This is a genomic window from Variovorax sp. Soil_C_39 (assembly GCF_057656815.1).
In genome coordinates this window covers 442,709-553,207 of record NZ_JBDGJQ010000001.1, presented here as the reverse complement: position 1 = coordinate 553,207, position 110,499 = coordinate 442,709, and the positions used below count along the sequence as shown (strand labels likewise).

Sequence of the window (110,499 nt, the reverse complement as noted above, 5' to 3'; positions counted from 1 at the left end):
GCGGCGGCAAGTACCAAGGCCAGCGCGGCGTCACCCTGCCCAAGACCTGAGGCCTTCGGCGCGCTGACCCCCCGTTACGCAGCCAGCGGCCGGGCCCATTACCATCCGCTCACGATCCGGCCCACTTCGACAGCCGGCAAGGAGCGCGCGATGAGATGGGAAGGCAACGAACAATCCGACAACGTCGAAGACCGCCGCAGCGGCGGGGGCGGTGGCGGCGGCTTCATCGGTGGGCGGAGCATCGGCATCGGCACCATCGCGGTCGCGCTGATCGCGGGCTGGATCTTCGGCATCAACCCGCTCACGGTGCTGAGCCTGCTGAGCGGGGGCGGCCCGGAACAGGCGCAGGTGCAGCAACAGCAACAAGGCCCCGCGCCGAAGCCGCCGGCCGCCGACCGCAAGGCGGCCTTCGTCTCGACCGTGCTGCGCAACACCGAGGTGGTGTGGAGCGACATCTTCCGCCAGAACGGCGGCACCTACCAGGCGCCGCGGCTGGTGCTGTTCCGCGGCGCCACGCCCACCGCCTGCGGCACTGGCGAGTCGGCCATGGGCCCGTTCTACTGCCCCGGCGACAAGAAGGTCTACATCGACCTGTCGTTCTACGACACGCTCAAGAATCAGCTCGGCGCGCCGGGCGAATTTGCGCAGGCCTACGTGATCGCGCATGAGGTCGGCCACCACGTGCAGGACGAGCTCGGCATCACCGCCAAGGTCGACGGCATGCGGCGGCGAATGAGCCAGTCGCAGAACAACGCACTGAGCGTGCGCGTCGAGCTGCAGGCCGACTGCTTCGCGGGCATCTGGGCCCACCACTCGCAAGAGTCGAAGAAGTGGCTCGATCCCGGCGACATCGAGGCCGCGATGAACGCCGCGCAGAAGATCGGCGACGACGCGCTCCAGCGCTCGGCCGGCCGCGCGGTGGTGCCCGACAGCTTCACGCACGGCTCCAGCGCGCAGCGCCAGAAGTGGTTCGGCACCGGTTTCCAGACCGGTGATGTGAAGTCGTGCGACACCTTCAATGCCCGGACGCTTTGATCGAAGCGGCGTAAAGGCGCATCAACAATTGGTATAACGCTATGAAATAAATAGCAACGCGCGCTTTGCGGGCGTTGTCACCGAGTCTTCACTGCCATTTTTTGCGGCAATGCGACAATAGCGGGCTTAATGACAAGCTCCTTCTCCAACCTCATGCTGGCGGATTCGCTGGCGCGCGCCGTAGCCGAAATGGGCTACGAGACCATGACCCCGATCCAGGAACAGGCCATTCCGGTCGTGCTTTCAGGCCAGGACGTGATGGGTGCTGCGCAAACCGGCACCGGCAAGACCGCTGCGTTCACGCTGCCCTTGCTGCAGCGTATGCTCAAGCACGAGAACGCGTCCACCTCGCCCGCACGGCATCCGGTGCGTGCGCTGGTGCTGCTGCCCACGCGCGAACTCGCCGACCAGGTGGCCCAGCAGGTCAAGCTGTACGCCAAGTACACCAACCTGCGCAGCACGGTGGTGTTCGGCGGCATCGACATGAAGCCGCAGACGCTCGAGCTCAAGAAGGGCGTCGAGGTGCTGGTGGCCACGCCGGGCCGGTTGCTCGACCACATCGAGGCCAAGAACACGGTGCTCAACCAGGTCGAGTACGTGGTGCTCGACGAGGCCGACCGCATGCTCGACATCGGCTTTCTGCCCGACCTGCAGCGCATCCTGAGCTACCTGCCCAAGCAGCGCACCACGCTGCTGTTCTCGGCCACCTTCTCGCCCGAGATCAAGCGGCTCGCCGGCAGCTACCTGCAGAACCCCGTCACCATCGAGGTGGCGCGGCCGAACGAAACAGCGTCGACCGTCGAGCAGCGCTTCTTCAGCGTGAGCGACGACGACAAGCGCCGCGCGCTCAAGCAGATCGTGAAGCAGCGCGGCATCACGCAGGCCTTCGTGTTCGTCAACAGCAAGCTCGGCTGTGCGCGCCTGGCCCGTTCGCTCGAACGCGATGGCCTTCGCACCACCGCGCTGCACGGCGACAAGAGCCAGGACGAGCGCCTGAAGGCGCTGGCTTCGTTCAAGGCCGGCGAGGTCGACCTGCTGGTGTGCACCGACGTCGCGGCGCGCGGCCTCGACATCAAGGACGTGCCGGCGGTATTCAACTTCGACATCCCGTTCAACGCCGAAGACTACGTGCACCGCATCGGCCGCACCGGCCGTGCCGGCGCGTCGGGCCTGGCAGTCAGCTTTGCAAGCGGCGGCAACGATGCGCGCCTGGTGGCCGACATCGAGAAGCTGATCAAGAAGAAGATCGAGCTCGAGGCGATGGAGTTCGAGGAAGACCATCCACGCGGCCGCATCAACGACGGCCGCCGCCACTGGCGCGAAGAGGGCGAGGCCGGCGATGCACGCGACGTGCTCGACCAGCCGCGCGAACAACGCAGCAGCACCCTCGGCGGCGACGCACGCCGCGGCGGCGCTGGCCGTCCGCACCGCGCGTCTGCACCGCGCGATCCGTTCTTCGACAAGCCCTACGAACCGGGCGAGCGCGAGGCCGCACCCGCCTGGGAAGCGGCCGCCAAGGCCGCACCGTCGCGCGGCATCTCGAGCAACATCAAGTCCAAGCGCAAGGTGCCGGCGCTGTTCAAGAGCGCCGAGCCGAGCTGAGCGAGAGCAGCCGGCCCCGCTGCCGGCTCAACCGGGCTTCTGCGCCTGTTCGCACTTCACCTGGATCAGCTCGCGCTCGTCCAGCGTGGCACCGATCCGCACCGCGCTGAGGCAGCCGCCCCAGACGCAGCCGGTGTCGGTGGAAAGCAGGTCGGGCCGCGACAGCCAGCCCAGCGTCGACCAATGGCCGAATGCGATCGTCACATCGGCCGTCTTGCGCCCCGGCACGTCGAACCACGGCATGAGGCCCTCGGGCGCGGAGGCCACGCTATCGGCGCTCTCGAAATCCATCACGCCGTCGGCCGAGCAGAAACGCAGCCGCGTGAGCGCATTCACCACCACGCGCAGCCGGGCGTTGCCCGTGAGCGCATCGCGCCAATGGTCGGGCGCGTTGCCGTACATGTCGAGCAGGAACTCGCCGAGCGCGGGCCCCCGCAGCACCGATTCGAGTTCGGCCGCGAGCGCCCGCGTGTCGCCGACGGTCCACTGCGGCAGCACGCCCGCATGCACCATGAGCAGCTCGCCGCCGCCGATCTGCATGTGCAGCGCCATGTGCTGGCGGCGCAGCCAGTCGAGCATCGCCTCGCTGTCGGGCGAAGCGAGCAGGCCGGCCAGCGTGTCCTTGCGGCCGGGCTTGCGCGCGCCGTGCGCCACGCCGAGCAGGTGCAGGTCGTGGTTGCCGAGCAGGCTCAGCGCGGAGGCGCCGTAGCCCTGCACCCGCCGCAGCACGGCGGCCGAGTCGGGGCCGCGGTTGACCAGGTCGCCCAGCAGCACGAGGGTGTCGCGGCTCGGGGAAAAGCCGATCTTGTCGAGCAGCCGCTGGAGGGCGTCGTCGCAGCCCTGTATGTCGCCGATCAAGTAAAGTGCCATTTCCTCATTTTCACCCCCTGTACATGGATGTCTTGCTCCTGGCCATGCTGACGACGCTGAATGCGTTGTTCGCCATGTCCGAAATGGCCCTTTCCACCAGCCGGCGCGCGCGCCTCGCGGCGTTGGCCGAAACAGGGGATGCCGGCGCCGAGGCAGCGCTTCGGCTGATGGAGGAACCGACCCACTTTCTCTCGACGGTGCAGATCGGCATCACGTCGATAGGCATGCTCAGCGGCATCGTGGGCGAGGCCGCGTTCGCGGCGCCGCTCGCTGTGTGGCTCGCAGAACTCGGCATGGGCGAAGGCACGGCCAGCGTGGTGTCGACCGCGCTGGTGGTGACCGGCATCACCTTCTTCACCATCATCTTCGGCGAGCTGGTGCCCAAGCGCATCGGCCAGCTCTACCCCGAGCCGGTGGCACGCTGGGTGTCGCGGCCGATGCGCGGGCTCGCCAAGGGCGCGAAGCCCTTCGTGTGGTTGCTCGCGGGCGCCACGGCCACGGTGCTGAAGCTGCTGCGCATCGACGCCAATGCCGCGCGCTCGATGACCGAGGAAGAAATCTCCGCCAGCCTCGAGGAGGGCGTGGACGCCGGCGTGATCGAGCACCACGAGCACCAGATGGTGCGCAACGTGTTCCACCTCGACGACCGCCGGCTCTCGTCGCTGATGATCCCGCGCGCCGACATCGAATGGCTCGATGCCGCCGACACGGTGGCCGAGGCACTGCAGAAGGTGGCCGACGCGGGCGCGCTCAACCTCGTGCATTCGTGGTACCCGGTGTGCCGCAACTCGCTCGACGACGTGGTCGGCGTGATCAGCGTGGCGCACCTGCTGCGGCTCGGCATCGACCATGCGGGCCGGCTCGGCGAAGAGGCTGCGCCGGCCGTGTTCGTGCCCGAGACGCTCACCGGCATGGAACTGCTCGAGCAGTTCCGCGAACGCGGCGGCCGCCTGGTGTTCGTGGTCGACGAATACGGCGTGGTGCAAGGCCTCATGACGCCGCGCGACATGCTCGAGGCGATCACCGGCGAACTGCAGCCCGGCGTCCTGACCGACGCCTGGGCGCATCAGCGGCCCGACGGCGTCTGGGAGCTCGACGGCCTCATGCCGGTGTCGGAGCTGCGCGCGCGCCTCGGCATCCGCGAACTGCCGGACGAGGAGCGCGGGCGCTACAACACCGTGGCGGGCTTGCTGATGTCGGTGTCGGGCCACCTGCCCGAAGCCGGCGAGGTCATCGACTGCGCAGGCTGGCAGTTCGAGATCACCGCCCTCGAGGGCCGCCGCATCGACCGGGTGCTGGCCATGCCCGAGAAGGCCTCCTAGAAAAACCATGAATCCGACCGAAGACATCTACACCGAGCCCCCCGCCGACCCCGACACGCTGGCCAACCTCGGCCCGCTGCGCGCGATGGCCGGCGTCTGGGAGGGCACGCGCGGCGTGGATGTGAAGCCCAAGCGCGAAGGCCCGAAGACGCAGGCGTATGTCGAGCGCATCGAACTGCAGCCGATCGACGCGCAGACCAACGGCCCGCAGCTGCTCTACGGGCTGCGATACCACACCTACATCCACAAGCCCGGGCTCACCAAGATGTACCACGACCAGGTGGGCTACTGGCTCTGGGAGCCGGCCACCGGCATGCTGATGCACACGCTGGCCATTCCGCGCGGCCAGGTCGCGATGGCGGTGGGCCAGGCCAAGGCCGACGACACGCGCTTCACGCTCAGCGCCGAGCGCGGCAGCCTGGTGAACGGCATCGTCTCGAACCCGTTCATCGAGCGCGCCTTCACCACCACGGCCTGGAACATCAGCGTGACGATCAACCCCGACGGCACCTGGTCGTACGACCAGGACACGATCATGCAGATCGCGGGGCAGGCGGAGCCGTTCCATCACACCGACCGCAACACGCTGACGCGGGTGGCGGGGCCGGGGCTCAATCCGCTGGCATTGGCCGCCGCAGCGCACTGAGGCGGGCAGGGCAGGGCGGCGGCCGCATCACATCGGATCCGGCCCGTCCCACTCCACCCGGATCGGCCGCGCCAGCGGCCCGCCGCCTTGCTCGCGCATCCACTTCTGCGCGAATTCGCGCACTGTCTGCTCGGCATTCTTCTGCTGCGCCGCGAGGTACGCGGGGCTCGCGCCGCGCCGCGCGAGTTCGGGGCCGAGGTGGCGCAGGGCCTTCTCGCGGTTGGCGGGCGCCGCGGGCGAGAGCAGGCTCCGTTCGGTCGTGACGATCTCCATCGTCGATGTGTCGAAGCCCACGGGCGCCTGCAACTCCAGCGGCGGCACCGTGAGCCGGTAGTGGTCGCCGCGGGGCTCGAGGCGCCATTCGGCCGCGAGCGGAATGCGGTAGACGTAGCGGGCCTGCACGCGCACGCGCGAAACGGTGCGTGGCAGCCGGCTGCAGTCGAGGAGCGGGCATTCCCACGAGGTCTGCCAGCCGAACTCCTCGGCCTTGGCCATCTCGCTGACCTGCAGGTGGCCGCCCGGCGTGCGGATCAGTTCGATCTTGGCCGGGTCGAGCAGATGCACATGCTGCCCGGTCGTGCCGCCGAGCGTCGACGACAGCCGCAGCCAGCCGCCGATCACCGCGGCCGCAAGGGCACCACCGAGGACGAAGGCCGCGACGGTCCGCTGGCCCGTCGTCATCGCCATCAGGCCGCGGGCGCGACCGACGCGCCCTGGATGCCGTGCCTGTGCAGCGCCTCGGCCACGAAGCCGCTGGCCTTCATTTCTTCGACGAACGCGGCGAGCGCGCCGGCCGCCGGTTCGCCGCGGCGCTTGGGCACGCCCATGGCCTGCTGGATCACCATGAAGCGGCCCGGCAGCAGGCGCAGGCCGGGGTGCCGCGCCTGGTCGGCCTCGAGCTGCTGCTTCACGCCGGCCGCGACTTCGAGGTCCTGCTCAAGGAAGGTCTGCACCACGGCGGGCGACGAAGGCGCGCGCACGATCTGCGCCTGCTTCAGTTCACGCGTGAGGTAGAGGTCGTAGGCGCTGCCTTTGCCGACGGCCACGCGCACGCCCGCGCGATCGACCTCTTCATTGCGCGTGAGCGCAGCGCCGTCGCGCACGAGGTAGGCGCCCTCGATCAGCACATAGGCCGCGGTGAACGCGATCTCGGCGCCGCGCACCGGATCGATCGCGAAGAAGCCGATGTCGGCGCGGTCGGCAGCCACGGCCTCGACCGACTTGCCGGCGGTGTCGAACACCACCAGCTCGACCGGCACGCCGAGCTGCGCGCCGAACGCGCGCGCGAGGTCGATCGACACGCCGGCCGGCTCGCCGCTGGCGCTGTCGCGTCCGGCGAGGATCGGGTTGCCGAGGTTGATGGAGGCGCGCAGCACGCCGTTGGGCGCAAAGGCCTGGACGATGTCGGGGGTGGTGGACGAAGAGGGCATGGCCCCCATTCTGAATTCATTTCAGCCCCGCGTGCGCATCACCCCTCACCAGCTGAACTTCACCCCCACGCTCGCGTTGATGCCGCTCTTGATGCGCGCATCGCCGCCCGACGCCCAAAGCTTGCCGACCTCCCCGTACACGCTCATGGCCGGCGTGAGCTGCAGCGTGGCGCCCGCGGCCAGCTCGGTGCTGGTGCCGCCGGTGCGCGTGGCGATGTCGGTGGTGCCCGACGGCCCGACGAAGCGCGTCACGTCGGTGCCGTTGCTGCTGCGGTAGAGGTTGAGCCGCGCATAGGGCTGCAGTGGGCCGGCGGCGGTGGTGAGTTCGCCCTTGACCCGCACGCCCGCGCGCACCAGCCAGCCGCTGTGGCTGTCCTGCTGCACGAGCGCGCCGACGATGCCGGTGTCGTCGAGGCTGACGCGCTGGTGCACCAGTTGAAGCTGGGGCTCGATGGTCCATTGGGGCGAGAGTCGGAACGCCTGGCCGGCCTCGATCGAAGCCAGCAGGCTGTGGCCCTTGCCCGAACTCGCCGAGCCGAGCGTGGTGCTCGCGGTGTAGCGGTGGCGGCCGCCCTGCAGCACGCCGTCGACGTAGAGGCCGCCGTCGTTCTTCCAGATTGCGTAGGCGCCCAGGTACTGGCTGCGCAGATCGTTGCTGCCGACGGCAAAGCCGTGCAGGCCGCGTGCGAAACCGTTCACGCGCTGGGTGCCTTCGAGCTGGCCGACATAGACACCGACGCGCCAGTTCGGATCGGCCCACAGATCGGTGCCGGTCTGGATGCCCGTGAGGTGCCCCTCGCTCGTGGGGCTCACGGTGCCGGCCTGGCCGATGGTGCGGTCGGTGCGGATGAGCCGGGCCCAGGCCTGGCGGTGGCTTGGCTGCCCGGGCGCACCCGCGCTGCTGCTGCTTACGCCCATCACGCCGTCGTCGCCCACGCGCTGGTGCAGGTTGCCCACCATCGCGAGGTTGCCCTGGCGGAACTGCTCGGGCAGTGCCGCGAGCAATGGCACCTCGACGCGGTAGGTGGGAATGGTCACGCCACCGATGGCGCCGGGCGTGGTGCCGCCGGGGCTGGTGCGCGGCGGGCTCGGTTCTTCGCTCGGCGGCGGTGCGGGAGGGGCTGGCGGTCCCGGCGGTCCGGGGGGCGGCGGTGGGGGCGGTGGCGGTGGTGGCGGCGGCACGGTGACGCCCGAGCGCAAGTACCAGTTCTCGCCTGCGCCGGCCGCATCGGCCGCATGCAGCCGGTATTCGTAGGCGCCTGCATCGACATGACCGCCGGCCAGCACGAAGGCGTCGCGCGTGGTCTGGGCGGTGGTGGTGGCGCCGTTCATCGCGGTCACCACCTCGATGCCGTTGCCGGTGGTCAGCGCGCCGAGGCCCGCGCGGTTGGTGATCTGAATGGCGGTGGTGCCGCTCGCGATCGCGGTGCAGCCGCTCAGGATCAGCCGGTCGCTCAGGCTGTTGCTCGCGCCGAGCGCGGTGCCCAGGCGCAGCGTGCCGCCGTTGCCGACCCACGGGCCCTGCACGGTGAGCGTGGCGCCCGGCGTGCCGCTCAGGAGCGAGACGACGCCGCTGTTGGTCATGGCGGCGACGGTCTGGCTGTGGCCCGCGAGGTCGAGCGTGGCGCCTGCATCGACCACGACCGCACTCGCCGGGCTCAGCGCGCCGGCCGTGCCCGCGCGCAGCGTGCCCGCCGCGACACGGGTGCTGCCGCTCAGGCTGTTGTTGGCCGCCGAGAGCGTCAAGGTGCCGGCACCGTCCTTCACGAGGCTGCCCGTGCCCACGATCGTGCCCGACCAGCCCATGGCGCGGCCCTGGGTGTCGATGGTGCCCGTGCCGCCCAATCGCAGCGCATTGGGCATGTCGATGCCGTCGGCGCCCGCGGCGATGCGGGCGCTCGAACCGACCTCGATGGCGATCGCGCCCTGCAGCGATGAACCCGCATTCACCGTCAGGCTGTTGCTGTTGCCGCCCGTGAACTGCACCGCCGGCGCACGCGTCAGGCCGTCGCCGCCGAGGCCGCCGGCAATGGTGCCGCTGTTCGCGATGGCCAGGTTCGCACCCGTTGCGCCCGCGCCACCGGCACCGGGGGCACCTGCCGCGCCGCCGTTGCTGCTGGCGCCGCCGAGGCCGCCCGCGCCGCCGGCGATGGTGCCGCTGTTGTTGATCGCCGCGCCGGCGCCGACCGACCGGAGCCCGGCGCCGCCATCGCCGCCGCTGCCCGGTGCGCCGGAGCCGCCCGCGTCACCGCCGCCGGCACCGCCTGCGCCACCGGCGCCGCCCGTGACCTGGCCGGTGTTGTGGACGCTGGCGGCCGCGCTGCCGTCGAGCGTGAGCCCGTGGCCGCCCGCGCCCCCGCCGCCGCCCGAGGCATTGCTGCGCGCCGGCAGCAGCTCGGCGCCGCCCGCGCCGCCGGCGCCTCCGAGCATGCTGCCGCTGTGGGTGAATGCGGTGCCCGCGGTCGCGGTGCGCAGGAGGAACCCGCTGCCGCCACTGCCGCCGCCGCCCGCTTGCGAAAAGGCGTTGCCGCCGTCGCCGCCCGCACCGCCGGTCGAAGTGCCCGCGGCAACGTGCGCCGCCAGCGGATCGAGCAGCGTCGCGCCATGGCCGCCGGCACCGCCGCCGCCCCCGGCCCAGTACCCGTTGCCGCCGGTACCGCCCGCGCCGCCCGTGTGGCTGCCGATCGAGGCCGGGCTGGCCGCACCCATGGCCAGGCCGATGGCCCCGCCACCGCCGCCGCCGCCATAGCCGTTTCCGTGGCCGAAGCCGCCGGTGTGCGATTCGCCTGCTGCGCCGTCGTCGCCCTGCAGCGCGCCCGGCATCACGAGAGTGGCGCCGGTCCCCGCGGCGCCGCCCGCGCCCGCAGTGGCGCCGGCGAAGCTGCCCACGTTGGCGCTCGAACCGGCCATGCCGCCGGCTTCGGTCGATGCGCCGCCGTCGCCGCCCTGTGCGCCCAGGTTGCTATCGTTGAACCCGCCTGCGCCGCCGCTGCCGTCGCTGCCACCCGCGCCGGCGTGCAGCCTGGGGTCGCCCTGCGGTTCGCCGCCCGCACCGCCGGCCGCGATGCCCGCGCCGCTGCCGAGCAGCAGCACCGAGATGGCGACGGCGCGCGCACCAGCCGAACGGGCGTGCCCGTGCGCGCTCTCGGGAGCGGCCACGTAGGTGCCGAGTGTGGGGTTCCAGAGACTCCTGAAGATCTTGTTCATGGCGTTACCTTTGTCGCGTGTTGTTTCCGTCGTGCAGGGGCCCTGCATGGCCCGGTCCGCAACAGGGCCGGGCAGGGTCTGCCACCGTGAACCCACTGTAGGAATTGCCCCGTGCGCGGTCATGAGCCGTGCGCCCCTTGCGCAGGGAGACAAGCGTCACGCCCGCCGGGCCCGGGGCCCATGACAAAGCGCCTGCCGGACGGCTTGCTCGCTGCCTCGTCCTACAGGCGCGGCGCGGCGCTGCCCCGAGGATTCGGTGCATGAGCAGATCGATACTTGTGTGCCTGGGCGCGGCCGCGTGCTGGGCCGTCACCACCGCCGCGGTGGCCGAACCTCTGAAGCTGCCTGTGGACAGCGACGAGAAGGGCACGGTCTACATCGCGCCCAACATCAAGCCGACCGAGACGTCGGCCGTCACCCATGGCGCCACCGTGGGCGTACAGCGGCCTGACGGCAGCGGCACCTACATCGGCACCGACACTTCGATGCCCAAGCCGGTCTACTCGCTCGGCGCGAGCACGGGCGGCGACCTGTCGCTCTCGGGTGGCGTGTCTTCGGATGGCAAGAGCAACAACGGCGTCAAGGCCGGCGTCACCATCAAGTACTGACCCCGCGGGTCAGACCATCGTGGCGTAGACGATGAAGCCCTCGTGCGCGGCCACCTTGTCGTAGAGCGCGCGGCCGGCGCTGTTGGTGGTGTGGGTCTGCCAATAGACGCGGTGCGCGCCCGCGTGCTGCACCTGCGCGTACACGCCTTCGATCAGTTGCCGGCCCACGCCGCGCCCGCGCTCCGACGCGCGCGTGAACAGGTCCTGCAGGTAGCAGTTGGGTTCGATGCGCGTGGTGCTGCGGTGGAACAGGTAGTGGACCAGTCCCACGAGCTCGCCATCGCGCTCGGCCACGAGCGCATGCACCGGCTCGTAGGCATCGAAGAAGCGCTGCCAGGTGACGCGCGTGATCTCGTCGGGCAGCGCGGTCGGGCCCTCGCGTCCGTAGAACGCGTTGTAGCCGTCCCAGAGCGGCTTCCAGGCCGCGAAGTCCTCGGGCACGGGCGGGCGGATCAGGAGCGAAGATGAAGGCGTGGTCATGGTGGTCGCACGTTGAATGATGTCAACGCGCGATTGCACCACGGCCGGCGCTCAGTGGGTGTGGAAGAAGCCGGCGAGCGCCGCTTCGGGCAGTTGCCCGCGCAAACCGATGGCGACCACGGCGGCCTGCGCATCGCGTGGCGCGGGCGCACGGCGCACGCTGCCGTGGCGGCCGGCGAATTGCACTTCGGACCATTCGTCGCCTTCGGCGCTGCTGAGGCCGGTGCGCAGCCACCCCTTGAGCCGCAGCACGCCGGGCGGCAGGTCGCGCAGCCATGCGCGCAGCGTGTCGGCGGAAATCGCCCCGGTGGGCTGCGCACTCCAGGTCTGGAACATGGCGCCGTGGTCGGGCGCGTGGTCATGGTCATGTGCAGGGCCATGCGCATGGTCGTCGCCACAGACGGCGCATGCCGCGGTGGCCGGCGCCGGCAATCCGGACAGCAACGCCAATGGAACCGCCGACTGCACGGCCTCGATGCGCGGCGTGCCTGGCGCGGTGGCTTCGGCCCAGGCGTGCGCGGCCGCGAGCGCGGCGGCGTCGGTGAGGTCGGCCTTGTTGACGACGACGAGATCGGCCGAGGTGAGCTGGCGCGCCAGCGTGTCGGCGAGCAGTGGGTCGCGCGACTGCTGCGCCACCGCGCTCGCATCGACCAGCACCACCACGGCCTCGAGGCTCAACTCGGGCGCGGCCATGCCGATCTGCGCGATGCGCCAGGGGTCGGACACGCCGCTCGCCTCGATCACCACCGCATCGAAGGGCGTGACCGACTCGATCACCTGCACCAGTGCGCGGCCCAGGTCGTCGCCGATCTGGCAACAGACGCAGCCATTGGTCAGCGCGACCGTGTCGCCGTGTGTGGCGGCGATCAGGTCGGCATCGATGTTGAGTGCACCGAAGTCGTTGACCAGCACCGCCATGCGCAGGCCCTGGGCTTCGCGCAGCCAGCGGTTGAGCAGCGTGGTCTTGCCCGCGCCGAGGAAGCCCCCGACGACGGTGAGCGGAATGCGGCGTACCGCCGTCATGCCTCGAACACGCGGCCCGACAGCACGGTGCCCCAGACGCGCACGTCTTTCAGCGCCGACGGGTCGACCTCGAGCGGATCGTCCTCGAGCACGCAGAAGTCGGCGCGCTTGCCGCACTCGATGCTGCCGATCTCGCCGTCGAGCTTCAGGGTCCAGGCCGGGCCGAGCGTGATCGCGTGCAGCGCCTGCATCACAGTGAGCTTCTCGCTCTCGCCGAGCACGCGGCCCTTGGGCGTGATGCGGTTCACCGCGCACCAGGCCGTGAACAGCGGCCCGAGCGGCGTGACCGGCGCGTCGGAATGGATGGCGAGCGGCACGCCGGCCGCGAGCGCGCTGCCGCACGCATCGAGCCGGTGCGCGCGGTCGGGGCCCATGGTCATCTCGTAGTGTTGGTCGCCCCAGTACCAGAGGTGGTTCGCGAACAGGTTCGCGCTGAGGCCGAGCACGGCCATGCGGCGGAACAGCGGCGCATCGATCATCTGGCCGTGCTGCAGCGTGTGGCGGTGGTCGCGCCGCGGCGCGCGCGCGAGCACGCGCTCGATGGCGTCGATGGCGGCTTCGCTGGCCTCGTCGCCGTTGGTGTGGGTGTGGATGGTGAGGCCGGCGCGGTGGTAGGTCTCGAAGTCGGTCTCGTACTGCGCGGGCGCCGTGACCCAGATGCCGTTGGGCGCGCCGTTGAAGTGCCCGGGCCAGCGCAGCCGCGCCGAGAAACCCTGGATCGAGCCGTCGAGCATCATCTTCACGAGGCCGTAGCGCAGGCGGTCGGTGTTGCGCTCCATCAGCGTCTTGACGTGCTCGGCGCCGGCCGGCGCCGCATGCGTGCCGTGGAAGGCCTGGAACGCGGGCAGCAGGCGGATCGACACGCTGTCGTCCGCGAGCGCGCGTTCGAGCACCTGCACGTCGTTCTCGCTGAGCTTGTTGACGAGGTCGGTCGCCGTGGTCACGCCTTGGCGGCAGGCCAGCCGTGCGAACGAGCGCACGCCGGCTTCGGTCATGGGTGCGAGCAGGCCGGCGTTGTTGATCTTGCGCAGCACCAGGAACATGGCGGCGGGTTCCTGCAGCTCGCCCGTGGGCTCGCCGGCCTTGGCGTGGCCGGCTGCGAACTTGACGACGCCCTCGACATCGCCACCTTCACCGGTCAGGCGCGTGATCCCGGCCACCTTCAGCATCGCGCTGTTGGCGTTCATGAGGTGGCCGTTGGCATGCGAGATCACGATCGGCCGCGTGGCGCTCGCGCGGTCGAGGTGCTCGACCGTCATGCGCTCGCCGCCGAAATAGATCGGATCGAACCCCCAGGCGATCAGCGGCTCGGTCTCGGGCACGCCCTCGGCCGCCAGGCGCGCGGCGACCTCGGCCAGCCGCGCGACCACTTCGTCCATCGAGCGCAGGCCGGCCCAGATCTTTCCGTCGGGATCGCGCCGGTCGAACCAGCCGGTGTACGTCCACTCCCACATGCTGCCTTCCTTGAGGTGGCAGTGGCCCTCGACCAAGCCCGGCATCAGCACCTTGTCGGCGAAGCGCTCGTCGAGCGTGTAGTCGCCCCATTCGGCGCAGCGCGCCAGGTCGCCGACGGCAAGGATGCGGCCTTCGCGCACCGCCACGTGCGTGGCGCGCGGTTGCATGGGGTTCATGGTGAGGATGCTGCGGGCGGCGTAGACGGTGGTCTGGGTCATGGCAGTGAAGGAGTGGGGATGGTTGCTAGGTTGTATGTTCGGCCAGCTCGCGCCGCATGCGGCGCAGCGACCATTCGAAAGCCAGGCGGCGGATCGGTTCGGGCGGAATGAAGCCCGGCCGGCTGCGCTGCAGCGTCTCGTCGAGCAACGGCGAGCGAACGCCCGCTGCATGGTCCGCCAGCAGGCTGCCGAGCGCCGTCATCTTCAGGATGCCCGAGGCGTTGCAGCCGGCCACCGCATGCAGGCCCTCGGCGAGCTGGCGCACGATCGGCGCATCGTTGCGCGTCATGCCGACCGCGCCGCCCCAGGCATGCTCGAAGACATCGGCGGGCAGGCCCGGGTAGCGTTCGCGCAGGCCGGCCTGCAGCATCGTGCGCACCTGTTCGGGCGCGAGCTCGTGCTTGTACGAAAAGCCCAGGCGCAGCATGTAGCGCCGGCCCCCCACCTTGCGACTGGTGGCCTCCAGGCGCTCGACCGGCGTCACGCCCCATTCGGCCGCGCCGCCCAGTGCCGCGGCCTCGCTGTCGCTGAGGGCGCGCGTGAGCCCGGCATAGGTGAAGACGGCAAGTTGGCGCGAGGCGGCATGGCCGAAGCCGGGCAAATCGGTGCCGACGCACAGCAAGACCTGGCGCGCGCGCACGCAATGCGGGCCGACCTGCAGTTCGTAGCCCTGGCGCTGCTGCAGGCCGCTCACGGGGCTGTCGGTGTACAGGGCCACGTTCGGCGGCAGCGTGTCGACGAGGCCGTGCACCAGCTCGGCCGGCTGCACCAGCGTGCAGTTGCGCAGCCAGAGCGCCGCGGTGTAGCGCGCGGTGCCGAGTTCGTCCTTGATCTCGCCGGGCGCGAGGCGGCGGTAGTGCACGCCGTGCGCGTCGAGCGTGCGCGTCAGGGCCTCGAGGTTCCGAGCACCCAGCGCCGTCGTGGCGGCCTTGTAGTGGCCGATGGCCTGCCAGCCGCAATCGATACTGCCGCCCTCGACGAGGGTGCGCAGGTGCTGCATGCCGTGCGCGAGCAGTCGCGCCTGCCAATCGCGCATGGCAGGGTCGCTGCCGCTCGCGATCTTGGCGTAGGGCAGGTCGAGCATGAAGCCCGAGTTGCGGCCCGAGCTGCTTTCGGCAGGCTGGCCGGCGTCGAGCAGCACGATGCGTTCGTCGGGGTAGCGCAGCGCCAGCGCGCGAGCCGCGGCGAGTCCGGCGTAGCCGGCACCGACCACGGCGAAGCGCGCTTGCAGGTCGGCCTGCAGCGGCCCGCGCGGGGTTGCGCGGTGGCGTGCGATGGCGTTCCAGCCGCTCGGTGTGTGGTAGCGCCGCGGTGTGATCACGCTAGGCTGGGAGTTGCAGCGGGGCCACCGGCTGGCCGCCGACGCTCTCCACGCGCCGGCACCGCACCCAGTGATCCGGTGCCACTTCGCGCAGCGGCGGCAGCTCGGCCGCGCAGGCGGGCTCGGCCACCGGGCAGCGGCCGGCAAAGCGGCAGCCGGCCGGCGGGTTGATCGGGCTCGGCGGATCGCCCGTGAGCTTGATGCGCTGCGCGGCGCGCTGGCGTCCGCCGTGCACCGTCGGCACCGCCGACATCAGCGCCACGCTGTAGGGATGCAGCGGCCGCGCGAAGAACGCTTGGCGCGGTGCGCGCTCGACGATCTGGCCCAGGTACATCACCGCGATGTCGTCGCAGATGTGCTCGACCACGGCCATGTCGTGCGAGATGAACAGGTAGGTCAGGCCGAGTTCACGCTGCAGCCGTGCGAGCAGGTTCAGGATCTGCGCGCGGATCGCGATGTCGAGCGCCGACACCGGCTCGTCGCAGACCACGAGTTCGGGCTGCGTGGCGAGTGCGCGCGCGATGTTGATGCGCTGGCGCTGGCCGCCCGAGAACTGGTGCGGAAACAGGTGCTGCTGCTCGGGCCGGAGGCCCACCTGCATGAACAGCTCGGCCACGCGTGCATCGCGCTCGGCCGGCGTGCCGATGCCCATGAGGTCGAGCGGCGCGCGCACCGCTGCGCCGGCACGCTCGCGCGGATTGAGCGAGGAGTACGGGTCCTGGAAGATGATCTGCAGCCGCCGGCGCGCCTGCCGCAGCGCCTCGCCCTCGAGCTTGCCGAGGTCGGTGTCGCCGAGGCGGATATGCCCGGCCGTGACCGGCGACAGCCGCATCACGGCCAGCGCGGTGGTGGTCTTGCCCGAGCCCGATTCGCCGACCACGGCGAGCGTGCTGCCGCGGCGCACCGTGAACGAGACGCCGTCCACGGCCTTGACCACCTCGGGCGGCTTGAACCAGCCGGACCGGGCGCGCGGAAAATGCACCTGCAGGTCGTCGACCTGTAGCAACGTGTCTGGGGTCATCGCGTTCATGCCACCACCTCTTCTGCATGCAGCCAACAGGCCGCGCCGTGCGGCGTGGCCTCGTCAGCGCCGAGTTCGAACATGGGCGGCACCTCGCTCGCGCAGCGCGGCATCGCATGCGGGCAGCGCTCGCGGAACGCGCAGCCGTGGCCCAGCTCCCAGATCGAGGGCACCACGCCGTCGATCTCGGCGAGGTCGTCGCGCCGCCCCCCGATGCTGCTGCCGAGCTCGGGCAGGCAGCCGATCAGCCCGCGCGTGTAGGGATGGCCCGGCGCGCCGAGCACCTGTTCGCAGCTGCCCTGTTCGATCACGCGGCCGGCATACATCACCATCACGCGGTCGGCCATTTCGGCCACCGCGCCCATGTCGTGCGTGATCAGCAGGATGGCCGTGCCCTTCTCGCGCTGCAGGTCGCGCAGCAGGTCGAAGATCTGGGCCTGCACCGTCACGTCGAGGGCGGTGGTCGGTTCGTCGGCGATCAGGATGTCGGGCCGGCAGGCCAGCGCCATCGCGATCATCACGCGCTGGCGCATGCCGCCCGAGAGCTGGTGCGGGTATTCGTGCACGCGCCGCTCGGGCGCCGGAATGCCGACCTGCTGCAGCATCTCGATGGCGCGCTGGTGCGCCGCGTTGCCGTCGAGGCCGGCATGCAGCCGCAGCGATTCGGCGATCTGCTCGCCCACGGTGAACACCGGGTTCAGCGAGGTCATCGGTTCCTGGAAGATCATCGAGATGCGGTTGCCGCGCACCTGGCGCATGCGATCGGTGCTCGCGGCCACCAGGTCTTCGCCCTGGAACAGCACACGCCCGCCGCTGATGCGGCCCGGCGGCGACGGAATGAGCCTGAGCAGCGCCAGCGCCGTCATGCTCTTGCCGCAGCCCGATTCGCCGACCACGCAGAGCGTCTCGCCGGCACGCAGTTCGAAGTCGACGCCGTTGAGCACCATGGCGCGGCCGCGGCGGCCGCTGAATTCGACGCGCAGGTCGTTCACCTGCAGCAATGCAGCTTCTTGTGTCATCAGCGTTCCCTCAGTTTGGGGTTGAGGGCGTCGTTGAGGCCGTCGCCGATCAGGCTCACGGCCAGCACGGTGATGAAGATCGCCGCACCCGGGAAGAGCACGGGCCACCAGGCGCTCAGCACGTACTGCCGCGACGAGCCGATCATCAGGCCCCAGCTCATCTGGTTGGGGTCGCCCAGGCCGAGGAACGACAGGCCGGCCTCGAACAGGATGGCCGCGCCGATCGCCAGCGTGGCCGACACCACCAGCGGCGGCAGTGCGTTGGGCATGATCACTTTCCAGATGATGCGCGCGTGGCGCGCGCCGATGGCGCGCTCGGCGCGCACGAACTCCAGCCCGCGGATCTTCAGGAACTCGGCGCGCGCGAGCCGCGCCGTCGAAGGCCAGCTCACGCTGCCGATCGCCAGCGTGACCGTGATCAGCGAAGGCGAGAACAGCGTGACCACCACCATCGCGAACAGCAGCGAGGGCAGCACCTGGAAGAACTCGGTCACGCGCATGAGCACCGCGTCGACGCGCCCGCCGTAGTAGCCCGCCATGGCGCCCAGCGTCACGCCGATGGTGACCGACAGCAGCGCGGCGATGGCGCCCACGGCCAGCGTGGCGCGCCCGCCGTGGATGATGCCGGTGAGCACGTCGCGGCCGAGCTGGTCGCTGCCGAGCCAGGCTTCTTCGGTGAAGGGCGGTGTCATCGGCGCCGTGATCATCTCGAACGGATCGGCCGGGTACACCCACGGGCCGACGATGGACACCAGCACGACGACGAGCAGGATCGCCATGCCGACGATGGCGGCCGGGTTGCGCATGAACATGCGCAATGCCTCGACGCCGGGATGTTCGACCTTGATGGTTTTGTTCATGAGGTCTTGATGCGTGGGTCGATCAGTCGGTAGCACAGGTCGGTGACCATGTTCATGACGATGACGACGATGGAGGAGAACAGCAGCACGCCGAGGATGGTCGGGTAGTCGCGCCGCAGCACCGAGTCGAAGGCCAGCCGGCCGAGTCCGGGCCAGTTGAACACCGTCTCGACCAGGATCGCGCCGGCCAGCACGTTGCCGAACTGCAGGCCCAGCACCGTGACCACCGGCAGCAGCGCATTGCGCAGCGCATGCTTGTAGAGCACCACGCTTTCGGCCAGGCCCTTGGCACGCGCGGTGCGGATGTAATCGGCGCCGAGCACGTCGAGCATCGACGAACGCGCGAGGCGGCTGTACTGCGCGAGGTAGATCACGGCCAGCGTGACCGTCGGCAGCACCAGGTGGTGCAGCACGTCGAGCATGCCGCCCCAGAAGCCGTCGACCGGATCGGGCGAGCGCATGCCCGAGACCGGCAAGATCGGCCACACCGATGCGAACAACAGCACCAGCATGATGCCGGTCCAGAACACCGGTGCCGCGAAACCGACCAGCGACAGCACGGTGATCGCCTGCGACAACAGGCCGTTGGGCTTGCGTGACGACAGAACGCCGAGCAGCGTGCCGAGCACGAAGGCCAGGACCACCGAACTCAGCACCAGCAGCAGCGTGGCCGGTACGCGCTCGAGGATCATCTGCGAGACCGGCAGGTTGAAGTAGTACGAGTAGCCCAGGTCGCCGCTGGCGACCTTGCCGAGGTAGATGCCCAACTGCGTGAGGAACGGGCGGTCGAGGCCGTACTGCTTGCGCAGGTCGGCCATGAGTTCGGGGCTCATGCCGCCCGAGGCGCCGGCGATGGTTTCGACCGGGTCGCCCGGCGCGGAATGCACCAGCACGAAGTTCAGGACCACGACCGCCAGGACCAGCAGCAGGCCCTGGATCAGTCGGGAAGCGAGGAGGCGGAGGAAAGCCATCGTGGCGGCGCCGTTGTCGTTGTTGTCGTCGTCGTGGTGGTGGTCGCCGCGCCTACTTCAGGAACACCTCGTCGTACGGCGAGGCCGGGCCCCAGATGGTCGTCGGCACGTTGGCCACGTTCTTGCGCGTGGCCGTGTGGTAGGGCGAATCGTTGATGAAGATGATCGGCACTTCGTCGGTCACGATCTTCTGGAACGTGGCGTAGTAGGCCTTGCGCTTGGTCGGGTCGAGCAGCGTGCCGGCGGTGTTGAGCAGCTCGTCGACCTTGGGATTGGCGTACGACTGCGTGTTGGTCCAGATGATGGGCTTGATGTTGGTCGAGAGGTAGGTGCGGTGCACGCCGATCACCGGATCGCCCCAGTTGAACACCACGTCCATCGACAGGTCGAAGTCGTGCGTGGCAAGGCGCTTGGCCCAGGCCGGGAAGTCGGCCGAGGCGCGCACCTCCACCGTGACGCCGATCTTCTTGAGCTGCGCGCGCACGTACTCGGCCACGTTCTTCTGCTGGTCGTCGTTGCCCGGCAGATAGTCGATGGTCAGCTTGAGGCGTTCGCCGCCGTTGCCGGGCTTCAGGCCCGCTTCGTCGAGCAGGGCGGCGGCCTTCTTCAGGTCGAGCGGGTAGCGCACCAGGTCGTCGGTGGCGAACGGGCTGCTCGCCACGATCGGGCCGTCGGCCGGCGTCGCGAAACCGCCCATCAGCGCCTTGGTGATGAACTTCTTGTCGATGGCATAGGCAATGGCCTTGCGCACGCGCACGTCGTTCAACGGCTTCTTGGTGGTGTTGATCGCGAGCCAGTTGAGGGCACCGATGCCCTCGTAGCCCTTGTTGGTCAGCACCGTGTCGGTGCTGGCCTTGAGCCGTCGCAGGTCGGTGGAAGTCGACACGTAGGGCAGCATCTGGATGTCGCCGCGCTCCAGGCTCAGCACGAGGCTCGACGCATCGGGCACGATGTTCAGCACGACCTTGTCGAGGTAGGGCTTGCCGGGCAGGAAGAACTTGTCGAAGCGCTCCATCACCACGCGCCGGCCGGCCTGGAACTCGACGAGCTTGAAGGGTCCCGAGCCGACCACGTCGTTGCTGTTGCGCGGATGGTTCTTGAGGTCGGTGCCATCGCCGTAGATGTGCTTGGGCAGGATCGGCGCGAGCGCGGGGCTCATGGCCAGCAGGATCGCCGGGTGCGGCGTGCTCATGCGGATGATGGCCGTGTGCGCATCAGGCGTGTCGACCTTCTCGACCGGTGCCAGCATGGTCTGGAACGGATGGTTGGCCTTGATCGCCATGATCGAGAACGCCACGTCGGCCGAGGTCACGGGCTTGCCATCATGGAACACCGCGTTCTTGCGCAGGTTCAGCGTGAGCGACATGCCGTCGTCGGCGAGCTTCCACGACTCTGCGAGGTAGGGCTGCGGATTCCACTTGTCGTCATAGCGCAGCGGGCTCGCGAACAGCTGCGCCGACGGGATCGCCGTGGCCGTGCCCGACTGGACCGCGCCGTTCAGGTGACGCGGCACCTGGGTGTAGCCGACCACCAGCGTGCCGCCGCGCTTGGGTTCCTGCGCAACGGCCGGCAGGGGCACGAGCGCGCTGGCGCCGAGCAATGCCGCCGACAACAAGACACCGCGGCGATGGGATAGCAAATGGAACATGGATCGACCTCCTGGAACTTCTGTGGATTGGGACGCCCTTGCGGGCCGCACTCGACGATAGGCGCAGGTCGAGCGGGACCGAAGAGCCAACCGTAGCCAAGTTGAAGGGCCAGAAGGCACGGGTTTGCCCCGTTGTGTGGCGGTGCGATGCGCCACTTCGGTGAATGCACCTCGGCCGCGCGGCCGAGAGTGTCAACAACTACTTTTCGTCGCGCAGCCAGTACCACTTGTAAAGCATGCGCTGGCCGATGCGGCGGAATGGCGCGAAGGCCGGCGACTCGACCAGCCCGAGCACGTTTGGAAAGGGCAGCGGCGAGCGGTAGATCGGCAGTTCGAAGACCTCGCGGCCCGCGTCCTTGCCCGCGATGCGCTCGGCCAGGCGCTTGCCGGCCCAGGTCGAGAACGAGACGCCGTTGCCGCCGTAGCCCACGGCATACCAGATCGACTTGTCGCTGTCGGGCTGCGCGATGCGCGGCATCATGTCGTGGCTCACGTCGACCCAGCCCCACCACGAGTAGTCGATGCGGATGCCCGCGAGCGGCGGGAACTTGCGCGCGATCGCATCGGTGAGCAGCTTCAGGTGCATCGGATGCTCGGCGTCGGCGCCGCTGACGGCGCTGCGGCTGCCGATCTGCAGCCGGTTGCCCTTGAGCAGCCGGTAATAGAAGCGCAGCGTGCGCGTGTCGGTCAGGAAGGTCAGCGACTTGAAGTTGGTGGCCTGCAGCTCAGACTCGGTCAGCGGCCGCGTGACCACCGAGTTCGAGAGGATCGGCATGATGCGGTTCTTCAGCGCCGGATTCAGCGCCTGGCCGGTGTAGCCGCCGGTGCATACCGCCACGCGGCGCGCGCGCACCACGCCGCCGGGCGTGCGCAGGTGGTGCACGCCGTCGATCGTCTGCCAGCCCTGCACCGGGCTCGAGGTGTGCACCGTCACGCCGAGGCCGCGCGCCTTCTGCAACAGGCCGAAGGTGAACTTCAGCGGATGGATGCCCACCCCTTCGGGTTCGAACATGGCGCCGCAGGCCTCGCGCTCGTCGCAATAGTCGCTTCGCACCTCTTCGGCCGTGAGCATGCGCGTGCCGTAGCCGAACTGTTCGCGCATCAGGCGCGCCTCGGCTTCGAGCACCGGGAGCTTCTCGGGCCGGTGCGCCAGATAGAGATGGCCACCGTCGAAGGCATCGCAATCGATCTGGGTGGTGAGATGCTTGAAGTTCTCGAAGCCGCCGCGAATCTCGGCGTCGAGCCGCCGCGCGGTGTCGATGCCCCAGCGCTCGATCCATTGCGAACGCTTGAGCCGGCCGCTTGCGTTTTGCCCCTGGCCGCCGCTGCGGCTCGAGCAACCCCAGGCGGCCTGGTTGGCCTCGAGCACCGTGGCCCGGATGCCGTGCTCCTGCGCGAGATAGAGCGCGGTCGACATGCCCGTGGCACCCGAGCCGATGATGGCCACGTCGACGTCGATGTCGTTGTGCAGCGGGCCGTCGTCCTCGGGCGGCGTGCCGGCGCTTGCCACCCACCAGGTAGGCGCATAGGCGCGGCCCGCGCCCGGATCGGACGCGACCAGCGGGTCGTAGCGCGGGTCGTACGGCCGGCCCGTGGGCTGCGGTTCGGACGACGCCGGGGAGAACGCGGCAGTGCCGGAAGGCATGGTCATGGGGTGGCTCCGCGGCGGCTACTTGGCAGCGGGCAGGTTGGGGCGTGCCTTGCGGAACACGTTCTTCAGGTGGATCTTTCCGCCGCGGAACGTGAACACGTCGATGCCGTCGCTCTCGATGCGGCCGCCGTCGGCCGCGGTGCCGGTGAAGGTCCATTGCGAGGTGCCGAAGTCGCCCTGCACGAAGTGCTTGCCGTTGGTCCACTGCGCATCGGGCACCGCCTCCCAGGCTGCGGCAAAGGCGCGGCGCACCGCTTCGGTGCCGACGTGGCGCGTGCCGCAGGCATCGGGGCCGGCGGCGGTCTGGAAGATGCAGTCATCGGTCATGAAGGACATCAGCGCGTCGATGTCGTGGCGGTTCCAGGCGTCGCTGAACGCGGCGAGGGTGTCGGTGGTCACGGTGGATGAATCGACTGGGGATGAAGATGGCAGTGCAGTCACGCAAGGGCTCCTGAATTGAATGCTGCAAGCGTAGGCAGCACGCTCGCCGGGCGATAGGGCCAGATGGGGGAATTCGACCGAGCCAGAACACAGCCCTTGCCCTACACTGCGGCGCCTATGGCCAACCACCGAGCGACCCAGTGGGCGCAGCTTTTCGCGTTGCCCGACCAACCCGCGCTGCCGCTGCAGGGCCGATTGCGTGCCGCCGTCGTGCAGGCGATCCTCGAAGACCACCTGAGTCCCGGCGCGTCATTGCCCTCGTCGCGCGAACTGGCCACGCTGCTCGGTTTGAGCCGCAACACGGTCACTTCGGCCTACCTGCAGCTGATCGACGAAGGCTTCCTCGAGGCGCGTCCGCGCAGCGGCGTGTTCGTGGCGCGCAATGCCCGCCCGCTGTCGGCCGCGCATGCCGAGCCGCTGGTGGGGCGCAGCGGCCAGTCGAGCCAGCCGCCCCACTGGCCGGCGCGCGTGCTGCGCTCGCTGCAGGACAAGCCCACGCTTTCCAAGCCCGACCGCTGGCGCGACTATCCGTACCCCTTCGTCTACGGCAACTACGACCCGCAGCTCTTTCCGACCGAAGACTTCCGCGAATGCTGTGCGCGCAGCCTGGCGCGCTCGCAGCTGCCGCACTGGACGCCCGACTTCGAGACCGACGACGTGCCCGAGCTGATCGAACAGATCCGCACGCGGCTGTTGCCCAAGCGCGGCGTGTTTGCCTTGAAGGAGGAGATCCTCGTCACACTCGGTGCGCAGCATGCGTACTACCTGTTGGCCGATGCGCTATTCGGCGAGCAGACGCGCGTCGGCCTCGAGGAGCCCGGCCATCCGCATGCGCGCAACAGCTTCTCGATGCGCAACCCCAAGTGGGTCGAGGTGGCGGTCGACGACGAGGGCCTGGTCGTCGATGCGCTGCCGGCGGCCGACTACCTCTTCGTGACCCCGTCGCACCAGAGCCCGACCACCGCCACGCTGAGCCTGGAGCGCAGGCAGTGGCTGCTGCGCAAGGCCGAGCTGCAGGACTTCGTCATCATCGAGGACGACTACGAGGCCGAAAACCTCTATGAGGGCACGCCCATGCCCGCGCTCAAGAGCCTCGACAAGACGGGCCGGGTCATTTACGTGGGCTCGGTGTCCAAGAGCCTTTCGCCCGCGTTGCGGCTCGGCTTCATCGTGGCGCCGCGCGCGCTGATCAAGGAACTGCGGCTGATCCGCCACGCGATGGTGCGGCACCCCAGCGCGTTCCTGCAGCATGCCTATGCACTGTTTCTTTCGCTCGGCCACCACGAGTCGCATGCGCGGCGCGTGAATGCGGCGATGCAGGACCGGCTCGCGATCGCTGCCAAGGCGTTGCGCGAGCATCTGCCGGAGTTCGATTTCACGCTGCCGCAGGGCGGGGCCTCGATCTGGGTGCGGGCGCCTGCGTGGGTGGATGCGGGGGAACTGTCGCTGATGGCGCGCAGCCATGGCGTGCTGATCGAGGCGGGGGACGTGTTCTTTGCGAAGCCGCCTTATCCGTGTCCCTTCTTCCGGCTGCGGTTGTCATCGATTGCGGCGGGACAGATTCTGGCGGGGATCCAGGCGCTGGGAGCGGCGTTCGAGGAGTTGGCGTTGGCGCGGGGGGAGGTCCGGGCGCATTGAGGCTGTTGGTTTCGTTTGTTGCCTGAGGCCGGGTTTCGCCCCGGCGGGCGACTCACTTTCTTTTGCTTCGCCAAAAGAAAGTAGCTCGCCCGCCGGGGCGAGACCCGGCCCCGGGAAACGCACCGACCCCGTGCGCCCCCACTCCCAGCGCACCAGAACGAGGGTATTTCCCAACCCCCTGGCTCCATCCTCCTCCCCTTGCTGGTACTTCCTCCCGCCAGCCAACGGGTGCAAAGTCCGCTCAGGTTCACCAACCGTCACCCGGAGGAAAGAAATGACCACGTCCCGCCGTCTCTCCCTGAAATGCGCAGCCGCACTGGCTGCCGCCATGCTCTGTGCAGGCCCCGCCTTCGCGCAAGGCAAGAAGGAACTCACATTCGCGCACCAGGACATGCTGGTGCCGCTGCGGCTCGTCATGGAGTCGGGCGAGGTCGAGAAGGCCACCGGCTACAAGATCAACTGGCGGATGTTCTCGGGCGGCGGCGACGTGATCCGCGCCATGGCCTCGGGCGACGTGCAGATGGGCGAAACGGGCTCGAGCCCGCTCACCGCCGCGGCCAGCCAGGGGCAGGACATCAAGCTGTTCTGGATCTCGGCCGACATCGCCAATGCCGAGGCGCTCGTGGCGCGCAACGCATCGGGCATCAACAGCATGAAGGACCTGGCCGGCAAGAAGGTCGCCACGCCCTTCGTCTCGACCGCGCACTACCAGCTCATGGCCGGCATGAAGATGGAAGGCGTCGACGCGAGGAAGGTCAACGTCATGAACATGCGCCCGCCCGAGATCGCGGCCGCCTGGGAGCGCGGCGACATCGACGCCACCTTCATCTGGGACCCGGTGCTTTCCAAGATCCGTTCGAACGGCAAGGTCATCGCCACCTCTGGCAGCATCGGCCAGCGCGGTGCGCCGACCTTCGAGGGCATCGTGGTCAACGCCAAGTGGGCGGCCGAGAACGAGCCGTTCATGATCGCCTTCGTCAAGGCGCTGAACCGTGCGAACGAGGAGTACAAGGCCTCCGGCAAGAGCTGGACGCCCGATTCGCCGCAGACCAAGGCGATGGCCAAGTGGACCAAGGCCGACCCGAAGAACGTGGGCGCGGTGATGGCGCTCTACAGCTTCCCGACCATGGCCGAGCAGGTGTCTCCCACCTGGCTGGGCGGCGGCGCGGCCAAGGCCATGGCGGGCACGGCGGCTTTCCTGAAGGAGCAGGGCCGGGTGCAGGAAGTCAAACCCGACTACGCGGCCTTCGTAACCACCACCTACGTCGAGAAGGCGATGGCCAAGTAAGGCACCCCCCATGCCCACGCTCGACATCCGCGACCTCACGGTCAACTACGCCGTCAAGGGCGGCACGCTGCAGGCGCTGGCGCCGGTCAATCTCACCATGCGCGATGGCGACTTCGTCGTCGCACTGGGCGCCTCGGGCTGCGGCAAGACCACGCTGCTCAATTGCATCGCGGGCTTCCTGCCGCCGTCCAGTGGGCAGATCCTGCTCGATGGCCAACCCGTGGTCGGCCCTGGCGCCGACCGCGGCGTGGTGTTCCAGAAGCATGCGCTCATGCCCTGGCTCGACGTGCGCGACAACGTGGCCCTGGGCATGCGGCTCGCCGGCGTCGGCAAGGCCGAGCGCGACCGCGTCGCCGAAGAGAAACTGGCGCTGGTCGGCCTGCAGAAGTACGCCGACCGCGCCGTCTACGAACTCTCGGGCGGCATGCAGCAGCGCGTGGGCATCGCTCGCGCGCTGGCCAGCGACCCCGCCGTGCTGCTCATGGACGAACCCATGGGGGCGCTCGACGCCTTCACGCGCGAGCAGGTGCAGGAGATCCTGCTGAAGGCCTGGTCGACGTCGAACAAGATGGTGTTCTTCATCACCCACTCGGTCGAAGAAGCACTGTTCCTCGCGACGCGGCTGATCGTGATGAGCCCGAGCCCGGGGCGCATTTCGCACATCTACGACGACGTGCCGTTCTCGCGCCAGTTCCTCGCGCACGGCGATTCGCGCAAGGTCAAGTCCGAGCCCGAGTTCATCCGTATGCGCGAGGAGGTGCTCTCGATCATTCACCACCGCGAGGCCGAACATGCCTGAGGCCACCATGGCAACAACACCTTCCGCCACCGTCGTCACCCCACCCACCCGGCCCGCCGCGCCGCCGCCGGTGGCGGCCGGCACCCAGCTCAAGACCAGCGCCTTCAAGGTGCCCGGCGAGGGCTCGAGCGTGACCATCAGCGTGGTCACCGTGGCGGGGCTCATCGCGCTGTGGTTCCTCGTCACGAACATGGGCTGGGTCAAGCCGCTCTTCCTGCCGTCGCCGCAAGCCGTGTTCCAGCAGTTCCACGAATACCTCACGGGCCAGGCCAACGACAAACCGCTGTGGCAGCACTTCCTCGCGAGCATGTTCCGCGTGTTCTCGGCCTTCCTGCTGGCCTGCGTCACGGCCATTCCGGTGGGCATCGCGATGGGCATGAGCCGCGTCTGGCGCGGCATCTTCGATCCGCCGCTCGAGTTCTACCGGCCGCTGCCGCCGCTCGCGTACCTGCCGCTGATCATCATCTGGTTCGGCATCGACGAGCTGCCGAAGGTGCTGCTGATCTTCCTGAGCTGCTTCGCGCCGCTCGCGCTGGCCGCGCGTTCCGGCATGCGCAGCGCCTCGCAGGAGCAGATCAATGCGGCCTACTCGATGGGTGCCAGCTACGTGCAGGTGATCCGGCACGTGATCCTGCCGTCGGCGCTGCCGGACATACTGGTGGGCATGCGCATCGCGATCGGCTTCGGCTGGACCACGCTGGTCGCGGCAGAGATGGTGGCCGCCAACATGGGCCTGGGCCAGATGGTGCTCAATGCGTCGAACTTCCTTCGCACCGACATCGTCATCATGGGCATCATCGTCATTGGCGTGGTGGCGTACCTCTTCGACCTGCTGATGCGCTGGCTCGAGCGACGTCTGGTGCCCTGGAAAGGGCGCATGTAGTAGGCGCCGGCCGCGGCGGCAACACCGGCTGCAGCGCCGGGATCGCCGACAGCACTGGCGCGCTGCCGGCGACGCTGCCCACGGCCGGCAGCATCGACTGTTCCAGGAAGTCGAGCATCGCGCGCATCGCCGCGCTGTTGTGGCGGCGCTGCGAATAGGCGGCGTACAGCCAGTGGTCGTGCGGCATGTGCTCGCGCAGCACCGGCACCAGCGCCCCGCGCTCCAGGTGCGACTGCGCCAGCGGCTCGGGCACATAGGCCACGCCGGCGCCGCGCAGCGCCAGTTCGATGAGCGCGAGGGCGTCGTTGGCTTCCATGCGGCTGTGCACCGGCACCTCGTAGGCCTTACCGCCGGTTTCGAACGGCAGGTGCGAGGTGGGCGCCGCCGAATAGCTCAGCACGTCGTGCCGGCCCAGGTCTTCGGGCACCTGCGGCATGCCGCGCCGGGCCCAGTAGGCGGGGCTGGCGCAGACCACCATCTCGAACTGCACCAGCCGGCGCACGATCAGGTTCATGTCGTCGATGCGCCCGCCTGTCAGGTGGATGTCGATGCCTTCCTCGATCAGGTCGACCGCGCTGTTGGTGAACACCAGGCTCACGTACACGTCCGGGTAGCGCTGGATGAATTCGGCAATCACGTCCGAGAGCCAGCCTGCGATCAGGCCGTGCGGCGCGCTCATGCGCAGCCGTCCGCGCGGATGCGCACCGTGCGCCTGCAGGTCGTTGAGCGTGTTCTCGGCCATCGCCACCAGCTCGGTGCTGCGATCGAGCAGCACCTGCCCGGCGTCGGTCAGGCTCAGCGAGCGCGTGGAGCGGTTGAGCAGGCGCACGCCGCTGCGCTGCTCCAGCTCTGCCACGTAGCGGCTCACCGTGGCTTTCGACATGCCGAGGGAAATGGCTGCGCGGGAGAAGCTGCGCCGGAACGCGACTTCGCGAAATGTCTTGATGAGATCGAGGCCGTCCATGGTGGCCGCATTGTTCCAGTTCCCGCAAAGGCCGCAGATCCGGCAGGCCCATTCCTGCGTATAGCGCGTGCCGGCACCACGCCCCGGGGCCGCGAACAAGGAGCCATGCGCATGTCGCAAACCGCTGAATTTGCCATCCGCTCGGTGGAGCAGGGCCTGGTGCCCGATCGCCTGCTGCGGCTCGGCATCCGCCGCCTGCTGAAGGCGCGGCTGGCCGAACTGCACGGCGGTGCCGCGGCACCGGCCGCCGACCTGACGCGGGAGTTCATCCGCGGCATACGCTCGGCCGAACTCGCACCCCTGCCCGAGAAGGCCAACGAACAGCATTACGAGGTTCCCGCGGGCTTTTTCGGCGTGGTGCTCGGCCGCCACCGCAAGTACAGCAGCTGTTTCTGGCCCGAAGGCGTCGAGACGCTGACGCAGGCGGAGGCCGCGGCGCTCGCGGCGACCTGTGCCCGGGCCGGGCTGTCGGACGGACAGGACGTGCTCGAGCTCGGTTGCGGCTGGGGCTCGCTGTCGCTCTGGATGGCGCAGCACTATCCGGCCAGCCGGATCACCGCGCTGTCCAACTCCCATTCGCAGCGCGCGTACATCGAGGCCGAAGCCGCGCGCCGCAACCTGCACAACCTGAGTGTGGTGACCCGTGACTTCAACGACTTCGACACGGCCGAGCGCTTCGACCGCATCGTGTCGGTCGAGATGTTCGAGCACCTGCGCAACTGGCCGCGCGCCTTTGCCAACTTGGCGCGCTGGCTGCGCGCCGATGGCCGCTTCTTCATGCACGTCTTTGCGCACCGCGGCGCGCCCTATGCCTTTGTCGAACGCGACGCGAGCGACTGGATGAGCCGCCACTTCTTCTCGGGCGGCATGATGCCGAGCGACGACCTCGCGCTGCGCTGCCAGGACGACCTGCGCCTGCTCGACCAGTGGCGCTGGGATGGCACGCACTACCAGCGCACCGCCGAGGAATGGCTGCGCAACATGGACGCGCACCGCGCCATGCTGCTGCCGCTGTTCAAGGCCACCTACGGCGACGATGCCGATGTGTGGTGGACGCGCTGGCGGCTCTTCTTCCTATCGGTGGCCGAGCTCTTCGGCTTCGACGCTGGCCAGCGCTGGTGGGTGAGCCACTATCTTTTCGAGCGGCGCGCATGACGGCCTCGGTGCAGGTGGCGAACTTCGTCGTGTTCCAGCTGGCCTGGTTCGCCGCGGTGCTCGGCGCCGCGCATGGCATGCCGCTGGCCGGTACGGCTTGCGTGGCGGCGGCCGTCGGCTGGCACTTGTGGGTTTCGGCCCGGCCCGCGCAGGAAGCGCGGCTCGTGGCACTGGCCTGCGTGGTTGGGCTGGCCGTGGAGATGGCCATCGTGCAGCAAGGCAACGTGGCCTATCCGTCCGGCCAGCCGGTGCCGCAGTTGCCGCCTTACTGGATCGTCGCGCTGTGGGGCCTGCTCGCCATCGCGCTCAACGTGACGATGCGCTGGCTGCGTCCGCGGCTTGGGCTGGCCGCGGTGCTCGGGGCCATCGTGGGGCCGCTGTCCTTCGTCTCGGGCGTGCGGCTCGGCGGCGCGCAGTTCGTGCATGCCGAGCCCGCGCTGCTGACGCTGGCGGTGGTCTGGGCGGTGCTGCTGCCGGCCCTGGTGCGGTTGTCGATGCGCTTCGACGGCGTGATGTCGGCGGAGGCGCGACATGCCTGACGTTTCCTTCGGCCTGGTCGGCGCCGCGCTCGCTGGCCTCGCGTTCACTGCCACGCTGGCCTTCGGCACCTGGCTCGCGAGCCTGGCGCGGCACGATGCAAGCCTGGTCGACCGTATCTGGTCGCTGTGCATCGCGGGGGCGGGCGCGGTGTATTTCTTCTTGCTGCCGCCGCAGGCCGGGCTGCGCGGGCTTGGCATGCTGCTGCTCGCCGCGGTATGGGCGCTGCGGCTGAGCCTGTTCATCACCTGGCGCAATTGGGGCCACGGCGAAGACCGGCGCTACCGCGAGATTCGCGCGCGCAACGAGCCGAATTTCGGGCTCAAGAGCCTGTACCTGGTGTTCGGCTTGCAGGCGGTGCTGGCGTGGACCGTCTCGGCGCCGCTGCTGGCCGGCATGCGCGGCCAGGGCGCGCTCGGTGCCCTCGATGCCGCGGGCTTCGCGCTGGCCGCCTTCGGCCTGGGCTTCGAGGCCATTGCCGATGCGCAGATGGCGCGCTTCAAGGCCGACCGCGCGAACGAGGGTCGGGTGATGGACCGCGGCCTCTGGCGCTACACGCGGCATCCCAACTACTTCGGCGAATGTTGCGTCTGGTGGGGGCTCTGGCTCGTGGCCATGGGCGGCGCGGGATGGGGTGGCGCCTGGAGCATCGTGTCGCCCGTGCTCATGACGGTGCTGCTGCTCAAGGTTTCGGGCGTGCGCCTGCTCGAGAAGGACATTGCCGAACGCCGTCCGGCCTACCGCGACTACATCGCGCGGACCAACGCGTTCTTGCCCGGACCTGTGCGAAGGGAGACACCATGACGAAAATGCAATGGGTCGCCGTGCTGGCCTGCGCGACGCTGCCCTGTGCCGTACAAGCGAACGAATGGAACTTCAGCGTCTTCCTCGACGACAAGCCGATCGGCGAGCACCGCTTCAGCGTGACGGGCCCGACCGAAGCGCGCAAGGTGCTCAGCGAGGCCGGCTTCGCCGTCAAGCTGCTGGGCCTGACCGTGTACCGCTACCGCCACCGTGCGGTCGAACAGTGGCGCGGCGACTGCCTGCGCACGCTCGATGCAAGCACCGACGACGACGGCGAGACGAGCCGGGTGCGCGCCGAGCCCGCGGGCGACGGGCTCGCCGTGACGGTTGGCACCGGCACCGCCGCGCAGACGCTGCCGGGCTGCGTCATGAGCTTTGCCTACTGGAACCCCGTCATCCAGCGCCAGGCGCGGCTGCTCAATGCGCAGAACGGCCGCTACGAGAGCGTGCAGGTCCGCCCGTTGGCAGGCGGGACGCTGGCGGTGCGCGGCCAAAGTATCGCGGCCATGCGCTGGCGCATCGACGGCGCGGCGCAGCCGATCGACGTCTGGTATTCGGCCGAGGGCGAATGGCTCGGGCTGGATTCGACGGTCGAGGGCGGGCGCAGGCTGTCGTACCGCCTGAAGTGATCTTTTGCCTTCTTGGCTTTCACACGAACAACAGGAGTTTTTCCATCATGTCCCTTCGGCAATTCGCCATCGCCTACCTCGCCGCGGCCGTGGTTTTTCTGGTGCTCGACGCCATCTGGCTGACCACGATGGCCGACCGGCTCTATCGTCCGGTGCTCGGCCACCTGATGCTCGAACGCTTCGCGCTCGCACCGGCCGTGCTTTTCTACGTGATCTACCTCGTCGGGGTGGTGGTGTTCGCGGTATCGCCCGCGCTCGCCAGCGGGCGCTGGCTCAGCGCGCTGGGCCACGGCGCGCTGCTCGGCCTCCTGGCCTATGCGACCTACGACCTGACCAACCAGGCCACGCTCAAGGATTGGTCATGGACCGTGACGATCGCCGACCTGTGCTGGGGCACCTTCGTGACCGCCGTATCGGCGGCCGCGGCCGCGAAGGCCGCGCTGACCTTCGGCGCGGCGCGCTGAGTCAGCCGGCCGCGTAGGGCGTCTCGGGCACCTGCATGTGGAAGCTGGCATTGAGCATGTTCCACGAGCGGATCGCGCAGACCGCAAAGGTGAGGTCCGCGACCTCGGCGTCGCTGAAGTGACGTCTCACGGCCTCGAAGTCGGCATCGCTGGGCGTGCGCTGCGGCACCGCGTTGACGGCCTCGGCCCAGTTAAGCGCGGCGCGCTCGGCTTCGCCGAAGAACCGCTCCGCCTCGCGCCAGCCGGCCACCGCATTGATATGGCGGGGGTCCATGCCTTGCTTGACCAGGTCGGCCCAGTGCATGTCGATGCAAAAGGCGCAGCCGTTGATCTGGCTGATGCGCAGGTTGATCAGTTCTCGCAGGCGCTTGTCCAGCGTCTTGCCGGCGGCGTACGAGAACTGGGCGCCGGCGCGGGCCGCCGCAGGCGCGAGGGCGTGATAGTCGAGTCGTGCTTGAGACATGGTGAACTCCTTCGGTCTTGAGGTTGAGATATACCTCTTAGACGGGCGGGCGCTCGGCGTTGTGACAGTCGACGCAAAAAAGACGATTTTCTTCAACCGCCCCCGGTCACATCCCCACCAGCGCCCCCAGCGTGCGCGCAATCACCCCATCGAACAGCACCCGTCCACGCACCGACGCAAGGCAGATGCACTCGCTGCCGGCCTGAACCACCGGCTGGTGCTGGAAGCTCCCGTCGCCCTCGTCGAAGTCGCCGGGGCCGAACAGTGCGCGGCCGTCGTGGAAGGTGCCGTGCATCACCTGCGTGAGCTCCGAATCGCTGTGCGTGTGCAGCGGCAGGTTCTTGCCCGCGGCGATGCGCAGCAGAAAGACGTTGGCCGCGGGATCGTCGGGCAGCGTGACGCGGCTCCAGCGCATGCCCGGCCCGAGCCAGCGCCAGGGCGTGGCCGGGCAGGCGGCCAGGGCGCGCGGCCAGGCCATGCCGGGCGGCAGCACGGGCCGAGGCACCGGGGTGGGCGCCGGGCGCGGTGGTGGCGGCGGTGCATCGATGGCGGCCAGGGTGCGCGCGAGCGCATCGGGGGCCATGGCTTCGGGCGGCAACGCGTCGAGCAGCGCGCCGCCCGCGGCTTCGAGCAGGCGCATGCGTTCGCGGCAATGCGCGCAGCCTTCCAGATGGCTCGCGACGACCACCGCGTGGCCGCGCTCGAGGCTGCCGGCCGCGTGGGCAAGCAGCAGGTCGTCGGCAGGATGGTGTTGAATGGTCATGGTTCGTATCCGTCGAGCAGCCGGCGCAGATGGCGCACGGCCAGCCGGACGCGCGATTTGACTGTACCGAGCGGAAGGCCGAGCGTCTCGGCGATCTGCGAATGGGGCTGCTCCTCAAAGAAGGAAAGGCGCAGCACGTGCGCCTGCTCGGCCGGCAGTTGGGCGATCGCCTCGCGCACGCCGGCCTCGCGCTGCCGGGTCAACAGCAGGTCGTCGGGCTGGGGCAGGTCGTCGGGCGTGGCATCGCCGTCGAGTTCGTCGGCGTCGGCCGTGGGGCGATTGCCGATGCGGCGAAAATGGTCGACGCGCAGGTTGCGCGCAATGGTGAAGATCCAGGTCGAGACGTTCGCGCGGCGCGCATCGAAGCTCGGTGCCTTGCGCCAGACGCTCACCATGGCTTCCTGCGCCAGTTCTTCGGCCAGACCTTCGGTGGTGCCGAGCCGGATGAGGTACGACTTCACGCGTGGCGCGAAATGCTTGAAGAGCGCGGCAAAGGCCTGCCTGTCGCCCTGGCGCGCCACGGCTTCGGCCAGGCAGTTGAGTTCTTCGCTTGTCGGCATCGCGTCGCGGCCCTGATGCAGTGTCACCATCGACAGCCAGGGCGCTCGCGATCGGGGCCGCGCGAGGACCGGTGCCTGGGCATGTCGGACGGTGTTCATGCTGCTCCTACGCACCGCCGGCGGGATTAGATCACAGCGCATGCGGCGCACCCCCCGGGCAAATCCAAATCGGTAGCGGCTGCGTACAAGCGGCTACATGTTGTTTCCGGAGCCTCCATGACCGTTGCCGCCGCCCCCGACGCTTCCTTGCCGCCCCCTGGCACCGTGGGTGAAAGCGCGCTCGACATCGCCGTGATCGGCAGTGGCATCTCGGGCCTCGCGGCGGCCTGGCTGCTGTCGCAGCGGCACCGCGTCACCGTGTACGAGGCCGATGGCCGGCCGGGCGGCCACAGCAACACCGTGCAGGTGACGGGGCCCGGCGGCCAGGCGGTGGCGGTCGACACCGGCTTCATCGTCTACAACGAATCGGCCTATCCGAACCTCACGGCGCTCTTCGCGCACCTGGGCGTGGCGACGCAGCCGTCCGAGATGTCGTTCGCGGTGAGCCTCGACGACGGTGCGCTCGAGTATTCGGGCAGCGGGCTGCGCGGGCTGTTCGCGCAGCCCGCCAACCTCGTCAAGCCGCGCTTCTGGGCCATGCTGCGCGAGCTGGTGCGTTTCTACCGCGAGGCGCCGGCCGATGCCGCGCGGTTCGGCCTGCAGCCGCTCGACAGCTACCTCGACGCGCGCGGCTACGGCCGCGCCTTCCGCGACGACCACCTGTACCCGATGGCCGCCGCGATCTGGTCGACGCCCGCCGCACGCGTGGGCGACTACCCGACCGAAGCCTTCGTGCGCTTCTGCGAGAACCACCAACTGCTCAGCCTCGGCGAGCGGCCCGCGTGGCGCACCGTCACGGGCGGCAGCGCGCGCTATGTGGCGCGGCTGATCGAAGGCATCGGCGAGCCGCTGCGGCTCGACAGCGCCGCGGTCGAAGTGCGGCGCGACGCCAGCGGGGTGTTGGTGCGCACCGACGGAACGGCCGCCCCGCGGCGCTTCGACCAGGTGGTGATCGCCACCCATGCCGACCAGGCGCTGCGCCTGCTGCCCGACCCGAGTGCTGCCGAGACGCGGCTGCTCGGCGCCTTCGGCTACAGCCGCAACCGCGCGGTGCTGCACAGCGACCTGGCGCTGATGCCGCGGCGGCGCGCGGTCTGGTCGAGCTGGAACTACGCGGCCGACCGCCGCCGCGCCGAAGCGCCCTGCGTCACCTACTGGATGAACCGGCTGCAGGGGATTGCCGACGACACGCCGCTTTTCCTCACGCTGAACCCGGTGCGCGAGCCCGCGCCCGGTCACATGCTGCGCAGCGAGGTCTACGAGCATCCGGTGTTCGACCCGCATGCGATGCGCGCGCAGGACGAACTGTGGTCGCTGCAGGGGCAGCGCCGCACCTGGTTCTGCGGCGCCTACTTCGGTGCCGGCTTCCACGAGGACGGGCTGCAGGCCGGCCTGGCCGTGGCCGAAGCGCTTGGCGGCGTGCGCCGGCCATGGAACGTGGCCGGCGAATCGGACCGCATCCGCCTTCGGCCGCGCCAGCGCGTGGAGGCAGCCGCTTGAACGACGACGCCGCGCTCTACGTCGGCCGCGTCATGCACCAGCGGCTGCGCCCGGCGCGCCACCGCCTCGGCTACCGCGTGTTCTCGATGCTGGTGGACATCGACGCGCTGCCGGCGCTGTCGCGCAGGCTCCGGCTCTTCTCGTTCGACCGTTTCAACCTGTTCAGCCTGCATGCGCGCGACTATGGCGCGGGCGACGGCCTCGGGCTGCGCGCGCATGTCGAGCGGCAATTGCTCGCTGCGGGCCTGCGCACCGGCGGCGCCATCCGGCTGCTCAGCATGCCGCGCATCCTCGGCCATGCCTTCAATCCGCTCAGCGTGTATTTCTGCGACCACCCCGAAGGCGGCCTGCAGGCGGTGCTCTACGAGGTGAACAACACCTTCGGCCAGCGGCACAGCTACCTCATCGCGGTGGACGAGGCCGAGCGTCACGGCGAGCGCATCGCGCAGCAGTGCGCCAAGCAGTTCCACGTTTCGCCATTTCTCGACATCGACATGCACTATGCCTTCCGCGTCGAGTTGCCCGACCGGCTGCGGCCCGGGCTCGGCATCGGCATCACCGCGTCGGACGCCGAAGGTCCGCTGCTGGTCGCGCGCTTCGATGCCGAACGCCGCCCGCTCGGCGATGCGACGCTCGCGCGGGTCTTCTTCTCGCATCCGCTGCTGACGCTGAAGGTGGTGGGCGCCATCCACTGGGAAGCACTTCGGCTGTGGGTCAAGGGCGCGCGCTTTCGCAGCTGTCCGCCCGCGCCTGCGCAGCCTGTGAGCATTGTTGTTGGAACCAAGGACGCATGAACACGACCACCTCCACCCCTTCCGCGTCGAACAACCTCGAGGCCGATGTCCATTGCCCGCCCGCCGCCTGGACCCGCCGGCCGCTGCGCCGGCTGCTGGTGCGACTGCTGCGCGGCGTGCGCTGCGGCGCCATCGCCGTGGAGCTGCCGAACGGCGAACGCGTGGAAGGGCGCGGCGCGGCCGACGGCCCGCATGCGGCCATCCGCCTGCACCGCTGGCGCCCGCTCGCGCGCATGCTGCTGCGCGGCGACATGGGCCTGGCCGAGTCGTACCGCGACGGCGACTGGACGAGTCCGGACCTGACGGCGCTGCTCGAGTTCGGCATCCGCAACGAAGAAGGCTGGGGCCGTGCCTTCGAGGCCTCGCTGCCCGCGCGGTGGTTCGGCCGCGCGATGCACCGCCTGCGCGCCAACACGCGCCGTGGCAGCCGGCAGAACATCGCCTTCCACTACGACATGGGCAACGCGTTCTATGCCCAGTGGCTCGACCCCGGGATGATCTATTCGAGCGCGCTCTACGCGACCGGCGACGAAACGCTCGAAGAAGCGCAGGCGGCCAAGATCGCGCGCATCGCCGAGTTGCTCGCGCCCGCGCCGGACGACAGCGTGCTCGAGATCGGCTGCGGCTGGGGTGCGCTGGCGCTGGCGCTGGCCGGCCGCCACGGCGCGCGCGTGACCGGCCTCACGCTCTCGACCGAGCAGCTCGCGCATGCGCAGCAACGGGTCGACGAAGAGGGGCTGGCATCGCGCGTCGACCTGCGCCTGCAGGACTACCGCGATGCCGGCGGGCAGTACGACCGCATCGTGTCGATCGAGATGCTCGAGGCGGTGGGCGAACGCTACTGGCCGGTGTACTTCGACACGCTGCGCCAGCGCCTCGCGCCGGGTGGCGTGGCGGTGGTGCAGGTGATCACCATCGCCGACGAATTCTTCGAGCGCTACCGGCGCAGCCCCGACTTCATCCAGCGCTTCATCTTCCCGGGCGGCATGCTGCCGTCGGTCGGCGCGCTCGAAGCCGAGGCGGCCCGCGCCGGGCTCACGCTGGCGCGTGCCGAATCCTTCGGCGGCAGCTACGCGGCCACGCTCGCCGAGTGGCGTCACCGCTTCCTGGCGGCGTGGCCGGCGATCGAGCCGCTGGGCTTTGACGCCTCGTTCAAGCGGCTCTGGGAGTACTACCTCTGCTATTGCGAGGCGGGCTTCCTGTCGGGCCGGGTCGACGTCGGGCTGTTCACCCTCGGGCACTGCCCCGCCGAATAGCTAGCGTGCGGGTTGCACCGCCTCGGCCGGCGCTTCCTCGATGGCCGGCGAGCGTCCGATCATCCAGGCGCACGCCGCCGACACCGCGCCCGCGAACAGCACGTACATGCAGATCTGCCACGGCTGGCCACCGCCCGACTTGAGCAGCGCGGTGGCGATGATCGGCGTGATGCCCGAGGCGAAGATGCCCGAGAACTGGTAGACGAACGAGATACCCGTGTAGCGCACCTTGGCGTCGAACAGGTCGCAGAACAGCGCCGCCTCCGGCCCGTACACCGAGGCGTACAGGATGCCGAACGGCACGATGATCGCGAGCCACACCAGCAGCACGTTGCCACCACTGTTCATCATGAGCCAGAAGCCCGGGAACGCCGACACCGCGGTGATGATCGAGCCCCACATGTAGACCTTGCCGCGTCCCATCTTGTCCGAGAGCCGGCCGAAGAAGGGAATGAAGAAGATCATCACCACCGCCGCCGCCATCACGCCCAGCAGCGCGTCGGTGCGGCTGATCTTGAGCGTGCCGGTCAGGTAGTTGATCGAGAACACGCCGAAGATGTTGAAGAACACGCCGTCGATATAGCGCGCGCCCATGCCCTTGAGCACGTTGCCCGGATAGCGTCGCAGCATGTCGACGAAGGGAATGCGCAATTCGGCGTTGCGCGCCTTCACTGCGGCGAACTCCGGCGTCTCCTGCACGTGCAGCCGGATGTACATGCCCACGATCACCATCACGCCCGAGAGCAGGAAGGCGATGCGCCATCCCCACGCCATGAACTGCTCGTCGGTCAGGAGCCACGACAGCAGCGCCACCACGCCCGAAGCCATGCACAGGCCGATGGCCAGGCCGATCTGCGGCAGCGACGCGTAGAAGCCGCGCTTGCCCTTGGGCGCGTACTCGTACGCCATCAGCACCGCGCCGCCCCATTCGCCGCCCAGGCCGATGCCCTGCGCAATGCGAAGCAGCAGCAGCAGGATCGGCGCCGCGATGCCGATCTGCGCATAGGTAGGCACCAGCCCGATCAGGAAGGTGGCCACGCCCATGATCATCAGCGTGATGACCAGCATGCTCTTGCGCCCGATCTTGTCGCCGAAGTGGCCGAAGATCACGCCGCCCAGCGGCCGCGTGACGAAGCCCACGGCAAAGGTGGTGTAGGCCAGCATGGTCGACACCACCGGGTCGCTGCCCGGGAAGTAGAGCTTGCTGAATACGATGCCGGCCACCACGCCGTACAGGAAGAAGTCGTACCACTCGATGGTGGCGCCCACCAGCGCCGATATCACGACTTTGCGGATCTTTCTCTCTTCGACCGTTGCGCTCATTTGCCTGTCTCCTTTGGGTTGTCTTCGTCGCGGCCTCTCGCGGGCCGTGCGCCTTCAGCGGACTTCCAAGCTCACACCGACCGAACCTAAAGCTGAAGCGCAGTCATGGACGCCATCGCGTCCTCTCTGATCATGTCCACGGCCTTCTCGGCCATCATCACGGCGGGCGCGTTGGTGTTGCCGGACACCAGCGTCGGCATCGCCGAGCAATCGATCACGCGCAGCCCGGCCACGCCGTGCACGCGAAGGCGCGCATCGACCACGGCGAGCGGGTCGCTGCCCATGCGGCAGGTGCCGGTGGGATGGAAGATGGTGGCGCCGTTGTTGCGGCAGAACTCCAGCAGGTCGGCATCGCTCGCGGCCTCGGGGCCTGGCTTCACCTCTCGCTTCACGTAGGGCCGCATCGCGGGCGCCTCGGCAATGGCACGCGCCGCCTTCATGCCCGCGACCGTGGTGGCGCGATCGAGTTCGGTCGCCAGGTAGTTGGGCTGCATCTCGGGCGGCTCGGCCGCATCGAGCGAGCGGATGCGCACATGCCCGCGCGACTCGGGCCGCAACTGGCACACCGACATGGTGAAGCCCGAATACGGATGCACCTTGCCGCCGGCCATGTCGGCCGAGAGCGTGGCCACGTGGAACTGGATGTCGGGCGTGGCGGCCACCGGGTTGCCGCTTTCGTCCTTCAGCGCGCGCATGAAGCAGCCGCCCTGGTTGATGCCGACCGCGAGCGGCCCGGTGCGGTGCATCAGCCATTCCATGCCCATGCTCGCCTGCCCGAACCAGGAGTTGAGCTGGTCGTTGGTGGTGATGGGTTTGGCGCACTCGTAGCCGAGGCGGATCTGCAGGTGGTCCTGCAGGTTCTCGCCGACGCCGGGCAGGTCGTGCACCACGGGCACGCCGAAGCGCTCGAGCAGCGCGCGCGGGCCGATGCCCGAGAGCTGCAGCAGCTGCGGCGACTGGATCGACCCGGCCGCGAGCAGCACCTCGGCGCGGCAGCGCGCGGTCTTCGTCTCGCCGCCCTGGCGGTAGGTGATGCCCACCGCACGCCGGCCGTCGAGCACCAGCCGCGTGGCCAGCGCCTCGGTCGCGATGCGCAGGTTCGGCCGGTTCTTCGCTGTCGTCAGGTAGGCCTTGGCCGTGCTGCAGCGCCAGCCCTTGTGCGTGGTGAGCTGGTAGTAGCCCGCGCCTTCCTGCGTGGCGCCATTGAAGTCTTCGGTGCGTGGCACGCCGATCTGTTCGGCGCCCTCGATGAAGGCCTCGATCAGTTCGTGCCGGGCCGCGATGTCCGATACCTTCAGCGGCCCGTCGCCGCCATGAAAGGCGCTGGCGCCGCGCTGGTTGCCTTCGGAGCGGATGAAATAGGGCAGCACGTCGTCGTAGCCCCAGCCTGGATTGCCGAGCGCGGCCCAGTGGTCGTAGTCCTCGCGCTGGCCGCGGATGTAGATCAGGCCGTTGATCGCGCTCGATCCGCCCAGCGTCTTGCCGCGCGGCCAGTAGATGCGCCGGCCGTTCATGTTCGGGTCGGGATCGGTCTCGAAGCGCCAGTTGTAGGTGGAGCTCCACATCGTCTTGCCGTAGCCGATGGGCAGGTGGATCCAGAGCGACTTGTCGGCCGGGCCGGCTTCGAGCAGCAGCACGCGCGTGGCCGGGTCTTCGCTGAGCCGGCCGGCCAGCACGCAACCCGCCGAGCCGGCACCCACCACGATGTAGTCGAACTCCTCGTCACGCATGTGTATCGCACTCCCGGGCAATGGAACAATCGCCGCAATGCGATGCATCCTAGGCTAATGTTTTTCGGAACGCAACGTTCCACTTTTAAGGTTTACCCGTATGCCACGACCCGTGCGCGCGTCCGCCGCAGTGCGTAGTTCTTCCGATTCCGCGACCCCCGAGGAGCCGTCTTCCGGCTCATCCGCCGAGCGCAGCCTGCGCCTGCTGGCGCTGCTGGCCAACCAGGGCCGGGCGCTGACCCTCGCCGAGCTCGCGGCGCAGCTCGGCCTGCCCAAAGGCACGGCGCACCGCATCTGCACCCAACTGCTGGGCACCGGCTTCCTGGCGCGCGACGTGGACGAGCGCTCGTTCATCGTCGGGCCCGCGTTGCGCCAGCTGGCGCTGGACACGCTGAACCACGGCACGGTGCGCGGCCTGCGCCACGAGGTGCTGGCCGCGCTGGTGCGCGAGGTCGGCGAGACCTGCAACCTCACCACGCTCGACGGCGCGCAGGTGCTCTACCTCGACCGGGTCGAGGCGCAATGGCCGCTGCGCCTGACGCTCGACGTCGGCTCGCACGTGCCGCTGCACTGCACCGCGAGCGGCAAGCTCTTTCTGGCGCTGATGCCCGACAAGGCGCGCGACACGATCATCGACAGCCTGCCGCTCGAACGCATGACGGCCAATACGCTCATGACGCCCGAGGCGCTGCGCGCCGAGTGCGACGAGATCGCGCGGCGCGGCCATTCGCGCGACCGCGAGGAGTTCATCGCCGGCCTCGTGGCCGTGGCCGTGCCGGTGCGCGACGCGGCGGGTGCGGTGCGCGCCGCGCTTGCGGTGCATGCGCCGACGGCGCGCATGTCGATGGCGGATGCGGTGGCGCGCATCGGTGCGCTGGAGGCGGCGGCGGGGCGCATGGCGGGGCTGCTGTAAGGTGAGTCAGGCCATCGCGAGATGGAGCAAGGGCAGTACCGATCGGCCAGCGAAGTTTTCGCCGCACACGACGAGAGAGACCGTTCGGCGACGTAGGAGCCGAAGCGGTGTGCGTGCGCCTGGCGTGCACATCATCCAAGCGGATCATGTGTGTTCCTGAGCGCGTCCTGCGCCCCGTCCCCGCGCCTCAGCGCCACTGCAGCAGCAACGACCACGGCTGCCGGCTCATGTGCCGGTCGACGCAGCCCGCGGCGGCGGGGTCGCAGTGGTCGGGCTGGTAGCTCGCATCGAGTGTTCGGGTGCCGGGTGCGAAGTCGAGCCGCCTGCGCGTGACCGACTGCAGCACGTTGCCTCCGACGGCCTCGAAGCCGCGCGCATCGACCTTGACCACCACGTCGCAGTGCATCGGAAGCGGCTCGCCGCCCGTAGGCCGCGTGGCGAGTACTTCGCCGATCTTCTCGAAGCGGTCGAGCCCGGCGCGGGCCGCGCGTGCATGGCAGACGAGGTCGCCCACGCGTGGCGGCGTGCGCATGAGGTCGCAGGCGCGCATCGCGTAGCGCGTCTCGCGGCCGGCCGCCTCGGCGGCGCCGGCCTGCCAGGCGGCGCCGGCATAGTCCACATGCGCTTCGGAGAAAACGAACTCGTCCGCGCCCAGGCCGGCCTCCCGCGCGAGCCAGCTCACGAAGGCGGCCGACCACGGCGTGTCGATGGCGGCGACGCGGTTCACTGCGGTTGTCATTGCATGCAGTTCGGCGGCATCGAGGCCCTGTTCGGGGCCCACGCCGAGGCCTTGCAGGTGCGCCGCGCTGGCCTGGTTGAGCGCTTGCAGCAGCAGCGTGCGGTCGGCCGGTCGCAGCGCGCCGAAGCGCACCAGCGACGGCAGCGCGCTGCGGCGCTCTGGCACCGCTTGCCAGTAGCCGTGCACCCGCTGCCACGGCGCGGGGCCCATGCGCAGCGGGCGCGAGGCGTCGGCCTCCGACCAGCCCGATTCGATGAGCCGGCCTTCGGCATCCATCGCCTGCGCGCCGAAGGCTGCGTGCTCGCGCTCGGCGGCGGCCGCCATGGAGAGCGCGCGCGGCGGTGGCGGAAATTGGATGGCCGTGTCGGCGCAACGGGATGCCGCGACGGCAGTGGTGACCGCCGATGCGAACAGCACCAACCCCGTGGCGGCGGCCCGTGCGGCCCGGCACGGGCGACGAAATGAAGCGCGAGAAATCAGCATGTCGCCGCAGCATACATAGCGGGCGTGCGCAGCGTCTCAGGCCGACAGCAGCGAGACCACCGAGCGCAGCACGCTCACCGACGCCAGCACCACGAGCAGATTCAGCACATGCCGGCGGAACTGCTCCGGCGACACGCCCTTGAACGAACGCTGTCCCCACCAGATGCCGGCCAGCATCGCGGGCGCGAGCCAGAGCGCCCATTTCAGCGTGTCGGGACCGAGCAGCGAGCCCGAGGCATGCGCGCCCGCAGGGATGAGCGCGGCACTCGCGAGCGACACCACGTCGCTGAACAGCAGCAGCGCGATCATGGTCGCACGCAGCGCGGCAGGCGTCATGGCGGTGGTGCTCAGCAGCACCGCGAGCGCGATGCCGCCGATGGCCGCCACGCCGTTGATGAGGCCCGACACCAGGCCGGCGCCGAAGCGCACCGCGCGCGTGGGCACGAGCGTGGCGCGCGCGCCGGCGCGCAGCAGCAGCGCCGCTGCCATGAGCAGCGCGCCGATCAACAGGCGCAGCGGTGTCTCGGGCAACCAGGCGAGCAGGGCGACGCCCAGCGGAATGAACAGCAGGTTGCCCAGCATCAGCCAGCCGAGCCAGGGCATGTCGACGTCGCGCGCCACGCCGCGCAGCTGGCTCAGGCTGGCGAGCACTTCGAGCATGAAGATCGCGGGCACCACGAGCGCGGGCGACACCACCAGCGAGAGCCCGGCCACGGTGACGGCCGAGAAGCCGAAGCCCGCAAAACCGCGCACCACGCCGGCCGCGAACACCACGCAGAGGCTGTAGGCGAGCAGCGCCGGCGCCAGCGGCGGCACCAGCAGTTCCGCCGCCGTCATGCGGCAAAGAGCGGCAGCAGCTTCAGGCGCTGCACCTTGCCCGAGGGGCCGCGCGGCAGGTCGGTGACGAAGCGGTAGTGCCCCGGCGCCTTGTAGCGCCCGAGCGCGGTGGCGCTGAAGGCGCGCAGTTCGTCCTCGGTGCAGGCGCAGCCCTCGCGCAGCACGATGCACACGCCGATCTCCTGGCCATAGTGGCGGTCGGGCACGCCCACGGCCGCGGCCTCGAGCACCGCGGGGTGCTGCAGCAGCGCCTCGTCGATCTCGCGCGGCGCGATGTTCTCGCCGCCCTTGATGATCAGTTCCTTGATGCGGCCGGTCACGAAGAAGAAGCCGTCGGCGTCGCGGTGCCCGAGGTCGCCGGTGCGCAGCCAGCCGTCGGGCGTGAAGCTCGCGCGCGTGGCGTCGTCGTTCTTGTAATAACCGCGCATCACGTTCGGCCCGCGGATCGCCAGCTCACCGGTGACGCCGTCGGGCACTTCGGCCAGGGCGGCGTCGATCACGCGCGCCTCGCAGCCCGAGGCGCGGCCGACCGAGCCGAGTTTGCGCAGCGCCGGCTCCATCGGGTTCGAGAACGAGGGCGCGGCGGTTTCGGTGAGGCCCATGGTCTCGACGATGCCGATGCCGAACTTCTGCTCGAAGGCGCGGTGGTGTTCGGGCGGCAGCGCGGCCGAGGCCGAGCGGCAGAAGCGCAGCGATGCCGTCTGCGAGCGCGGTGGTGGCTCGCCCTCGAGCAGGTATGAGATCATGGTCGGCACCACGTTGATCCAGGTGCAGTGCGTGTCGCCGGCCTGTTGCCAGAAGCGCCCGGCCGAGAACTTCGGCGGCATCGCGAGGCTGCCGCCGAAGGCCAGCGGCGCGAGCATGGTCACGCAGAAGGCATTGATGTGATAGAGCGGCAGCACGGCCAGTACGCGGTCGGCCGCACCGAGCGCATGCTCCGCGCCGATCGCGTGCGCATTGGCGGCCAGGTTGTGCTGCGTGAGCATCACGCCCTTCGGCAGGCCGGTGGTGCCGGAGGTGTACATCAGCAGCGCGACGGCGTCGGGTGAGGGGGGTGCTAACGCCGTGCTGTCTTGCCGATCGTCCTCGTCATCGTCATCGTCTTCGCCGGGCAGCGTGGCCGCATCGGGCGCGGCCACGAGCAGGTCCACCGGCCGGCCGGCATCGACCAGCATCGCGCGCACGCGTTCTTCCCACTCGGGCGCGACGCACACCACGCGGCAGTCGGAATGCGCGAGCACATAGCGCATCTGGTCGGGCTGCGACAGCAGGTTGACCGGATTGACCACGCAACCCGCATGCATCGCGCCGAGCAGCAGCCGCAGCGTCTGCAGCCCGTTCGGCATGACCACCGACACCGTGTCGCCGGGTCGTGCGCCGGCGCGGTGCAGCAGGCCCGCCACACGCCGGCAGCCGCTTGCGAGCGAGGAGAAGTCGATCTGCTGCTGCTCGCCGCTGTCGCAGGAGAGCGCATACACCGCATGCGGCGTGCGGGCGGCAGCGTTCTCGATCAAGCCATGGACGGTGTCCGCGCCGGCCGCCCTGTCCATCAGTTCGCTCCGTACTGCGAAAAGAACGCGCCGAAGATCTCGTCCTGGCTCGGCATGCGCTCGGCAATGGGCCGCGACACGCGCGTGATGTTCAGGTAGTGCCGGTAGTTCATGTTGTCGGAGAAGTTGTTCTTGCCCCAGGTGCCGCAGCCCATCGACAGCGAGAACGGCAGCCCGTTGTCGAAGCTGCCGCCGGTGGCGATGCAGTGCGCCTGGTCGACGATCACACGCGACACGGGCAACGTGAGGCCGAGCGCCAGCGCGCGTTCGGGTCGCGTGCTGTGCAGGCCCACGGAATGGCCCGCGCCTTCGTAGGCGTAGATGCGCTCGACCGTGGCGGCCGCCTCGGCGAAATCGCGCGCCGCGTAAACGGCCAGCACGGGGCTCAGCTTCTCGCCGGAGAACGGGTGCGCATGGCCCACGCCGTCTTCGGCCACCATGAGTACGCGCGGTTCGGCGGCGGCAATGGCGAGCCAGCCCTCACGGTTGGCGCCGTCCATGGCGGCCGCGCGTTCGGCGATCACGCGGGCCGATTGGCCGATGACCGCGGGCGAGAGCTTGCCTTCAGGCCACATCAGCGACTGCAGCGTGGCCTTCTGCGCGTCGGCGAGCATGACGGCGCCGCGGTCCTTGAGGGCCGCGAGCATCTTTGCGCGCACCGCATCGACGATGACCAGGCTGTTCTCCGACGAGCAGCTCGTGGCGTTGTCGAAGGTCTTCGACAGCAGGATGCGATCGGCCGCCGTGTCCACGTCGGCGGTTTCGTCGACGATGCCCGCCACGTTGCCCGCGCCCACGCCGAATGCCGGCGTGCCGCTCGCATAGGCGGCGCGCACGTTGGCCTGCGAGCCGGTCGCCACCACCAGGTCGCACAGGCGCATCAACTCGGCGGTCGACTGCTTGTTGACGGGCGAGGGCAGCAACTGCACCAGGTCGCGAGGTGCGCCGATGCGGTCGAACTGCTGGTGGATGAATTCGATGAGCCGCGCCGCCGTCGACCAGCCCTTCGGCGAGGGCGCCACGATCACCGCGTTGCGCCCCTTGAGCGCATTGATGATCTTGTTGGCTGGCGTGGCACCCGGGTTGGTGGACGGCGTGATGGCGCACACCACGCCCACGGGCCGCGCGATCTCGACGATGCCGCGCGCCGGGTCTTCGGCTATGACGCCCACCGAGCGCGCGCCCTGCAGGTCGCGCAGCAGGCCGAAGGTCTTGCGGTGGTTCTTGCGCACCTTGTCCTCGACGTTGCCCACGCCGGTATCGGCCACCGCCAGTTCGGCCAGTTCGCGGTTGCGCGCGGGTTCGATGATGGCCCAGCCCGCCGCCACCACCGCGGTGTCGACCTGCGCTTGCGACCATGTCTCGTAGATGCGCTGCGCAGCGCGGGCGCGCGCCACGAGTTCGGCGATGGGGGAAGAGGAGGGTGCGGTTGAATGTTCCATGGGTCTTTTCGTCGGTTGTCGGTCAGTCCACCTTGATGCTGGCCTCTTTGGCGAGTTTCTGCCAGCGCACGAGTTCGGTGTCCACCACCTTGCCGAGCTGCTCGGGCGGGCCGCCCACGCCTTCGCTGCCCTGCGCCAGCAGCTTGTCGCGGATCTCGGGCTCTTTCACGACCGTGTTGATCACGCGGTTGAGCTTGTCGATGGCGCTTTGCGGCGTCTTCGCGGGCACGAACATGGCGTACCACGAGTCGACGTCGAAGTCGGAAACGCCGGCCTCCTGCATCGTGGGCACGTCGGGGAAGGCCGCGCTGCGCTTGGTGGTCGACACTGCCAGCGCCTTGAGCTTGCCCGCCTTCACGAACTGCGCCGCGGCAGGGATCGACACCCACAGCAGCGGCACCTGCCCGCCCATGAGGTCGGTGACGGCGGGGCCGCCGCCGCGGTAGGGAATGTGGGTCATCTGCGTGCCGGTGCGCAGCTTCATGAGCTCGCCCGCCAGGTGGCCCGGCGAGCCATTGCCGACCGAGGCGAAGGACAGCGAACCGGGCTTGTCCTTGGCGAGCTTGACGAGCTCGGCCACGGTGTTGGGCGCGAACTGCGTGTTGGCCACGAGGATCTGCGGCAACGACGCGACCATGCCGACAGGCGTGAAGTCCTTCGCGGTGTCGAAGGGCAGCTTTGGGTAGATCGCCGGATTGATGGTGTGGGACGAAAGCGTGAAGAGCACCGTATAGCCGTCGGGCGCCGACTTGGCGACGATCTCGGTGCCGATGGAGCCGGCCGCGCCGCCGCGGTTGTCGATCAGCAACTGCTGGCCCAACAGCGCGGAGAAGCGCTCCTGCACGATGCGCGCGACGACGTCGGTGCCGCCGCCGGGCGGGTACGGCACCACCAGCCGGATGGGTTTGGACGGGTAGTCCGCGCCAGCCTGCTGCGCGTGCGCGGCAATGGGAGCGGCGAGCGAAGAAGCCAATGCGGCGGCGGACAGAAGCGTCGCGCGCAGCCCAGGGGCGAGTAACCGGTTCATTCGAGTCTCCTTCTCTTGGTGGTGGAAGTCGGAAGCGGCGTGACCGGCGCCGGGCTGGCCCGGTAGCCGAGCGTGACGCTCGCGTCGCGCGCGCATGCCATGAGCCGCTCGGCGAGTTCGCGCGCCTGCGTCCGCGCGAAGCGGATCGAGGGCACGCTCATGCCGACCGCGGCCACGGCCTCGCCGCGTGCGTTGAACACCGGCACGCCGAGACCGCAGACGCCGAGGCGCCATTCCTCGCGGTTCTCGGCATGGCCGCGAACGCGTGTGCGTTCGAGTTCCTGGAGAAGTGCATCGAAGTCGGTGATGCTGTTGGGCGTGTGTGCCACGAGGCTGCCGAGGCTCTCGCGCAGCGCGGCCGCGTCGGGCGCCGCCGCTGCGAGCAGCGCCTTGCCCGAGGCGACGCAATATGCCGCCGCACGGCCGCCGATGCGCGAATAGGCGGCCACGGGCAGGGGGCTGTCGAACTTGTCGAGGTACACGATCTCGGCGCCGTCGAGTACGGCGAGGTGGATGGTCTCGCCGGTCTGCTGCGCCAATGCCGCGAGGTGCGGCCGCAGCAGCGAGCCCATGTCGCTGGCCTCGGACACGAGCGCGCCGAGTTCGAACAGCCGCAGGCTGGGGCGGTAGGCGCTGGTGTCGGGGTCTTGCACGGCCCAGCCGCATTCGACCAGCGTCTGGAGGGTGCGGTGCGCGTTGCTGCGCGCCATGCCGAAAGCCTGTGCAAGGTCGGTGACGCGGCAGGGACGTTGTTGCCGGGTCATCCATTCGATGGCGGCGAGGCCTTTGGCTAGCGTGGAGTCCATTGTCTCTTGTTGTTCTAAATAATAGAACGTCGTTCCTGGATTTGAAACGCGATGGTCGGACGGGTTGGGTGGTTTGTCAACCTGGGGTTCTTTTCAGGGCGGGTGCCCAGGCCACCGGGTACTCCCCTCCGCGAATGTCCCCCGCCTTCGGCTCCTTCTTTATTTCGCTGCGGGGAGCACCCGGCACCCTGGGCACAGGGCACGCTGGTTGTGCATCGCCGCCCCGGAGAACGGCTGGAAGATCAGCGCCGGTGCCGCCCCGCCATGAGGTCGATCACCTCGCGAAAGATCGTGTTGCCCGTCGAGGTGGCAAGTTCGAGCACATGGCTGCGGCTGTAGTACGGGCTCAGGTCGAGCCCCACGCCGACGCCCGCGATCTCGATGTCGCCGCGCTGCTCGTGGCGCGCCACCACATCGCGCAGGTGGTGGTCGAGGTAGTGCGCGTCGTTCGCCAGGTGCGTCGCGCTGTCCATCGGCGAGCCGTCCGAAATCACCAGCAGCAGCTTGCGCGCCTCGGTGCGCTGGCCGAGCCGCAGGCAGGCCCAGTCGACCGCCTCGCCGTCGATGCCTTCGCGGAACAGGTCGGCTTTCAGCAGCGCCGCCATGGCCGGGCGCGCACGGCGCCAGGGCGTGGCAGCGGCCTTGAAGACGATGTGGCTGCGTTCGTTCAGGCGACCGGGGTGCGCTGGTTTGCCGGCGCGCACCCACTCGCGCTGCGGCCGGCCGCCGGTCCAGGCGCCGGTGGTGAAGCCCAGTACTTCGCTGGCCACGCCGGCCTGCTCGAGCGCGCGCGCGAACACGTCGACCATCATCGCGACGGATTCGGCATGCTCCTTCATCGAGCCCGAGCAGTCGATCAGGAAGCTCACGACGCAATCGGCCACCGGCGCCATGCGCTCGGTGCGGAACAGCCGGCGCTCGGTGGGCGAGGCCACCAGTTGCGCGAGCCGGCGGCCGTCGATGAGACCTTCTTCCTGGCCGCCGTCCCAGCCGTCGCGCACCGGGTCGGCCAGCAGCGCGCGCAGCTCGCGCGCAAGGCGGGCGATGTTCACGCCCTGGGCCGCGATGCGCCGGTCGAGCTTCTCGCGATGGCCTGCGAGCACTTCCTTGCGCGCCAGCGTGGCGGCGTCGTGCTCGCGGTCGTAGGCGGTGGTGAAGACGCGGTAGGTGCCGCCCGCGTCGTCGAGCACCGCGCTGCGGCCCGACTCGGCGGTGGTGAAGCGCTCGATGATCTCCTGGTCCATGTCGGCGACGAGGCTGAACACGCTGCGCTTGTCGTCGACGTGCGCGTCGCGCGCAGCGCTCGCGTCCTCGCCGGCCTCGTGCAGCATCGCGGCCACGGTGCGTGCGATGGCCAGCGCATGCACCGCATACGCGGCCTGGTCGGTGCGGTCGCGGCGCAGGCCCGCGAGCGCGTGGCCGATCAGCGGCGCGAGCGCGAAGCGCGTGGCCTCGAGCATGTCCTCGGTTTCTTCCACCACCTGCTGGCCGCTCACGCGGGCGCGGCAGATTTGCGCCACCGCGTACAGCAGCAGGCCGCGCGCGGTGTCGGTCATGCCCGAATGGTGGAACGCGAGCGACCATTGTTCATGGCGGTGCCGCAGGTTGCGGCGCATGCCGGCCATGGTGTCGGGCGCCAGCGCCTCGACGCGGAACTGCTCGAGCATCTCGAACAGCATGCGCTCGACCGGCTCCTCGGGCCGGAGCCTTTCGTGCAGCGCGGCATCGGACGCACTGAGCCGCAGCGCAAGCCCGTCGGCCACGCCGCGAAACGATGCGAAGTCGTCCGTCTCGGCCGAAGGATGCAGGTGCGGCGCGAACCACGGCAGCGCCGTGCGGCCGCGGTGCAGCCGCTGACCGCGAAAGTGCAGGTCGCGCTCGCCGCTGATGGACCGCACCACGCCCGCGCAGAGCTCGAAGATCCGCTCTTCCTGCCGGGCGCGCTGCTGGGCTTCGCTCATAGTTCCTTATCGAAGCAGCGCTGGAAGTATTCGGCGACGAGCGGCCGCTCGGCGTCGTCACATTTGTTGACGAACGAAAGCCGAAACGCCAGTGCCGGGTCCTTGAAGATCTCGACGTTCTCGGCCCAGGTGATCACGGTGCGCGGCGACATCAGCGTCGACAGGTCGCCGGCCGCGAAGCCCTGGCGCGTGAGGCTCGCCACCGCCACCATCGAGGCGACGAGCGCGTGGCCTGCCTCGTCGGCGAGCGACGGCACGCGCGCCTGCACGATCGCGATCTCTTCGTCGGCAGGCAGGTAGTTGAGCGAGGCGACGATGTTCCAGCGGTCGATCTGCGCATGATTGAGCCGCTGCGCGCCATGGTAGAGCCCGTTGAGGTTGCCGAGGCCCACGGTGTTGGCGGTGGCGAAGAGCCGGAAGAACGGATGCGGGCGCAGCACCTTGTTCTGGTCCATCAGCGTGAACTTGCCGTCGCGCTCGAGGATGCGCTGGATCACGAACATCACGTCGGGCCGGCCGGCGTCGTACTCGTCGAAGATCAGCGCCACGGGTCGCTGCAGCGCCCAGGGCACGATGCCTTCCTGGAACTCGGTGACCTGCTGGCCTTCGCGCAGCACCACCGCGTCCTTGCCGACGAGGTCGAGCCGGCTGATGTGGCCGTCGAGGTTGAGCCGCACGCAGGGCCAGTTCAGCCGCGCCGCCACCTGCTCGATGTGGGTCGACTTGCCGGTGCCGTGCAGCCCCTGCACCATCACGCGCCGGTCGCGCGTGAAGCCCGCGAGGATGGCCAGCGTCACGTCGGGGTTGAAGCGGTACACCGCATCGACTTCGGGCACATGGTCGTCGATGGCTTCGGACGGGCCGAAGGCGGGCACCTGCAGGTCGGTGTCGATGCCGAACACCTCGCGCACGCTCAGCATCCGGTCGGGTCGCAGTTCTGCGGTATCGGTCACGGTGGGGCTTTCGAATAAAAAAGTGAGGGAGGCGCTCAGGCCTGTGCGCGCTCGGCGGCCGCGTCGGCGTCGATGCGGCTCAGCGCCAGCGCGGCGCGCTGCAGCGCGGGCAGCAGCGATTGCGCCTTGGCCGCATCGAGCCGCATCACGGGTGCCTGCACCGCGATGCACAGGTTCGACGGCGCGCCGTCGCCCGAGGGCACGAGCGCGGCAATGCACAGCAGCCCGGGCAGGAACTCCTCGTTGTCGAGCGCATAGCCATCTTTGCGCACGCGCTGCACTTCCTTCTCGAGCGCGTCGGGATCGATCAGCGTCTTGGCGGTGTAGGGCTCGAGCGGCGCGTTCGACAGCAGCCGGCGGCGCTGCGCCGGGCTCATCTGCGAGAGAAACACCTTGCCGCTGGCCGAGCAATGCACCGGCACGCGCGAGCCCGAGTGCAGGTAGAAGCGCAGCGGCGCCGCGGTTTCCACGCGATCGAGGTACACCACCTCGCTGCCCGACAACGCCGTGAGGTTGCAGCTCTCGCCGATCTCCTCGACCAGCTGGCGCAGCACGGTGTGGCGCGCGCCATGCAGGCTGTCGTTGAGCAGCAGGTTCTCGGCCAGGCGCCGCAGCCGCGTGCCGATGCCGTAGTGACGCCCATCGCTCTCGCGCTGCAGCAGGCCCGAGCCTTCGAGCTGCTGGAGCATGCGGTGCAGCGTGGGTTTTGGGATGCCTGTTTCTTCCACCAGGCCCTGCAGCGAATAGCGCTGGTCCTTCGCGGCCATGACTTCAAGCAAGCCGAACAGGCGCATGGTGGGGGTGTCGCCGGCGGCCGGCTCCGGCAGGACGGGCACAGGCCCTTTGACGATTTTCATGGGCCGGATCATAGTCTTTTTACAAAAAACAAGACGAATCGTCCCGTTTTTTGTATTTTGTTTGACGCAACGGCATCGCGGGCCTATATTCGCCGAAATGAAATTCGGAACAGGAAGTTCCGTCTTTCGAGACGCAACCCCAAGCCCATTCCTTCAGGAGACGCATGCCATGAGCCAGAAGCAACCCGCCGCACCCACCCGCGAAGCCGTCACCGGCGTGCAGAAGATGACGCCTTCCGAGGCCTTCGTCGAGACCCTGGTCGCCAACGGCGTGACCGACATCTTCGGCATCATGGGCTCGGCCTTCATGGATGCGATGGACATCTTCGCGCCGGCCGGCATCCGCCTGATCCCGGTGGTGCACGAGCAGGGCGGTGGGCACATGGCCGACGGCTACTCGCGCGTCTCGGGCCGCCACGGCGTGGTGATCGGCCAGAACGGCCCCGGCATCAGCAACTGCGTGACGGCCGTGGCCGCAGCCTACTGGGCGCACAGCCCGGTGGTGATGATCACGCCCGAGACCGGCACCATGGGCATGGGCCTGGGCGGCTTCCAGGAAGCCAATCAGCTGCCGATGTTCCAGGAGTTCACCAAATACCAGGGGCATGTGAACAACCCCAAGCGCATGGCCGAATACACCGCGCGCTGCTTCGACCGCGCGATCTCCGAGATGGGCCCGACCCAGCTCAACATCCCGCGCGACTACTTCTACGGCGAGATCACGACCGAGATCCCGAAGCCCATGCGCGTGGAGCGCGGCGCGGGCGGCGAGATGAGCCTGAACGCGGCCGTCGAGCTGCTGGCCACGGCCAAGTTCCCGGTCATCCTGTCGGGCGGCGGTGTGGTCATGGGCGATGCGGTCGAGGAGTGCAAGGCGCTGGCCGAGCGCCTGGGCGCACCGGTGGCCAACGGCTACCTGCGCAACGACTCGTTCCCCGCGAGCCATCCGCTGTGGGCCGGCCCGCTCGGCTACCAAGGCTCGAAGGCCGCGATGAAGCTCATGGCGCAGGCCGACGTGGTGCTTGCGCTCGGTTCGCGCATGGGCCCCTTCGGCACGCTGCCGCAGCACGGCATGGACTACTGGCCGAAGGAAGCGAAGATCATCCAGGTCGAGGCCGACCACACCAATCTGGGCCTGGTGAAGAAGATCACCGTGGGCATCCACGGCGATGCCAAGGCCACGGCCAAGGAACTGCTCAAGCGCCTGCAGGGCAAGACGCTCGCCTGCGACGCCACCAAGGCCGAGCGCGCCGAGAAGATCAAGTCGGAAAAAGCCGCGTGGGAGAAGGAACTCGACGAGTGGACCCACGAGCGTGACCAGTTCAGCCTGGACGCGATCGAGGAGGCCAAGGGCGAGAAGACCCCGACCGGCGGCACCTACCTGCATCCGCGCCAGGTGCTGCGCGAACTCGAGAAGGCCATGCCGCCGCGCGTGATGGTCTCCACCGACATCGGCAACATCAACGCCATCGCCAACAGCTACCTGCGCTTCGAGGAGCCGCGCAGCTTCTTCGCGCCGATGAGCTTCGGCAACTGCGGCTACTCGCTGCCCACGATGATCGGTGCCAAGTGCGCGGCGCCCGACCGTCCGGCCGTGGCCTATGCCGGCGACGGCGCCTGGGGCATGAGCATGGTCGAGATCATGACCGCCGTGCGCCACGACATCCCGGTGACGGCCGTGGTGTTCCACAACCGCCAGTGGGGCGCCGAGAAGAAGAACCAGGTCGACTTCTACAACCGCCGCTTCGTCGCCGGTGAACTCGAGAGCGAGAGCTTCGCGGGCATCGCCAAGGCGATGGGCGCCGAAGGCATCGTGGTCGACAACATCGAGGACGTGGGCCCCGCGCTCAAGAAGGCCATCGACATGCAGATGAACGAGAAGAAGACCTGCGTGATCGAGATCATGTGCACGCGCGAACTGGGCGATCCGTTCCGCCGCGATGCGCTGGCCAAGCCGGTGCGCTTCCTCGACAAGTACAAGGACTACGTCTAAGGCAGGCGGGAGTCGGCATGCCGTCGCTTCCCATTGCGCATCCGCACCTCGACGCGCTGGTGGTGCGCGCGCGCGCCGCGGCCACGCACGCGCGCATCGGCCTGGTCCACCCTTGCGATGCCGCCGCGCTCGAGGCCGCGGCCGGCATCCGCGAGGCGGGGCTCGGCGAGCCGGTGCTGATCGGCCCGCGCGCGGAGATCCTGCGCGCAGCCGAGCTGGCCGGCGTCGATGCGGGCGCGTTCGAGATCGTCGATGGCGCTGCGGACCCCGCGCAGAGCGCGCGGCGTGCCACCGCGCTGGCGCAGGCCGGTGCGGTCGGCGCGCTGATGAAGGGCTCGCTGCACACCGACGAGCTGATGTCGGCGGTGGTCGACAAAGAGACGGGCCTGCGCGGCAGCACGCGCATCAGCCACATCTTCCTGTTCGACCTGCCGCGCTATCCCAAGCTGCTCGGCGTGGCCGACTGCGTGGTCAACATCGCGCCCTCCCTCGCCACCAAGCGCGACATCCTCGGCAACGCCGTCGCGCTGCTGCGCACGATCGGCGTCGCCGAGCCCAAGGTCGGCATCGTCGCCGCCGTCGAGACCGTGAACCCCGCGATCCAGGCCACGGTCGATGCCCAGGCCCTGGTGGCCATGGCCCAAGAGGGCGCATGGCCCGGCGCAATCGTCGAAGGGCCCTTCGGCTTCGACAACGTGATCTCGGCCGAGGCCGCGCGCATCAAGAAGATGTCGTCGCGCGTCAGCGGCGAGGCCGACCTGCTGCTGGTGCCCGACCTCAACGCCGGCAACATGCTCTACAAGAGCTTCACCTACATCGGCGGCGGCGAATGCGCGGGGCTGGTGCTCGGTGCGCGCGTGCCCATCGTGCTGACCTCGCGCTCGGATTCGGCGCTCTCGCGCATTGCATCGGTGGCGCTGGCGGTGCTGGCGAGGGCGGACAGCTAGCTCAGGGCTGCGGCGCCACCGCCCCGCGCGGCACGCTCGCGCCGCAGTGCCGCAGGAAGTCGGCCGTCGCGCGGCCGAGCAGCTTGTCGCGGTGCATCACCGTCGCGAGCCGCCGCATGCCGGCCGGCAGCCGGGTGCGCAGCTCGACCAGGTGGCCGTCTTCGAGGGCCTGCGCCACGGTGTAGCGCGACAGGCAGGCCAGGCCGGTGCCCGAAGCCACCACGCGCTTGATCGCCTCGGTGCTGCCGAGCTCGAAGCCGACATGCACCTGGTCGAGGTTCTGGATCAGCCACGCGTCGGTCACCTGGCGCGTGCCGGAACCGTGCTCGCGCAGCACCCAGGTGGCCTGCGACAGCTGCCGGTGCGTGGCCACGCGGCCCGCGAGCGGATGCCCGGGCGCGGCCACGATCACCAGCTCGTCGGTGCGCCAGGCGCGCACCACGAGGTCGGGATGCGTCTGCGGCCCCTCGATGAAGCCGACGTCGACGTCGAAGCCCGCCACCGCCTCGATCACGTCGCGCGTGTTGGCGATGTGCAGGTGCACCTGGCTCTGCGGATGCAGCGCGGTCCAGTGCGACACCCGCTCGGGCAGCAGGTATTCGCCGATGGTGAAGCTCGCCGCCACCCGCAGCGGCGCTGCGTGCTCGCCGATAAAGAGCGCCTCGACCTCGGCCGCCTGGTCGAGCAGCGCCTGCGCCTTGGGCAGCAGTGCGCGGCCGTTCTCGTTGAGCACCAGCCGGCGGCCGATGCGATCGAACAGCAGCACGCCGACCGAGGCCTCGAGGTCGGCCAGCGCGCTGCTGGCGGCCGACTGCGAGCGCGCGATCCGGTCGGCCGCGGCGCGCGTGCTGCCTCCGCGCGCAGTGGCGACGAACACCTCCAGCTGGCGCAGGTTCAGCCGCAGCCGGGTGGACTGGCTCTGGTCTTGATCTGTTTTTCCGGTCATGGTTAGCAATATTCTGCGCTTTTCCGTTCGATCGCACGAACCTAACATCGGCTGCGCCACGCTCGAAAAAACAAAGGACCGCCAGTGTTCAGTTTCCTCTCCCGCGAACCCTTGCACGATCCACTGGCGGCGCCCACGCCCACCGCCGAGACCGAGGTCAAGACCACCACCTGCTACATGTGCGCCTGCCGCTGCGGCATCCGCGTGCACCTGCGCGAGGGCGAGCATGGCCCCGAGGTGCGCTACATCGACGGCAACCCCGCGCATCCGCTGAACAAGGGCGTGATCTGCGCCAAGGGTGCGTCGGGCATCATGAAGCAGGTGTCGCCGGCGCGGCTCACGCAGCCGCTGCTGCGCAAGCCCGGCAGCGAGCGCGGCGCGGGCGAGTTCGAGCCCATCAGCTGGGAGCACGCCTTCGAGCTGCTGACCGATCGGCTTGCCAAGATCCGCGCCACCGACCCGAAGAAGTTCGCGCTCTTCACGGGCCGTGACCAGATGCAGGCGCTCACCGGCCTGTTCGCGCGCCAGTTCGGCACGCCCAACTACGCGGCGCACGGCGGCTTCTGCTCGGTCAACATGGCCGCCGGCATGATCTACACCGTGGGCGGCAGCTTCTGGGAATTCGGCGGCCCCGACCTCGACCGCGCCAAGCTGTTCGTGATGATCGGCACCGCCGAGGACCATCACAGCAACCCGATGAAGATCGCGCTCGGCAAGTTCAAGCGCGAGGGCGGCCGCTTCATCTCGATCAACCCGGTGCGCACCGGCTACTCCGCCATCGCCGACGAGTGGATTCCGATCAAGCCCGGCACCGATGGCGCGCTCTTCATGGCGCTGCTGCACGAGCTGATCGCCGCCAACCTCATCGACCACGCCTTCCTCAAGCGCTTTACCAATGCGCCGCAACTCGTGGTGCTCGACGAGGGCGAGCGCGAAGGTCTGTTCGCCTTCGACCCCGAGCGCGGCCCGCCCGGCGATGGCCGCAATCCGCACAACAAGCTGATCTGGGACCGCGCCGACGGCACCGCCAAGCCGGCCTATCCCGAAGGCATCGGCGAATGGTGCGACCCGGCGCTCGAAGGGCACTACACGCTGGCCGACGGCACGCGCGTGGCGCCGTCGTTCCAGCTGCTGCGCGAACGCGTGGCGAGCTGCACGCCCGAATGGGCCGAGGCCATCACCGGCATCGATGCCGCCCGCATCCGCCAGCTCGCGCGCGAAATGGGCGAGACCGCGCTGCAGCAGGCTTTCGAGCTGCCCATTCCATGGACCGACGCCTGGGGCAAGAAGCATGCGACCACGCAGGCACGGCCGGTGGCGTTTCATGCGATGCGCGGCCTGGCGGCGCATTCGAACGGCTTCCAGACCGTGCGCGCGCTCGCCATCCTGATGAGCGTGCTCGGCACCATCGATGCGCCCGGCGGCTTCAGGCACAAGGCGCCGTACCCGCGCCACATCGTGCCCAACTACCGGGCCTTCAACGACCCGGCCATGATCCAGCCCAACACGCCGCTCAATGCCGCGCCGCTGGGGTTTCCGGCCAGCCCGGACGAACTCGCGATCAACCCCGACGGCTCGCCGATCCGCATCGACCATGCGTTCTCGTGGGAGCATCCGCTGTCGGCGCACGGGCTCATGCACAACGTGATCGCCAATGCCGTCAAGGGCGACCCGTACCGCATCGACACGCTGCTGATCTTCATGGCCAACATGGCGTGGAACTCGAGCATGAACACGATGGCCACGCGCGAGATGCTCAATCGCAAGGACGACAAGGGCGAGTACATGATCCCGTTCCTGGTGGTGTGCGACGCCTTCCAGAGCGAGACGGTGGCCTTTGCCGACCTGGTGCTGCCCGATACCACCTACCTCGAACGGCACGACGTGATGAGCATGCTCGACCGGCCGATCTCCGAGTTCGAGGGGCCGGTCGATTCGGTGCGCGTGCCGGTGGTGCCGCCCATGGGGCAGTGCAAGCCGTTCCAGGAGGTGCTGATCGAACTGGCCTCGCGGCTCAAGCTGCCGGCCTTCACCACGCCCGAGGGCGGGCGCAAGTTCACAGGCTACCCGGATTTCGTCGTCAACTTTCAGCCGGCGCCGGGCATTGGCTTCCTGATGGGATGGCGCGGCAAGGACGGCACCGAGCACCTGCGCGGCGAGCCCAATCCGAAGCAGTGGGAAGCCTACGAGAAGAACAACTGCGTGTTCCAGTACCACATGCCCGAGAGCATGCACTTCATGCGCAACTGGAACCGCGAGTACCTCGATTTCGCGAAGGACAAGGGCTGGCGCCAGCGCAACGACCCGGTGCAGCTCGCGCTGTATTCCGACACGCTGCAGAGCTTCAGGCTCGCCGCCCAGGGCAAGACGCAGGGCCGCCAGCCGCCCGACGCGCTGCGCGAGCGCATCGCCAAGTATTTCGATCCGCTGCCGTTCTGGTACGCGCCGCTCGAGGAAGCAGCGACCGACACCGAGGCCTATCCGCTCAACGCCATCACGCAGCGGCCGATGGCGATGTACCACTCGTGGGATTCGCAGAATGCCTGGCTGCGGCAGATCCACAGCCACAACTACCTGCATGTGAACCCGCGCACGGCCGAGGCCGCGGGCATTGCCGACGGCGGCTGGTGCTGGGTCGAGAGCCAGTGGGGCAAGGTGCGCTGCATGCTGCGCTACAGCGAGGCTGTCGAGCCCGGCACCGTCTGGACCTGGAACGCGATCGGCAAGGCCGACGGCGCCTGGCAGCTCGCACCGGGCGCCGACGAAGCGCGCAAGGGCTTCCTGCTCAACCACCTCATCAGCGAAGAGCTGCCGTGCGCGGGCACCGCGAGCGGCACCATCAGCAACTCCGACCCCATCACCGGACAGGCGGGCTGGTACGACGTGCGCGTGCGCATCCGGCCGGCCGAGCCCGGCGAGCCCGAAGAGAGCTTTCCGCAGATCGCGAGCATGCCGACGGCGCCGGGTGTGCTGGGCAAGGCGGCGAACGTGCTGACGTACTTTGCTGGGAGGGCGAAGAAATGATGCAGTGGTTGAAGGACTTGATGGCGCCGGCGGCCATGCTTCAGCAGCCCGCGCCTGCGCCCGCATCGCCCGCCGCTCGGGCCGGGCAGGGAACCGTGCGCGCCGAACCCGGCGAGACGCTGGCCAAGCAGCTCGCGCTGGTCATCGACCTCAACGTCTGCGTCGGCTGCCACGCCTGCGTGACGTCGTGCAAGCAATGGAACACCTCCGGCAGCGCCGGTCCGCTGGCCGACGAGAAGCCCTACGGCGCCGATCCCACCGGCACCTTCTTCAACCGCGTACAGACCTACGAGGCCGGCACCTTTCCGGCCACGCAGACGGTGCACTTCCCCAAGAGCTGCCTTCACTGCGAAGACCCGCCCTGCGTGCCCGTGTGCCCCACGGGCGCAAGCTACAAGCGCAAGGAAGACGGCATCGTGCTGGTCGACTACGACAAGTGCATCGGCTGCAAGTACTGCGCCTGGGCCTGCCCCTACGGTGCGCGCGAGCTCGACGAGGAGCGCCAGGTCATGACCAAGTGCACGCTCTGCGTCGACCGCATCTACGACGAGCAGCTGCCGAAGGAAGACCGCAAGCCCGCCTGCGTCAAGGCCTGTCCCACCGGTGCACGCCTGTTCGGCGACGTGAAGGACCCGACCTCGGAGGTGTCGATCGCCATCCGCGAGCGCGGTGGCTATGCGCTCATGCCCGAATGGGAGACCAACCCGGCCAACCAGTACCTGCCGCGACGCATCACGCCGGCGGCCGAGACGAAGGAGTAGCCCGATGCATCCCGCGTTCTCCATCCTTTTCTTCACCACGCTGGCCGGCGCCGCGCAGGGGCTCGTCGTCGCGCTCGCGCTCGCGGTGCTGTTCGGCCTCGGCCTCGCGCCCGCTTTCCTGAGCGCCGCGCTCGCGTTCGCCGAGGTGCTACTGGTCGCGGGCCTCGCGGCCTCGTTCCTGCACCTCGGGCGCAAGTCGCGCGCCTGGCGTGCGGTGCTGATGTGGCGCACCTCGTGGATGTCGCGCGAAGTGATCGTGCTGCCGGCGTTCATCGCACTGGTCGCGGCCTGGTGGCTTTCGCTGCAGCTCGGCACCACGCCGGGTGCGATCGCGGCATGGCTGCTGCCTGTGCTGGTGCTGGCCGGGGCCGCTGCGCTCTGGTACTGCACCGCCATGATCTACGCCTGCCTGCGCTTCATCGAGGAATGGGCGCATCCGATCACCATCGCCAACTTCATGCTGATCGGCTTGTCGTCGGGCCTGGTGCTCGCCTGCGCCATGGGCGCGGTGGCCGGCGAGGCGCGCTTCGTGCAGGTCTTCGGCCCGTGGGCCCTGGCGGCCACGCTCGTGGCCTGGGGCGTGCGCGCGCTGTCGCTGCGCCGCAATGCGACCCTGCGCCCCAAGTCGACGCTGCAGTCGGCCACCGGCATCCCGGGGGCCAATCTGGTGCAGAAGTCGATGGGCATGTCGGCCGGCGCGTTCAATACGCGCGAGTTCTTCCATGGCGTCTCGCTCGCGGCGCTGCGCAACGTCAAGCTCGGTTTCCTGCTGCTGGCTTTTGCGCTGCCTTCGCTGCTGCTCGTGTGGGGCCTGCTGGCGAGCGAGGTCTCGTGGCCGTGGCTGCTCGCGGTGCTGGTGCAGGCGCCCGGCCTGCTGGCCGAACGCTGGTTCTTCTTCGCGCAGGCCCGGCATCCGCAGAACCTGTATTACCAGGTGGTGTCCTGAATCCGGCGCGGTTCTTCAGGCCTGGTGGTTGAGCCGCAGCCCCGGCGTCGGCCAGTCGTCGATGGCGATCAGCCGGCCGCTGCCGGACAGCGTGACGTAGGCCGTGCGCATGTCGCGCCCGCCGAAGCAGATGTTGGTGGTGTAGCGATCCGGCAGCGGCACGTGTTCGCAGCTGCTGCCGTCGGGCGCGACGATCGTGATGCCCCCGTGCAGCAGCGTCGCCACGCAGAGGTTGCCGAGCGCATCGGCCGCCATCGAGTCGAAGCGCTGGTAGTGCCCGCCCGGTGACGCGCAGAGCATGCGGCCGCCGTGCGGTGAGGGCCAGCCGTCCTTGCGCACGCGGCCCGGCGCGACGATGTCGAAGGCCCAGACCCGTGCGCCCTCGGTTTCGGCGTAGTAGAGCGTGCGCCCGTCGGGCGACAGCGCGATGCCGTTCGGCGTCATCACCGGCCGTGCGATCGCGTGCGCGCCGCTGCCGTCGGCATGGCCGTAGAACACGCCGCCCCGGTCCATGTCGCGCTCGCGCACCTTGCCCAGGTCGGTGAAGTAGAAGCCGCCCGCGGCGTCGAACACCAAGTCGTTCGGCCCGCGCAGCGCCGCCCCGTCGACCGTGTCGTAGAGCCGCTCGGCGCGGCCCGTGGCGAGGTTCACGCGCTCGATGCGGCCGCCCGAATAGTCGTCCGCCTCGCCCACCGGGCGCTGGCAGCCATCGGCCTCGGTGTGCCAGCGAAAGCCGCCGTTGTTGCACACGTACACCGCGCCGTCGGGCCCGACGGCCGCGCCGTTCGGCCCGCCGCCCAGGTCGGCCACCACCTGCACCAGCCCGTCATGCCGCACGCGCGTGAGCGTGCCGCGGGCGATCTCGACCAGCAGCACCGAGCCATCGTCCATGGCGATCGGGCCTTCGGGGAATTGCAGGCCGGTGGCGAGTTCGCGGATTTGCATCGGGCGTGCCTTTCTTATCAGGTCTGGGGTGTGGGGCTTGCAAGTGTGCTGTTTCTTGCGGGCGGTGCCCAGTCCCGGGAGTGACGTGCGGAATTCGTGATGGCCGTCACGGAACAATCGCCTAAAATATGCGCCATTGGCGTATGGCGATCGAATGCTCACCGTCGTCGAAACCCAGACCTTCAGAAGCTATGGCCGAACTATTGGACAGAGCAAGAAAGAGGCGATTTCGCAGCCTACATCTCCGTGCATCCCGATGCCGGCGATCCTGTTCAGAGGTCCGGCGGAGTGCGCAAGGTGCGCTGGAGCCGAAGCGGCTCCGGCAAAAGCGGCGGCGTCCGGGTCGTGTACTTCAACCGCAGAAACGCCGGTGAAATCGTCTTGCTGCTGATCTACCCCAAAGCGAACCTTGATTCGATCTCTGGCGAAACCTTGAAGGAGTTGCGAAATGCCGCAGAAAAAGCCGATGACTGATGCCGAGTTGATCGCCTTCGAATCGAATCAGGATTTCGAAGCGCTGCTCGTGCAGTCGGCCCGCGAGATGAGCGCCGGAAGGACCCGCAAGGTCTACACGCCTGTGGTGGCCGCGCGCGAGAATGCCGGCTTGTCGCAGGCGGGCTTCGCATCGCTCCTCGGCGTGTCGGTACGCACGTTGCAGCAATGGGAGCAGGGGCGCCGCGAGCCGACCGGCGCGGCCAAGACGTTGATTGCCATTGCAGAGAAGATGCCCGAGGCGCTGAGAGTGATCGATCCGAACTACCATCGCCAATGAGAAAAGCCCCGTTGCTACTTATTTAATAGCAACGGGGCTTTGTCTGTATTGGTGCCGGAGAGATGAATCGAACACCCGACCTTCTCATTACGAATGAGCTGCTCTACCGACTGAGCTACACCGGCGAAGCCTCAGATTATAGCCACTCCGTCAGGCCTTTTCGGCGTGGTAGCGGGTCAAACGCTCAACTTCGTTTCGCGAACCCAACATCACGCTCACGCGCTCGTGCAGCTTGGTGGGCTGCAGCTCGAGGATGCGCTGCTTGCCGTTGGTGGCTGCGCCGCCGGCCTGCTCGACGAGCCAGCTCATCGGGTTGGCCTCGTACATCAGTCGCAGCTTGCCGGCCTTTTCGGGCTCGCGCTTGTCCCAGGGGTACATGAAGACGCCGCCGCGCATCAGGATGCGGTGCACGTCGGCCACCATGCTGGCGATCCAGCGCATGTTGAAGTCCTTGCCGCGCGGGCCTTCCTTGCCGGCCAGGCATTCGTCGATGTAGCGCTTCATGGGCTCGTCCCAATGGCGCATGTTGCTCATGTTGACCGCGAATTCCTTGGTGTCGGCCGGAATCTGGATGTCTTCCTGCGTGAGCACGAAGCTGCCCTGCTCGCGGTCGAGCGTGAACATCGCGACGCCGTTGCCCACGGTGAGAACCAGCGTGGTCTGCGGGCCGTAGATGCAGTAGCCGGCGGCCACCTGCTCGGTGCCGGGCTGCAGGAAGTCGGCTTCCTGCACGCCGGGGGTGTCGTCGGGCTTCTTCAGCACGCTGAAGATGGTGCCGATGCTGACGTTCACGTCGATGTTGCTGCTGCCGTCGAGCGGGTCGAACATCAACAGGTATTCGCCCTGCGGGTAGCGGTTGGGCACCACGTAGATGCTGTCCATTTCCTCGCTGGCCATGGCGGCGAGGTGGCCGCCCCATTCGTTGGCCTCGATCAGCACCTCGTTGGCGATGATGTCGAGCTTCTTCTGGATCTCGCCCTGCACGTTCTCGCTCTCGGCCGTGCCGAGCACGCCGCCGAGCGCGCCCTTGTTGACGGCCTGGCTGATGCTCTTGCAGGCGCGGGCGACCACTTCGAGCAGCAGGCGCAGCTGGCCGGGAATGAGTCCGTCGGCGCGCTGCTGTTCGACGAGGTAGCGGGTGAGGGAGATCTTCTGTTGTTGAGCCATATGCTTTCTGTGTTCAGTTTCTTCAGTTGCCGGCCAATGCACGCGTAACCACTTCGTGCGTGTCCTTGCTCAGGTCGGGTTTGGCTGCCACGCGCGCGATCGCCTCGCGCGCAGCGCTGCGGTAGGGCTCGGCCAGCTTGCTCCAGCGGTCGAGCGCGCGTGCGAGGCGGGCGGCCACCTGGGGGTTGATGGCGTCGAGCTCGATGACGCGCTCGCTCCAGAACACGTAGCCGGCCGCGTCGGGGCGGTGGAAGGCGCCGGGGTTCGCGCTGCAGTAGCTGAAGATCACACTGCGTGCGCGGTTCGGGTTCTTGAGCGAGAAGTCCGGGTGCTTCATCAGCTGCTTGACCAGGGGCAGGATGTCGCCGCCGCGGTCGGATGCACCGGCCTGCAGCGAGAACCACTTGTCGATGACGAGGGCTTCGTCCTTGAACAGGGCATGGAAGCGCGCCAGCGCCTGTCCGGCCAGCGCATGGCCCGACGCCACGAGCGCATTGAGCGCGTTGAAGCGGTCGGTCATGTTGCCCGCGTCCTTGAAGCGCTGCAGCGTCTTGCCGGGCCACACGGCGTCGCCCGAGGCGCGCGCCGCGAGGCACAGGAAGTTCAGGGCCATGCCGGCCAGTGCGCGGCGGCCTGCCGACGTGGGGTCGGGGCTGTAGGCGCCGGTGTCGTGATGGGCTTCAAAGGCCCATTGCCAGTCGGCAAAAAGGGCGGTGGCGAGCTGGGCGCGCATGGCCTCGCGCACCAGGTGCACGCGCTGCGGGTCGACCACGTCGAGCTGCTCGGCGATGTAGGTCTCCGAGGGCAGCGTGAGCACCAGTTCCTTGAAGGCGGCGTCGAGCTGCGGATGGCGCAGCACGCTGCGCATGGCCTCGACGTAGGCGTCGTCGAGCACCGGCGTGGTGTCGCCCGCGACCGCGTCGATGCCCCTGACCGCGGCGCGAAGGCCGAGGCGCTGGCCGGCTTCCCAGCGGTTGAACGGATCGGGGTCGTTGGCCAGCAGCGTGAGCAGCTGGGCGTCGGTGTAGTCGAAGTCGAGGATCACGGGTGCGCTGAAACCGCGCAGGATCGAGGGCACGGGCTCGGCGTCGAGGCCGACGAAGGTGATCTGCTCGCCGGCACGCGAGAGCACCAGCGTGCGGGTGCCGCGGGTGACCTCGCTCTCGCCCTCGAGCTGCACCGGCAGCTCGCGCCCGCTGGCGTCGAGCAGGCCGACGTTCAGCGGAATGACGAAGGGCTCCTTGGTCGGCTGGCCCGGCGTGGGCGGGCAGCTCTGGACCACGCTGAGCGTGTAGCTGCGGTTCTGCGCGTCGTACACGCCGTGCGCTGCGAGGCGTGGCGTGCCGGCCTGGCTGTACCAGCGCTTGAACTGCGGCAGCAGGCGCGCGAGTTCGGAGTCGGGGTTGGCATCGGCGATGGCCTGCGCGAAGTCGTCGCAGGTCACGGCCTGGCCGTCGTGGCGCTCGAAGTACAGCGTGATGCCGCGCTCGAAGCCCTTGCGGCCGACCAGCGTCTGCATCATGCGCACCACCTCGGCACCCTTCTCGTAGATGGTGACGGTGTAGAAGTTGCTGATCTCGATGTAGCTGTCGGGCCGCACCGGATGCGCCATGGGGCCGGCGTCCTCGGGGAACTGGGCGGTGCGCAGCACGCGCACGTCCTCGATGCGCTTGACGGCGCGCGCCGACGCGTCGGCGCAGAGGTCCTGGCTGAACTCCTGGTCGCGGAAGACGGTGAGGCCTTCCTTCAGCGAGAGCTGGAACCAGTCGCGGCAGGTCACGCGGTCGCCGCTCCAGTTGTGGAAGTACTCGTGGCCGACCACGCTTTCGATGTTGCCGTAGTCGGCGTCGGTGGCGGTGGCCTGGTTGGCCAGAACGTACTTCGTGTTGAAGATGTTCAGGCCCTTGTTCTCCATCGCGCCCATGTTGAAGTCGCTCGTGGCCACGATCATGAAGCGGTCGAGGTCGAGCGGCAGGCCGAAGCGGGCCTCGTCCCACAGCACCGAGTTGATGAGCGAGTTCATCGCATGCTCGGTCTTGTCGAGGTCGCCGGCGCGCACGTACACTTGGAGCAGGTGCTCCTTGCCGCTGCGCGCGGTGATGCGCTGCTCGCGCGCGACGAGCTTGCCCGCCACCAGTGCGAACAGGTAGCTGGGCTTGCGGAACGGGTCGACCCACTTGGCGAAGTGGCGGCCTTCGGGCAGGTCGCCCTGATCGACGAGGTTGCCATTCGACAGCAGCACCGGGTAGGCGGCCTTGGCGGCGCGCAGCGTGACGGTGTAGGTCGCCATCACGTCGGGCCGGTCAAGGAAGTAGGTGATGCGGCGGAAGCCCTCGGCCTCGCATTGCGTAAAGAAGGTGTCCTCGCTCACGAACAGGCCCATCAGCTTGGTGTTCTTGATGGGGCAGCAGGTGGTGAAGATCTCGAGTTCGAAGGCGCCTTCCTGGGCCGAGGGCAGGCCGTCGAGCACGAGCTGCTCGCCTTCCATGCGGAACGAGGCGCCTTGGCCGTTGACCAGCACGCGGGCCAGGTTGAGCTCGTCGCCGTCGAGGCGCAGCGGCTGCGGCGGCACGTCGGGGTTGCGGCGCAGCTGCATGCGGTTGAGCACGCGCGTCTTGGCGGGGTCGAGGTCGAAAGTCAGGTCGACGGTGTCGATCCAGAATGCCGGGGCGGCATAGTCTTCGCGGCGAATGGCAATGGGTTGCCCTTGGGCGTCACGCTGCAGCAGCATCGAGGGTCTCCAGAAAATTCGAATGGGCGAGTTCGTTGTAGTCGCGAACCGCGGCGATCACATGCGGACCGCCGAGCTCGGCGGGGGAATGGGTGCTGCACACGGCCACGGCGCGCATGCCGCCGCGGCGTGCGGCCTCGATGCCGAAGGGCGCATCCTCGAACACGACGCAGCGTTCGGGCGCCACGCCGATGCGCCGCGCGGCTTCGAGAAAGATCTCGGGCGTGGGCTTGCCGGCAAAGCCTTCGTCGCCACCCACCACGGCGAGCGGCAGCGGATCCATCTTCAGGCGCGACATCACGAACTCGATGTTGTGCCGGTCGCCGGCCGTGCCCACTGCCACCTTCAGGCCGCGCGCGACGGCGGCGCCGGCAAAGGCGGTGAAGCCGGCCACCTCTGCGAAGCTGTCGCCGAACATCGTGCGGTAGATCGCTTCCTTCTCGTCGACCAGCGCCAGGCATTCGGCGTCGGACAGCGGCCGCTCGAACAGCTCGGGCATGCACTCCACGCCGGTGCGGCCGGTGGTGCGCGCGAGGATCTCGCTCGCGTCGAGCGCGAGGCCGTGGCGCGCCACGAACTCGACCCATGCGCGCGCATGCGCCGGCATGGAGTCGATCATGGTGCCGTCCATGTCGAAGATCAGCGCTTCGACCTTCATCAGACGCCTTGCTTCAGCGAGGCTTCGATGAACACGTCGAGATCGCCGTCGAGCACCTTCTGGGTGGCCGAGACCTCGACGTTGGTGCGCAGGTCCTTGATGCGGCTGTTGTCCAGCACGTAGCTGCGGATCTGGTGGCCCCAGCCCACGTCGGTCTTGCTGTCCTCGAGCTTCTGCTGCTCTTCCTGGCGCTTGCGCATCTCGTGGTCGTACAGGCGCGAGCGAAGGCGCTTCCAGGCCACGTCGCGGTTGCTGTGCTGGCTGCGGCCGTCCTGGCACTGCACCACGATGCCGGTCGGGATGTGCGTGAGCCGCACGGCCGAGTCGGTCTTGTTGATGTGCTGGCCGCCGGCGCCGCTGGCGCGGAAGGTGTCGGTGCGCACGTCGGCCGGGTTGATGTCGATCTCGATCGAGTCGTCGATCTCCGGGTACACGAAGATGCTCGCGAAGCTGGTGTGGCGCCCGCCCGAGGAGTCGAACGGCGACTTGCGCACCAGGCGGTGCACGCCGGTCTCGGTGCGCAGCAGGCCGAAGGCGTACTCGCCTTCGACCTTGATCGTCGCGCTCTTGATTCCGGCGGTGTCGCCCGGGGTCTCGTCCTCGAGCTGGGCCTTGAAACCCTTGCGCTCGGCGTACCGCGTGTATTGGCGCAACAGCATGCTGGCCCAGTCGCAGGCCTCGGTGCCGCCGGCGCCGGCCTGGATGTCGACGAAGGCGTTGAGCGGGTCGGCCGGGTTGTTGAACATCCGGCGGAATTCGAGCTGCTTGATGTCGGCCTCGAGCGCGGCGGCGTCATCGGCGATCGACTGCAGGCCATCCATGTCGCCTTCTTCCTTCGACATGTCGAAGAGCTCGGTGTTGTCCGAGAGGCCGCTGGTGAGCCGGTCGAGCGTGACGACCACGTCGTCGAGCGACTTCTTTTCCCTGCCCAATTCCTGGGCCTTCTTGGGGTCGTTCCAGACGTTGGGATCCTCGAGCGATGCGTTGACCGTCCTCAGACGTTCGGCTTTGGCATCGTAGTCAAAGATACCTCCGTAAATCTGCCGTGCGGGCGCTCAGGTCCGCAAGCGTTGCACCGATCTGGTTGATTTGTTCTGCGTCCATGGGGTGTCCTGATCTGTTCGGGGAAACCGGACATTTTCTCATGCCCGGCCCGATGGCCCCGGGCTGCGCCAGTTTTGGACCGGCCGGAGCGAACGCCCCAGGCGTTTCCATCTGTAGTAAGCCATAAGTCCCAAGGCAGCGCGCAAGTCCATGCCGGCAGGGTTGCCGCCGCCGCGGCGCCGCTTGTAGGATGGCGCGGATGACCCAGCACATCGGAATCGTCGGCTGCTCCGCCGAGGGCGCTGCACTCTGCTACCAGACCATCTGCGTCGAAGGCGCGGCGCTCTTCGGGCCGCATGCGCATCCCGAAATCTCGATGCACACGCCGTCGCTCTCGGACTACATGGCGCACATCTACCGCGGCGACTGGCGCGGCGTGGGCGAGGTGATGCTCGCCTCCGCCGACAAGCTCGCCAAGTCGGGCGCCGACTTCCTGGTCTGCCCCGACAACACGATCCACCAGGCGCTGCCATTCATCGAGGCGCGCTCGCCGCTGCCATGGCTGCACATCGCGGGCTGCGTGGCCGACGAGGCCGCGCGGCGCGGCTTTCGGCGCCTGGCGCTGACGGGCACGCGCTGGCTCGTCGAGAGCGATGTCTATCCCGACAAGCTCTCGGCCGTGGGCCTGGAGTGCGTGCGGCCCGCCGCCGAGGAGCGCGAGGAGATCAACCGCATCATCATGGACGAGCTGGTCTGCGGCGTCTTCAAGCCCGAGGCGATCGCGACCTTCCGGCGCGTGATCCAGCGCATGCGCGAGCACGACGGCTGCGACGCGGTGATCCTCGGCTGCACCGAGATCCCGCTGATCATGAATGACGTGAACTCGCCGCTGCCGACGCTCGATTCGACGCGGCTGCAGGCGCGCGCGGCGCTGCGGCGGGCGGCGGCGAAGCGGGAAGGCTAGGCGAGGAAATCCTCGATCAGTTGCGCCACGCGCTCGGGCTGGTCGTGGTGCAGCATGTGACCCGACGCTTCGAGCCGCTCGATCCGCACTGAGGGCACGGATTTCAGCCGCTCGTGGAATTCGTCGAGCGTGTAGCGGTTTTTCCACCAGCCCTGGAGGCTGTCGTCGGCGGCCTCGACCATCAGCGTGGGCGCCGCGATGCGCGCATAGAGCGCGAGCGTCTCGTCGACGCGGAAGATGTTCGCATTGACGATCTTGTGCGCCGCCTCGCCGAGGATCTGCCAGCGCTCGCTGCCGTCGGGCTGCTTGCGCGCGGCCGACCAGTGGCCTGCGAGCCACTGGGCCTTGTCGGGCGACAGGCGCGGGTTCGTCTTCATGAGGCGGCGCGCCACGCCGTCCACCGCGGAATAGGTCGACAGGTCCATCTCGCCGCGGTGCAGGCGCTTGAGTTCGTCGATCCATTTCCCGTAACGCTCTGGCGCTTCGTCGGGCCGGCGCGCCGGCATCCCGAAGCCTTCGAGGTTGACGAGGCGGCGGATGCGCTCGGGCCGGGTGCCCGCATAGTGCATGGCGACGTTGCCGCCCATGCTGTGGCCGACAAGATCGACCGGGCGCGCCGCGTCGCCTTCGCCCGCGTAATGGTCGAGCAGCCATTCGAGGTCGGCCAGGTAGTCGGGCAGCCAGTAGTTGTCGACGCCGCCGCCATCGGTCAGCCCGAAGCCGCGCCAGTCGGGCGCGACGATGAAGCGCTCCTCGGCCATGGCGTCGACGACGAACTGCCACGAAGCCGCCACGTCCATCCAGCCATGCACCAGCACGAGCGGCGGGCGTTCGGCCGAGGGGCGGCCCCAGGTGCGCACGTGGTACTGGAGGTTGCGCACGGGGACGAATTCGCTGCGCGAGGGGCGGAGGGCTTGGTACATGGGCGCCGATGATACGAAGTGCAGCCGACCGGCAGAGTCCGGCAGACGACAGTAAAGTTCGCGCATGCAAAAAATCCAACTCGGTCAGAGCGACCTTCATGTCACGCCGATCTGCCTCGGCACCATGACCTTCGGCGAGCAGGTCGACGAAGCCTCGGCCCACCAGATCCTGGACCGCGCCCTCGATCGCGGCGTCGACTTTCTCGACACGGCGGAGATGTATGCCGTGCCCACGCGCCGCGAGACCTACGGCGCCACCGAGACCATCATCGGCAACTGGTTCGCGGCCCACCCCGGCGTGCGGCAGCGCGTCGTGCTCGCCAGCAAGGTGGCGGGCCCGGCGCGCAACACGCCGTGGGTGCGCGAAGGCGAGGGCATGACCCCCGCCGACATCGTGGCCTCGTGCGACGCGAGCTTGAAGCGGCTGCGCACCGACGTGATCGATCTCTACCAGATCCATTGGCCCGAGCGCCACGTGCCGGCCTTCGGCAACCTCTACTACGACCCGGCGAGCGAGCGGTCGAAGAACTCGATCCTCGAGCAGCTCGAAGCCTTTGCCGGCCTGGTGAAGGCGGGCAAGGTGCGCGCGATCGGGCTCTCGAATGAGACGCCCTATGGCGTGCACGAGTTCGTGCGGCTCGCCGAACAGCATGGCCTTCCGCGCGTGGCCTCGGTGCAGAACATCTACAACCTGGCCGCCCGCTTCGCCGAGAACGGGCTCGATGAGACGATGCACCGGCTCGGCGTGTCGCTCCTGGCCTACTCGCCGCTGGCCTACGGCCTGTTGACGGGCAAGTACGACCAGAGCGGCATCGTCGGCCCCGAGGCGCCGCAGGAGGCGCGCATCACGCGCTACGAATCGGTGCGCAAGCTGCGCTGGGGCCGGCCCGAGGCGCTCGCGGCCGCGCGGCGCTACAACCAGCTCGCGCGTGACAACGGCCTCACGCCGGTGCAGCTCGCGCTGGGTTTCTGCCGCGCCAAGTGGCAGGTGGCGAGCACCATCATCGGCGTGCGCACGCTGGCCCAACTCGACGAGGACATCGACGCCTGGGGCACCGAGCTGCCGGCCGGACTGCTGGCCGAGATCGACCGCATCCGCTGGGAAATGCGCGACCCGGCCAACTAGATGCCGAAGAAGAGCGCCCACGTCTCGGAAACGCCGGCCACCCAGCTGCTGCGTGCCGCGAAGGTTGAGTTCACCGAGCATCCCTACGCGTACCAGGAACACGGCGGCGCCCAGCGCGGCGCCGAGATGCTCGGACTCGACCCGTTCATGGTCATCAAGACGCTGGTGATGCAGGACCAGGACGCGAAGCCGCTGATCGTGCTGATGCATGGCAACCGCACCGTCTCGACCAAGAACCTCGCGCGCCAGATCGGTGCCAAGTCGGTCGAGCCCTGCACGCCCGAGGTTGCGCAGCGCCACAGCGGCTACATGGTGGGCGGCACCTCGCCGTTCGGCACGCGGCGCGAGATGCCGGTCTACATCGAGTCGAGCATCCTGGGGCTGCCGCGCATCGTGCTCAACGGCGGCCGGCGCGGCTACCTGATCGGGATCGACCCGCAGGTGTGCGTGCGGCTGCTCGGCGCCAAGCCGGTGGAATGCGCGCTGGCAGAATAGCTAGCCCGCCTGCATGCTGCCGGCCACCAGAACGAAAAGAAATCCATCCCACGTGGAGCGCGCCTTGAGCCTCGACCTGCCTTCCCTCGCCGCCATCGTCATCTCGTACCTGATCGGCTCGCTGTCCTTCGCCGTCATCGTGAGCAAGGCGCTCGGCATTGCCGATCCGCGCAGCTACGGCAGCAAGAACCCGGGCGCCACCAACGTGCTGCGCTCGGGCAACAAGGGCGCGGCGCTCGCCACGCTGCTGCTCGATGCGGTGAAGGGCTGGCTGCCGGTATTCGCGATCCGGCATTTCGGCGCGCAGTGGGGGCTTGGCGAGGGCGTGGCTGCGCTAGCGGGCCTGGCGGCGTTCCTCGGGCACCTGTATCCGGTGTTCTTCGGCTTCCAGGGCGGCAAGGGCGTGGCCACCGCCGCGGGTGTGCTGGTGGGCATTGCGCCCTGGCTCGGGCTCGCCACCGGCGCCACCTGGCTGATCATTGCGGTATTTTTCCGCTATTCGTCGCTGTCTTCGCTGGTGGCGGCCTTCTTTGCGCCGGCGTATTACCTGCTGGGGGGCAATATCGCCTGGGCGCTCGACCGCACGGTGCTGATCGCGCTCGTCGTGATGAGCCTGCTGCTGATATGGCGGCACCGCGAGAACATCCGCCGGCTCACGGCCGGCACCGAGTCGAAGCTCGGTGCGAAGAAAAAAGCTTGAGCAACCAACGAAACCAACAAGGACAGAAACGACCATGGCTTCCATCACCCGCTTCCACGTCGGCCCGCGCCTTTCCGAGACGGCCGTGCACAACGGCACCATCTACCTCGCGGGCCAGGTGCCCGACGACACCACGCAGGACATCCGCGGCCAGACCGCGCAGGTGCTGGCGATGGTCGACCGCCTGCTGGCCGAGGCCGGCAGCGACAAGTCGCGCATCCTCATGACGCAGATCTTCCTGGCCGACATCGGCGACATCACGGCGATGAACGAGGTCTGGGACGCCTGGATTCCCGCCGGCAACACCCCGCCGCGCGCGACCGTGCAGGCCAAGATGGCCAACGCAGCCTACAAGATCGAGATCGTCGTCACCGCCGCTGCAGCGGCCTGAGGGGCGTCAGTACCGCTTCTCGAGGACCATCTGGTCGGCGTCGCGGCGCATCGAGAAACGATTGATGAAGCTGTTGCCCAACAGCACGAAGGGCATCGGCTGCGGTGACACCACGGCCTCGATGTCGTAGACCTCGACATCGCCCACGCGCACCGATTGGAGCCGCAGCCTGTGGCCGGTCGAGACGCCGTTCGCCGTGCTGATCTGGATGCGTTGCGCCTTGCTGTAGTCCAGGCCGATGCGCTTGGCGTCGTCGGCCGACAGCGCGATCGAAGTCGCGCCGGTGTCGAGCATGAAGGTGACGGTGCGCCCGTTGATGGCGCCCTGTGTCATGAAATGGCCCCGGCTGTCGGCCGGCAGCACGATGCGGCTACCGCCGCCATTGCCCCCACCGCCGCCGCCGATGCTCACGGGCGTGTCCATGCGCAGGCTGACGCGCTTGCCCTCGAGCTCGACCACCGCCTGCTCGGCCTGCAGTGAGACCAGCTTCACGCCCTGGAAGGTCTCGCCGACCGCCACGGTCTTGGGCGGCGCACCGTTCACGATCAGGATCGCGCGGCTGCCGATGGTGCCGGTCAACATGACCGAACTGGCCGCCTGCACGCCGGCTGCAGCGCACAGCAGCAGCGCTGCGGCGACGACGAGGGAGCGCATGCGAGGCTCGGTCAGTCGCGGAAGTTGTCGAAGCTCAGCGGCATGTCGGGCACCTCTTTCTTGATGAGCGCCATCGCCGCCTGCAGGTCGTCGCGCTTGGCGCCGGTGATGCGCACCGCATCGCCCTGGATCGCGGCCTGCACCTTGAGCTTGCTGTCCTTGACGATGCGGGTGATCTTCTTGGCCTGCTCGCTCTCGATGCCGCTCTTGATCTTGATGACCTGCTTGACCTTGTCGCCGCCCATCTTCTGGACGTCGCCCTTGTCGAGGAAGCGCACATCGACGCTGCGCTTGGTGAGCTTGCTGCGCAGGATGTCTTCCACCTGCACGAGCTGGAACTCGGCATCGCCGATCATGGTGATTTCCTTGTCCTTGAGCTCGGCGGCGGCGGCCGTGCCCTTGAAATCGAAGCGGGTCGCGATTTCCTTGGCGGTGTTCTCGACCGCGTTCTTCACTTCGGGCAGGTTGGGTTCGCAGACGGTGTCGAAAGACGGCATGGACTCTCCTGATTCACGGGTAGCTGGATGCGACAATTCTCCCATGATCGTGGAGAACAACGTCCCGCTGCAGCCCTACAACAGCTTCGGCATTGCCGCGCGCGCGCAGCACCTGGCGCGCATCGCGAGCGAATCGGACGTGGCCGCGCTGCTGGCCGACCCCCGGTGGCGCGATGCGCCACGCTTCGTGCTCGGCGGCGGCAGCAACATCGTGATCACCGGCGACGTGAAGCCGCTGGTGCTGAAGGTCGAAATCAAAGGGCTGCGCCTGGTCGAAGAGACTCCGCGCGCCTGGATCGTGGAGGCGGGGGCGGGCGAAACCTGGCACGAGGCGGTGCAGTGGATGCTTGCGCACGGCTATCCGGGGCTCGAGAACCTGGCGCTCATCCCGGGCACCGTGGGCGGCGCGCCGGTGCAGAACATCGGCGCCTACGGCGTCGAGCTGCAGGACCGCTTCGATTCGCTCGACGCCATCGACCTGGACACGGGCCGCAGCTTCACGCTCGATGCCGCGCAGTGCGCCTTCGGCTACCGCGATTCGGTGTTCAAGCACGTGCCCGCCGGGCCGACCGACTTCGGGCTCTCGGGCCGGGCGCTGATCACGCGCGTGCGCTTTCGCCTGCCGCGGCCATGGAAGGCGGTGGCGGGCTACCTCGACCTCGAGCGCAAGATGGAGGAAACGGGCAATTTCACGCCCAGCCCCACCGATGTCTTCGACTGGATCTGCGCCATCCGCCGCGCCAAGCTGCCCGACTGGCGCGTGCTCGGCAATGCGGGCAGCTTCTTCAAGAACCCGACGGTCACGCCCGAGCAGTGCGCCGACATCATCGCGCGCGACCCCAAGATCGTGCACTACCCGATGGACGACGGCACCATCAAGCTCGCGGCCGGGTGGCTCATCGACGCCTGCGGCTGGAAGGGCAAGTCGGTCGGCAATGCCGGCGTCTACGAGAGGCAGGCGCTGGTGCTGGTGAACCGCGGCGGACTCGAGAACCCGGTCACGGGCGGCGAGGTCATGACCCTGGCAAAGGCCATCCAGACCAGCGTGTACGAGCGCTTCGGCATCCGGCTGGAGCCGGAGCCGGTGGTGGTCTGAGCGCCGCCGCCTTGGTGCGCCACTCGTGCTTTATTTGCCTTCGTCGTCGTTCGCGAGCTTCGGCAGCGAAGCGCCCTGGCTCGCCGACAGCAGGCCCGTGCGCGTGTAGATCGCGAGCTTCTCGCGCGTGTCGACGATGTCGAGGTTGCGCATGGTCAGCTGGCCGATGCGGTCGAGCGGCGTGAAGGCGCCTTCGACCTTTTCCATGCTCAGGCGCTCGGGCTTGTAGGTGAGGTTGGGCGACTCGGTGTTGAGGATCGAGTAGTCGTTGCCGCGGCGCAGCTCGACCGTGACCTCGCCGGTGATCGCGCGCGCCACCCAGCGTTGCGCCGTCTCGCGCAGCATGATGGCCTGCGGGTCGAACCAGCGGCCCTGGTAGAGCAGGCGGCCGAGCTTGCGGCCATGGTCGCGGTACTGCTCGATCGTGTCCTCGTTGTGGATGCCGGTCACGAGGCGCTCGTAGGCGATGAACAGCAGCGCGAGGCCGGGCGCCTCGTAGATGCCGCGGCTCTTGGCCTCGATGATGCGGTTCTCGATCTGGTCGCTCATGCCCAGGCCGTGGCGCCCGCCGATGCGATTGGCTTCGAGGATCAGGTCGACCAGGTTCGGGTAGGCCACGCCGTTCAGCGCCACGGGCACGCCCTCTTCGAAGCGCACCGACACCGTCTCGCGCTTGACCTCGACTTCGTCCTTCCAGAACGCCACGCCCATGATCGGCTGCACGATCTGCATGCCGCTGTTCAGGTGCTCGAGGTCCTTGGCTTCGTGGGTGGCGCCCAGCATGTTGGAGTCGGTCGAGTAGGCCTTCTCGGACGACATCTTGTAGGCGAAGCCGGCCTTCTGCATGAATGCCGACATCTCGGCGCGGCCGCCGAGCTCGTCGATGAAGACCTGGTCGAGCCACGGCTTGTAGATCTTGAGGCTCGGGTTGGTGAGCAGGCCGTAGCGGTAGAAGCGCTCGATGTCATTGCCCTTGTAGGTGCTGCCGTCGCCCCAGATGTGGACGTCGTCTTCCTTCATGGCCGACACCAGCATCGTGCCCGTGACGGCGCGGCCCAGCGGCGTGGTGTTGAAGTAGGTGACGCCCGCGGTGGTCACGTGGAAAGCGCCGGCCTGCAGTGCGGCGATGCCCTCATTGGCGAGCTGCACGCGGCAGTCGATCAGGCGCGCATTCTCGGCGCCGTAGAGCATGGCCTTGCGCGGGATCTCGTCGTAGTCGGGCTCGTCGGGCTGGCCGAGGTTGGCGGTGTAGGCGTAGGGGATCGCGCCCTTGTTGCGCATCCAGTGCAGCGCCGCGCTGGTGTCCAGGCCGCCCGAAAAGGCGATGCCGACTTTCTGGCCGGCGGGTACGTTCTGAAGAATGGTCGACATGTGGGTGTCCGTCTCTCGGTTCAGCCGAAGTGGCAGATGTAGCTGTAGGGCTCGCCAGTGACGCGGACCTGGAAGCTCGAGTTGCCGGGGATGCTGAACTTCTGGCCCGGGCCCGAAGCGATCCATTCGGTGGTGCCTGCCAACTGGTATTCGCAGCTGCCGGAAGTGCCTTCCATGATCTCGGCCGCGCCGGTGTTGAAGGTGAGGGTGGCGGGCAGGATCACGCCGACCGACTTTTGGGTGCCGTCCGCGAGCGTGAGGCTGTGGCTCACGCACTTGCCGTCGAAATACACATTGGCCTTGGTGGCCACTGCGGCGCTGTTGAGAGTGTCGGTAGTCGTCGTCATTGGATGGCGCCGGCGCAGGGGCGGTCGGCGTGGGGTCGAAGACGCGCCGCTGCGGCAGCGCACCCCCGGGGTTGGAAAGTCCCCGATTTTAGGGCTTGCCCGGCGCCGACCCGCGCGGGCCGGGCGCCTCAACGCCAGTGCCGATGGCGCCAGCCGCCGCGGTGGCCGCCCCAGCCGCGCGAATAGCCGAAATTCAGCGAAAGGCCGACCGGCGGGTAGGCATAGGGTTGCACATAGGGCTGTGCATACGGGTAGGCGTAGGCGGGTTGCACGTAGACCGGCGGGGCGTAGACCGGTGGCGCATAGACCGGAGCGGGCCGCGAGTACACGGGGGCGGGGGCCGGCGCATTGGAGACCACCACGCCGGGCTCGGGCACCACGTTGTCCCAGCGCGAGCCGTCGGCCCGGCGGTCCTGCGGCTCGTATTGCGGCTCGTACTGCTGGCTGTGGCCGGGGCTGTTGCCGGCTTCGACCGGGTAGGCTTGCAGCTGCGGTTGCGGCGCGACCGGCAAGGTGGTGACGCCATAGGCGTTGGCCTGGACCGGGATCGTGGCACCGGGCTGGCTGTCGGTGCGCGTGGTGTACTGGCGCCCGTTGTATTCGTAGGTGACGTTGTAGCTCACGTCGCTGCCGGTGGTCTCGCGGATCGGCGTGGCGGAAATCACGCGCGCCTGCACCACCTGCTGCTGTTGTTGCGCGTGCACCGCACCGGCCCCCAGGGCCAGCATGCCGAGCACCGAAACGCCCGCGAGGCTTCGAAAAACGTGTTTGTTCATGGTGTTCTCTCCTGCAGATCGGGTTGGAGGGCGGCGGTGGGGCGGGGTTCCCGGGTTTACGCGGCGTTCACAGCAGCCCAGGCTGCGGCGTCGAACCCCGTGGTAACGCCGTGTCGGCCGCCCCAGTTGACCACGGGCCGCTTGATCAGGCTCGGGTTGGCCAGCAGCACCGCGCGCGCCGATGCGGCATCGACCACCGCATTGCGCGTGGCGTCGTCTAGCTTGCGCCAGGTGGTGCCGCGGCGATTGACCAGGGCTTCCCAGCCGGGGCTCTGGAGCCATTGGTCGAGTTCGGCCTCGGGCACGCCCTGTTTCTTGAAATCGTGGAAGGTGTAAGCGATGCCGTTGTCAGCGAGCCAGGTGCGGGCACGCTTGACGGTGTCGCAGTTGGGAATGCCGTAGAGGATGGTCATGCCCGCGATGATGCCGCGAAAGCGCGGCCGCGGTTCGGCCGAGAAGACCCGGCCGCCCGCGCCTTTACCGGGTCGGCGACAATGCCGGCCTCCATGCAAACCCTCGAAGACTGGCTCGCGCGCGCCGAGCAACTCCATCCGAAGAACATCGAGCTCGGCCTCGACCGTGCCAAGGAAATGGCCACCCGCCTGGGCCTGCGCTTCGACTGCCCGGTCATCACCGTGGCCGGCACCAATGGCAAGGGCTCGACCTGCGCCATGCTCGAATCGATCCTCGGGCATGCGGGCTACCGCACGGCGGTGTTCACCTCGCCGCACCTGGTGCGGTTCGAGGAACGGCTGCGGCTCGCGGGCGAAGCCGTCGATGCTTCCAAACTGATAGCAAACTTCGAGGCCGTCGAGGCGGCGCGGGGCGAGATGGCCCTGACCTACTTCGAATTCACCACGCTCGGCATCCTGCGCTGCATGGCCGAGGAAAAGCCCGACGTCGCGATCCTCGAAGTGGGGCTCGGCGGCCGGCTCGACGCGGTCAACATCATCGACACCGACTGCGCGGTCATCACCAGCATCGACCTCGACCACATGGACTACCTCGGCCCCGACCGGGAGCGCATCGGTTTCGAGAAGGCCGGCATCATGCGCGCGGGCAAGCCCGCGATCGTGAGCGACCCGGTGCCGCCGCAGAGCGTGATCGACCACGCGGGCGCGGTCGGTGCACAACTGTGGCGCTTCGGGCACGACTTCAACGTCTCGGGCGACAAGCAGCAGTGGGGCTGGTCGGGCCGCGGCCGGCGCTACAGCGGGCTGGCCTATCCGGCGCTGCGCGGCGCCAACCAACTCCTCAATGCGGCGGGCGTGCTGGCGGCGCTCGAGGCGCTCAGGCCGCTCTTGCCGATCACGGCGCAGGCGGTTCGCAGCGGGCTCGCGATGGTTGAGCTGCCGGGACGCTTCCAGATCGTTCCGGGCGAACCGGCGCTGGTGCTCGACGTGGCGCACAACGCGCATGCCGTCGCAGCGCTGGCCGAGAACCTCGACGCGATGGGCTTCTATCCCACCACGCATGGCGTGTTCGGCGTGATGGCCGACAAGGACCTCGCACCCATCCTTGCGCGCATCGGGCCGCTGATCGACCGCTGGTATTTCACCGACCTGCCGACGCCGCGCGCCGCCAAGGCGGACGACCTGCTCGCGCGCTGGCAGGCGCAGAACACGCGCGCCGACGCCTCCGGCAGCGTGCACGCGGGGCCCATGGAGGCGCTGCGCGCGGCCATCGAGCAGGCCGACCCCGCTGATAGAATCGTGGTCTTCGGATCGTTCTTCACCGTGGGTGGCGTGCTCCAAAACGGCACCCCGCGGCTGCAGGCCAAACACCTGCTGCCCGGCGGCTGAAACGCCACAGCTCTGCTCCACGTCCGCACCATCCGGCATCACCCCGCTGCACTCCTCAGGGATCGAACTTCATGGCGTTTTTCAAGTTCCGCACGCGCGGCCCACAAGGCAACGAAGGGCGCAGCGCTCCGGCTGCAGCGCCTGCGGAAAGTGTCGAATCCATGCGTCGCCGCGCGCGGCATCGGCTCGTGGGCGCGGCGGTGCTGGTGCTGGTCGGTGTGATCGGGTTCCCGTTGCTGTTCGATACCCAACCGCGTCCGGTCGCGGTCGACATCCCGATCGAGATTCCCGACCGCAACAAGGTCAAGCCGCTGCCGGTGCCTGCCGCCCCGGCCGCCAACACCAGCAGCAACAACAGCAGCGGTGCGGGCGAGGGCGGCAGCCCGCGCGTCGCATCCGCGCCTGCGGCCGGCGGCATCATCACCGAGACGGCCGACGGGACCGTCATCGATCCGGGCAAGCCCGCTGCGAGCGCATCACCCACGCCGCCCGCTGCCGCCAATCCGGAACCGAAGCCCGAACCCAAACCCGAGCCGAAGCCCGAGCCAAAGCCCGAACCCAAGCCAGAGCCGAAACCGGAACCCAAGCCGGAACCCAAGCCGGAACCCAAGCCGGAGCCGAAGCCCGCCAAGCCGACCGCGGCCGAGGAGGCTGCCCGGGCGCGCGCCTTGCTCGAAGGCAAGCCCGCCGCCACGGCCGCCAAGCCGGCGGCAGCCGCCGACGATGCCGGCCGCTTCGTGGTGCAGGTGGGCGCATTCGCCGAGGCCGACAAGGCCCGCGACGTGCGGCAGAAGCTCGAGAAGGCAGGCCTCAAGACCTATGTGAGCGTGGCCAAGACCTCGGGCGGCGAGCGCACGCGCGTGCGCGTCGGCCCCTTTGCCTCGCGCGCAGAGGCCACCCGTGCGGCGGAGCGCGTCAAGGCCTTGTCTTTGCCGGCCGCCATCCTCACGTTGTAGAAGCCACAGTCCGCCACCGTGGCCTTGCTCGACTGGATCGCCGTCACGTTCGTCGTCGTGTCGATGTTGTTTGGCCTGGTGCGTGGCCTGGTGTTCGAGGTGATTTCGCTGGCGGGCTGGGTGGCCGCATTCATCGTCGCCCAGTGGCTGGCCTCCGATGTGGCGGCGTGGCTGCCGTTCGGCGACCCGCAGGCGACCTGGCGCTATCCGCTGGCGTTCGTGCTGGTGTTCGTGGCGGTGGCATTCGGCGTCGGGCTCGTGGCGGCGCTGACGCGAAAGTTGATTGCGGCGGTCGGGCTGCGGCCTGTGGACCGCATTCTGGGTGGGGCTTTCGGTGCGGCGCGCGGCGTGGTGGCCTTGCTCGTGCTGGCGGTCACTGTTCATTTGCTGGCGTTGAGCGACAGTGCCTGGTGGCGCGACTCGCTGAGCGCCAATGTTCTCGATGCGGCATTGCAGGGCCTGAAACCCGCGCTGCCTGAAAAGTTGGCAAGCTACCTGCCCTGAGAGGAATCGTTCATGTGTGGAATCGTCGGCGTTGTCAGCAACGCACCCGTCAACCAGCTGCTCTATGACGCCTTGCTGCTGCTGCAGCACCGCGGCCAGGACGCGGCGGGCATCGTCACCCTGCTCGAACGCAAGTTCTTCATGCACAAGGCCAAGGGCATGGTGCGCGACGTGTTCCGCACGCGCAACATGCGCGCGCTGCCGGGCGCGGTGGGCCTGGGCCAGGTGCGCTACCCGACCGCGGGCAATGCCTACAGCGAGGAAGAGGCCCAGCCCTTCTACGTGAATGCGCCGTTCGGCATCGTGCTGGTGCACAACGGCAACCTCACCAACGCCCACGCGCTGCGTGCGGAGCTGTTCTCGACCGACCACCGCCACACCAACACCGAGAGCGACTCCGAAGTGCTGCTCAACGTGCTGGCGCACGAACTCGAGCGCGCCTCGCGCGGCGTGCCGCTGAATCCGGCCGAAGTGTTCGCCGCAGTCAAGAACATGCACAAGCGCCTGCGCGGCTCGTACGCGGTGGTGTCGCTGATCGCAGGCCATGGCCTGCTCGCGTTTCGTGATCCGTACGGCATTCGTCCGCTCAGCATGGGCCGCAGCGCCGACGGCACGGTAATGGTGGCGAGCGAATCGGTCGCGCTCGAAGGTTCGGGCCACACGTTCGAGCGCAATATCGCGCCGGGCGAAGCCGTGTTCATCGACCTGCAGGGCAACGTGCACTCGATGCAGTGCGCCGAGGCGCCCACGCTCAACCCCTGCATCTTCGAGTTCGTGTACCTCGCACGGCCCGACTCGGTGCTCGACGGCATCTCGGTCTACCAGGCGCGCCTCAACCTCGGCGAGACGCTGGCCAAGCGCGTGGTGTCCACCGTGCCGCCGAACCAGATCGACGTGATCATCCCGATTCCGGAATCGAGCCGCCCGAGCGCCACGCAGCTCGCGCACCTGCTCGGCATTCCGTACCGCGAAGGCTTCGTGAAGAACCGCTACGTGGGCCGCACCTTCATCATGCCGGGGCAGGGCGTGCGCAAGAAGTCGGTGCGCCAGAAGCTCAACGTGATCGCGAGCGAGTTCAAGGGCCGCAACGTGCTGCTCGTCGACGACTCGATCGTGCGCGGCACCACGAGCCGCGAGATCGTGCAGATGGCACGCGACGCCGGCGCGCGCAAGGTCTACCTCGCCAGCGCCGCGCCGCCGGTGCGCTACCCCAACGTCTACGGCATCGACATGCCGACCAAGGACGAGCTCGTGGCGCACGACCGCACGGTCGAGGAGATCCGCGAGCTGATCGGCTGCGACGCGTTGATCTACCAGGACGTCGACGCGATGAAGCGCGCGGTCATGAAGGGTTCGCCGGGCACTGCCGGTTCGCCGGGCGTCGCGCTCGACGGCTTCGATGCCTCGTGCTTCGACGGCGTGTACGTGACGGGCGACATCGACACCGATGCCATCACGCGCATGAACGGCAACCGCCCACGCATCGAAGAGACCGAAGAAGATTCGTCGCGTCTCGCGCTTCCCAATCACAGCGAGTGAGGGCGTGAAATGACCGATGAGCGCCCCCTTCCGCCCGGGCTGCATCCCGACACGCTCGCGCTGCGCACCGGCCTGGCGCCGAGCCAGTACGGCGAGCATTCCGATGCGCTGTTCCTGACGAGCGGCTTCCTGCAGCCCGACGCCGAGACCTCCGCGCGCCGCTTTGCCGGCACGGAGCCCGGCTTCACGTATTCGCGCACGTCGAATCCCACGGTGACGAGCTTCGAGCGGCGCATCGCGGCGCTCGAGGGCACCGAGGCGGCCATCGGCGCATCCACCGGCATGGGCGCCATTCTCATGATGTGCATGGGCCTGCTCAAGGCTGGCGATCACGTCATCTGCTCACGCTCGGTGTTCGGCTCCACGCTGAACCTGTTCGGCAAGGAGTTCGCCAAGTTCGGCGTCGAGACCACCTTCGTCTCGCAGAGCGACGTGGCGCAATGGCGCGCGGCCCTGAAGCCGACCACCAAGCTCCTTTTCGCCGAGACCCCCACCAATCCATTGACCGAGGTCTGCGACATCCGCGCGCTGGCCGACGTGGCGCATGCCGCGGGGGCGCTGCTCGCGGTCGACAACTGTTTCTGTACGCCGATCCTCCAGCGACCGGCATCGCTCGGCGCCGACCTCATCATCCATTCGGGCACCAAGCACCTCGACGGCCAGGGCCGCGTGATGGCCGGCGCGATCTGCGGGCCGTCGAAGCTCATCGACGACGTATTCGGGCCTGTGGTGCGCACCGCCGGCATGGCGCTTGCGCCGTTCAACGCGTGGGTCGTTCTCAAGGGCATCGAGACGCTCGGCATCCGCATGAAGGCGCACTGCGCCAACGCGCTCGACGTGGCGCAGTGGCTCGAAAAGCAGCCCGGTGTTGCGCGCGTGTATTACCCGGGCCTTGCATCGCACCCGCAGCACGAACTCGCGATGCGTCAGCAGTCGGGGCTCGGCGGCGCGGTGGTGTCGTTCGACGTGGTCGGCGACACGCCCGAGACCGCGCGCGCCAATGCATTCCACGTGATGAACAGCACGCGCGTGGTGAGCCTTGCCACCAACCTCGGCGATGTGAAGACCATCGTCACCCATCCGGGGACCACCTCGCACGGACGCCTCACCGAAGTGCAGCGCCAGGCCGCCGGCATCGGTCAGGGCCTGATCCGCGTCGCCGTCGGTCTCGAGCACGTCGAGGACATCAAGGCCGACCTGGCACGCGGCCTCGGCACCCTGACGGGTTTCGCACAATCAACAACAACGACATGACCGCCAAAGTTCGCACCCGCATCGCTCCGTCGCCCACGGGCTTTCTTCACCTGGGCACCGCGCGCACGGCGCTCTATTCGTGGGCCTATGCGCGCCACCATGGCGGCGAGTTCGTGCTGCGCATCGAGGACACCGACGTGGCCCGTTCCACGCAGGATTCCACCGATCAGATCCTCGCGTCGATGCACTGGCTCGGCCTGGACTACGACGAGGGTCCGATCTACCAGATGCAGCGCCTCGAGCGCTACCGCGAAGTCGTCGCGCAGATGCTCGCGGCCGGCACGGCCTACCACTGCTACTGCACGCCGGCCGAGCTCGACGAGATGCGCGAAGCGCAGCGCGCGCGCGGCGAGAAGACGCTGTACGACCGCCGCTGGCGCCCGGAGCCCGGCAAGGTGCTGCCGCCCGTGCCCGAAGGCGTGCCGCCCGTGGTGCGCTTCTGCAACCCGCCCGAAGGCGACGTCAGCTGGAACGACCTCGTCAAGGGCGAGATCACCATCAACAACCGCGAGATCGACGACCTCATCATCCTGCGCCCCGACGGTGTGCCCACCTACAACTTCGCGGTGGTGGTCGACGATTGGGACATGAACATCACGCATGTGTTCCGCGGCGACGAGCACATCAACAACACGCCGTGGCAGATCAACATCTTCCGCGCGCTCGGCGCGCCGCTGCCGCAGTTCGGCCATGTGCCGGTGATCCTCGGCGATGACGGCCAGAAGCTCTCGAAGCGCCGCGGCGCGGTGAGCGTCACCGCCTACGAAGACAACGGCTACCTGCCCGAAGCCATGCTCAACTATCTGGCGCGCCTCGGCTGGAGCCATGGCGACGACGAGCTGTTCACGCGCGAGCAGATGGTGAGCTGGTTCGACGGCTCGCACCTCTCGAAGAGCCCGGCGCAGTGGGACGCGGCCAAGCTCGCCTGGGTGAATGCGCAATACATCAAGGCCAAGCCCGACGACGCGCTGGCGCCGCTGGTGGCCGCTCAATTGAAGAGCAAGCGCGGCATTGAAGCTGATGAGCGGCTTGTCGCCATCTGCGCGCTCTTCAAGGACCGCTGCGAAACCACCGTCGCGCTGGCCGACTGGGCCGCGGCCTTCTATGCCGACGTGGCGCCGAGCGACGCCGACCGCGCGCAGCATGTCACCGACGCGGTGAAGCCCGCGCTCGCCACGTTGGCGGATAAGCTCGCAGCGCTCACCACGTGGGACAAGGCGGCGATCGCCGCGGCCATCAAGGAAGCCCTGGCCGCGCATTCGCTCAAGATGCCCGTGTTGGCCATGCCGGTGCGCGTTCTCGTGATGGGCACACCGCAGACGCCGTCGCTCGATGCAGTGCTCGCCATCTTTTCTCAAGAAAAAGTGATCGAGCGTTTGAAAGCGGCGTAAAACTCGGTCTATAATCTGAGGCTCGACAGCGACAACAAGGCAGTTCTGAAAAGAAAAGCCCGACGGTCAAGATGGGGGTATAGCTCAGCTGGGAGAGCGCTTGCATGGCATGCAAGAGGTCATCGGTTCGATCCCGTTTACCTCCACCATCAAAGTGTCGAGTAGGTTAGAAGTGCTGATCGCAGCACGTCCAAGGTTTTGACCCTATCGTCTAGAGGCCTAGGACACCACCCTTTCACGGTGGCTACCGGGGTTCGAATCCCCGTAGGGTCGCCAGTTTCACGCAAGTGAAACCGGCACGAGTTGTCAACACTCGGTTCCGCAAGGAGCGAACGTTGTCTACCAGGAGTGGTAGTTCAGTTGGTTAGAATACCGGCCTGTCACGCCGGGGGTCGCGGGTTCGAGTCCCGTCCACTCCGCCAAACACAAGCCCCTGTAGCAGCTCTGCTACAGGGGCTTTTTGTTGTCTCGATTCAACTCCCTCCAGCGGCCCGACAACGTTCGGACCCAACCGATCAGCGCGCAGGATCCATGCGCAGTCGGTACGCCACGCCATCACGGCCGGGGTCGGCGCCGCCGTGCAGGCCATCGGCCTGTACCTGCACGCCGTGCACCCAGCCGATGGTGTAGTTGTACGGGTTGCGGCCAACGGCGTAGCCCTGTGCTTCCAGTGCGCGCGTGGTCGAGCGCGGAATGCGGTTGCACACGTCGATGGCGTTGCTGGTGGACGAGAAGCGTGGCGCCGACACGGCAGCCTGCATTTCCATGCCGTGGTCGATCACGTTGAGCAGCACCTGCAGCACGCCCATCGCGATCTGCGTGCCACCGGGGGCGCCGAGCACCACGTCGAGTTCGCCGTCCTTGAAGGTCATGGTGGGGCATGACGAGGTGAAGCGGCTCTTGCCAGGCTGGATGCTGCCTGCGCGGCCCGGGCGCGGGTCGAACACGCCCATGCAGCCGTTGTACAGGAAGCCCATGCCCGGGGTGATGATGCCCGAGGGCATGGCCAGTGAGTGGGTCAGGGAGACGGCATTGCCGTCGGCGTCCACCACGCTCAGATGGGTGGTGTCGCGCGGCACGAGAGCGCCGGGGTTCACGCGTTCCACGTCGAAGCGATGACCCGCGCGGATCTGCTCGGCCACATCACGGGCCATGTCCTTGGACAGCAACTGATCGAGCGGCACGTCGAAGAACTTCGGGTCGCCGATGCAGCGGTCCTTGTCGATCGTGGCTTTCTTCATGGCCTCGCACAGCGTCTGCAAGTAGGCGACGCTGTTGTGCTCCAGGTTCGCCAGATCGAAGTGCTCGAGGATGTTGAGCATCTCCAGCAGCATGGCGCCGCCACCCGGGGGCTGGTTGGTCGTGATGGTGCGGTCGCGGTAGCGGCCCACCAGCGGCGCGTTGCGCTGCACCTGGTACCGGGCCAGGTCGTCGCGCGTGATCAGCGAGCCCAGCGACTGCAGGTGCGCCACCATCTTTTGCGCCAGGTTGCCCTGGTAGAACGGGCGCGCGCCTTCCTCGGCAATCTGGCGCAGCACGGCGGCCATGCCTTCGTTGCGCAGCGGCGCACCGATGGGCTTGGGGCGGCCGTCGGGGCGGCAGTACAACTGGCGGCTGTCCTCGCAGTACTGCAGGCGCTCTAGGTTGCCGACGCGGCCCATGCTGGGCTCGTCGATCCAGAAGGCGTGCATGCCGGGACGCACAAAGTAGCCGTCCGCCGCCCATCGGATGGCGGGCTCCACCACCTGCCGCCACGGCAAGCGACCGTGCGCCTGGTGCATGGCCTCCAGGCCCTTGAGCGTTGCCGGCGTTCCGATGGACTGGGGGCCGATGTCGTTGACGCGGCCCTTGAGGATGAAGCCGAAGCCATCCCTGGTCTCGCCCTCCAACAGGTGCTCCCACATGTCTTCCCTGGCCGCCAGCGGCGCGGGCGAGTGGAAGTCGAAATATTCATGCACCTGAGCACCGGGCAGGTACACGGCGGCAGTGCCGAAACCCGCGATGCCGCACATCAGCGGGTCCACCACCGTCTGGGCCAGCGCGGTGGCTACCGCAGCATCCACCGCGTTGCCGCCTGCGCGCAGGATGTCAATGCCGGATTCGGCGGCCTCCGGCTGCGGACAGACCACCATGGCTTCTTTTTTCATGGCTTATTTGGCGCTGAGATTCAGCGCCTCGAGCGTAGGCCCCCAGGCCTTGGTATCACGCGCCGCCGTTTCCATGACCAGCGCGGAAGGGCCGGACATGGGGATCACGCCCATGCTCTTGAGCTTGGCCTGCACGTCGGGACTCTTGTGGAAGGCTGCCGTCGCCTTGTTGAGCTTTTCCACAATGTCGGGCGGCGTGCCGGTGCGTGCCACCACCGCACTCCAACCCATGTTGTCAAAGCCCTTCACGCCCAGCTCGCCAAGGGTGGGCACATCGGGCAGTTCAGGGGTGCGCTGTGGCGACAACACGGCCAGCGGATTGAGCTTGTGGTTCTTGATGTGGGGCAGGGCAGTGCCATACACCGGTGCCATCACTTCGGTCTGCCCACCGATGGTGGACAGGATGCCGTCGGCCTCGCCCTTGTAAGGGATGTGGGTCATCGAAATGCCCAGAGCATTGGCCATCAGTTCGACGGCAAGATGAGTGGAGTTGCCCAGGCCGGCGGATGCGAAGTTCAGCTTGCCGGGTGCCGCCTTGGCTTTTTCCGTCAAATCTTTGAGCGTCTTGATGCCCGTGGCTGGATTGGCCGACAGCACGAACGGCACGGTGGTCAGCATGGTCACGCCAACAAAATCCTGCGCTGGGTTGTAGGGCAGCGGCTTGTAGGTGAATTGGTTGAGCACCATCAGCGACACGCTGCCCAGCAGCAGGGTGTAGCCATCGGCGGGCGCATTCAACGCGCTCTGTGCGGCAATGATGCCGCCCGCACCGGGCTTGTTCTCCACCACGATGGTGGCGCCAATGGCCTTGCCTGCGTGTTCGGCCCACATGCGTGCGATCGTGTCGCTGCTGCCGCCAGGGGCCTGCGATACGACCAGGCGCACGGGACGGCTGGGATAGGAGGTTTGCGCGTACACGGTGGTCGCCGCGGTAGCCGCGACCGCGGCACCCATCAGGATCTTGTAGACGTTCGTGATTGCTTTGGACACAGGGATTCCTCCGGGGCTTGTCATGAAAGATGAGGTAATTTTCATGACAAAGGCAGCCATCTACCTAGTGAAAATGCAAAATGGATATATGAAGGTTTACTCATGATTGAACGTTCAGAAGGCCTTTCCTGGGCGCGGGGCATCAAGGTCCGGCATCTGGAATCCTTTCTGGTTCTGGACGAGGCGGGCACGCTGACCGAGGCGGCGGCGCGGCTTCACATGACGCAATCTGCCATGTCGCACTGGCTGACAGAACTGGAACGCGTGGCGGGTACGCCGCTGATGGTGCGCGGGCGCAAGGTGCAGTTGACGCCTGCGGGGCATCTGCTCAAGCGGCTGGCCATCACCGTGCTGGGAGATATCGTGCGTACCGGCCGCGAGATGCATGCGGTGGCTGCGGGGCGCGTGCCGCGTCTGAACGTGGGCAGCGTCTGGGCAGGCATCGCCGGCGGCCTGCCCGAAGCCGTGACCGCGTTCCAGCAGCGCCATGTCGATGTGGCCGTGTCCATCCACGACGGGCTGTTCGACGACCTGCTCAAGGGCCTGGACACGCGTGCCATGGATGCCGTGATCGGCGTGCTGGATGCAAGGGCGCACAAGCCGCAGCTGGCGCATCACGTGCTTTTCGACGACCAGGTGAGCATCGTCATCGGCCAGGGCAGCAAGCACTGGGACAGCAAGCAGCCGCCGGGCTTTGCCGACGTGCTGCGCGAGCAATGGGTGATGCCGCCCCTTGGTACGCTCACTCGCATCCAGATGGACGCCTATCTCATCGAGCAACAGGCATCGTGGCTGGTGCCCAAGGCAGAAACCGCGTCGCTGGCCATGATGCAGGCACTGCTGCAAAAGGGCGACTATGTCGGCGTGTGTGCGGAATCCATGGCGGACTACATGGCCTCGCTGGGGCTGTTCAGGAAGATCGCCCTTGATTCGAACATCCGCTTCGGCCCGATCACCGTGGTGTGGAACCGCGAACACGTCTCAGCCACACTCATGGATTTCATCGCCTGCCTGAGGGCGCATGCGCGGAGCTTGCCTGCCGCGCCAGTGCTGGCGCCGCTCAGCGCGTAGCCGCCGCACCAGCCTGTGCCGGAGCTCGCCTACGGACGCTTTTGCCTAGGCGACAGCGCCGCCAACGTCCTCTTCGCGCTGTGCAGCAAGCCGCGTCGCGCGGTCGGCAACTGCGCCTTGGTGTCGCCCGGCGCAACGATCTCGAACGCCGAGGGCGCCGCGAGTTTTTCGGCCAGCACGTCGCGCGGCCTCGTCAGTCCTTCGAAGCGGGCGTTCGAGATGACGTGCACCTGCAGGTGGCGATGCAGCGACTTCGACAGCTTCTGGCAGGCCGCCGCCATGGCCGCGCGGTCGGGCATGACCGCGCCATGCACGACCAGAAGCTCGACGGTGCTGTCGTGCGCGTCCTCGCCCAGGATGAAGGCACGCACGACCGCGTCCTTGAACTTGGCGCGCAGCATGGCGCGGATCGGTTCGGCCGCGGCGAATGACTTCAACGCGATGCTGCGCAGCTCGCGATGGAACACGAACGAACGGTCGAGCGTGACCGTGGCCGTGGCCGGCGCATCGGGTTCGCCTTTCTGCCTTGCGAGGATGCCGCTCTCGACGAGGTGTTCGATCGTGCGCTCGACCTGGTCGGGCGCGAGCTTCGTGCGCCGGGCCAGTTCGCTCGCCGCGTGCGGCTGGTCGGGGGCGGCGTAGACGACCTGCAGCAGCTTCTGCACCGCGGGGGACAAGAGAAAATCTGCAGCACTCACGGGGGCGGCTCGTTCATTCGTGGTTCGTTAGGTTTCAGGGGAGCCGCGATTATGAAGTTGACGCCGAGGCGCCCCGCACCCGTCAGGCCGCACTCGCCATTCGCCCGCGCCTGGCGTCCGTGCTGCCCAGCCTCGCCTGCAGTGCGGCCAGCAGTGCGAGCACCGGCAAGCACAGCTCCAGGACCTCCTCGAAGCTCAGCATCAGGTACGCGGACTGCGCAGATGCCGAAGAAGGAATCTGGTCGAGCACCAGCGCGGCACCGACCACCGCGCCGAAGGTGATCAGCGTCATCGCTTCGGGGCGCCAGCGGGACCAGGCGCGCAGTGGCCCGCGCTGCAACCATGCGCGCCGCGCGAGCCATGCGCCGGCGACGGCGACAGGCACGAACACCGCGAGCGTCGCGGGGCCGCGCAGCAGATGCGCCTGCGCATCCAGATGCGCCAGCAGCCAATGCGCCTCGCGCGCCGCGAAGCCGAGCAGCACGACGCAGACCGCCGCGCGGTCCCACTGCGACATGGCTTCGACGCGCACCAGCAGAAAGCACAGCGCCGCGAGCAGGTACAGCTGGATCGTTCCGTTCTCGATCGGTCCGTTTTCCTCCAGCATCGACGGGCCGAACGCATGCGGCGTCTGGATGCCGATCCAGGCGGCCGCCGCAATGAACATCAGCACCACGCAAGGTGCCGCGCCACCGCCCGCGAGCCGCCGCAGCGGATTCGCCAGCAGGCTGGCGCAGTCGCGCGGTGCGAGCCGCGCCGCCACCGCCCGCGCCGCGCACAGCGCGGCAGCGATGCCCGCGCCCAGCAGCGCGCCGGCGGCGATGTCGAAAGGAAAATGGACGCCGACGTGGATGCGCGCCCACCCGGTTGCCGCGGCCACTGCGAGCAGGAACAGCCCCACGTCGCGCAGCGGACGCCGCCACAGCAGCATGAAGGCCATGGTGAACATCACCGTGGCGTGCGTGCTCGGCAGCCCCGCGCGCACGCCGTGCGGCACGTGCGCCGGGCTGAGCCCGACCATGAAGGGCCGCGGCATGCCGATGGACGCCGCGATCTCGTGCGCGATCAGCGAAGCCGCGCCGCCGGCCGCGAGCACGGTGAGAAGTTGGCCGCGTTCTGATGCACGGCGCCAAGCCACCCAGGCGAGCACGGCCGCGCAGGCCCACGAGGACCACAGCGCGATCGCCGAGGCAAGCTGCAGCAGCGTGGAGGGCGGGGAAAAGCCGGCTGCGAGCGCCTCGAAGAGCGCGAGATTCAGTGAATGCATCCTTTGGTTTGCTTTCGTGGCACGTTTCGGAGCCGCCTTGGGAGGCGACTTTGTTAACGAATCGTACGACGATACAACCTCGCGACGCCGGGGTGCCGGCCACGCGAAACGCAACACCTTGTGTGGATGCGCCCGCCAGCAGACCGGCGCCGCTGCTAGGCCAGCGCCACGGCCTCGATCTCCACCTTGAAGCCGAAGTGCAGCGGCCCCGTGGGCACGATGGCGCGCGAAGGCCGCGCCGCGCCAGCCCATTGCGCATACACCGCATTGAAGGCCGGCCAGTTGTCGACCGTGTCGAGGTACACGCGAACCTGCACCAGCCGGTCGATGCCGCTGCCGGCTGCCCGCAACGCGGCCTCGACGTTGTCGAGCACCTGGCGCGCCTGCTGCTCGAACGGGGCGTCGCCCAGCCGGGTGCCGTCGGGTGCGATCGGCAACTGCCCCGAAACGAAGACGAAGCCGTTGGCCACGGTGGCGTGGCTGTAATGGCCGCCGGGCGTCGGCAGGCCCGGGGGCGCGACGTAGCGCGGGCGCACGGGTTCACCAGCCATGGACGCGGCTCCATGCGGCGAGCGTGCCGTCCTGCGACAGCGCGTGGTACGCGGGGAACTGGGCGCCCGTGGCACAGGCGTGGTTGGGCAGGATCCGCAACTGCGTGCCGATCGGCAGCCGCTGCGCAATGTCGGTGTCGGGCGCCCCTTCGCGCGACAGGATGCCGTGCTCCTGGTTGGCGCCGCTCAGCACGTAGCCTTCGAGCACCTGGCCGTCGAGGCTGCAGGCCAGCCCGTAGCCGAAGTCGTGCTTCTGCTTCTGCGTGCCGCGGTCGCGGCTCATCGCCATCCAGCCCGCATCGACGATGGCCCAGCCCTTGTCCACCTGATGACCGATCACGGTCGTGAGCACGCTGAGCGCGATCTCGTCGGTGGTGCAGACGCCGACGTTGTGCATCACCAGATCGAACAGCACGTAGACGCCTGCGCGCACTTCGGTGACGCCGTCGAGCCGCTCGGCGGAGAGTGCGGTCGGGGTCGAGCCCACGCTGACGATCGGGCAGGGCAGGCCGGCAGCGCGCAGGCGCTCGGCGGCACGCACGCAGCCCGCGCGCTCCTGCTCGGCCATGGCGGCCAGTGCCGCGGGTGTGTCGAGCTCATAGCTGGAGCCCGCATGCGTGAGCACGCCGCCCAGCCGCATGCCGCCCGCCGCGAGGGCGTCGCCCACCGCGAGCAGCGCGGCCTCCTCGGGCTTGATGCCGGAGCGGTGGCCGTCGGTGTCGATCTCGATCCACACCTCGAAGGCCTCGTCGTGCGCGCGGCCGAACTCTGCGATGACGCGGGCCGAGTCCACGCTGTCGGTGATGATCTTGAGGTCGCAGCCCTGCCGCCGCAGCGCCAGTGCCTGCGGCAGCCGGTGCTGCGCCATGCCGACCGCATAGAGGATGTCCGTCACGCCATCGGCGAAGAACTGCTCCGCCTCCTTGAGCGTCGACACGGTGATGCCCTGCGCGCCCGCGGCCAGCTGGGCCCGTACGACGGGCGTGCACTTGGTGGTCTTCACATGCGGGCGAAAACGCATGCCGAGCGCCTGCATGCGCGCCTGCATGCGCGCGATGTTGCGCTGCATGCGCGGCAGGTCGATGAGGGCGGCGGGCGTGCCGAGCGGGAGGGTGCCGGGTGGGGTCTGCATGGCTGTACTGTAGGCAATCCGGTGGAGGAGGTGGTTGAACTGAATTGATTCAATCGTTAACTCCGACTGAATGATGGCGGTCGGCGGGGCCAACGATTCCAGGCCGTCGCGACTTCGCGTAGGCGGTCTTCCCAAGCCGCTTTTGGCGCGGCTTGCCGGACGTAGCATGGAGAAGCCGAAGAGGCGGCCGGCCGCAAAAAGCGCCCGGCTTTTCCCATCATGTCAGTCAAAGAAGAGGAGAGAACGCCATGCCATCCATTCATTTCCGCAGCCTTGCCATTGCATGCGCCGTCGCGGTCGGCGGCGTCGCCGTCGTGGGCTGCACCACCACGCGCCCCGACGACAAGTCCAGCGCCATGTCGTCGCGCGCTTCGATCGATGCGCAGGTCGACGCCGCGCTGTCCAAGCTCTACAACTCCGCGAAGGGTTCACGCGAACTGGTCGCCTCGTCGAGCGGCGTGCTGGTGTTCCCGGCCGTGGTCGGTGCGAGCATGGGCGTGGGCGCCGAATACGGCCGCGGCGCGCTGCGCGTGAAAGGCAGCACGCAGTCCTACTACAGCACGACGGCGGGCTCGATCGGCTTCCAGGCCGGCGCCCAGTCGAAGGCGGTGATCTATGTGTTCACCAACCAGGCCGCGCTCGACAAGTTCCGCAACAGCAAGGGATGGACGGCCGGTGCCGACGCCACAGTGGCGGCCGCCAACATCGGCGCCAACGGCAGCATCGACACCAACACGATGCGCCAGCCGGTGGTGGGCTTCGTGCTCACCAACGTGGGCCTCGAGGCCGGTGTCTCGCTCTCGGGCGCGAAGATCACCGAGATCCGGCTGTAGTCCTTAGCTGGCGGTGGCCAACTGCGCCTGCAGTTCGGCCACCTGGCGGCGTAGCGCTTCGTTCTCGGCCGTGAGTTCGGCCACGCGCTGCGCCAGCCTTTCGAGCGGGTCGGCCTGCGGCGCAGGCTGATCGCCGGACGCGTCGCTGTCGCCGGCGGCTTCTTCGCGGGGCTTGCGCCTGGCTTCGCGCACGCGCTTCGCGGCCTGGCGGAGTTCGTCCTTCCCCGCACTCGCCGCGGACACCTGCTCCTCGGCCGGCAGCGTCGCCACCGCGGCCGCGGTGTTGATCGAGATCATCCCCGACTTCACCGCCGCCACGAGCTCGGGCGCGGCCTGCTTCTGAATCTTCTCGATCATCACCACCTGGTTGCTGCTGAGCCGGGCGGCACGCGCAATGGCTTCGCGGCTGTTGAGCGGCGCGGGCGGCGGCAGGGCCGTGGTGGGCTCGGCCGAGGGCGGCGTGTCCCCGTCGAATGGTGCGTCGTCGGGCGACGCCGTCTCGGCCGCCGCACGCGCGCGGCGGTTGTCGACAATGTCCTTCTTGCGCAGCGCCAGCACGCCGCGCAGGAAGTCGGAGATGCTGCGCCGGCCCAGGTGCTGGTCGATCATCCAGAGGTGCACGTCCTCGATGGTCTTGAAGCGCGTGTTCTGCACCGTCTGGAACGGCAGGCCGTGCTTCTGGCAGATGCCGTAGCGGTTGTGCCCGTCCACCAGCACGTCGCCCCACAGCACCAGCGCATCGCGGCAGCCCTCGGCCAGGATGCTGCGTTCCAGTGCTTCGTATTCCTCCGGGGCCAGGGGATCGATGTAGGCTTTGAGTTCTTCGTTGACGACGATGTTCATGCGGGGAGGAGCGGGCAAACCGGGAGGCAAAGGGGCGGAATTCTAGAGGCCCGGGCGCGGGGGCGTCGGCCCAGGTTCCGCGCCAAGTGAACAGATCCCGCGCTCAAACGTCTGGTTGAACGGGTGCCGCGCCCCACGCGCCTGTTCTTGTTCAACCGCCCGAGGATCACAGATGTCGACGAATCGCTTCCACCGCGAAGCCCATGCCATGCGCCGCCTCGATTCGCCGCTGCCCACGGGCATCGAGGTCTACCGCCTTGATCTCGACACGCAGTGCGACGCCGTGGCGGCCCGGCAGACGCTGACTGCCGCCGAGCGCGCCCGGGCCGACCGCTTCGCAAGAACCGCCGACCGCGTGCGCTTCACGGCGGCGCGCGCCGCCTTGCGCGAGCTGCTGGCCGAGCGCGTGGGCTTTGCGCCGATGGCGGTGCCGATCGCGATCGACGCGCACGGCAAGCCCTTCGTCGACCTGCCCGGCGCGCCGGTGCCACCGTTCAACGTGTCGCATTCGGGCGCCCATGCGCTCATCGCGCTGGGCGATGCGCGCACCGTGCACGCACTGGGGGTCGACATCGAGCAGTGCAGCGCAGGGTTCGACGTCGAGGCCATCCTTTCGATGGCTTTCACGGCGCGCGAAGCCCGGGAGGTGCGCGAAGCCACCGACCCGCTGCAGGCGCTCCACATGCGCTGGGCCGCCAAGGAAGCGCTGCTCAAGGCCGTGGGCGTCGGCATGGCCGAGCACCTGCAGTCGGTCGGCATCCACCCTGGCGATAGCGAGCGCTTCGCCCTCGAATGCGCGGTGCCCGCGTGGGGCTGTTTCGAAGCCATGGCGCTCGACGCGCCGGCCGGTTATGCCGCCGCTCTCGCTTGGCATCGGGGAACACCCGACTGAACACCGGCGCACTTCGTCCGTCTACCCAAAGAGAGGCATGCGTAGGCATGGCCGGTCCGGCCGAGGACCGTGTGCGCGCGCCGGGCGAAGGCCTGGCTGCATGAAGGAGGCTGCGAATGAAACACGACAAGATTCGTCCGTCCGAAGACGCCGCGTTCCAGGCCGCCTGGCGGCTCTTCTGCACGCTGCATGACGCACCTTCGCGCGAGCGCGCCGAAGCGCTGGTCCGCTGGCTCGGCACGGCGCCGCAGAACGTCTGTGCGCTCGACGAGGTGCTGACCCTGTGGGCGCTGTCCGGTGCAGCGCTGCTCAGGCCCTCGCGTGCCGAACCCCGGTGCGGGCGCGGCCGGCTGCAGTGAGGCGAACGGCGCGCCGCCGCGCCGCTGCCCCTCAACCGCGCTTCGGAATAGCCAGCCCCCTGCCCACAGCCGGCCGGGCCACGAACGCGTCGAGTGCACGCGCCACGTTCGGAAACTCGTCGAAGCCCACGAGCTCGCGCGCCTCGTAGAAGCCCACGAGATTGCGTACCCACGGGAAGATGGCGATGTCGGCGATGGTGTAGCGCTCGCCCATGACCCAGTCACGGTCCGCAAGGCGCCGGTCGAGCACGCCGAGCAGGCGCTTCGATTCGGCCACGTAGCGGTCGCGCGGGCGCTTGTCCTCGTAGTCCTTGCCGGCAAACTTGTTGAAGAAGCCGAGCTGGCCGAACATCGGTCCGATTCCGCCCATCTGGAACATCAGCCACTGCACGGTCTCGTAGCGCGCCGCCGCGTCTGTCGGGATGAACTGGCCGGTCTTGTCGGCCAGGTAGAGCAGGATGGCGCCCGACTCGAACAGCGCCAGCGGTTGGCCGCCCGGTCCGTCGGGATCGAGGATCGCGGGAATCTTGTTGTTCGGATTGAGCGAAAGGAACTCGGGCGACAGCTGGTCCTGCGTCTCGAAGTTCACCAGGTGCGGCTCGTACGGCAGCCCGGTTTCTTCGAGCAGGATCGACACCTTCACGCCGTTGGGCGTGGGCAGCGAATAGAGCTGCAGCCGGTCCGGGTGGCGCGCGGGCCACTTGCGGGTGATGGAAAAGCTGGAAAGGTCGGACATGGTGATTGGTGCAGGGGAGTGACGACGCCAGTGTAGATCGCACCAGCGCGTCGCTCTTGCCGGCCTAGGGCCCGCGCCTCAGAACCGCGCCTTCAGGAAGGCCGAAGGCCCATGCATCTTGACCTTGAGGCGGGTCTCCGCCGTGCGGCTTTCGCGCGAGAGGTCGATGTTCGTCACGCCATAGGCAAACACGAGGCCGACGTTCTTCACCGGGAACCACTCGACCCCGGCCGAAGCGTTGTAGATGTTGCCGTGGAAGCGGCCGCCGCCCTTGCGCACGCCCGAGACGTCGGCGAAGAGCCGCAGGTCGGGGCTGATCGCGTGCCGTACGCCCAGTTCGAGCAGCGGCGCGATCGCGTCGTCGCTGCCGCCCTCGTTGATGGTGCCGACGCGGCCATTGACCGCGACGATCGCGTTCGCGTTGCTGTCGATGCGGTAGTAAGCGGCGCCCGCGCCGAGGCCGAACACGGTGTTGCCCGAGCCCATCCACCACTTGTACGAAAGCTTGGCGAACTCGAGCTTGACGTCGATGTTGGCATTGCCCAACGCATTGACCGTGCCGAAGCCGCCGATGGATTCGCTGCCCGCAGCCTGACCGAAGTAGTCGCGCTTGTAGCGGTAGTAGTCGAACGAGAAACCGTGGTTGTCGCCCAGGAGCATGTCGGCCGTGATGCGCGGCATGGTCACACGGCCGGGCTCGAGGTCGCGCGTGCGCAGCGTACCGCTGTAGGCCGAAGTGACCGATGCATTGAACTTGGGTTCGGCGCTGAAGGCACCGACCGAGAAACTGAAGCGGTCGAGTGCAGGCGACGGCTCGGCCCACGCAAGGGCGGGTGCACAGAGAAAGCCGACACCGGCCAGTGCGCCCAATGTCGTCAGCCGGGCAGGGTTGGCGAATGGGTGGGAGCGGAGCAACAGCATTGAATGAAATCCTTCGACAGGCAAATAAAAGGCCTCGGGCCCGCGTGCTGCTTCATGCACGCGATGCTGCCGGGCAACGCTCCCCTTTGAATGCCTCCAGGCTACCGGCGCTTGCCGAGGTACCCCATGCGCAGTTTGCCGTTGTGTATGTAGGACGTTGTCGACCCACGCCCCAGGACGAGCAAGAAAGTATCAACGTGGCCGCGAAGGCGATGCTGCGGCACCGGGCCAGAGCTTCACGAGTCCCGTCGACAGCGCCACGCCGCAGACGATGACCGCCGCGCAGATCAGCATCCACTGCGTGATGTTCTCGCCGAGGAACACCGCGCCGTAGAACACCGCGAACACCGGCACCAGGAAGGTGACGGTCAGTGCCCGCGCCGGGCCGGCGTTGGCGATCAGGCGGAAGAACAGGATGTAGGCGAGGCCGGTGCACGCAATGCCGAGCGCCAGCAGTGCGAGCCAGGCGCGCAGGCTCGGCATCTGCGTGGGCCAGAACCACAGCGCCGGCAGCGCGAGAAACAGCGTCGCGCCGATCTGGCTGCCGGTGGCCGTGGCGAGAGCGGGCACGCCGCCGAGGAAGCGCCGCGTCGCGCTGGCGGCCACGCCATAGCTCGCGCAGGCCCCAAGGCACGCCAACACCGCCCACAGCGCCGCATGGTTGTCGGCACCGGCATGCAGGCCGGCGCTGCGGCTCGCGAGCATGGCCACGCCGGCGAAGCCGATGACGAGGCCCACGATGCGCGAGCCGTCGGGCCGGTCGCGAAACCAGGCCCAGGCCACGAGCGCGCCGAACATCGGCACCGTGGCATTGAGCACCGCGGCCAGGCCGCTGTTGATGGTCAGCAGCGCAAAACAGAACAGCGCGAACGGAATGCCCGAATTCAGCACGCCGATGGCCATCGACGCCTTCCAGTGCGTGGCGAGCGCGGGGCCATGGCCGCGAATGAACAGCAGCGGCAGCAGGAACAGCGTCGCCACACCGACGCGAACCGCCGCGGCGGGCAGCGCGCCGAATTCCGCCGCGCCGATGCGCATGAACAGGAACGAGGCGCCCCACAGCGCGCCCAGCAGCACGAGGTCGACGAGCCATCCCTTGGGCCGGGTGGCGGGGTTGGGCGCGGTGTCGTTGTTCGTTGTGCTCATGGGGCGTCGAATATCGCACGGCTCGCCCGTTCGAGCTCGAGCAGCGCGGTCTTGCGTTCGAGGCCGCCCGCGTAGCCCGTGAGCGAGCCGTCGGCACCGAGCACCCGGTGGCAGGGCACGATCACACTGATCGGATTGCGCCCGACCGCCGCGCCGACCGCACGCACCGCGGCCGGGTTGCCGACATGTGCGCTCAGCGTGCCGTAGCTCAGCGTCTGGCCGGCGGGAATGTTGCGGAGCGCTCGCCACACGCTCTGCTGGAACGCGGTGCCATGCGACAGATCGAGCGTCACGTCGAAGCTGCTGCGCCGCCCCGCGAAGTAGTCGCGCAGCTGCGCGCCCGCCTCGACGAGCACCGGATGGTCGTCGCGTGTCTGCCAGCCCGTGGTGTCGGGCCAGTGGCGCTGCTGGTCGAACCAGACGCCCGCGAGGCCCTGGTCGGTGGCTGCCATCGTGATGCCGCCGAGCGGCGTGTCGATGTGCGAGGTGTAGATGGTCTTGCTCTTGAACTTCATGGCGTTTCAGGCTGCGGGGCCTGCCGTTGAGGGTTGGCTGTCGAAGGAAACTGCGGCGCCGGCCGAAGGCGGCGCGGCTGGCGTTGGCGCATGCCAGGCGCGCAGCACCGCATAGCTGCGCCAGGGCCGCCATGCCTGCGAAGCCTCGCTCGCGGCGCGCGCGGTACCCACGCCGAGCGCCTTCTGCAGCGCGATGTCGCCGGCCGGGAACGCGTCGGGCCAGCGCAGCGCGCGCATCGCGATGTACTGCGCAGTCCAGTCGCCGATGCCGGGAAGCGCCTGCAGCGCGGCGATGGTCGACGGCACGTCGGCGCCTGCATGCAGCGCGAGCCGGCCCGCGGCCACTTCGCGCGCGATGGCCTGCAGCGCCGCCTGGCGTTGCCGCACGATGCCGAGCTGGCCGAGCGCATCGCCGCTCGCGGCCGCCAGCGCGGCGGGCGTGGGGAACAGCCGGTCGAGGCCCTCGATCGGCGTTGCCAGCGGTTCGCCGAAGGCCTCGACCAGCCGCGAGCCGAGCGTGCGCGCCGCGGCCACCGTGACCTGCTGGCCGAGCACCGCGCGCACCGCGAGTTCGAAGCCGTCGAGCGTGCCGGGCACGCGCAAGCCGTCGCCGTGCGGAAAAGCGCCGTGCAGCGTGGCGTTGATCGCCATCGGCTCGGCATCGAGGTCGAACATCGCACGCGCGCGGCTGATGACGATCGGCAGCACCGCGGCGAGCGACTCGCTGACCGACAGCAGCATCTGCTCACGCTCGGTGTCGAAGCGCAGCTGCAGCCAGCCCGCGTGCGAGCGCGTGCCGTGCTGCACGCGCAGGGTGCGCGCGAGCCGCACGAACGCCGGCGTGTCGGCGCCCTTGGCGGGCGCCTTGCCGTCGACGGTCGTGGCGGCCTCGACGCCGCGCAGCGCACGCCGCGCGAAGAAGCCGAGCATCGCGTGCACGTCGTAGGGCGGGCGATAGCCCAGCCGCACCTCGATGGCCTGGCCCTCGCCGCTCTCGGCGCCGCCGGCTCGCCGCAGCGCGCTCGGGTTGAGCCCGTAGTGCGCGAGGAACGCGGCATTGAAGCGACGCACGCTCGCGAAGCCGCTCGCCAGCGCCACCTGCGTCATCGGCAGCCGGGTGTCGGCAATCAGCTGCTTGGCGGCCAGCAGGCGGCGCGTCTGGAGGTACTGCAGCGGCGAGACGCCGAACTGCACCTCGAAGATGCGGCGCAGGTGGCGGTCGCTCACGCCGAGCCGAGCGGCAATCTGCGCGGCGCCGGGGCCTTCTTCTGCCCAGGCGTCGGGCTCGTCGATAAGCCGCGCGGCCTGCAGCGCGAGGATGCGCGAGGCGTCCTCGGTCGACCAGCTCGCCGCGCGGGGCGCGAGTTCGGGCCGGCAGCGCAGGCAGGGGCGGAAGCCCTCGGCCTCGGCCTGGGCCGCGTGACGGAAGAAGCGGCAGTTCTCGCGCCGCGGCAGCTTCACGCGGCACACCGGCCGGCAGTAGATGCCGGTGGAGGTCACGGCGGTGAAGAAGCGGCCGTCGAAGCGCGCATCGTGCGTCTTCATCGCGAGGTAGCAGGCGTCGCTCTCGAGCGTGTCGGCGGATGCAGGAAGGTGGGGCATGAACGGATGATATGGTTTCGACTGGTTTCAACTGGCCGTTTTCGGACATCTGGGTGCGGAAGCGCTTGCCTACAATGGCCGGTCTTCCAAACCGACAGGACCGTCTCTTCATGCAACTCAGTGCGTCGATCTTCAAGGCCTACGACATCCGGGGCGTGGTGCCGGTCACGCTCGACGCCGAGGTCGCGGAAGCGCTCGGTCGGGCCTTCGGCAGCGCCGCCCGCGCCGCCGGCGAAACGGCCGTGGCCGTGGGCCGCGATGGCCGCCTTTCGGGGCCGGCGCTGTGCGAAGCACTGATCAAGGGGCTGGTGGCCACGGGCGTCGAAGTGATCGACGTCGGCGCAGTGACCACGCCCATGCTCTATTTCGCGGCCCACACGCTCTGCCGCAGCGGCATCCAGGTGACGGGCAGCCACAACCCCAAGGACTACAACGGCTTCAAGATGGTGCTCGCAGGGCGCGCCATCTACGGCGACGAGATCCAGGGCCTGCGCAAGGTCATCGAAGACGGCAGCGCGAAGCTCGCGCCCGGCGGCAGCGTGCGCAAGGTCGACGTGACCGAGGCCTACACCGCGCGCATCGTGGGCGATATCCGGCTCGCACGCCCGCTCAAGATCGTGGTCGACTCGGGCAACGGCATCGCCGGCGCGTCGGCGCCCGCCATCTTCCGCGCCATCGGTTGCGAAGTGACCGAACTCTTCAGCGAGGTCGACGGCGACTTCCCCAACCACCATCCCGATCCGAGCAAGCCCGAGAACCTCAAGGACCTGATGGCCGCACTGGCCGCAGGCGACGCCGAGCTGGGCCTGGCCTTCGACGGCGACGGCGACCGCCTTGGTATCGTCACCAAGGACGGCCAGAACATCTTCCCCGACCGCCAGATGCAGCTCTTCGCGCAAGACGTGCTGTCGCGCGTGCCGGGCGGCACCATCATCTACGACGTGAAGTGCTCGCAACGCCTCGGTCCGGCCATCGAGGCCGCCGGCGGCAAGCCGATGATCTACAAGACCGGCCACTCGCTGATCAAGGCCAAGATGAAGGAAATCGATTCGCCGCTCGGCGGCGAGATGAGCGGCCACATCTTCTTCAAGGAACGCTGGTTCGGCTTCGACGACGGCACCTACGCGGGCTGCCGGCTGCTCGAGATTCTCAGCAAGACGCCGAACGCGAGCGATGCGCTCAATGCACTGCCCACCAGCTTCTCGACGCCCGAACTCAACGTGAAGTGCGCCGAAGGCGAGCCGCATGCGGTGGTCGAGAAGCTGGTGGACATCGCCAGTTTCGCGGCGCCCGCGGTGGTCTCCACGATCGACGGCCTGCGCGTCGACTGGCCCGACGGCTTCGGCCTGATCCGCGCCTCCAACACCACGCCGGTGCTGGTGCTGCGCTTCGAGGGCCAGACCGACGCGGCGCTCGACCGCATCCGCGACGAGATGCTCGCGCTCCTCAGGACCGTGAAGGCCGACGCGACGCTCGCCGAAGCGTCGCATTAGGCCGGACAGACCGTGCGTTCGTTGGCGCTGCGCCTCTACGGCCTTTTCACCACTGCTGTGCAACCGCTGGTTCGCCGCAAGCTGCGGCGGCGTGCGGTGGCCGAGCCCGGCTATGCCGTCGCCGTGGAGGAGCGCTTCGGCCACTATGACGAGGCGGTCACCGGCGAGGCCCAGTGCTGGGTGCATGCCGTATCGTTGGGCGAAACGCGCGCGGCCGCGATCCTGATTGCGGAATTGCGGCGGCAGTATCCCGGCATTCCGATCCTGCTCACGCACGGCACCGCTACCGGCCGCGAAGAGGGCGCCAAGCTGCTCGAGCCCGGCGACACGCAGGTCTGGCAGCCGTGGGACACACCGGGTGCCGTTGCGCGCTTCCTCGACCGCTTTCAGCCGCGCATCGGCGTGCTGATGGAGACCGAGGTCTGGCCCGTGATGGCCGCCGCCTGCAAGGCGCGGCGCATCCCGCTGGTGCTGGCCAATGCGCGCCTCAACGAGAAATCGCTGGCCGCCGCCGAACGCCTCTCGTGGCTCGCGCGGCCTGCATACTCGGCGCTGGCGGCCGTGTGGGCACAGACCGAGGCCGATGCGCACCGGCTGGTTTCACTGGGCGCCAAGGTGGCCGGCATCTACGGCAACCTCAAGTTCGATGCCGCGCCCGATGCGCGCCAGCTCGCCACGGCCGTCAAGCTGCGCGAGCACCTGCCCAAGCCGATGGTGATGCTCGCGAGCTCGCGCGATGGCGAGGAACGCATGTTGCTCGAGATGCTCAAGCGCTTCGGCGCCACCGAACCCGTGCCGCCCGAGCAGGGCGCCGTCCGTTCCATCGCGCGGCGCGTGCACGAGGTGCAATGGATGATCGTGCCGCGCCATCCGCAGCGCTTCGACGAAGTCGCCGCGCTGATCGAGGCGCAGGGCTTCGCGGTGGCACGCCGCAGTGCGGCGGGCGCGCCGGTCGATGGGGAGATCTGGCTCGGTGACTCGCTCGGCGAGATGGCGCTCTACTACGGCCTGGCCGATGTCGCTCTGCTCGGCGGCAGCTTCGAGCCGCTCGGCGGCCAGAACCTGATCGAGGCGGCGGCCTGCGGCTGCCCCGTGGTCATGGGGCCCTCGACTTTCAACTTTGCCGAGGCGGCCGAGCTGTCGCTTGCAGCTGGCGCCTCGCTGCGCGTCGAGGGAATGGAGCAGGCGGTGACCGCCGCGCTCAAGTTGGTCGAGAACCCTGAGCGCCGGGCCACCATGGCCGAAGCGGCGCTGGGTTTCTCGTCGGCCAACCGCGGCGCCGCCGAGCGCACGGCTGCGGCGGTGCTGGCCATCGCGCAGGCGGCCGACCCGGCGGCAGGCGCCGACGCACCGATCGACGGCGAGTCCGAGCGCGCGGAGCCGACGCTCGACTGATGCGCCGGTGCCGGCGTATCAGCGCACCGGCGGATTCAGGATCACCGGCGGCGGCGGTGCCGTCGGCATGGCGGGCGGCGGCGGATTGAAGGGCTGCACCGGCACCGGCGGCACCACCGGAACGCGCGGCGGCGCGACCGGCGACGAGGGCGCAGTGGTCGGTGGCCGTTCACCAAGTGAAGACGGCGCCGCGGACGTGCTGCCGTTCGTTGCCAGCGTGGCATTGATCGCGTCGAGGTCGCCGACCGTCAACGTGCCATTGGCCTGTCGCAGCTGCAGGTGCCCCAGCAGCACGTTGTAGCGCGCCTGGGCCAGGTCGCGTTTGGTCTGGAACAGCTGGCTCTGTGAATTGAGCACATCGATGTTGATGCGCACGCCCACCTGGTAGCCCAGCCGATTGGCATCGAGCGCGCTCTGGCTCGAGGCCTCGGCCGCCTCGAGCGCCTTCACCTGTCCGGCCCCCGACACGAGCCCGAGATAGGCCGCGCGCGTGGCCTGAGCCACGCTGCGGCGCGTGCCCTCGAGCACGCTGCGCGACTGGTCTTCGAGCGCGAGCGTTTCCTTGACGCGGTTCTCGGTGGCGAAGCCCGCGAACAGCGGCAGGTTGAACACCACGCCCACCGTGGCGGCATTGATGCGCGTGCCCACGGTGCTGGTGCTGGTACCGTCGGGGTTGCGCGTGATGTTGTAGCCGAGGTTCGCATCCAGCGTGGGCTTGTGGCCCGCCTTGGCCTTCTCGGTTTCCAGCCCCGCCACGTCCACGCCGAGCTGCGCCTGGCGGATGGCGGGGTGCGCCGCTTCAGCCTGCGCCACCCAGGCCTCGATATTGGCCGGCGTGGCCGTCGGCAACGCCACGGGCTGCGCAAGCGGCACCGGCACGCTGCCCGGGCGGCCGACGAGCTGGTCGAGCACCACCTTCTTCACCTGCAGGTCGTTCTCGGCCGCGATCTCCTGCGCGATGACGAGGTCGTAGCGCGCCTGTGCCTCGCGCGTGTCGGTAATGGTCGAGGTGCCGACCTCGAAGTTGCGCTTCGCCGATGCGAGCTGTTCGGCCACGGCCGTTTTCTGCGCCCGCACCAGCGCGAGGCTGTCCTGGCTCGCGAGCACGTCGAAGTAGGCCTGGCTCACGCGAACGATCAGGTCCTGCTCGGCCTGCGTGAACACCGCCTCTGCAATCTCGGCCTGGCGCTTGCCCTGCTCGTAGGTGGCCCAGGCGGCGGGGCGGTAGAGTGGCTGCGTCGCATTGATGCCGATGTTCTGCGTGCTGAAGTCGCGCGGCGTGGTGTTGCCGCGGCCGGCACCGGTGAGCGTGTCGATGTCGATGTTGCTGCGGTTCACGCCGGCCGTGAGCCCGACGGCCGGAAGGATGCCGGCCCTGGCCTGCGCGGCGCGCGCGAGATTGGCTTCGTACTGTGCGCGGGCGCCCTGGTACGAGGCGTCGAAGCCGCGCGCGGATGCGTAGAGTTCGTTCAGTGTCTGGCCCTGGGCCGGCAGTGCGAGCAGCGTGGCAAAGAGCGTTGCGAGTGCTGCGGAAAGAGGCAGGAGCCTGGGCCTGGCGGGCATTGAACGTCCTTGAAGAAAATGTCGATCAGTAGCGTGGCACCGACGGGTCGTGCTGCGCCGACCAGGCGTCGATGCCGCCCGCCACGTTGGCGAGTGCTGCAAAGCCGTTCTGGCTCAGGAACGCGGCCACGCGCTGGCTGCGCGCGCCGTGGTGGCAGAGGCAGGCGATGCGCTGGCCCGGGTCGAGCTCGGAGACCCGTGCGGGGATCTCGTTCATCGGAATGGCGACGAGCGTGAAGCCCTGCTGCGGCGCGACGCTCGCGGTCTGCAGCTCCCAGGGCTCACGCACGTCGAGCAGCACCGGCGGCGCGTCGGGGTTCTGCGCGAACCAGGCGGCCAGCTCGGCGGGGCGGACTTGATCGATCATCGGATGGCCTGCCGGTTCAGAACGAGAACCGCGAGGGCTCGGGGAAATTGAGCAGGCGCGGCGCCACGGTGTCCCAGGGCTGGACCGTGTCCCACTTGCTCTCGCTGGTGCGCGTGACGAAATGGGCACGCATCATCGGTTCTTCGCCCACGATCGCGCCGAGGCGGCCGCCGACCTTGAGCGAACCTAGCAGGTTCTGCGGAATGCGCGCGACCGAACCACTGAGCACGATCACGTCGAAGCTCGGGCCGCTCGGCAGCGGCACTGCGCCGTCGGCGTTGCGCACCTCGACGTTGGCAACGCCGTTCTGGCGCAGCGTCTCGGCGGCGCGGGCGGCCAGCACCGGGTCGATCTCGAGCGTGAGCACCTGCGCCGCGCGTTGCGCGAGCAGGGCGGCCATGAAGCCCGAGCCGGTGCCGATCTCGAGCACGGACTCGTGCTTCTGCACATGCAGGTCCTGCAGCATGCGGGCCTCGACCTTGGGCGAGAGCATGACCTGGCCCGGCACGCTGCCGTCGCCGAGCGGGAGCTCCATGTCGAAGAAGGCCAGTCCGCGGTGCGCGGGCGGCACGTACTCTTCGCGCTGGATTGCGGCGAGCAGCTCGAGGATCTCCAGGTCCAGCACATCCCAGGGCCGGATCTGCTGTTCGATCATGTTGAAGCGCAGGCGCTCGAGGTCGGGGGTGGGGTTCATGGCAGGCTTTTCCTTGTGGGGCTCAGGACAAACCTTCAATTTTAGGTGGCCCGGCCAGGGTCCGCCCGGCGCACGAGTCCGTGGAGCACGGTCTCGGCCTGGGTTTCGATGAACTTTGCGGGGTCGAGTGCGACTTCGCCGTCGACGCAGACCATGGCGGAGTGCTTCCAGAGCATCAGGAACACCATCGGTGCCACCACCGCATAGATGGCGTGGTCGACGTCGACCGGTGCGAACTCGCCGCTGTCGATGCCGCGCTGAAGAATGCGCCGCAGCAGCTGGTGGCCCGGGCGGACCACCTCGTTGCGATAGAACTCGGCCAGCTCGGGAAAATTGGCGCCTTCGCTCATCATGAGCTTGGTCAGGCCCGACGCCTTGGTCATGCCGACCCGCTCCCACCACACGCGCATGCAATAACGCAGCATTTCGGCGGTCGTGCCCTCGAAGGCCTCGAACTCCAGGTTCCATTCGGAAAAACGGCCGCTGAGGTTCTCGACCACCACCGCCTTGAAGAGCTCTTCCTTGCTCGGGAAGTAGAGGAACAGGGTGCCCTTGGAGACCCCCGCGCGTGCCGCGACTTCCTCGGCGCGGGTGGCCGCGAAACCCTTCTCGACGAACAGGTCGAGCGCCGCCGCGAGCAGTTCGCCCGGACGCGCCTCCTTGCGGCGCTCGCGCTTGGCGCGGACCGGGCAGATCTTGTCGGCAAGGGAGCGGGGACTGGGCATGATTTTAATGACTCGCGGGTTAGTAATGTAGTGACCCGCGCCCGGTCCGTCAACCCGCGACAATATCGGGTTCCGATTTTTTCCACCTGCCGGTTCCCTCCCTTGTACTTCGCTCGCCCTGCACCTCGGCGTCCGGCCTTGCCGGCGCGCATGCTCGCCGTGCTGCTGGTGGTGGCGCTGTGGTTCGCGGGTTCGCTCGGGCTGGTGCACCGCTCGTTGCACATGCCGGGGCTGGCACAGGCCGCGGTGGCAACGGCCACTGCGCACGCGGAGTTCGACCATCACGGTCATCATCACCACGACCGCGCGCACGCATCCGATGGGCTTGCCAAGCTGTTCGGGGACCATTCGGACGCCGATTGCCGGCTCTACGACCAGTTGTCGGACGGCGCGGGTGTGCCCGGCGTGCCGATGTTGATGCTCCCCGTGCTGCTGCCCTCGGCCACCTTCGCCTGGCTGCAGGGCGAGGCACTCGCGCGCTGGGTCGCGCTGTTCGACGCACGCGGCCCGCCTTCCGCTCGCTGAATCCCTCCGTGTTCGACGGCTGCCCCCGCACTGCGGTCGGCGGCCGGTCGCCCCCTGGTTCAACGAGTGTTCATCATGATTCCCAATTTCCGTCGCAACGCCATCGGCGCTGCCGTCCTTTCGCTCGCGTCGCTGGCCGCCATGGCCCAGACTGCTGCCTCTTCCACCGGCAACGCCACCGCGGCGCCGAGCCTGCCCGAGATCGCCGTCACCGGCAATCCGCTCGGCGCCACCGACCTGATCGCGCCCACCGCCACGCTCTCGGGCGATCGGCTGCTGATGCGCTCCGAGTCGACGCTCGGCCAGACGCTCGACACGCTGCCCGGCGTGAGCAGCAGCTACTTCGGCCCGAACGCGAGTCGCCCGATCATCCGCGGGCTCGATGGCGACCGCATCCGCATCCTGCAGAACGGCGGCGGCGCGCTCGATGCCTCGGCGCTGAGTTACGACCATGCGGTGCCGGTCGACGCGCTGGTCACCGAGCGCATCGAGGTGCTGCGCGGGCCGTCGGCGCTGCAGTACGGCGGCAGCGCAGTGGGCGGCGTGGTCAACGCGATCGACAACCGCATTCCGTCCGAGCCGATCGATGGGTTCGGCGGCCGCGCCGACCTGGGCTATTCGAGCGGCAACAAGGAGAAGAACGGCGGCGTGCTGCTCGAGGGCGGCAACGGCCGCTTCGCGCTGCACGTCGATGCATTCAACCGCGATTCGAAGGACGTTTCGGTGCCGATCGATCTCGAATGCGCCAAGCCCGGGCGCCCGGGGCTTGCGCGCAAGATCTGCAATTCGGCCAACGAAGCGCACGGCGGCGCCCTGGGCGGCACGCTGTTCTTCGACCAGGGCTGGATCGGCGCCTCGGCCAGCACCTACCGCAGCAACTACGGCACCGTGGCCGAGGACGAGGTGACCATCGGCATGAGGTCCGACCGCTATGCGCTCGAAGGCGAATGGCGCCCGGGCGGCTTCATCAGCAGCGTGCGCGCCAAGTTCAGCCACACCGACTACCGCCACACCGAGTTCGAAGGCCGCGAGGCCGGCACCACGTTCTCGAATGTCGGCAACGACCTGCGCATCGAGGCGCGCCACCAGAAGATCGGCAACCTCGAGGGCCTGGTCGGGTTCAGCAGCGAACGCAGCCGCTTCGCCGCGGACGGCGCGGAAGCCTTCGCGCCGCACAGCCGCACGCGCTCCGATGCTCTGTTCCTGCACGAGGAACTCGGCACCTCCTGGGGCCGCCTGAGCTTCGGCGCGCGCACCGAGCGCGTTCGCGTCGCGTCGTTCGGCTATCCCGACGATCCCTCCGTCACGCGCTTCGCGATCGGCGAGCGCAGCTTCAACCCGCACAGCGCCGCCATTGGTGCGCTGGTGAACCTGACTCCGCAATGGCAGCTGACCTCGAACCTCGCCTACACCGAGCGGGCGCCGAAGGACTACGAGATGCTGGCCAACGGCCCCCACCTGGCCACGGTGGCCTGGGAGGTCGGCAACCCGGCGCTCGACAAGGAGCGCTCGACGGGTTTCGACGTCGGCGCGCAATGGAAGTCGGGCGCCAACACCGCGCGCGTCAATGCGTACGTCACGCGCTTTCGCAACTACATCGGCCTGACCGCCTCGGGCCGCACGCTCGACGAGGAAGGCGAGGTGGTGACCGATCCGGAGGCGACCGACACGCTGGCCGAATACCGCTACAACAGCGTGCGCGCGCGCTTCACCGGCATCGAGGCGAGCGGCAACCTGCGCCTGCTGGGCACCGACGGTTTTGCGCGCATGGCCGATGCCGGCACGCTCGACCTCGAATGGCGCGGCGACATCGTGCGTGCGCGCAACCTCGACACCGGCGAGCCGCTGCCACGCATCGCGCCGTTGCGCCTGGGAGCCACGCTGGCCTACGGCAACGGCCCGTGGAGCGCGCGCTTCGGCTTCGACTACAACGCGGCGCAGCGCCGCGTGCCGGGCGTGGGTGCGCGCGAGACGGATGCCTTCACGCTGTGGAACGCATCGATCGCCTACCGCATGAAGGTGCAGCGCGTGAACCTCACCTGGTATGCGCGCATCGACAACATCGGCAACAAGCTGGCCTACAGCCCGACGTCGATTCTGACCACCACCGTCTACCCGAACGCGCCACTGCCGGGTCGTTCGCTCAAGGTCGGGTTGCGCGCGATGTTCTGACGGGGGGCTCGGCTATCCTCGGCCGGTGAATTCCTTCGTCATTTCTTCGCTGCTGCCGGTCGTGCTGCTGATCGGTGCCGGCTACCTTGCCGGCAAGCGCCGCTGGATCGGCGGCGCGGCCGTCAAGGACCTGTCCAACCTGATCTTCCTGCTGCTCGCGCCGGCACTGCTGTTCCGTGCGATGAGCACGGTGCGCGTGGAAGAACTGAGCCTCAAGCCGGTGGCCGCGTACTTCATCGCCTCGGGCCTGCTGTTCGCGGCCACGCTCGCGCTGCGCGGCTTCAACCGCTCGGCCGCGGTCGTCGCGCTGGCCAATACCTACAGCAACACCGTGATGATCGGCATCCCGCTCGTCGGCCTGGCCTACGGCGGCCCGGGGATGGTGGTGCTGCTCACGCTGATCTCGCTGCATTCGCTGGTGCTCTTGACGAGCGCGACCGTGGTGCTCGAACTCGCCGTGGCACGCGAGCAGGCGGCGGGCGCGGGCGGCGGTGCGCAGCCGCAGCGTGCGATGGCCCGCACGGTGCTGCGCGCTTTGCGCAACGCCATCGTCCATCCGGTGCCGATCCCGATCATTGCGGGCCTGCTGTTCGCGCAGACCGGCCTGGTCATGCCCGAGGCCATCGACAAGCCGATCCAGTTGCTCGGCCAGGCCTTCGGTCCGGTGGCGCTCGTGATGGTCGGCATCACCGTGGCGCTCACGCCCATCGGCCGGCACTGGCGCGGTGCGATGGCGCAGGCGCTGGTGAAGAACCTGCTGCATCCGCTGCTGGTGGCCGGCATCGGCCTGTTGCTCGGCGTGCGCGGCATCCCGCTCACGGTGATGGTGGTGGCGGCGGCGCTGCCGATTGGCGCCAACGTGTTCCTGTTCTCGCAGCGCTACCGCACTTCCGAAGACCTCGTTACGGCGAGTGTGGCGATGTCGACCGTGCTGGCCCTGGCCACGCTCACGCTCGTGATGACGCTGGTGCACTGGCTGCCCTGAGGCATTTCTAGCCGCCGTTCTTGCGCACGTGATGGGTGCCTATGCCGTTCGGCAGGGTGGCCATTTGGCGAGATGGCGCAGCGCGCCGGCCGCTTTACAGTCGCTCGCAGAT

At 68.7% G+C, this 110,499-nt stretch carries 106 protein-coding genes and 4 tRNA genes (1 of these 110 running past the window's edge); 50 read left to right on the top strand and 60 right to left on the bottom strand.

Translation table 11 applies throughout. The features are described from left to right. The 3 genes from dcd to AC3A6J_RS02615 form a co-directional block, all read left to right on the top strand. Window positions 1–50, top strand: the 3' portion of a protein-coding gene (gene dcd / locus AC3A6J_RS02625) for a dCTP deaminase (RefSeq protein WP_487858337.1). It extends 517 nt beyond the left edge of the window; 50 of the gene's 567 nt are visible here — the last part of the coding sequence; its start codon lies beyond the left edge, outside the window; its stop codon occupies window positions 48–50. 100 nt (window positions 51–150) lie between these two features. After that, window positions 151–1,035 carry a KPN_02809 family neutral zinc metallopeptidase gene (ypfJ, locus tag AC3A6J_RS02620; RefSeq protein ID WP_487858336.1) on the top strand — a complete coding sequence of 295 codons (885 nt, stop codon included), beginning with the start codon at window positions 151–153 and terminating at the stop codon, window positions 1,033–1,035. Between the two features lie 129 nt (window positions 1,036–1,164). Next, a complete protein-coding gene (locus tag AC3A6J_RS02615; RefSeq protein WP_487858335.1) occupies window positions 1,165–2,637 on the top strand; it encodes a DEAD/DEAH box helicase in 1,473 nt (490 codons plus the stop codon). A gap of 27 nt (window positions 2,638–2,664) precedes the next feature. Here the strand turns inward: AC3A6J_RS02615 and AC3A6J_RS02610 are convergent, their stop codons facing one another. Next, window positions 2,665–3,507 carry a symmetrical bis(5'-nucleosyl)-tetraphosphatase gene (locus tag AC3A6J_RS02610; protein WP_487858334.1) on the bottom strand — a complete coding sequence of 281 codons (843 nt, stop codon included), beginning with the start codon at window positions 3,505–3,507 and terminating at the stop codon, window positions 2,665–2,667. A 23-nt stretch (window positions 3,508–3,530) separates the two neighbouring features. Here AC3A6J_RS02610 and AC3A6J_RS02605 point away from each other — a divergent pair, with 23 nt between their 5' ends. Then, window positions 3,531–4,829 (top strand): hemolysin family protein, encoded by a 1,299-nt coding sequence (locus tag AC3A6J_RS02605; protein WP_487858333.1) that lies wholly within the window; start codon window positions 3,531–3,533, stop codon window positions 4,827–4,829. Between the two features lie 7 nt (window positions 4,830–4,836). Continuing rightward, entirely contained in the window at window positions 4,837–5,475 is a 639-nt protein-coding gene (locus AC3A6J_RS02600; RefSeq protein ID WP_487858332.1) for an FABP family protein, read from the top strand. Window positions 5,476–5,502: 27 nt separating this feature from the next. Here the strand turns inward: AC3A6J_RS02600 and AC3A6J_RS02595 are convergent, their stop codons facing one another. Genes AC3A6J_RS02595 through AC3A6J_RS02585 form a run of 3 tightly spaced genes read right to left on the bottom strand, consistent with a single transcriptional unit; the run spans window position 5,503 to window position 10,112 of the window. Beyond that, complete coding sequence (locus AC3A6J_RS02595; protein ID WP_487858331.1) at window positions 5,503–6,162, bottom strand: hypothetical protein; 660 nt, start codon at window positions 6,160–6,162, stop codon at window positions 5,503–5,505. Continuing rightward, window positions 6,162–6,905, bottom strand: coding sequence for an ABC transporter substrate-binding protein (locus AC3A6J_RS02590; RefSeq protein ID WP_487858330.1), 744 nt, complete (start codon window positions 6,903–6,905; stop codon window positions 6,162–6,164). Before AC3A6J_RS02590 ends, AC3A6J_RS02595 begins: the two co-directional genes overlap by 1 nt. A gap of 45 nt (window positions 6,906–6,950) precedes the next feature. Continuing rightward, window positions 6,951–10,112, bottom strand: coding sequence for an autotransporter outer membrane beta-barrel domain-containing protein (locus tag AC3A6J_RS02585; protein WP_487858329.1), 3,162 nt, complete (start codon window positions 10,110–10,112; stop codon window positions 6,951–6,953). Window positions 10,113–10,372: 260 nt separating this feature from the next. On the opposite strand from AC3A6J_RS02585, the gene AC3A6J_RS02580 reads away from it, so the two are divergent. Beyond that, window positions 10,373–10,720, top strand: a complete 348-nt coding sequence (locus AC3A6J_RS02580; RefSeq protein WP_487858328.1) for a hypothetical protein — start codon at window positions 10,373–10,375, stop codon at window positions 10,718–10,720. 9 nt (window positions 10,721–10,729) lie between these two features. On the opposite strand, the gene AC3A6J_RS02575 is transcribed toward AC3A6J_RS02580, so the two are convergent. The 11 genes from AC3A6J_RS02575 to AC3A6J_RS02525 form a co-directional block, all read right to left on the bottom strand. Further along, window positions 10,730–11,200, bottom strand: a complete 471-nt coding sequence (locus AC3A6J_RS02575) for an N-acetyltransferase family protein (protein ID WP_487858327.1) — start codon at window positions 11,198–11,200, stop codon at window positions 10,730–10,732. A 51-nt stretch (window positions 11,201–11,251) separates the two neighbouring features. Beyond that, a complete protein-coding gene (locus tag AC3A6J_RS02570; protein WP_487858326.1) occupies window positions 11,252–12,223 on the bottom strand; it encodes a CobW family GTP-binding protein in 972 nt (323 codons plus the stop codon). Beyond that, window positions 12,220–13,896: an amidohydrolase gene (locus AC3A6J_RS02565; RefSeq protein ID WP_487858325.1), complete on the bottom strand. Its 1,677-nt coding sequence runs from the start codon at window positions 13,894–13,896 to the stop codon at window positions 12,220–12,222. Before AC3A6J_RS02565 ends, AC3A6J_RS02570 begins: the two co-directional genes overlap by 4 nt. A 25-nt stretch (window positions 13,897–13,921) precedes the next feature. Next, window positions 13,922–15,217 (bottom strand): NAD(P)/FAD-dependent oxidoreductase, encoded by a 1,296-nt coding sequence (locus AC3A6J_RS02560; protein ID WP_487858324.1) that lies wholly within the window; start codon window positions 15,215–15,217, stop codon window positions 13,922–13,924. Between the two features lies 1 nt (window position 15,218). Beyond that, window positions 15,219–16,247, bottom strand: coding sequence for an ABC transporter ATP-binding protein (locus AC3A6J_RS02555; RefSeq protein WP_487858323.1), 1,029 nt, complete (start codon window positions 16,245–16,247; stop codon window positions 15,219–15,221). After that, the gene (locus AC3A6J_RS02550; RefSeq protein WP_487858322.1) at window positions 16,244–17,257 is read right to left on the bottom strand and encodes an ABC transporter ATP-binding protein; all 1,014 of its coding nucleotides are present in this window, start codon (window positions 17,255–17,257) and stop codon (window positions 16,244–16,246) included. The genes AC3A6J_RS02555 and AC3A6J_RS02550 overlap by 4 nt, the downstream gene beginning before the upstream one ends. Next, window positions 17,257–18,117 (bottom strand): ABC transporter permease, encoded by an 861-nt coding sequence (locus tag AC3A6J_RS02545; RefSeq protein WP_487858321.1) that lies wholly within the window; start codon window positions 18,115–18,117, stop codon window positions 17,257–17,259. The genes AC3A6J_RS02550 and AC3A6J_RS02545 overlap by 1 nt, the downstream gene beginning before the upstream one ends. Then, complete coding sequence (locus AC3A6J_RS02540; protein ID WP_487858320.1) at window positions 18,114–19,088, bottom strand: ABC transporter permease; 975 nt, start codon at window positions 19,086–19,088, stop codon at window positions 18,114–18,116. The genes AC3A6J_RS02545 and AC3A6J_RS02540 overlap by 4 nt, the downstream gene beginning before the upstream one ends. A gap of 52 nt (window positions 19,089–19,140) precedes the next feature. Then, entirely contained in the window at window positions 19,141–20,736 is a 1,596-nt protein-coding gene (locus tag AC3A6J_RS02535; protein WP_487858319.1) for an ABC transporter substrate-binding protein, read from the bottom strand. Window positions 20,737–20,935: 199 nt separating this feature from the next. Next, on the bottom strand, window positions 20,936–22,381 hold the full coding sequence (locus tag AC3A6J_RS02530; protein ID WP_487858627.1) for an NAD(P)/FAD-dependent oxidoreductase: 1,446 nt from the start codon (window positions 22,379–22,381) through the stop codon (window positions 20,936–20,938). A 24-nt stretch (window positions 22,382–22,405) separates the two neighbouring features. Continuing rightward, window positions 22,406–22,828: a nuclear transport factor 2 family protein gene (locus tag AC3A6J_RS02525; RefSeq protein WP_487858318.1), complete on the bottom strand. Its 423-nt coding sequence runs from the start codon at window positions 22,826–22,828 to the stop codon at window positions 22,406–22,408. Window positions 22,829–22,945: 117 nt separating this feature from the next. On the opposite strand from AC3A6J_RS02525, the gene pdxR reads away from it, so the two are divergent. From pdxR to AC3A6J_RS02505, 4 genes are all read left to right on the top strand, one after another. Then, window positions 22,946–24,466 (top strand): MocR-like pyridoxine biosynthesis transcription factor PdxR, encoded by a 1,521-nt coding sequence (gene pdxR / locus AC3A6J_RS02520; protein ID WP_487858317.1) that lies wholly within the window; start codon window positions 22,946–22,948, stop codon window positions 24,464–24,466. Window positions 24,467–24,740: 274 nt separating this feature from the next. Then, on the top strand, window positions 24,741–25,754 hold the full coding sequence (gene tauA, locus AC3A6J_RS02515) for a taurine ABC transporter substrate-binding protein (RefSeq protein WP_487858316.1): 1,014 nt from the start codon (window positions 24,741–24,743) through the stop codon (window positions 25,752–25,754). A 10-nt stretch (window positions 25,755–25,764) separates the two neighbouring features. After that, window positions 25,765–26,553 (top strand): taurine ABC transporter ATP-binding protein, encoded by a 789-nt coding sequence (locus AC3A6J_RS02510; RefSeq protein ID WP_487858315.1) that lies wholly within the window; start codon window positions 25,765–25,767, stop codon window positions 26,551–26,553. Beyond that, the gene (locus AC3A6J_RS02505) at window positions 26,546–27,436 is read left to right on the top strand and encodes an ABC transporter permease subunit (protein WP_487858314.1); all 891 of its coding nucleotides are present in this window, start codon (window positions 26,546–26,548) and stop codon (window positions 27,434–27,436) included. Before AC3A6J_RS02510 ends, AC3A6J_RS02505 begins: the two co-directional genes overlap by 8 nt. Here the strand turns inward: AC3A6J_RS02505 and AC3A6J_RS02500 are convergent. Continuing rightward, complete coding sequence (locus AC3A6J_RS02500) at window positions 27,354–28,400, bottom strand: LysR family transcriptional regulator (protein ID WP_487858313.1); 1,047 nt, start codon at window positions 28,398–28,400, stop codon at window positions 27,354–27,356. The genes AC3A6J_RS02505 and AC3A6J_RS02500 overlap by 83 nt on opposite strands. Before the next feature lie 105 nt (window positions 28,401–28,505). Between AC3A6J_RS02500 and AC3A6J_RS02495 the strand changes: the two genes are divergently transcribed. From AC3A6J_RS02495 to AC3A6J_RS02475, 5 genes are read left to right on the top strand one after another with little or no spacing between them, the layout of a single operon-like run. After that, window positions 28,506–29,555 (top strand): SAM-dependent methyltransferase, encoded by a 1,050-nt coding sequence (locus AC3A6J_RS02495; RefSeq protein ID WP_487858312.1) that lies wholly within the window; start codon window positions 28,506–28,508, stop codon window positions 29,553–29,555. Continuing rightward, window positions 29,552–30,094: a DUF2878 domain-containing protein gene (locus tag AC3A6J_RS02490; RefSeq protein WP_487858311.1), complete on the top strand. Its 543-nt coding sequence runs from the start codon at window positions 29,552–29,554 to the stop codon at window positions 30,092–30,094. Before AC3A6J_RS02495 ends, AC3A6J_RS02490 begins: the two co-directional genes overlap by 4 nt. Further along, window positions 30,087–30,896, top strand: a complete 810-nt coding sequence (locus AC3A6J_RS02485; RefSeq protein WP_487858310.1) for a DUF1295 domain-containing protein — start codon at window positions 30,087–30,089, stop codon at window positions 30,894–30,896. The genes AC3A6J_RS02490 and AC3A6J_RS02485 overlap by 8 nt, the downstream gene beginning before the upstream one ends. Then, window positions 30,893–31,525 carry a DUF6134 family protein gene (locus AC3A6J_RS02480; protein ID WP_487858309.1) on the top strand — a complete coding sequence of 211 codons (633 nt, stop codon included), beginning with the start codon at window positions 30,893–30,895 and terminating at the stop codon, window positions 31,523–31,525. The genes AC3A6J_RS02485 and AC3A6J_RS02480 overlap by 4 nt, the downstream gene beginning before the upstream one ends. A 47-nt stretch (window positions 31,526–31,572) precedes the next feature. Beyond that, window positions 31,573–31,989 carry a DUF2177 family protein gene (locus AC3A6J_RS02475; protein WP_487858308.1) on the top strand — a complete coding sequence of 139 codons (417 nt, stop codon included), beginning with the start codon at window positions 31,573–31,575 and terminating at the stop codon, window positions 31,987–31,989. A gap of 1 nt (window position 31,990) precedes the next feature. Here the strand turns inward: AC3A6J_RS02475 and AC3A6J_RS02470 are convergent, their stop codons facing one another. From AC3A6J_RS02470 to AC3A6J_RS02460, 3 genes are all read right to left on the bottom strand, one after another. Beyond that, the gene (locus AC3A6J_RS02470; protein ID WP_487858307.1) at window positions 31,991–32,452 is read right to left on the bottom strand and encodes a carboxymuconolactone decarboxylase family protein; all 462 of its coding nucleotides are present in this window, start codon (window positions 32,450–32,452) and stop codon (window positions 31,991–31,993) included. Window positions 32,453–32,558: 106 nt separating this feature from the next. Then, window positions 32,559–33,215, bottom strand: a complete 657-nt coding sequence (locus AC3A6J_RS02465; RefSeq protein WP_487858306.1) for a ChrR family anti-sigma-E factor — start codon at window positions 33,213–33,215, stop codon at window positions 32,559–32,561. Beyond that, entirely contained in the window at window positions 33,212–33,874 is a 663-nt protein-coding gene (locus tag AC3A6J_RS02460; RefSeq protein ID WP_487858305.1) for a sigma-70 family RNA polymerase sigma factor, read from the bottom strand. The genes AC3A6J_RS02465 and AC3A6J_RS02460 overlap by 4 nt, the downstream gene beginning before the upstream one ends. A gap of 117 nt (window positions 33,875–33,991) precedes the next feature. Here AC3A6J_RS02460 and AC3A6J_RS02455 point away from each other — a divergent pair, with 117 nt between their 5' ends. From AC3A6J_RS02455 to AC3A6J_RS02445, 3 genes are read left to right on the top strand one after another with little or no spacing between them, the layout of a single operon-like run. Next, window positions 33,992–35,374, top strand: a complete 1,383-nt coding sequence (locus tag AC3A6J_RS02455; RefSeq protein WP_487858304.1) for an NAD(P)/FAD-dependent oxidoreductase — start codon at window positions 33,992–33,994, stop codon at window positions 35,372–35,374. Next, entirely contained in the window at window positions 35,371–36,168 is a 798-nt protein-coding gene (locus AC3A6J_RS02450; protein WP_487858303.1) for a DUF1365 domain-containing protein, read from the top strand. The genes AC3A6J_RS02455 and AC3A6J_RS02450 overlap by 4 nt, the downstream gene beginning before the upstream one ends. After that, complete coding sequence (locus AC3A6J_RS02445; protein ID WP_487858302.1) at window positions 36,165–37,424, top strand: class I SAM-dependent methyltransferase; 1,260 nt, start codon at window positions 36,165–36,167, stop codon at window positions 37,422–37,424. The genes AC3A6J_RS02450 and AC3A6J_RS02445 overlap by 4 nt, the downstream gene beginning before the upstream one ends. On the opposite strand, the gene AC3A6J_RS02440 is transcribed toward AC3A6J_RS02445, so the two are convergent. Both AC3A6J_RS02440 and AC3A6J_RS02435 read right to left on the bottom strand, forming a co-directional pair. Further along, window positions 37,425–38,747 (bottom strand): MFS transporter, encoded by a 1,323-nt coding sequence (locus tag AC3A6J_RS02440; RefSeq protein WP_487858301.1) that lies wholly within the window; start codon window positions 38,745–38,747, stop codon window positions 37,425–37,427. It lies immediately after the preceding gene. Between the two features lie 86 nt (window positions 38,748–38,833). Continuing rightward, window positions 38,834–40,477: a GMC family oxidoreductase gene (locus tag AC3A6J_RS02435; protein ID WP_487858300.1), complete on the bottom strand. Its 1,644-nt coding sequence runs from the start codon at window positions 40,475–40,477 to the stop codon at window positions 38,834–38,836. 100 nt (window positions 40,478–40,577) lie between these two features. On the opposite strand from AC3A6J_RS02435, the gene AC3A6J_RS02430 reads away from it, so the two are divergent. Next, entirely contained in the window at window positions 40,578–41,390 is an 813-nt protein-coding gene (locus tag AC3A6J_RS02430) for an IclR family transcriptional regulator (protein WP_487858299.1), read from the top strand. A gap of 187 nt (window positions 41,391–41,577) precedes the next feature. Here AC3A6J_RS02430 and AC3A6J_RS02425 read toward each other — a convergent pair whose 3' ends face one another. From AC3A6J_RS02425 to AC3A6J_RS02385, 9 genes are all read right to left on the bottom strand, one after another. Next, complete coding sequence (locus AC3A6J_RS02425) at window positions 41,578–42,453, bottom strand: DUF2272 domain-containing protein (RefSeq protein WP_487858298.1); 876 nt, start codon at window positions 42,451–42,453, stop codon at window positions 41,578–41,580. Between the two features lie 195 nt (window positions 42,454–42,648). After that, window positions 42,649–43,449 (bottom strand): sulfite exporter TauE/SafE family protein, encoded by an 801-nt coding sequence (locus AC3A6J_RS02420; RefSeq protein ID WP_487858297.1) that lies wholly within the window; start codon window positions 43,447–43,449, stop codon window positions 42,649–42,651. Then, complete coding sequence (locus AC3A6J_RS02415; protein WP_487858296.1) at window positions 43,446–44,999, bottom strand: AMP-binding protein; 1,554 nt, start codon at window positions 44,997–44,999, stop codon at window positions 43,446–43,448. Before AC3A6J_RS02415 ends, AC3A6J_RS02420 begins: the two co-directional genes overlap by 4 nt. Next, window positions 44,999–46,441, bottom strand: a complete 1,443-nt coding sequence (sauS, locus tag AC3A6J_RS02410) for an acylating sulfoacetaldehyde dehydrogenase (RefSeq protein ID WP_487858295.1) — start codon at window positions 46,439–46,441, stop codon at window positions 44,999–45,001. The genes AC3A6J_RS02415 and sauS overlap by 1 nt, the downstream gene beginning before the upstream one ends. Before the next feature lie 22 nt (window positions 46,442–46,463). Beyond that, the gene (locus tag AC3A6J_RS02405; protein ID WP_487858294.1) at window positions 46,464–47,468 is read right to left on the bottom strand and encodes a tripartite tricarboxylate transporter substrate binding protein; all 1,005 of its coding nucleotides are present in this window, start codon (window positions 47,466–47,468) and stop codon (window positions 46,464–46,466) included. After that, the gene (locus AC3A6J_RS02400) at window positions 47,465–48,274 is read right to left on the bottom strand and encodes an IclR family transcriptional regulator (RefSeq protein WP_487858293.1); all 810 of its coding nucleotides are present in this window, start codon (window positions 48,272–48,274) and stop codon (window positions 47,465–47,467) included. Before AC3A6J_RS02400 ends, AC3A6J_RS02405 begins: the two co-directional genes overlap by 4 nt. Window positions 48,275–48,516: 242 nt before the next feature. Beyond that, window positions 48,517–50,235, bottom strand: a complete 1,719-nt coding sequence (locus AC3A6J_RS02395) for a cobaltochelatase CobT-related protein (protein WP_487858292.1) — start codon at window positions 50,233–50,235, stop codon at window positions 48,517–48,519. Next, window positions 50,232–51,188, bottom strand: coding sequence for an AAA family ATPase (locus tag AC3A6J_RS02390; RefSeq protein ID WP_487858291.1), 957 nt, complete (start codon window positions 51,186–51,188; stop codon window positions 50,232–50,234). The genes AC3A6J_RS02395 and AC3A6J_RS02390 overlap by 4 nt, the downstream gene beginning before the upstream one ends. Before the next feature lie 35 nt (window positions 51,189–51,223). Beyond that, window positions 51,224–52,057 (bottom strand): IclR family transcriptional regulator, encoded by an 834-nt coding sequence (locus tag AC3A6J_RS02385; RefSeq protein ID WP_487858290.1) that lies wholly within the window; start codon window positions 52,055–52,057, stop codon window positions 51,224–51,226. Between the two features lie 157 nt (window positions 52,058–52,214). Between AC3A6J_RS02385 and xsc the strand changes: the two genes are divergently transcribed. Continuing rightward, on the top strand, window positions 52,215–54,038 hold the full coding sequence (gene xsc / locus AC3A6J_RS02380) for a sulfoacetaldehyde acetyltransferase (protein WP_487858289.1): 1,824 nt from the start codon (window positions 52,215–52,217) through the stop codon (window positions 54,036–54,038). Between the two features lie 17 nt (window positions 54,039–54,055). Next, window positions 54,056–54,985, top strand: a complete 930-nt coding sequence (locus AC3A6J_RS02375) for a bifunctional enoyl-CoA hydratase/phosphate acetyltransferase (RefSeq protein ID WP_487858288.1) — start codon at window positions 54,056–54,058, stop codon at window positions 54,983–54,985. Window position 54,986: 1 nt separating this feature from the next. Here AC3A6J_RS02375 and AC3A6J_RS02370 read toward each other — a convergent pair whose 3' ends face one another. Continuing rightward, a complete protein-coding gene (locus tag AC3A6J_RS02370) occupies window positions 54,987–55,931 on the bottom strand; it encodes a LysR family transcriptional regulator (protein WP_487858287.1) in 945 nt (314 codons plus the stop codon). A gap of 84 nt (window positions 55,932–56,015) precedes the next feature. Here AC3A6J_RS02370 and AC3A6J_RS02365 point away from each other — a divergent pair, with 84 nt between their 5' ends. The 3 genes from AC3A6J_RS02365 to AC3A6J_RS02355 are packed head-to-tail and all read left to right on the top strand — an operon-like array spanning window position 56,016 to window position 60,662. Further along, on the top strand, window positions 56,016–58,955 hold the full coding sequence (locus tag AC3A6J_RS02365; protein WP_487858286.1) for a molybdopterin oxidoreductase family protein: 2,940 nt from the start codon (window positions 56,016–56,018) through the stop codon (window positions 58,953–58,955). Beyond that, window positions 58,952–59,716 carry a 4Fe-4S dicluster domain-containing protein gene (locus tag AC3A6J_RS02360; protein ID WP_487858285.1) on the top strand — a complete coding sequence of 255 codons (765 nt, stop codon included), beginning with the start codon at window positions 58,952–58,954 and terminating at the stop codon, window positions 59,714–59,716. Before AC3A6J_RS02365 ends, AC3A6J_RS02360 begins: the two co-directional genes overlap by 4 nt. A gap of 4 nt (window positions 59,717–59,720) precedes the next feature. Continuing rightward, window positions 59,721–60,662 (top strand): dimethyl sulfoxide reductase anchor subunit family protein, encoded by a 942-nt coding sequence (locus AC3A6J_RS02355; protein WP_487858284.1) that lies wholly within the window; start codon window positions 59,721–59,723, stop codon window positions 60,660–60,662. A 15-nt stretch (window positions 60,663–60,677) separates the two neighbouring features. On the opposite strand, the gene AC3A6J_RS02350 is transcribed toward AC3A6J_RS02355, so the two are convergent. After that, a complete protein-coding gene (locus AC3A6J_RS02350; RefSeq protein ID WP_487858283.1) occupies window positions 60,678–61,607 on the bottom strand; it encodes an SMP-30/gluconolactonase/LRE family protein in 930 nt (309 codons plus the stop codon). 99 nt (window positions 61,608–61,706) lie between these two features. Between AC3A6J_RS02350 and AC3A6J_RS02345 the strand changes: the two genes are divergently transcribed. Beyond that, window positions 61,707–62,081: a transcriptional regulator gene (locus AC3A6J_RS02345; RefSeq protein WP_487858282.1), complete on the top strand. Its 375-nt coding sequence runs from the start codon at window positions 61,707–61,709 to the stop codon at window positions 62,079–62,081. Then, window positions 62,056–62,379, top strand: coding sequence for a helix-turn-helix domain-containing protein (locus AC3A6J_RS02340; RefSeq protein ID WP_487858281.1), 324 nt, complete (start codon window positions 62,056–62,058; stop codon window positions 62,377–62,379). The genes AC3A6J_RS02345 and AC3A6J_RS02340 overlap by 26 nt, the downstream gene beginning before the upstream one ends. 49 nt (window positions 62,380–62,428) lie before the next feature. On the opposite strand, the gene AC3A6J_RS02335 is transcribed toward AC3A6J_RS02340, so the two are convergent. The 5 genes from AC3A6J_RS02335 to prfB form a co-directional block, all read right to left on the bottom strand. Continuing rightward, a tRNA-Thr gene (locus AC3A6J_RS02335) sits at window positions 62,429–62,504 on the bottom strand. Between the two features lie 25 nt (window positions 62,505–62,529). Then, window positions 62,530–63,546 carry a class 1 fructose-bisphosphatase gene (locus AC3A6J_RS02330; protein WP_487858280.1) on the bottom strand — a complete coding sequence of 339 codons (1,017 nt, stop codon included), beginning with the start codon at window positions 63,544–63,546 and terminating at the stop codon, window positions 62,530–62,532. Between the two features lie 22 nt (window positions 63,547–63,568). Then, window positions 63,569–66,277 carry an aminopeptidase N gene (pepN, locus tag AC3A6J_RS02325; RefSeq protein WP_487858279.1) on the bottom strand — a complete coding sequence of 903 codons (2,709 nt, stop codon included), beginning with the start codon at window positions 66,275–66,277 and terminating at the stop codon, window positions 63,569–63,571. Further along, window positions 66,261–66,935 (bottom strand): HAD family hydrolase, encoded by a 675-nt coding sequence (locus AC3A6J_RS02320; protein WP_487858278.1) that lies wholly within the window; start codon window positions 66,933–66,935, stop codon window positions 66,261–66,263. The genes pepN and AC3A6J_RS02320 overlap by 17 nt, the downstream gene beginning before the upstream one ends. Next, window positions 66,935–68,039 (bottom strand): peptide chain release factor 2 gene (gene prfB, locus AC3A6J_RS02315; protein ID WP_487858277.1). Its coding sequence is split into 2 segments (ribosomal slippage): window positions 66,935–67,957 and window positions 67,959–68,039, totalling 1,104 coding nucleotides; the frame shifts between segments, so codons are not numbered across the junction. Before prfB ends, AC3A6J_RS02320 begins: the two co-directional genes overlap by 1 nt. Window positions 68,040–68,238: 199 nt before the next feature. On the opposite strand from prfB, the gene AC3A6J_RS02310 reads away from it, so the two are divergent. Then, window positions 68,239–68,943: an aspartate/glutamate racemase family protein gene (locus AC3A6J_RS02310; protein ID WP_487858276.1), complete on the top strand. Its 705-nt coding sequence runs from the start codon at window positions 68,239–68,241 to the stop codon at window positions 68,941–68,943. Here the strand turns inward: AC3A6J_RS02310 and AC3A6J_RS02305 are convergent. Next, on the bottom strand, window positions 68,940–69,866 hold the full coding sequence (locus tag AC3A6J_RS02305; protein ID WP_487858275.1) for an alpha/beta fold hydrolase: 927 nt from the start codon (window positions 69,864–69,866) through the stop codon (window positions 68,940–68,942). The two genes, AC3A6J_RS02310 and AC3A6J_RS02305, sit on opposite strands and share 4 nt — an antisense overlap. Window positions 69,867–69,930: 64 nt before the next feature. Here AC3A6J_RS02305 and AC3A6J_RS02300 point away from each other — a divergent pair, with 64 nt between their 5' ends. From AC3A6J_RS02300 to AC3A6J_RS02285, 4 genes are all read left to right on the top strand, one after another. After that, window positions 69,931–70,992, top strand: a complete 1,062-nt coding sequence (locus AC3A6J_RS02300) for an aldo/keto reductase (RefSeq protein WP_487858274.1) — start codon at window positions 69,931–69,933, stop codon at window positions 70,990–70,992. Next, window positions 70,993–71,487 carry an aminoacyl-tRNA deacylase gene (locus AC3A6J_RS02295; protein WP_487858273.1) on the top strand — a complete coding sequence of 165 codons (495 nt, stop codon included), beginning with the start codon at window positions 70,993–70,995 and terminating at the stop codon, window positions 71,485–71,487. A 64-nt stretch (window positions 71,488–71,551) separates the two neighbouring features. Further along, window positions 71,552–72,187, top strand: coding sequence for a glycerol-3-phosphate 1-O-acyltransferase PlsY (plsY, locus tag AC3A6J_RS02290; protein WP_487858272.1), 636 nt, complete (start codon window positions 71,552–71,554; stop codon window positions 72,185–72,187). Window positions 72,188–72,221: 34 nt separating this feature from the next. Then, window positions 72,222–72,578, top strand: coding sequence for a RidA family protein (locus tag AC3A6J_RS02285; RefSeq protein ID WP_487858271.1), 357 nt, complete (start codon window positions 72,222–72,224; stop codon window positions 72,576–72,578). Between the two features lie 6 nt (window positions 72,579–72,584). Here the strand turns inward: AC3A6J_RS02285 and AC3A6J_RS02280 are convergent, their stop codons facing one another. Continuing rightward, window positions 72,585–73,232 carry a retropepsin-like aspartic protease family protein gene (locus tag AC3A6J_RS02280; protein ID WP_487858270.1) on the bottom strand — a complete coding sequence of 216 codons (648 nt, stop codon included), beginning with the start codon at window positions 73,230–73,232 and terminating at the stop codon, window positions 72,585–72,587. Between the two features lie 11 nt (window positions 73,233–73,243). Further along, on the bottom strand, window positions 73,244–73,729 hold the full coding sequence (locus AC3A6J_RS02275) for a YajQ family cyclic di-GMP-binding protein (protein WP_487858269.1): 486 nt from the start codon (window positions 73,727–73,729) through the stop codon (window positions 73,244–73,246). A gap of 43 nt (window positions 73,730–73,772) precedes the next feature. Here AC3A6J_RS02275 and murB point away from each other — a divergent pair, with 43 nt between their 5' ends. Next, window positions 73,773–74,825 (top strand): UDP-N-acetylmuramate dehydrogenase, encoded by a 1,053-nt coding sequence (gene murB, locus AC3A6J_RS02270; RefSeq protein WP_487858268.1) that lies wholly within the window; start codon window positions 73,773–73,775, stop codon window positions 74,823–74,825. Window positions 74,826–74,855: 30 nt separating this feature from the next. On the opposite strand, the gene argG is transcribed toward murB, so the two are convergent. From argG to AC3A6J_RS02250, 4 genes are all read right to left on the bottom strand, one after another. Continuing rightward, window positions 74,856–76,196, bottom strand: coding sequence for an argininosuccinate synthase (argG, locus tag AC3A6J_RS02265; RefSeq protein ID WP_487858267.1), 1,341 nt, complete (start codon window positions 76,194–76,196; stop codon window positions 74,856–74,858). Between the two features lie 20 nt (window positions 76,197–76,216). Then, complete coding sequence (gene ppnP, locus AC3A6J_RS02260) at window positions 76,217–76,543, bottom strand: pyrimidine/purine nucleoside phosphorylase (protein ID WP_487858266.1); 327 nt, start codon at window positions 76,541–76,543, stop codon at window positions 76,217–76,219. Between the two features lie 128 nt (window positions 76,544–76,671). Continuing rightward, on the bottom strand, window positions 76,672–77,319 hold the full coding sequence (locus tag AC3A6J_RS02255) for a hypothetical protein (protein ID WP_487858265.1): 648 nt from the start codon (window positions 77,317–77,319) through the stop codon (window positions 76,672–76,674). A gap of 56 nt (window positions 77,320–77,375) precedes the next feature. After that, entirely contained in the window at window positions 77,376–77,732 is a 357-nt protein-coding gene (locus AC3A6J_RS02250; protein WP_487858264.1) for an ArsC family reductase, read from the bottom strand. Window positions 77,733–77,813: 81 nt separating this feature from the next. Between AC3A6J_RS02250 and folC the strand changes: the two genes are divergently transcribed. From folC to AC3A6J_RS02205, 9 genes are all read left to right on the top strand, one after another. Next, complete coding sequence (gene folC / locus AC3A6J_RS02245; protein WP_487858263.1) at window positions 77,814–79,121, top strand: bifunctional tetrahydrofolate synthase/dihydrofolate synthase; 1,308 nt, start codon at window positions 77,814–77,816, stop codon at window positions 79,119–79,121. Window positions 79,122–79,192: 71 nt separating this feature from the next. After that, complete coding sequence (locus tag AC3A6J_RS02240; protein WP_487858262.1) at window positions 79,193–80,077, top strand: SPOR domain-containing protein; 885 nt, start codon at window positions 79,193–79,195, stop codon at window positions 80,075–80,077. 18 nt (window positions 80,078–80,095) lie between these two features. Continuing rightward, window positions 80,096–80,581 carry a CvpA family protein gene (locus tag AC3A6J_RS02235; protein ID WP_487858261.1) on the top strand — a complete coding sequence of 162 codons (486 nt, stop codon included), beginning with the start codon at window positions 80,096–80,098 and terminating at the stop codon, window positions 80,579–80,581. 12 nt (window positions 80,582–80,593) lie between these two features. Next, window positions 80,594–82,120, top strand: a complete 1,527-nt coding sequence (gene purF, locus AC3A6J_RS02230; RefSeq protein ID WP_487858260.1) for an amidophosphoribosyltransferase — start codon at window positions 80,594–80,596, stop codon at window positions 82,118–82,120. Between the two features lie 9 nt (window positions 82,121–82,129). Then, on the top strand, window positions 82,130–83,374 hold the full coding sequence (locus tag AC3A6J_RS02225; protein ID WP_487858259.1) for an O-succinylhomoserine sulfhydrylase: 1,245 nt from the start codon (window positions 82,130–82,132) through the stop codon (window positions 83,372–83,374). Beyond that, window positions 83,371–84,765 carry a glutamate--tRNA ligase gene (gltX, locus tag AC3A6J_RS02220; protein WP_487858258.1) on the top strand — a complete coding sequence of 465 codons (1,395 nt, stop codon included), beginning with the start codon at window positions 83,371–83,373 and terminating at the stop codon, window positions 84,763–84,765. The genes AC3A6J_RS02225 and gltX overlap by 4 nt, the downstream gene beginning before the upstream one ends. A 73-nt stretch (window positions 84,766–84,838) precedes the next feature. Beyond that, window positions 84,839–84,914, top strand: a tRNA-Ala gene (locus AC3A6J_RS02215). A gap of 51 nt (window positions 84,915–84,965) precedes the next feature. Then, window positions 84,966–85,041: transfer RNA gene (locus AC3A6J_RS02210), tRNA-Glu, on the top strand. Between the two features lie 69 nt (window positions 85,042–85,110). Further along, window positions 85,111–85,187: transfer RNA gene (locus AC3A6J_RS02205), tRNA-Asp, on the top strand. A gap of 93 nt (window positions 85,188–85,280) precedes the next feature. On the opposite strand, the gene ggt is transcribed toward AC3A6J_RS02205, so the two are convergent. Both ggt and AC3A6J_RS02195 read right to left on the bottom strand, forming a co-directional pair. After that, window positions 85,281–86,912, bottom strand: coding sequence for a gamma-glutamyltransferase (gene ggt / locus AC3A6J_RS02200; protein ID WP_487858257.1), 1,632 nt, complete (start codon window positions 86,910–86,912; stop codon window positions 85,281–85,283). Window positions 86,913–86,915: 3 nt separating this feature from the next. Next, entirely contained in the window at window positions 86,916–87,902 is a 987-nt protein-coding gene (locus AC3A6J_RS02195; RefSeq protein ID WP_487858256.1) for a Bug family tripartite tricarboxylate transporter substrate binding protein, read from the bottom strand. A 102-nt stretch (window positions 87,903–88,004) separates the two neighbouring features. Here AC3A6J_RS02195 and AC3A6J_RS02190 point away from each other — a divergent pair, with 102 nt between their 5' ends. After that, on the top strand, window positions 88,005–88,973 hold the full coding sequence (locus AC3A6J_RS02190; RefSeq protein ID WP_487858255.1) for a LysR family transcriptional regulator: 969 nt from the start codon (window positions 88,005–88,007) through the stop codon (window positions 88,971–88,973). Window positions 88,974–89,002: 29 nt separating this feature from the next. Here the strand turns inward: AC3A6J_RS02190 and AC3A6J_RS02185 are convergent, their stop codons facing one another. From AC3A6J_RS02185 to AC3A6J_RS02170, 4 genes are all read right to left on the bottom strand, one after another. Next, complete coding sequence (locus AC3A6J_RS02185; RefSeq protein WP_487858254.1) at window positions 89,003–89,671, bottom strand: helix-turn-helix domain-containing protein; 669 nt, start codon at window positions 89,669–89,671, stop codon at window positions 89,003–89,005. 82 nt (window positions 89,672–89,753) lie between these two features. After that, window positions 89,754–90,938 (bottom strand): phosphatase PAP2 family protein, encoded by a 1,185-nt coding sequence (locus tag AC3A6J_RS02180; protein ID WP_487858253.1) that lies wholly within the window; start codon window positions 90,936–90,938, stop codon window positions 89,754–89,756. Between the two features lie 155 nt (window positions 90,939–91,093). Then, window positions 91,094–91,489 (bottom strand): RidA family protein, encoded by a 396-nt coding sequence (locus AC3A6J_RS02175; RefSeq protein ID WP_487858252.1) that lies wholly within the window; start codon window positions 91,487–91,489, stop codon window positions 91,094–91,096. Further along, window positions 91,479–92,621, bottom strand: coding sequence for a DSD1 family PLP-dependent enzyme (locus AC3A6J_RS02170; RefSeq protein ID WP_487858251.1), 1,143 nt, complete (start codon window positions 92,619–92,621; stop codon window positions 91,479–91,481). Before AC3A6J_RS02170 ends, AC3A6J_RS02175 begins: the two co-directional genes overlap by 11 nt. A gap of 248 nt (window positions 92,622–92,869) precedes the next feature. Between AC3A6J_RS02170 and AC3A6J_RS02165 the strand changes: the two genes are divergently transcribed. After that, window positions 92,870–93,454 (top strand): BPSL1445 family SYLF domain-containing lipoprotein, encoded by a 585-nt coding sequence (locus AC3A6J_RS02165; protein ID WP_487858250.1) that lies wholly within the window; start codon window positions 92,870–92,872, stop codon window positions 93,452–93,454. Window positions 93,455–93,457: 3 nt separating this feature from the next. Here AC3A6J_RS02165 and AC3A6J_RS02160 read toward each other — a convergent pair whose 3' ends face one another. Then, on the bottom strand, window positions 93,458–94,297 hold the full coding sequence (locus tag AC3A6J_RS02160; RefSeq protein ID WP_487858249.1) for a plasmid replication/partition related protein: 840 nt from the start codon (window positions 94,295–94,297) through the stop codon (window positions 93,458–93,460). A gap of 172 nt (window positions 94,298–94,469) precedes the next feature. Here AC3A6J_RS02160 and AC3A6J_RS02155 point away from each other — a divergent pair, with 172 nt between their 5' ends. Further along, entirely contained in the window at window positions 94,470–95,189 is a 720-nt protein-coding gene (locus AC3A6J_RS02155) for a 4'-phosphopantetheinyl transferase family protein (protein WP_487858248.1), read from the top strand. Window positions 95,190–95,305: 116 nt separating this feature from the next. Beyond that, window positions 95,306–95,548 carry a hypothetical protein gene (locus tag AC3A6J_RS02150; RefSeq protein ID WP_487858247.1) on the top strand — a complete coding sequence of 81 codons (243 nt, stop codon included), beginning with the start codon at window positions 95,306–95,308 and terminating at the stop codon, window positions 95,546–95,548. Between the two features lie 31 nt (window positions 95,549–95,579). Here the strand turns inward: AC3A6J_RS02150 and AC3A6J_RS02145 are convergent, their stop codons facing one another. The 5 genes from AC3A6J_RS02145 to AC3A6J_RS02125 all read right to left on the bottom strand — a co-directional run bounded on the left by AC3A6J_RS02145 (window position 95,580) and on the right by AC3A6J_RS02125 (window position 100,468). Continuing rightward, window positions 95,580–96,284 (bottom strand): glutathione S-transferase N-terminal domain-containing protein, encoded by a 705-nt coding sequence (locus tag AC3A6J_RS02145; protein ID WP_487858246.1) that lies wholly within the window; start codon window positions 96,282–96,284, stop codon window positions 95,580–95,582. 78 nt (window positions 96,285–96,362) lie between these two features. After that, complete coding sequence (locus tag AC3A6J_RS02140) at window positions 96,363–97,205, bottom strand: hypothetical protein (RefSeq protein WP_487858245.1); 843 nt, start codon at window positions 97,203–97,205, stop codon at window positions 96,363–96,365. A gap of 192 nt (window positions 97,206–97,397) precedes the next feature. Continuing rightward, window positions 97,398–98,351, bottom strand: a complete 954-nt coding sequence (locus AC3A6J_RS02135) for a DMT family transporter (protein ID WP_487858244.1) — start codon at window positions 98,349–98,351, stop codon at window positions 97,398–97,400. Then, complete coding sequence (locus AC3A6J_RS02130; RefSeq protein ID WP_487858243.1) at window positions 98,348–98,866, bottom strand: methylated-DNA--[protein]-cysteine S-methyltransferase; 519 nt, start codon at window positions 98,864–98,866, stop codon at window positions 98,348–98,350. The genes AC3A6J_RS02135 and AC3A6J_RS02130 overlap by 4 nt, the downstream gene beginning before the upstream one ends. Before the next feature lie 6 nt (window positions 98,867–98,872). After that, window positions 98,873–100,468 (bottom strand): DNA-3-methyladenine glycosylase 2 family protein, encoded by a 1,596-nt coding sequence (locus AC3A6J_RS02125; RefSeq protein WP_487858242.1) that lies wholly within the window; start codon window positions 100,466–100,468, stop codon window positions 98,873–98,875. A 110-nt stretch (window positions 100,469–100,578) separates the two neighbouring features. Here AC3A6J_RS02125 and AC3A6J_RS02120 point away from each other — a divergent pair, with 110 nt between their 5' ends. Together AC3A6J_RS02120 and AC3A6J_RS02115 are read left to right on the top strand one after the other, a co-directional pair. Beyond that, entirely contained in the window at window positions 100,579–101,961 is a 1,383-nt protein-coding gene (locus AC3A6J_RS02120; protein WP_487858241.1) for a phosphomannomutase/phosphoglucomutase, read from the top strand. A gap of 12 nt (window positions 101,962–101,973) precedes the next feature. Then, complete coding sequence (locus AC3A6J_RS02115; protein WP_487858240.1) at window positions 101,974–103,356, top strand: 3-deoxy-D-manno-octulosonic acid transferase; 1,383 nt, start codon at window positions 101,974–101,976, stop codon at window positions 103,354–103,356. A gap of 18 nt (window positions 103,357–103,374) precedes the next feature. Here the strand turns inward: AC3A6J_RS02115 and AC3A6J_RS02110 are convergent, their stop codons facing one another. From AC3A6J_RS02110 to AC3A6J_RS02095, 4 genes are read right to left on the bottom strand one after another with little or no spacing between them, the layout of a single operon-like run. Continuing rightward, entirely contained in the window at window positions 103,375–104,919 is a 1,545-nt protein-coding gene (locus tag AC3A6J_RS02110) for a TolC family outer membrane protein (protein ID WP_487858239.1), read from the bottom strand. Between the two features lie 25 nt (window positions 104,920–104,944). After that, window positions 104,945–105,286, bottom strand: coding sequence for a rhodanese-like domain-containing protein (locus AC3A6J_RS02105; RefSeq protein WP_487858238.1), 342 nt, complete (start codon window positions 105,284–105,286; stop codon window positions 104,945–104,947). Window positions 105,287–105,302: 16 nt separating this feature from the next. Then, on the bottom strand, window positions 105,303–105,980 hold the full coding sequence (locus tag AC3A6J_RS02100; RefSeq protein ID WP_487858237.1) for a protein-L-isoaspartate O-methyltransferase family protein: 678 nt from the start codon (window positions 105,978–105,980) through the stop codon (window positions 105,303–105,305). A gap of 41 nt (window positions 105,981–106,021) precedes the next feature. Then, window positions 106,022–106,705 carry a TetR/AcrR family transcriptional regulator gene (locus AC3A6J_RS02095; RefSeq protein ID WP_487858236.1) on the bottom strand — a complete coding sequence of 228 codons (684 nt, stop codon included), beginning with the start codon at window positions 106,703–106,705 and terminating at the stop codon, window positions 106,022–106,024. 150 nt (window positions 106,706–106,855) lie between these two features. Between AC3A6J_RS02095 and AC3A6J_RS02090 the strand changes: the two genes are divergently transcribed. From AC3A6J_RS02090 to AC3A6J_RS02080, 3 genes are all read left to right on the top strand, one after another. Continuing rightward, complete coding sequence (locus tag AC3A6J_RS02090; protein WP_487858235.1) at window positions 106,856–107,230, top strand: hypothetical protein; 375 nt, start codon at window positions 106,856–106,858, stop codon at window positions 107,228–107,230. 75 nt (window positions 107,231–107,305) lie between these two features. After that, a complete protein-coding gene (locus AC3A6J_RS02085; RefSeq protein WP_487858234.1) occupies window positions 107,306–109,402 on the top strand; it encodes a TonB-dependent receptor in 2,097 nt (698 codons plus the stop codon). Window positions 109,403–109,427: 25 nt separating this feature from the next. Continuing rightward, on the top strand, window positions 109,428–110,387 hold the full coding sequence (locus AC3A6J_RS02080) for an AEC family transporter (protein WP_487858233.1): 960 nt from the start codon (window positions 109,428–109,430) through the stop codon (window positions 110,385–110,387). Window positions 110,388–110,499 lie beyond the last annotated feature (112 nt).

Bases quoted from the DNA above. Each gene is read 5' to 3' on its own strand.
- AC3A6J_RS02435 (WP_487858300.1), bottom strand. From the start codon at position 40,477: ATGCGTGACGAGGAGTTCGACTACATCGTGGTGGGTGCCGGCTCGGCG.
- AC3A6J_RS02505 (WP_487858314.1), top strand. From the start codon at position 26,546: ATGCCTGAGGCCACCATGGCAACAACACCTTCCGCCACCGTCGTCACC.
- AC3A6J_RS02615 (WP_487858335.1), top strand. From the start codon at position 1,165: ATGACAAGCTCCTTCTCCAACCTCATGCTGGCGGATTCGCTGGCGCGC.
- AC3A6J_RS02250 (WP_487858264.1), bottom strand. From the start codon at position 77,732: ATGACCATCCTCTACGGCATTCCCAACTGCGACACCGTCAAGCGTGCC.
- AC3A6J_RS02385 (WP_487858290.1), bottom strand. From the start codon at position 52,057: ATGATCCGGCCCATGAAAATCGTCAAAGGGCCTGTGCCCGTCCTGCCG.
- AC3A6J_RS02165 (WP_487858250.1), top strand. From the start codon at position 92,870: ATGCCATCCATTCATTTCCGCAGCCTTGCCATTGCATGCGCCGTCGCG.
- AC3A6J_RS02405 (WP_487858294.1), bottom strand. From the start codon at position 47,468: ATGAACCGGTTACTCGCCCCTGGGCTGCGCGCGACGCTTCTGTCCGCC.
- AC3A6J_RS02305 (WP_487858275.1), bottom strand. From the start codon at position 69,866: ATGTACCAAGCCCTCCGCCCCTCGCGCAGCGAATTCGTCCCCGTGCGC.
- AC3A6J_RS02595 (WP_487858331.1), bottom strand. From the start codon at position 6,162: ATGGCGATGACGACGGGCCAGCGGACCGTCGCGGCCTTCGTCCTCGGT.
- ppnP (WP_487858266.1), bottom strand. From the start codon at position 76,543: ATGACGACGACTACCGACACTCTCAACAGCGCCGCAGTGGCCACCAAG.
- AC3A6J_RS02460 (WP_487858305.1), bottom strand. From the start codon at position 33,874: ATGAACACCGTCCGACATGCCCAGGCACCGGTCCTCGCGCGGCCCCGA.
- AC3A6J_RS02130 (WP_487858243.1), bottom strand. From the start codon at position 98,866: ATGAAGTTCAAGAGCAAGACCATCTACACCTCGCACATCGACACGCCG.
- AC3A6J_RS02155 (WP_487858248.1), top strand. From the start codon at position 94,470: ATGTCGACGAATCGCTTCCACCGCGAAGCCCATGCCATGCGCCGCCTC.
- AC3A6J_RS02480 (WP_487858309.1), top strand. From the start codon at position 30,893: ATGACGAAAATGCAATGGGTCGCCGTGCTGGCCTGCGCGACGCTGCCC.
- AC3A6J_RS02135 (WP_487858244.1), bottom strand. From the start codon at position 98,351: ATGAGCACAACGAACAACGACACCGCGCCCAACCCCGCCACCCGGCCC.
- AC3A6J_RS02180 (WP_487858253.1), bottom strand. From the start codon at position 90,938: ATGCATTCACTGAATCTCGCGCTCTTCGAGGCGCTCGCAGCCGGCTTT.
- AC3A6J_RS02255 (WP_487858265.1), bottom strand. From the start codon at position 77,319: ATGAACAAACACGTTTTTCGAAGCCTCGCGGGCGTTTCGGTGCTCGGC.
- AC3A6J_RS02370 (WP_487858287.1), bottom strand. From the start codon at position 55,931: ATGACCGGAAAAACAGATCAAGACCAGAGCCAGTCCACCCGGCTGCGG.
- AC3A6J_RS02345 (WP_487858282.1), top strand. From the start codon at position 61,707: ATGGCCGTCACGGAACAATCGCCTAAAATATGCGCCATTGGCGTATGG.
- tauA (WP_487858316.1), top strand. From the start codon at position 24,741: ATGACCACGTCCCGCCGTCTCTCCCTGAAATGCGCAGCCGCACTGGCT.
- AC3A6J_RS02605 (WP_487858333.1), top strand. From the start codon at position 3,531: ATGGATGTCTTGCTCCTGGCCATGCTGACGACGCTGAATGCGTTGTTC.
- AC3A6J_RS02125 (WP_487858242.1), bottom strand. From the start codon at position 100,468: ATGCCCCACCTTCCTGCATCCGCCGACACGCTCGAGAGCGACGCCTGC.
- AC3A6J_RS02190 (WP_487858255.1), top strand. From the start codon at position 88,005: ATGATTGAACGTTCAGAAGGCCTTTCCTGGGCGCGGGGCATCAAGGTC.
- pepN (WP_487858279.1), bottom strand. From the start codon at position 66,277: ATGCTGCTGCAGCGTGACGCCCAAGGGCAACCCATTGCCATTCGCCGC.
- AC3A6J_RS02320 (WP_487858278.1), bottom strand. From the start codon at position 66,935: ATGAAGGTCGAAGCGCTGATCTTCGACATGGACGGCACCATGATCGAC.
- gltX (WP_487858258.1), top strand. From the start codon at position 83,371: ATGACCGCCAAAGTTCGCACCCGCATCGCTCCGTCGCCCACGGGCTTT.
- AC3A6J_RS02455 (WP_487858304.1), top strand. From the start codon at position 33,992: ATGACCGTTGCCGCCGCCCCCGACGCTTCCTTGCCGCCCCCTGGCACC.
- AC3A6J_RS02150 (WP_487858247.1), top strand. From the start codon at position 95,306: ATGAAACACGACAAGATTCGTCCGTCCGAAGACGCCGCGTTCCAGGCC.
- AC3A6J_RS02170 (WP_487858251.1), bottom strand. From the start codon at position 92,621: ATGCAGACCCCACCCGGCACCCTCCCGCTCGGCACGCCCGCCGCCCTC.
- AC3A6J_RS02440 (WP_487858301.1), bottom strand. From the start codon at position 38,747: ATGAGCGCAACGGTCGAAGAGAGAAAGATCCGCAAAGTCGTGATATCG.
- murB (WP_487858268.1), top strand. From the start codon at position 73,773: ATGATCGTGGAGAACAACGTCCCGCTGCAGCCCTACAACAGCTTCGGC.
- AC3A6J_RS02110 (WP_487858239.1), bottom strand. From the start codon at position 104,919: ATGCCCGCCAGGCCCAGGCTCCTGCCTCTTTCCGCAGCACTCGCAACG.
- AC3A6J_RS02600 (WP_487858332.1), top strand. From the start codon at position 4,837: ATGAATCCGACCGAAGACATCTACACCGAGCCCCCCGCCGACCCCGAC.
- AC3A6J_RS02510 (WP_487858315.1), top strand. From the start codon at position 25,765: ATGCCCACGCTCGACATCCGCGACCTCACGGTCAACTACGCCGTCAAG.
- ggt (WP_487858257.1), bottom strand. From the start codon at position 86,912: ATGAAAAAAGAAGCCATGGTGGTCTGTCCGCAGCCGGAGGCCGCCGAA.
- AC3A6J_RS02475 (WP_487858308.1), top strand. From the start codon at position 31,573: ATGTCCCTTCGGCAATTCGCCATCGCCTACCTCGCCGCGGCCGTGGTT.
- AC3A6J_RS02295 (WP_487858273.1), top strand. From the start codon at position 70,993: ATGCCGAAGAAGAGCGCCCACGTCTCGGAAACGCCGGCCACCCAGCTG.
- AC3A6J_RS02395 (WP_487858292.1), bottom strand. From the start codon at position 50,235: ATGAGCGAAGCCCAGCAGCGCGCCCGGCAGGAAGAGCGGATCTTCGAG.
- AC3A6J_RS02420 (WP_487858297.1), bottom strand. From the start codon at position 43,449: ATGACGGCGGCGGAACTGCTGGTGCCGCCGCTGGCGCCGGCGCTGCTC.
- AC3A6J_RS02105 (WP_487858238.1), bottom strand. From the start codon at position 105,286: ATGATCGATCAAGTCCGCCCCGCCGAGCTGGCCGCCTGGTTCGCGCAG.
- AC3A6J_RS02465 (WP_487858306.1), bottom strand. From the start codon at position 33,215: ATGACCATTCAACACCATCCTGCCGACGACCTGCTGCTTGCCCACGCG.
- AC3A6J_RS02535 (WP_487858319.1), bottom strand. From the start codon at position 20,736: ATGTTCCATTTGCTATCCCATCGCCGCGGTGTCTTGTTGTCGGCGGCA.
- AC3A6J_RS02280 (WP_487858270.1), bottom strand. From the start codon at position 73,232: ATGCGCTCCCTCGTCGTCGCCGCAGCGCTGCTGCTGTGCGCTGCAGCC.
- AC3A6J_RS02225 (WP_487858259.1), top strand. From the start codon at position 82,130: ATGACCGATGAGCGCCCCCTTCCGCCCGGGCTGCATCCCGACACGCTC.
- AC3A6J_RS02120 (WP_487858241.1), top strand. From the start codon at position 100,579: ATGCAACTCAGTGCGTCGATCTTCAAGGCCTACGACATCCGGGGCGTG.
- AC3A6J_RS02300 (WP_487858274.1), top strand. From the start codon at position 69,931: ATGCAAAAAATCCAACTCGGTCAGAGCGACCTTCATGTCACGCCGATC.
- AC3A6J_RS02145 (WP_487858246.1), bottom strand. From the start codon at position 96,284: ATGTCCGACCTTTCCAGCTTTTCCATCACCCGCAAGTGGCCCGCGCGC.
- folC (WP_487858263.1), top strand. From the start codon at position 77,814: ATGCCGGCCTCCATGCAAACCCTCGAAGACTGGCTCGCGCGCGCCGAG.
- AC3A6J_RS02540 (WP_487858320.1), bottom strand. From the start codon at position 19,088: ATGGCTTTCCTCCGCCTCCTCGCTTCCCGACTGATCCAGGGCCTGCTG.
- AC3A6J_RS02445 (WP_487858302.1), top strand. From the start codon at position 36,165: ATGAACACGACCACCTCCACCCCTTCCGCGTCGAACAACCTCGAGGCC.
- AC3A6J_RS02350 (WP_487858283.1), bottom strand. From the start codon at position 61,607: ATGCAAATCCGCGAACTCGCCACCGGCCTGCAATTCCCCGAAGGCCCG.
- AC3A6J_RS02360 (WP_487858285.1), top strand. From the start codon at position 58,952: ATGATGCAGTGGTTGAAGGACTTGATGGCGCCGGCGGCCATGCTTCAG.
- AC3A6J_RS02425 (WP_487858298.1), bottom strand. From the start codon at position 42,453: ATGGCGGCCGCCGCCGAGCGCGAGCACGCAGCCTTCGGCGCGCAGGCG.
- AC3A6J_RS02160 (WP_487858249.1), bottom strand. From the start codon at position 94,297: ATGAACATCGTCGTCAACGAAGAACTCAAAGCCTACATCGATCCCCTG.
- AC3A6J_RS02175 (WP_487858252.1), bottom strand. From the start codon at position 91,489: ATGGCTGGTGAACCCGTGCGCCCGCGCTACGTCGCGCCCCCGGGCCTG.
- argG (WP_487858267.1), bottom strand. From the start codon at position 76,196: ATGTCGACCATTCTTCAGAACGTACCCGCCGGCCAGAAAGTCGGCATC.
- pdxR (WP_487858317.1), top strand. From the start codon at position 22,946: ATGGCCAACCACCGAGCGACCCAGTGGGCGCAGCTTTTCGCGTTGCCC.
- AC3A6J_RS02430 (WP_487858299.1), top strand. From the start codon at position 40,578: ATGCCACGACCCGTGCGCGCGTCCGCCGCAGTGCGTAGTTCTTCCGAT.
- sauS (WP_487858295.1), bottom strand. From the start codon at position 46,441: ATGGAACATTCAACCGCACCCTCCTCTTCCCCCATCGCCGAACTCGTG.
- AC3A6J_RS02400 (WP_487858293.1), bottom strand. From the start codon at position 48,274: ATGGACTCCACGCTAGCCAAAGGCCTCGCCGCCATCGAATGGATGACC.
- AC3A6J_RS02490 (WP_487858311.1), top strand. From the start codon at position 29,552: ATGACGGCCTCGGTGCAGGTGGCGAACTTCGTCGTGTTCCAGCTGGCC.
- AC3A6J_RS02355 (WP_487858284.1), top strand. From the start codon at position 59,721: ATGCATCCCGCGTTCTCCATCCTTTTCTTCACCACGCTGGCCGGCGCC.
- AC3A6J_RS02275 (WP_487858269.1), bottom strand. From the start codon at position 73,729: ATGCCGTCTTTCGACACCGTCTGCGAACCCAACCTGCCCGAAGTGAAG.
- AC3A6J_RS02565 (WP_487858325.1), bottom strand. From the start codon at position 13,896: ATGACCCAGACCACCGTCTACGCCGCCCGCAGCATCCTCACCATGAAC.
- AC3A6J_RS02550 (WP_487858322.1), bottom strand. From the start codon at position 17,257: ATGACACAAGAAGCTGCATTGCTGCAGGTGAACGACCTGCGCGTCGAA.
- AC3A6J_RS02085 (WP_487858234.1), top strand. From the start codon at position 107,306: ATGATTCCCAATTTCCGTCGCAACGCCATCGGCGCTGCCGTCCTTTCG.
- AC3A6J_RS02575 (WP_487858327.1), bottom strand. From the start codon at position 11,200: ATGACCACGCCTTCATCTTCGCTCCTGATCCGCCCGCCCGTGCCCGAG.
- AC3A6J_RS02500 (WP_487858313.1), bottom strand. From the start codon at position 28,400: ATGGACGGCCTCGATCTCATCAAGACATTTCGCGAAGTCGCGTTCCGG.
- ypfJ (WP_487858336.1), top strand. From the start codon at position 151: ATGAGATGGGAAGGCAACGAACAATCCGACAACGTCGAAGACCGCCGC.
- AC3A6J_RS02555 (WP_487858323.1), bottom strand. From the start codon at position 16,247: ATGAACGCGATGACCCCAGACACGTTGCTACAGGTCGACGACCTGCAG.
- AC3A6J_RS02545 (WP_487858321.1), bottom strand. From the start codon at position 18,117: ATGAACAAAACCATCAAGGTCGAACATCCCGGCGTCGAGGCATTGCGC.
- AC3A6J_RS02100 (WP_487858237.1), bottom strand. From the start codon at position 105,980: ATGAACCCCACCCCCGACCTCGAGCGCCTGCGCTTCAACATGATCGAA.
- AC3A6J_RS02530 (WP_487858627.1), bottom strand. From the start codon at position 22,381: ATGCCTTCCGGCACTGCCGCGTTCTCCCCGGCGTCGTCCGAACCGCAG.
- AC3A6J_RS02240 (WP_487858262.1), top strand. From the start codon at position 79,193: ATGGCGTTTTTCAAGTTCCGCACGCGCGGCCCACAAGGCAACGAAGGG.
- AC3A6J_RS02495 (WP_487858312.1), top strand. From the start codon at position 28,506: ATGCGCATGTCGCAAACCGCTGAATTTGCCATCCGCTCGGTGGAGCAG.
- AC3A6J_RS02095 (WP_487858236.1), bottom strand. From the start codon at position 106,705: ATGCCCAGTCCCCGCTCCCTTGCCGACAAGATCTGCCCGGTCCGCGCC.
- AC3A6J_RS02140 (WP_487858245.1), bottom strand. From the start codon at position 97,205: ATGCTGTTGCTCCGCTCCCACCCATTCGCCAACCCTGCCCGGCTGACG.
- AC3A6J_RS02375 (WP_487858288.1), top strand. From the start codon at position 54,056: ATGCCGTCGCTTCCCATTGCGCATCCGCACCTCGACGCGCTGGTGGTG.
- AC3A6J_RS02310 (WP_487858276.1), top strand. From the start codon at position 68,239: ATGACCCAGCACATCGGAATCGTCGGCTGCTCCGCCGAGGGCGCTGCA.
- AC3A6J_RS02570 (WP_487858326.1), bottom strand. From the start codon at position 12,223: ATGACGGCGGTACGCCGCATTCCGCTCACCGTCGTCGGGGGCTTCCTC.
- AC3A6J_RS02485 (WP_487858310.1), top strand. From the start codon at position 30,087: ATGCCTGACGTTTCCTTCGGCCTGGTCGGCGCCGCGCTCGCTGGCCTC.
- purF (WP_487858260.1), top strand. From the start codon at position 80,594: ATGTGTGGAATCGTCGGCGTTGTCAGCAACGCACCCGTCAACCAGCTG.
- AC3A6J_RS02285 (WP_487858271.1), top strand. From the start codon at position 72,222: ATGGCTTCCATCACCCGCTTCCACGTCGGCCCGCGCCTTTCCGAGACG.
- AC3A6J_RS02590 (WP_487858330.1), bottom strand. From the start codon at position 6,905: ATGCCCTCTTCGTCCACCACCCCCGACATCGTCCAGGCCTTTGCGCCC.
- AC3A6J_RS02090 (WP_487858235.1), top strand. From the start codon at position 106,856: ATGCTCGCCGTGCTGCTGGTGGTGGCGCTGTGGTTCGCGGGTTCGCTC.
- AC3A6J_RS02610 (WP_487858334.1), bottom strand. From the start codon at position 3,507: ATGGCACTTTACTTGATCGGCGACATACAGGGCTGCGACGACGCCCTC.
- AC3A6J_RS02585 (WP_487858329.1), bottom strand. From the start codon at position 10,112: ATGAACAAGATCTTCAGGAGTCTCTGGAACCCCACACTCGGCACCTAC.
- AC3A6J_RS02415 (WP_487858296.1), bottom strand. From the start codon at position 44,999: ATGGACAGGGCGGCCGGCGCGGACACCGTCCATGGCTTGATCGAGAAC.
- AC3A6J_RS02580 (WP_487858328.1), top strand. From the start codon at position 10,373: ATGAGCAGATCGATACTTGTGTGCCTGGGCGCGGCCGCGTGCTGGGCC.
- AC3A6J_RS02470 (WP_487858307.1), bottom strand. From the start codon at position 32,452: ATGTCTCAAGCACGACTCGACTATCACGCCCTCGCGCCTGCGGCGGCC.
- AC3A6J_RS02340 (WP_487858281.1), top strand. From the start codon at position 62,056: ATGCCGCAGAAAAAGCCGATGACTGATGCCGAGTTGATCGCCTTCGAA.
- AC3A6J_RS02330 (WP_487858280.1), bottom strand. From the start codon at position 63,546: ATGGCTCAACAACAGAAGATCTCCCTCACCCGCTACCTCGTCGAACAG.
- xsc (WP_487858289.1), top strand. From the start codon at position 52,215: ATGAGCCAGAAGCAACCCGCCGCACCCACCCGCGAAGCCGTCACCGGC.